118 protein-coding genes, 2 tRNA genes, 1 pseudogene and 2 other annotated features (2 of these 123 running past the window's edge) are annotated in these 115,343 nt (G+C 38.0%); of the genes and pseudogenes, 59 read left to right on the forward strand and 62 right to left on the reverse strand.

The features are described from left to right. On the forward strand, positions 1-505 hold the 3' end of the coding sequence (locus H5S41_RS09155; protein ID WP_182603067.1) for an ATP-binding protein. 683 nt of this gene lie to the left of the window's left edge; 505 of the gene's 1,188 nt are visible here — the last part of the coding sequence; the start codon falls outside the window, past its left edge; the stop codon is at positions 503-505. Positions 506-625: 120 nt separating this feature from the next. Here H5S41_RS09155 and H5S41_RS09160 read toward each other — a convergent pair whose 3' ends face one another. After that, complete coding sequence (locus H5S41_RS09160) at positions 626-1,126, reverse strand: TetR/AcrR family transcriptional regulator (protein ID WP_182603068.1); 501 nt, start codon at positions 1,124-1,126, stop codon at positions 626-628. Positions 1,127-1,251: 125 nt separating this feature from the next. Between H5S41_RS09160 and H5S41_RS09165 the strand changes: the two genes are divergently transcribed. Genes H5S41_RS09165 through H5S41_RS09175 form a run of 3 tightly spaced genes read left to right on the forward strand, consistent with a single transcriptional unit; the run spans position 1,252 to position 5,239 of the window. Continuing rightward, positions 1,252-3,381, forward strand: coding sequence for an MMPL family transporter (locus tag H5S41_RS09165; protein WP_182603069.1), 2,130 nt, complete (start codon positions 1,252-1,254; stop codon positions 3,379-3,381). A gap of 22 nt (positions 3,382-3,403) precedes the next feature. Further along, positions 3,404-4,576, forward strand: coding sequence for an alpha/beta hydrolase family protein (locus H5S41_RS09170; RefSeq protein ID WP_182603070.1), 1,173 nt, complete (start codon positions 3,404-3,406; stop codon positions 4,574-4,576). Positions 4,577-4,594: 18 nt separating this feature from the next. Next, positions 4,595-5,239: an NAD(P)-dependent oxidoreductase gene (locus H5S41_RS09175; RefSeq protein ID WP_182603071.1), complete on the forward strand. Its 645-nt coding sequence runs from the start codon at positions 4,595-4,597 to the stop codon at positions 5,237-5,239. 311 nt (positions 5,240-5,550) lie between these two features. Here the strand turns inward: H5S41_RS09175 and H5S41_RS09180 are convergent, their stop codons facing one another. Both H5S41_RS09180 and H5S41_RS09185 read right to left on the reverse strand, forming a co-directional pair. Then, positions 5,551-6,525: an SIR2 family NAD-dependent protein deacylase gene (locus tag H5S41_RS09180; RefSeq protein WP_182603072.1), complete on the reverse strand. Its 975-nt coding sequence runs from the start codon at positions 6,523-6,525 to the stop codon at positions 5,551-5,553. Beyond that, positions 6,518-7,201, reverse strand: a complete 684-nt coding sequence (locus H5S41_RS09185) for an SIR2 family NAD-dependent protein deacylase (protein ID WP_182603073.1) — start codon at positions 7,199-7,201, stop codon at positions 6,518-6,520. Before H5S41_RS09185 ends, H5S41_RS09180 begins: the two co-directional genes overlap by 8 nt. Before the next feature lie 153 nt (positions 7,202-7,354). Here H5S41_RS09185 and H5S41_RS09190 point away from each other — a divergent pair, with 153 nt between their 5' ends. From H5S41_RS09190 to H5S41_RS09205, 4 genes are all read left to right on the forward strand, one after another. Further along, the gene (locus H5S41_RS09190) at positions 7,355-7,939 is read left to right on the forward strand and encodes a TetR/AcrR family transcriptional regulator (protein WP_182603074.1); all 585 of its coding nucleotides are present in this window, start codon (positions 7,355-7,357) and stop codon (positions 7,937-7,939) included. A gap of 116 nt (positions 7,940-8,055) precedes the next feature. Beyond that, the gene (locus tag H5S41_RS09195) at positions 8,056-8,808 is read left to right on the forward strand and encodes a sulfite exporter TauE/SafE family protein (protein ID WP_182603075.1); all 753 of its coding nucleotides are present in this window, start codon (positions 8,056-8,058) and stop codon (positions 8,806-8,808) included. 111 nt (positions 8,809-8,919) lie between these two features. After that, positions 8,920-9,273 (forward strand): antibiotic biosynthesis monooxygenase family protein, encoded by a 354-nt coding sequence (locus tag H5S41_RS09200; protein ID WP_182603076.1) that lies wholly within the window; start codon positions 8,920-8,922, stop codon positions 9,271-9,273. Positions 9,274-9,320: 47 nt separating this feature from the next. Then, positions 9,321-10,514 (forward strand): diaminopimelate decarboxylase family protein, encoded by a 1,194-nt coding sequence (locus H5S41_RS09205; protein WP_182603077.1) that lies wholly within the window; start codon positions 9,321-9,323, stop codon positions 10,512-10,514. A gap of 172 nt (positions 10,515-10,686) precedes the next feature. Here the strand turns inward: H5S41_RS09205 and H5S41_RS09210 are convergent, their stop codons facing one another. Genes H5S41_RS09210 through H5S41_RS09220 form a run of 3 tightly spaced genes read right to left on the reverse strand, consistent with a single transcriptional unit; the run spans position 10,687 to position 13,780 of the window. Continuing rightward, positions 10,687-12,057: a hypothetical protein gene (locus H5S41_RS09210; RefSeq protein WP_182603078.1), complete on the reverse strand. Its 1,371-nt coding sequence runs from the start codon at positions 12,055-12,057 to the stop codon at positions 10,687-10,689. 27 nt (positions 12,058-12,084) lie between these two features. Next, complete coding sequence (locus H5S41_RS09215) at positions 12,085-13,248, reverse strand: MFS transporter (RefSeq protein ID WP_182603079.1); 1,164 nt, start codon at positions 13,246-13,248, stop codon at positions 12,085-12,087. Position 13,249: 1 nt separating this feature from the next. After that, positions 13,250-13,780, reverse strand: coding sequence for a methylated-DNA--[protein]-cysteine S-methyltransferase (locus tag H5S41_RS09220; protein ID WP_182603080.1), 531 nt, complete (start codon positions 13,778-13,780; stop codon positions 13,250-13,252). 106 nt (positions 13,781-13,886) lie between these two features. Between H5S41_RS09220 and H5S41_RS09225 the strand changes: the two genes are divergently transcribed. Beyond that, on the forward strand, positions 13,887-14,750 hold the full coding sequence (locus H5S41_RS09225; RefSeq protein WP_220483295.1) for an AraC family transcriptional regulator: 864 nt from the start codon (positions 13,887-13,889) through the stop codon (positions 14,748-14,750). Positions 14,751-14,786: 36 nt separating this feature from the next. Here the strand turns inward: H5S41_RS09225 and H5S41_RS09230 are convergent, their stop codons facing one another. Further along, entirely contained in the window at positions 14,787-15,230 is a 444-nt protein-coding gene (locus H5S41_RS09230; RefSeq protein ID WP_231833088.1) for a GNAT family N-acetyltransferase, read from the reverse strand. Between the two features lie 816 nt (positions 15,231-16,046). On the opposite strand from H5S41_RS09230, the gene H5S41_RS09235 reads away from it, so the two are divergent. Continuing rightward, positions 16,047-16,307, forward strand: coding sequence for a type II toxin-antitoxin system PrlF family antitoxin (locus tag H5S41_RS09235; protein ID WP_182603081.1), 261 nt, complete (start codon positions 16,047-16,049; stop codon positions 16,305-16,307). Next, entirely contained in the window at positions 16,307-16,654 is a 348-nt protein-coding gene (locus H5S41_RS09240) for a type II toxin-antitoxin system PemK/MazF family toxin (protein WP_182603082.1), read from the forward strand. The genes H5S41_RS09235 and H5S41_RS09240 overlap by 1 nt, the downstream gene beginning before the upstream one ends. Positions 16,655-16,722: 68 nt before the next feature. On the opposite strand, the gene H5S41_RS09245 is transcribed toward H5S41_RS09240, so the two are convergent. The 4 genes from H5S41_RS09245 to H5S41_RS11980 all read right to left on the reverse strand — a co-directional run bounded on the left by H5S41_RS09245 (position 16,723) and on the right by H5S41_RS11980 (position 18,469). Then, positions 16,723-17,031 carry a type II toxin-antitoxin system RelE/ParE family toxin gene (locus H5S41_RS09245; protein WP_182603083.1) on the reverse strand — a complete coding sequence of 103 codons (309 nt, stop codon included), beginning with the start codon at positions 17,029-17,031 and terminating at the stop codon, positions 16,723-16,725. Next, a complete protein-coding gene (locus H5S41_RS09250) occupies positions 17,021-17,287 on the reverse strand; it encodes a toxin-antitoxin system (protein WP_182603084.1) in 267 nt (88 codons plus the stop codon). The genes H5S41_RS09245 and H5S41_RS09250 overlap by 11 nt, the downstream gene beginning before the upstream one ends. 77 nt (positions 17,288-17,364) lie before the next feature. Next, positions 17,365-18,201 carry a DUF8462 domain-containing protein gene (locus tag H5S41_RS09255; protein WP_231833087.1) on the reverse strand — a complete coding sequence of 279 codons (837 nt, stop codon included), beginning with the start codon at positions 18,199-18,201 and terminating at the stop codon, positions 17,365-17,367. Then, the gene (locus H5S41_RS11980) at positions 18,194-18,469 is read right to left on the reverse strand and encodes a hypothetical protein (RefSeq protein WP_231833086.1); all 276 of its coding nucleotides are present in this window, start codon (positions 18,467-18,469) and stop codon (positions 18,194-18,196) included. The genes H5S41_RS09255 and H5S41_RS11980 overlap by 8 nt, the downstream gene beginning before the upstream one ends. A gap of 177 nt (positions 18,470-18,646) precedes the next feature. Here H5S41_RS11980 and H5S41_RS09260 point away from each other — a divergent pair, with 177 nt between their 5' ends. Both H5S41_RS09260 and H5S41_RS09265 read left to right on the forward strand, forming a co-directional pair. Further along, on the forward strand, positions 18,647-18,967 hold the full coding sequence (locus tag H5S41_RS09260; RefSeq protein ID WP_182603085.1) for a carboxymuconolactone decarboxylase family protein: 321 nt from the start codon (positions 18,647-18,649) through the stop codon (positions 18,965-18,967). Positions 18,968-19,110: 143 nt separating this feature from the next. Further along, the gene (locus H5S41_RS09265) at positions 19,111-20,133 is read left to right on the forward strand and encodes a serine hydrolase domain-containing protein (RefSeq protein ID WP_182603086.1); all 1,023 of its coding nucleotides are present in this window, start codon (positions 19,111-19,113) and stop codon (positions 20,131-20,133) included. A gap of 66 nt (positions 20,134-20,199) precedes the next feature. Here H5S41_RS09265 and H5S41_RS09270 read toward each other — a convergent pair whose 3' ends face one another. Continuing rightward, positions 20,200-20,817 (reverse strand): TetR/AcrR family transcriptional regulator, encoded by a 618-nt coding sequence (locus H5S41_RS09270; protein WP_182603087.1) that lies wholly within the window; start codon positions 20,815-20,817, stop codon positions 20,200-20,202. A gap of 108 nt (positions 20,818-20,925) precedes the next feature. Here H5S41_RS09270 and H5S41_RS09275 point away from each other — a divergent pair, with 108 nt between their 5' ends. Then, positions 20,926-22,200: a hypothetical protein gene (locus H5S41_RS09275; protein WP_182603088.1), complete on the forward strand. Its 1,275-nt coding sequence runs from the start codon at positions 20,926-20,928 to the stop codon at positions 22,198-22,200. Between the two features lie 144 nt (positions 22,201-22,344). Here H5S41_RS09275 and H5S41_RS09280 read toward each other — a convergent pair whose 3' ends face one another. Further along, on the reverse strand, positions 22,345-22,653 hold the full coding sequence (locus H5S41_RS09280; protein ID WP_182603089.1) for a hypothetical protein: 309 nt from the start codon (positions 22,651-22,653) through the stop codon (positions 22,345-22,347). 859 nt (positions 22,654-23,512) lie between these two features. On the opposite strand from H5S41_RS09280, the gene H5S41_RS09285 reads away from it, so the two are divergent. The 3 genes from H5S41_RS09285 to H5S41_RS09295 all read left to right on the forward strand — a co-directional run bounded on the left by H5S41_RS09285 (position 23,513) and on the right by H5S41_RS09295 (position 26,701). Then, entirely contained in the window at positions 23,513-24,697 is a 1,185-nt protein-coding gene (locus H5S41_RS09285; RefSeq protein WP_182603090.1) for a diaminopropionate ammonia-lyase, read from the forward strand. Positions 24,698-24,920: 223 nt separating this feature from the next. Beyond that, positions 24,921-25,709, forward strand: a complete 789-nt coding sequence (locus H5S41_RS09290; protein WP_182603091.1) for an SDR family NAD(P)-dependent oxidoreductase — start codon at positions 24,921-24,923, stop codon at positions 25,707-25,709. An 8-nt stretch (positions 25,710-25,717) separates the two neighbouring features. Further along, entirely contained in the window at positions 25,718-26,701 is a 984-nt protein-coding gene (locus tag H5S41_RS09295; RefSeq protein ID WP_182603092.1) for an AraC family transcriptional regulator, read from the forward strand. A gap of 86 nt (positions 26,702-26,787) precedes the next feature. On the opposite strand, the gene H5S41_RS09300 is transcribed toward H5S41_RS09295, so the two are convergent. Further along, on the reverse strand, positions 26,788-27,888 hold the full coding sequence (locus tag H5S41_RS09300; RefSeq protein WP_231833085.1) for a low temperature requirement protein A: 1,101 nt from the start codon (positions 27,886-27,888) through the stop codon (positions 26,788-26,790). 496 nt (positions 27,889-28,384) lie between these two features. Here H5S41_RS09300 and hpt point away from each other — a divergent pair, with 496 nt between their 5' ends. Beyond that, on the forward strand, positions 28,385-28,924 hold the full coding sequence (gene hpt, locus H5S41_RS09305; RefSeq protein ID WP_182598468.1) for a hypoxanthine phosphoribosyltransferase: 540 nt from the start codon (positions 28,385-28,387) through the stop codon (positions 28,922-28,924). Between the two features lie 45 nt (positions 28,925-28,969). On the opposite strand, the gene H5S41_RS09310 is transcribed toward hpt, so the two are convergent. The 7 genes from H5S41_RS09310 to H5S41_RS09340 all read right to left on the reverse strand — a co-directional run bounded on the left by H5S41_RS09310 (position 28,970) and on the right by H5S41_RS09340 (position 34,903). Then, complete coding sequence (locus H5S41_RS09310) at positions 28,970-29,947, reverse strand: alpha/beta hydrolase (RefSeq protein WP_182603093.1); 978 nt, start codon at positions 29,945-29,947, stop codon at positions 28,970-28,972. A 126-nt stretch (positions 29,948-30,073) separates the two neighbouring features. Then, positions 30,074-30,916 (reverse strand): alpha/beta hydrolase, encoded by an 843-nt coding sequence (locus tag H5S41_RS09315; protein WP_182603094.1) that lies wholly within the window; start codon positions 30,914-30,916, stop codon positions 30,074-30,076. Between the two features lie 10 nt (positions 30,917-30,926). Continuing rightward, entirely contained in the window at positions 30,927-31,388 is a 462-nt protein-coding gene (locus tag H5S41_RS09320; protein ID WP_182603095.1) for a cyclophilin-like fold protein, read from the reverse strand. A 47-nt stretch (positions 31,389-31,435) separates the two neighbouring features. Continuing rightward, the gene (locus H5S41_RS09325; RefSeq protein WP_182603096.1) at positions 31,436-32,167 is read right to left on the reverse strand and encodes an SDR family oxidoreductase; all 732 of its coding nucleotides are present in this window, start codon (positions 32,165-32,167) and stop codon (positions 31,436-31,438) included. Continuing rightward, the gene (locus tag H5S41_RS09330) at positions 32,164-32,562 is read right to left on the reverse strand and encodes an LbetaH domain-containing protein (RefSeq protein ID WP_182603097.1); all 399 of its coding nucleotides are present in this window, start codon (positions 32,560-32,562) and stop codon (positions 32,164-32,166) included. The genes H5S41_RS09325 and H5S41_RS09330 overlap by 4 nt, the downstream gene beginning before the upstream one ends. 231 nt (positions 32,563-32,793) lie before the next feature. Continuing rightward, positions 32,794-33,675, reverse strand: a complete 882-nt coding sequence (locus H5S41_RS09335) for an alpha/beta hydrolase (protein WP_182603098.1) — start codon at positions 33,673-33,675, stop codon at positions 32,794-32,796. Further along, positions 33,665-34,903 carry a PTS transporter subunit EIIC gene (locus tag H5S41_RS09340; RefSeq protein ID WP_182603099.1) on the reverse strand — a complete coding sequence of 413 codons (1,239 nt, stop codon included), beginning with the start codon at positions 34,901-34,903 and terminating at the stop codon, positions 33,665-33,667. The genes H5S41_RS09335 and H5S41_RS09340 overlap by 11 nt, the downstream gene beginning before the upstream one ends. Before the next feature lie 105 nt (positions 34,904-35,008). Between H5S41_RS09340 and H5S41_RS09345 the strand changes: the two genes are divergently transcribed. After that, positions 35,009-35,884 carry a LysR family transcriptional regulator gene (locus H5S41_RS09345; protein ID WP_182603100.1) on the forward strand — a complete coding sequence of 292 codons (876 nt, stop codon included), beginning with the start codon at positions 35,009-35,011 and terminating at the stop codon, positions 35,882-35,884. Positions 35,885-35,957: 73 nt separating this feature from the next. After that, positions 35,958-36,635, forward strand: coding sequence for an MgtC/SapB family protein (locus H5S41_RS09350; RefSeq protein WP_182603101.1), 678 nt, complete (start codon positions 35,958-35,960; stop codon positions 36,633-36,635). 103 nt (positions 36,636-36,738) lie between these two features. Here the strand turns inward: H5S41_RS09350 and H5S41_RS09355 are convergent, their stop codons facing one another. The 4 genes from H5S41_RS09355 to H5S41_RS09370 form a co-directional block, all read right to left on the reverse strand. Continuing rightward, entirely contained in the window at positions 36,739-37,743 is a 1,005-nt protein-coding gene (locus H5S41_RS09355) for an aldo/keto reductase (RefSeq protein WP_182603102.1), read from the reverse strand. A 105-nt stretch (positions 37,744-37,848) separates the two neighbouring features. Then, the gene (locus tag H5S41_RS09360; RefSeq protein ID WP_182603103.1) at positions 37,849-38,502 is read right to left on the reverse strand and encodes a glucose-6-phosphate 1-dehydrogenase family protein; all 654 of its coding nucleotides are present in this window, start codon (positions 38,500-38,502) and stop codon (positions 37,849-37,851) included. A gap of 50 nt (positions 38,503-38,552) precedes the next feature. Beyond that, positions 38,553-38,882, reverse strand: a complete 330-nt coding sequence (locus H5S41_RS09365; protein WP_182603104.1) for a branched-chain amino acid transport AzlD family protein — start codon at positions 38,880-38,882, stop codon at positions 38,553-38,555. After that, entirely contained in the window at positions 38,869-39,561 is a 693-nt protein-coding gene (locus H5S41_RS09370) for an AzlC family ABC transporter permease (protein WP_182603105.1), read from the reverse strand. Before H5S41_RS09370 ends, H5S41_RS09365 begins: the two co-directional genes overlap by 14 nt. Before the next feature lie 103 nt (positions 39,562-39,664). On the opposite strand from H5S41_RS09370, the gene H5S41_RS09375 reads away from it, so the two are divergent. Beyond that, positions 39,665-41,062, forward strand: coding sequence for an aminotransferase-like domain-containing protein (locus tag H5S41_RS09375; protein WP_182603106.1), 1,398 nt, complete (start codon positions 39,665-39,667; stop codon positions 41,060-41,062). Positions 41,063-41,105: 43 nt separating this feature from the next. Here the strand turns inward: H5S41_RS09375 and H5S41_RS09380 are convergent. From H5S41_RS09380 to H5S41_RS09445, 15 genes and pseudogenes are all read right to left on the reverse strand, one after another. Continuing rightward, positions 41,106-42,678: pseudogene (locus H5S41_RS09380) on the reverse strand (amidohydrolase). Between the two features lie 167 nt (positions 42,679-42,845). After that, complete coding sequence (gene brnQ / locus H5S41_RS09385; RefSeq protein WP_182603107.1) at positions 42,846-44,213, reverse strand: branched-chain amino acid transport system II carrier protein; 1,368 nt, start codon at positions 44,211-44,213, stop codon at positions 42,846-42,848. A gap of 70 nt (positions 44,214-44,283) precedes the next feature. After that, positions 44,284-44,526, reverse strand: a binding site (T-box leader). Positions 44,527-44,588: 62 nt separating this feature from the next. Further along, positions 44,589-45,407, reverse strand: a complete 819-nt coding sequence (locus H5S41_RS09390; protein WP_182603108.1) for an SDR family oxidoreductase — start codon at positions 45,405-45,407, stop codon at positions 44,589-44,591. Between the two features lie 37 nt (positions 45,408-45,444). Beyond that, entirely contained in the window at positions 45,445-46,482 is a 1,038-nt protein-coding gene (locus tag H5S41_RS09395) for a zinc-dependent alcohol dehydrogenase family protein (RefSeq protein WP_182603109.1), read from the reverse strand. An 81-nt stretch (positions 46,483-46,563) separates the two neighbouring features. Further along, positions 46,564-47,169 (reverse strand): NAD(P)H-binding protein, encoded by a 606-nt coding sequence (locus H5S41_RS09400; protein ID WP_182603110.1) that lies wholly within the window; start codon positions 47,167-47,169, stop codon positions 46,564-46,566. Positions 47,170-47,184: 15 nt separating this feature from the next. After that, positions 47,185-47,556 (reverse strand): nuclear transport factor 2 family protein, encoded by a 372-nt coding sequence (locus tag H5S41_RS09405; protein WP_182603111.1) that lies wholly within the window; start codon positions 47,554-47,556, stop codon positions 47,185-47,187. Between the two features lie 268 nt (positions 47,557-47,824). Then, a complete protein-coding gene (locus H5S41_RS09410) occupies positions 47,825-48,700 on the reverse strand; it encodes a LysR family transcriptional regulator (protein ID WP_182603112.1) in 876 nt (291 codons plus the stop codon). Between the two features lie 46 nt (positions 48,701-48,746). Continuing rightward, a complete protein-coding gene (locus H5S41_RS09415; RefSeq protein ID WP_220483296.1) occupies positions 48,747-49,409 on the reverse strand; it encodes a DNA alkylation repair protein in 663 nt (220 codons plus the stop codon). 43 nt (positions 49,410-49,452) lie between these two features. Beyond that, positions 49,453-49,869, reverse strand: a complete 417-nt coding sequence (locus H5S41_RS09420; RefSeq protein ID WP_182603114.1) for a MerR family transcriptional regulator — start codon at positions 49,867-49,869, stop codon at positions 49,453-49,455. Positions 49,870-49,904: 35 nt separating this feature from the next. Further along, positions 49,905-50,252: a MerR family transcriptional regulator gene (locus H5S41_RS09425; protein ID WP_182603115.1), complete on the reverse strand. Its 348-nt coding sequence runs from the start codon at positions 50,250-50,252 to the stop codon at positions 49,905-49,907. Between the two features lie 4 nt (positions 50,253-50,256). Next, a complete protein-coding gene (locus H5S41_RS09430; RefSeq protein WP_182603116.1) occupies positions 50,257-50,709 on the reverse strand; it encodes a flavodoxin in 453 nt (150 codons plus the stop codon). A gap of 77 nt (positions 50,710-50,786) precedes the next feature. Next, positions 50,787-51,191 (reverse strand): alpha/beta hydrolase, encoded by a 405-nt coding sequence (locus tag H5S41_RS11805; protein ID WP_220483297.1) that lies wholly within the window; start codon positions 51,189-51,191, stop codon positions 50,787-50,789. An 83-nt stretch (positions 51,192-51,274) separates the two neighbouring features. Then, on the reverse strand, positions 51,275-51,664 hold the full coding sequence (locus tag H5S41_RS11810; protein WP_220483299.1) for a hypothetical protein: 390 nt from the start codon (positions 51,662-51,664) through the stop codon (positions 51,275-51,277). Between the two features lie 127 nt (positions 51,665-51,791). Beyond that, the gene (locus H5S41_RS09440) at positions 51,792-52,460 is read right to left on the reverse strand and encodes an NAD(P)H-binding protein (protein WP_182603117.1); all 669 of its coding nucleotides are present in this window, start codon (positions 52,458-52,460) and stop codon (positions 51,792-51,794) included. Positions 52,461-52,518: 58 nt separating this feature from the next. Then, positions 52,519-53,508, reverse strand: coding sequence for an aldo/keto reductase (locus H5S41_RS09445; protein ID WP_182603118.1), 990 nt, complete (start codon positions 53,506-53,508; stop codon positions 52,519-52,521). Positions 53,509-53,639: 131 nt separating this feature from the next. Here H5S41_RS09445 and H5S41_RS09450 point away from each other — a divergent pair, with 131 nt between their 5' ends. The 5 genes from H5S41_RS09450 to H5S41_RS09470 all read left to right on the forward strand — a co-directional run bounded on the left by H5S41_RS09450 (position 53,640) and on the right by H5S41_RS09470 (position 57,284). Then, on the forward strand, positions 53,640-54,230 hold the full coding sequence (locus tag H5S41_RS09450) for a TetR/AcrR family transcriptional regulator (protein WP_231833084.1): 591 nt from the start codon (positions 53,640-53,642) through the stop codon (positions 54,228-54,230). A 112-nt stretch (positions 54,231-54,342) separates the two neighbouring features. Beyond that, positions 54,343-55,251: an alpha/beta hydrolase gene (locus tag H5S41_RS09455; protein ID WP_182603119.1), complete on the forward strand. Its 909-nt coding sequence runs from the start codon at positions 54,343-54,345 to the stop codon at positions 55,249-55,251. A 48-nt stretch (positions 55,252-55,299) separates the two neighbouring features. Next, the gene (locus H5S41_RS09460) at positions 55,300-56,028 is read left to right on the forward strand and encodes an SDR family oxidoreductase (RefSeq protein WP_182603120.1); all 729 of its coding nucleotides are present in this window, start codon (positions 55,300-55,302) and stop codon (positions 56,026-56,028) included. Between the two features lie 12 nt (positions 56,029-56,040). Continuing rightward, positions 56,041-56,493 carry a flavodoxin family protein gene (locus H5S41_RS09465; RefSeq protein ID WP_182603121.1) on the forward strand — a complete coding sequence of 151 codons (453 nt, stop codon included), beginning with the start codon at positions 56,041-56,043 and terminating at the stop codon, positions 56,491-56,493. Positions 56,494-56,912: 419 nt separating this feature from the next. Beyond that, on the forward strand, positions 56,913-57,284 hold the full coding sequence (locus tag H5S41_RS09470; RefSeq protein ID WP_182603122.1) for a CPBP family intramembrane glutamic endopeptidase: 372 nt from the start codon (positions 56,913-56,915) through the stop codon (positions 57,282-57,284). A 39-nt stretch (positions 57,285-57,323) separates the two neighbouring features. Here the strand turns inward: H5S41_RS09470 and H5S41_RS09475 are convergent, their stop codons facing one another. The 4 genes from H5S41_RS09475 to H5S41_RS09490 form a co-directional block, all read right to left on the reverse strand. Beyond that, complete coding sequence (locus H5S41_RS09475) at positions 57,324-58,436, reverse strand: low temperature requirement protein A (protein ID WP_182603123.1); 1,113 nt, start codon at positions 58,434-58,436, stop codon at positions 57,324-57,326. 124 nt (positions 58,437-58,560) lie between these two features. Continuing rightward, complete coding sequence (locus tag H5S41_RS09480) at positions 58,561-59,505, reverse strand: L-lactate dehydrogenase (RefSeq protein ID WP_153709402.1); 945 nt, start codon at positions 59,503-59,505, stop codon at positions 58,561-58,563. 155 nt (positions 59,506-59,660) lie between these two features. Next, positions 59,661-59,900, reverse strand: a binding site (T-box leader). 76 nt (positions 59,901-59,976) lie between these two features. After that, positions 59,977-60,840, reverse strand: a complete 864-nt coding sequence (locus H5S41_RS09485; RefSeq protein ID WP_182603124.1) for an aldo/keto reductase — start codon at positions 60,838-60,840, stop codon at positions 59,977-59,979. An 81-nt stretch (positions 60,841-60,921) separates the two neighbouring features. Continuing rightward, positions 60,922-61,416: a prolyl-tRNA synthetase associated domain-containing protein gene (locus tag H5S41_RS09490; protein ID WP_182603125.1), complete on the reverse strand. Its 495-nt coding sequence runs from the start codon at positions 61,414-61,416 to the stop codon at positions 60,922-60,924. Between the two features lie 148 nt (positions 61,417-61,564). On the opposite strand from H5S41_RS09490, the gene H5S41_RS09495 reads away from it, so the two are divergent. Next, positions 61,565-62,638 (forward strand): ATP-binding protein, encoded by a 1,074-nt coding sequence (locus H5S41_RS09495; protein WP_182603126.1) that lies wholly within the window; start codon positions 61,565-61,567, stop codon positions 62,636-62,638. 148 nt (positions 62,639-62,786) lie between these two features. On the opposite strand, the gene lepB is transcribed toward H5S41_RS09495, so the two are convergent. The 14 genes from lepB to rpmH all read right to left on the reverse strand — a co-directional run bounded on the left by lepB (position 62,787) and on the right by rpmH (position 77,760). Further along, entirely contained in the window at positions 62,787-63,392 is a 606-nt protein-coding gene (lepB, locus tag H5S41_RS09500) for a signal peptidase I (RefSeq protein ID WP_153709405.1), read from the reverse strand. 153 nt (positions 63,393-63,545) lie between these two features. Beyond that, entirely contained in the window at positions 63,546-64,790 is a 1,245-nt protein-coding gene (locus tag H5S41_RS09505; protein ID WP_182603127.1) for a carboxylate--amine ligase, read from the reverse strand. A 20-nt stretch (positions 64,791-64,810) separates the two neighbouring features. Then, positions 64,811-66,361 (reverse strand): UDP-N-acetylmuramoyl-L-alanyl-D-glutamate--2,6-diaminopimelate ligase, encoded by a 1,551-nt coding sequence (locus H5S41_RS09510; protein WP_182603128.1) that lies wholly within the window; start codon positions 66,359-66,361, stop codon positions 64,811-64,813. Positions 66,362-66,499: 138 nt separating this feature from the next. Continuing rightward, positions 66,500-68,419, reverse strand: coding sequence for an asparagine synthase (glutamine-hydrolyzing) (asnB, locus tag H5S41_RS09515; protein WP_163705163.1), 1,920 nt, complete (start codon positions 68,417-68,419; stop codon positions 66,500-66,502). A gap of 141 nt (positions 68,420-68,560) precedes the next feature. After that, entirely contained in the window at positions 68,561-69,319 is a 759-nt protein-coding gene (locus H5S41_RS09520; protein WP_182603129.1) for an SDR family NAD(P)-dependent oxidoreductase, read from the reverse strand. Positions 69,320-69,335: 16 nt separating this feature from the next. Next, positions 69,336-70,055 carry an IclR family transcriptional regulator gene (locus H5S41_RS09525; RefSeq protein WP_182603130.1) on the reverse strand — a complete coding sequence of 240 codons (720 nt, stop codon included), beginning with the start codon at positions 70,053-70,055 and terminating at the stop codon, positions 69,336-69,338. Positions 70,056-70,198: 143 nt separating this feature from the next. Beyond that, positions 70,199-70,576 carry a winged helix-turn-helix transcriptional regulator gene (locus H5S41_RS09530; RefSeq protein ID WP_182603131.1) on the reverse strand — a complete coding sequence of 126 codons (378 nt, stop codon included), beginning with the start codon at positions 70,574-70,576 and terminating at the stop codon, positions 70,199-70,201. 40 nt (positions 70,577-70,616) lie between these two features. After that, a complete protein-coding gene (locus tag H5S41_RS09535) occupies positions 70,617-71,792 on the reverse strand; it encodes an NADH-dependent flavin oxidoreductase (RefSeq protein ID WP_182603132.1) in 1,176 nt (391 codons plus the stop codon). A gap of 154 nt (positions 71,793-71,946) precedes the next feature. Beyond that, on the reverse strand, positions 71,947-73,890 hold the full coding sequence (gene mnmG, locus H5S41_RS09540) for a tRNA uridine-5-carboxymethylaminomethyl(34) synthesis enzyme MnmG (protein WP_182603133.1): 1,944 nt from the start codon (positions 73,888-73,890) through the stop codon (positions 71,947-71,949). A gap of 8 nt (positions 73,891-73,898) precedes the next feature. Next, a complete protein-coding gene (mnmE, locus tag H5S41_RS09545) occupies positions 73,899-75,287 on the reverse strand; it encodes a tRNA uridine-5-carboxymethylaminomethyl(34) synthesis GTPase MnmE (RefSeq protein WP_182603134.1) in 1,389 nt (462 codons plus the stop codon). A 158-nt stretch (positions 75,288-75,445) separates the two neighbouring features. Next, entirely contained in the window at positions 75,446-76,195 is a 750-nt protein-coding gene (jag, locus tag H5S41_RS09550; RefSeq protein ID WP_182603135.1) for an RNA-binding cell elongation regulator Jag/EloR, read from the reverse strand. Between the two features lie 100 nt (positions 76,196-76,295). Further along, positions 76,296-77,129, reverse strand: a complete 834-nt coding sequence (gene yidC, locus H5S41_RS09555) for a membrane protein insertase YidC (protein ID WP_182603136.1) — start codon at positions 77,127-77,129, stop codon at positions 76,296-76,298. A gap of 3 nt (positions 77,130-77,132) precedes the next feature. Further along, positions 77,133-77,486, reverse strand: a complete 354-nt coding sequence (gene rnpA, locus H5S41_RS09560; protein WP_003665224.1) for a ribonuclease P protein component — start codon at positions 77,484-77,486, stop codon at positions 77,133-77,135. 139 nt (positions 77,487-77,625) lie between these two features. Continuing rightward, the gene (rpmH, locus tag H5S41_RS09565) at positions 77,626-77,760 is read right to left on the reverse strand and encodes a 50S ribosomal protein L34 (RefSeq protein WP_003665227.1); all 135 of its coding nucleotides are present in this window, start codon (positions 77,758-77,760) and stop codon (positions 77,626-77,628) included. A 496-nt stretch (positions 77,761-78,256) separates the two neighbouring features. Between rpmH and dnaA the strand changes: the two genes are divergently transcribed. Continuing rightward, positions 78,257-79,579: a chromosomal replication initiator protein DnaA gene (gene dnaA / locus H5S41_RS09570; protein WP_182603137.1), complete on the forward strand. Its 1,323-nt coding sequence runs from the start codon at positions 78,257-78,259 to the stop codon at positions 79,577-79,579. A gap of 176 nt (positions 79,580-79,755) precedes the next feature. Then, entirely contained in the window at positions 79,756-80,898 is a 1,143-nt protein-coding gene (gene dnaN, locus H5S41_RS09575; protein WP_182603138.1) for a DNA polymerase III subunit beta, read from the forward strand. A 64-nt stretch (positions 80,899-80,962) separates the two neighbouring features. On the opposite strand, the gene H5S41_RS09580 is transcribed toward dnaN, so the two are convergent. Continuing rightward, entirely contained in the window at positions 80,963-81,757 is a 795-nt protein-coding gene (locus H5S41_RS09580; RefSeq protein ID WP_182603139.1) for an SDR family NAD(P)-dependent oxidoreductase, read from the reverse strand. A 272-nt stretch (positions 81,758-82,029) separates the two neighbouring features. Between H5S41_RS09580 and yaaA the strand changes: the two genes are divergently transcribed. The 14 genes from yaaA to aldA all read left to right on the forward strand — a co-directional run bounded on the left by yaaA (position 82,030) and on the right by aldA (position 97,841). Then, a complete protein-coding gene (gene yaaA, locus H5S41_RS09585) occupies positions 82,030-82,251 on the forward strand; it encodes a S4 domain-containing protein YaaA (RefSeq protein WP_182598435.1) in 222 nt (73 codons plus the stop codon). Between the two features lie 8 nt (positions 82,252-82,259). Continuing rightward, on the forward strand, positions 82,260-83,384 hold the full coding sequence (gene recF / locus H5S41_RS09590; protein ID WP_182603140.1) for a DNA replication/repair protein RecF: 1,125 nt from the start codon (positions 82,260-82,262) through the stop codon (positions 83,382-83,384). Beyond that, on the forward strand, positions 83,381-85,330 hold the full coding sequence (gene gyrB, locus H5S41_RS09595; protein ID WP_182598434.1) for a DNA topoisomerase (ATP-hydrolyzing) subunit B: 1,950 nt from the start codon (positions 83,381-83,383) through the stop codon (positions 85,328-85,330). Before recF ends, gyrB begins: the two co-directional genes overlap by 4 nt. Before the next feature lie 42 nt (positions 85,331-85,372). Further along, positions 85,373-87,889, forward strand: coding sequence for a DNA gyrase subunit A (gene gyrA / locus H5S41_RS09600; protein WP_182603141.1), 2,517 nt, complete (start codon positions 85,373-85,375; stop codon positions 87,887-87,889). Positions 87,890-88,092: 203 nt separating this feature from the next. Next, positions 88,093-88,389 carry a 30S ribosomal protein S6 gene (gene rpsF / locus H5S41_RS09605; RefSeq protein WP_003665235.1) on the forward strand — a complete coding sequence of 99 codons (297 nt, stop codon included), beginning with the start codon at positions 88,093-88,095 and terminating at the stop codon, positions 88,387-88,389. A gap of 35 nt (positions 88,390-88,424) precedes the next feature. Further along, complete coding sequence (gene ssb, locus H5S41_RS09610; protein ID WP_153709420.1) at positions 88,425-88,991, forward strand: single-stranded DNA-binding protein; 567 nt, start codon at positions 88,425-88,427, stop codon at positions 88,989-88,991. 32 nt (positions 88,992-89,023) lie between these two features. Then, positions 89,024-89,260 carry a 30S ribosomal protein S18 gene (rpsR, locus tag H5S41_RS09615; RefSeq protein ID WP_003665240.1) on the forward strand — a complete coding sequence of 79 codons (237 nt, stop codon included), beginning with the start codon at positions 89,024-89,026 and terminating at the stop codon, positions 89,258-89,260. 218 nt (positions 89,261-89,478) lie between these two features. Further along, positions 89,479-91,497, forward strand: a complete 2,019-nt coding sequence (locus tag H5S41_RS09620; RefSeq protein WP_182603142.1) for a DHH family phosphoesterase — start codon at positions 89,479-89,481, stop codon at positions 91,495-91,497. A 5-nt stretch (positions 91,498-91,502) separates the two neighbouring features. Continuing rightward, positions 91,503-91,955: a 50S ribosomal protein L9 gene (gene rplI, locus H5S41_RS09625; RefSeq protein ID WP_153709422.1), complete on the forward strand. Its 453-nt coding sequence runs from the start codon at positions 91,503-91,505 to the stop codon at positions 91,953-91,955. Between the two features lie 33 nt (positions 91,956-91,988). Beyond that, on the forward strand, positions 91,989-93,380 hold the full coding sequence (gene dnaB / locus H5S41_RS09630; protein ID WP_153709423.1) for a replicative DNA helicase: 1,392 nt from the start codon (positions 91,989-91,991) through the stop codon (positions 93,378-93,380). A 122-nt stretch (positions 93,381-93,502) separates the two neighbouring features. Then, on the forward strand, positions 93,503-94,693 hold the full coding sequence (locus H5S41_RS09635) for an MDR family MFS transporter (protein ID WP_182603143.1): 1,191 nt from the start codon (positions 93,503-93,505) through the stop codon (positions 94,691-94,693). 12 nt (positions 94,694-94,705) lie between these two features. After that, on the forward strand, positions 94,706-95,032 hold the full coding sequence (locus H5S41_RS09640; RefSeq protein ID WP_182603144.1) for a hypothetical protein: 327 nt from the start codon (positions 94,706-94,708) through the stop codon (positions 95,030-95,032). A 195-nt stretch (positions 95,033-95,227) separates the two neighbouring features. Next, the gene (locus H5S41_RS09645; protein ID WP_182603145.1) at positions 95,228-96,352 is read left to right on the forward strand and encodes an NAD(P)-dependent alcohol dehydrogenase; all 1,125 of its coding nucleotides are present in this window, start codon (positions 95,228-95,230) and stop codon (positions 96,350-96,352) included. Positions 96,353-96,389: 37 nt separating this feature from the next. After that, on the forward strand, positions 96,390-97,841 hold the full coding sequence (aldA, locus tag H5S41_RS09650) for an aldehyde dehydrogenase (protein ID WP_182603146.1): 1,452 nt from the start codon (positions 96,390-96,392) through the stop codon (positions 97,839-97,841). A gap of 149 nt (positions 97,842-97,990) precedes the next feature. On the opposite strand, the gene H5S41_RS09655 is transcribed toward aldA, so the two are convergent. Next, entirely contained in the window at positions 97,991-99,319 is a 1,329-nt protein-coding gene (locus tag H5S41_RS09655) for an MATE family efflux transporter (RefSeq protein WP_182603147.1), read from the reverse strand. 270 nt (positions 99,320-99,589) lie between these two features. Between H5S41_RS09655 and H5S41_RS09660 the strand changes: the two genes are divergently transcribed. Together H5S41_RS09660 and H5S41_RS09665 are read left to right on the forward strand one after the other, a co-directional pair. Beyond that, positions 99,590-100,474 carry a PPK2 family polyphosphate kinase gene (locus tag H5S41_RS09660; RefSeq protein WP_182603148.1) on the forward strand — a complete coding sequence of 295 codons (885 nt, stop codon included), beginning with the start codon at positions 99,590-99,592 and terminating at the stop codon, positions 100,472-100,474. Positions 100,475-100,794: 320 nt separating this feature from the next. Beyond that, positions 100,795-101,055 carry a hypothetical protein gene (locus H5S41_RS09665; RefSeq protein WP_231833083.1) on the forward strand — a complete coding sequence of 87 codons (261 nt, stop codon included), beginning with the start codon at positions 100,795-100,797 and terminating at the stop codon, positions 101,053-101,055. A 133-nt stretch (positions 101,056-101,188) separates the two neighbouring features. Here H5S41_RS09665 and H5S41_RS09670 read toward each other — a convergent pair. Next, positions 101,189-101,261: transfer RNA gene (locus H5S41_RS09670), tRNA-Lys, on the reverse strand. A gap of 149 nt (positions 101,262-101,410) precedes the next feature. Between H5S41_RS09670 and H5S41_RS09675 the strand changes: the two genes are divergently transcribed. Both H5S41_RS09675 and H5S41_RS09680 read left to right on the forward strand, forming a co-directional pair. Continuing rightward, positions 101,411-101,845: a MarR family winged helix-turn-helix transcriptional regulator gene (locus H5S41_RS09675; protein ID WP_182603149.1), complete on the forward strand. Its 435-nt coding sequence runs from the start codon at positions 101,411-101,413 to the stop codon at positions 101,843-101,845. 87 nt (positions 101,846-101,932) lie between these two features. Then, positions 101,933-103,654 carry an ABC transporter ATP-binding protein gene (locus tag H5S41_RS09680; RefSeq protein WP_182603150.1) on the forward strand — a complete coding sequence of 574 codons (1,722 nt, stop codon included), beginning with the start codon at positions 101,933-101,935 and terminating at the stop codon, positions 103,652-103,654. 119 nt (positions 103,655-103,773) lie between these two features. Here the strand turns inward: H5S41_RS09680 and H5S41_RS09685 are convergent. Further along, positions 103,774-103,846 (reverse strand) — tRNA-Lys (locus H5S41_RS09685). 164 nt (positions 103,847-104,010) lie between these two features. Between H5S41_RS09685 and yycF the strand changes: the two genes are divergently transcribed. From yycF to H5S41_RS09745, 12 genes are all read left to right on the forward strand, one after another. Then, positions 104,011-104,718: a response regulator YycF gene (yycF, locus tag H5S41_RS09690; RefSeq protein WP_153709431.1), complete on the forward strand. Its 708-nt coding sequence runs from the start codon at positions 104,011-104,013 to the stop codon at positions 104,716-104,718. A gap of 13 nt (positions 104,719-104,731) precedes the next feature. Beyond that, complete coding sequence (gene walK, locus H5S41_RS09695) at positions 104,732-106,597, forward strand: cell wall metabolism sensor histidine kinase WalK (protein WP_182598421.1); 1,866 nt, start codon at positions 104,732-104,734, stop codon at positions 106,595-106,597. Next, positions 106,575-107,870: a YycH family regulatory protein gene (locus H5S41_RS09700; protein ID WP_182598420.1), complete on the forward strand. Its 1,296-nt coding sequence runs from the start codon at positions 106,575-106,577 to the stop codon at positions 107,868-107,870. The genes walK and H5S41_RS09700 overlap by 23 nt, the downstream gene beginning before the upstream one ends. 12 nt (positions 107,871-107,882) lie before the next feature. Further along, a complete protein-coding gene (locus tag H5S41_RS09705) occupies positions 107,883-108,725 on the forward strand; it encodes a two-component system regulatory protein YycI (RefSeq protein ID WP_182603151.1) in 843 nt (280 codons plus the stop codon). Between the two features lie 17 nt (positions 108,726-108,742). Next, positions 108,743-109,549, forward strand: coding sequence for an MBL fold metallo-hydrolase (locus H5S41_RS09710; protein ID WP_182603152.1), 807 nt, complete (start codon positions 108,743-108,745; stop codon positions 109,547-109,549). Positions 109,550-109,652: 103 nt separating this feature from the next. Next, positions 109,653-110,933 carry a S1C family serine protease gene (locus tag H5S41_RS09715; protein ID WP_163705185.1) on the forward strand — a complete coding sequence of 427 codons (1,281 nt, stop codon included), beginning with the start codon at positions 109,653-109,655 and terminating at the stop codon, positions 110,931-110,933. Positions 110,934-111,042: 109 nt separating this feature from the next. Further along, positions 111,043-111,540 carry a phosphatidylglycerophosphatase A family protein gene (locus H5S41_RS09720; protein ID WP_153709435.1) on the forward strand — a complete coding sequence of 166 codons (498 nt, stop codon included), beginning with the start codon at positions 111,043-111,045 and terminating at the stop codon, positions 111,538-111,540. A gap of 306 nt (positions 111,541-111,846) precedes the next feature. Further along, positions 111,847-112,833, forward strand: a complete 987-nt coding sequence (gene trpX / locus H5S41_RS09725) for a tryptophan ABC transporter substrate-binding protein (protein WP_182603154.1) — start codon at positions 111,847-111,849, stop codon at positions 112,831-112,833. 468 nt (positions 112,834-113,301) lie between these two features. After that, the gene (gene rlmH, locus H5S41_RS09730; protein WP_182603155.1) at positions 113,302-113,781 is read left to right on the forward strand and encodes a 23S rRNA (pseudouridine(1915)-N(3))-methyltransferase RlmH; all 480 of its coding nucleotides are present in this window, start codon (positions 113,302-113,304) and stop codon (positions 113,779-113,781) included. 170 nt (positions 113,782-113,951) lie between these two features. Continuing rightward, positions 113,952-114,146, forward strand: a complete 195-nt coding sequence (locus H5S41_RS09735; protein ID WP_182603156.1) for a hypothetical protein — start codon at positions 113,952-113,954, stop codon at positions 114,144-114,146. A gap of 67 nt (positions 114,147-114,213) precedes the next feature. Next, a complete protein-coding gene (locus H5S41_RS09740; protein WP_182603157.1) occupies positions 114,214-114,756 on the forward strand; it encodes an NADPH-dependent FMN reductase in 543 nt (180 codons plus the stop codon). Between the two features lie 217 nt (positions 114,757-114,973). Next, positions 114,974-115,343: the 5' portion of an iron-containing alcohol dehydrogenase gene (locus H5S41_RS09745; protein WP_182603158.1), read on the forward strand. The gene runs 803 nt beyond the window's last position; only the first 370 of its 1,173 coding nucleotides appear in the window; the start codon lies at positions 114,974-114,976; its stop codon lies beyond the right edge, outside the window.

The following is a 115,343-nucleotide window of genomic DNA, read 5'->3' on the forward strand; positions in this document are numbered from 1 at the left end:
AAGAAAAATAGCAGGATTAATGACTTCAAAGGGTGTCAAAACAAGTTCAGCAACTGTTACTTCATATTTGAAGAACTTCACTGATGCCTATCTTTTCTATAAATGTGATCGCTATGATATTAGCGGCAAAAAATACTTAACGATCAATTCAAAATACTATCCAGTCGATCCAGCGCTGAGAATTGACTTATTAGGGACAAAGCGCCCTAATTTTGGTAGCCGCTTAGAAAGTATCGTGTATTTAGAACTACTACGACGAGGATATGAAGTTTATGTAGGCTCATTGGGTAGTTTAGAAATTGATTTTGTTGCAATTAAAGATGGTATTAAAGAGTATTACCAGGTTTCCCTTTCAGTTAAAGACGAACACACTTACCAACGTGAAATACGAGGCTTTCAACAAATTCACGATAACTTTCCCAAAAGATTATTAACTGAGGATAGTGGTTATTACAATGATAATGGGATTGAACAAATTAACGTAATTGATTGGTTGTTATCATAGACTTACACCCAAAATTTAATTTTCTCATTAATGAAATAGTCCATTAACTAGTTCACCAAAGACTAATTAATGGACTATTTATTATTGCCTGACTAGTGCCTCAATTAACTGAAGCTTTTTTTACTTTGGGAACTTTTCTGTTTCATAAATCTTCTGTAATGTCTCGGCGTCCTTACCGATGCTATATTGGTAACCGTGTTCTGTATTCCAGGACATAATTGCTGAAACCTTACCAAAGGTGAACCAAGCAGCATCATTTTCGCCATTATTTTTCATCACAATATGAAGAACTGTCTTCAAAATAACCTCATGAAATGCTTGATCTTGCTTTTGACGATCAATGATTTTTTTGCTGACTACTGATGTATTATTCATGATTGTCTGAAAAAAGTAAAATGGTCGGTGGATAAAATCATTTACTGAAATATCGGCCTGGTCAATCATTGAAGTTAGTATCTGTTCAATTAAATCATACTTATCACGATAATGAAGATAAAAAGTATTGCGGTTAATTAATGCCCTACTAACGATATCTTTGACCGTAATTTTACTAAATGGCTTCTGCAATAATAATTCAGCAATTGCTTGTTGAATTTCTCGTCTAGTCCTAATTTTTCTCATGTCTGAAATTTTAATCACCACTTTATGGACAGTGTCGTTTAAATATGCAAAGCAAAACTATTACCCATCGTCTATCCTTAATATGCCAGTTACAATATAAAAAGTCAATTAAAGGAGAGTGAATTATGGGAAAACTACTTAAACGACTCGGCGAATTCATGGCTAAGCATAAGTGGACAGCTATTATTATTTGGCTAATCGCTTTAATTGGTTTTGGAACCGCTGCTGCCAAAATTGGGTCTAATTACAATGAGTCATTATCGATTTCTGGAATTCCTTCGACTGAAATTCAGTCAACGTTGAAAAAGGAGTTTCATCAGGACACCGATCACGGAACTCTTCAAGTTGTAATTAAGACGAAAGATAAAAATGGGCTGTTAAATCCTAAAACACAAAAGGCAATTACAGCTTCAATTGCTAATGCTGAAAAAAAGTCACACGTTGATTCTGTAACGAACCCTTATCAAACAAAGCAATTTAGTAAGGACTTAACAACAACCTATGCTACTGTAACTTACAACCAGAAGGCCAACTCAGTTACTCCTGAAACAATTCATAAAACTCAAGATGCCTTTAAGTCTCTTGATCACCAAAAGGGTGTGCAAGTTGAATATACTGGAACAGTTTCTCTTCACCCAATGGGGGTAAACGAAATTGCTGAGCTAATTGGGGTTGCGATTGCCTTTATCTTCATGGTAATCCTCTTCCGCTCATTTATTACTGCTGGGCTACCCATTATTAGCGCCGTTGTTGGGCTTGCAATTGGATTACTTGTGATCGGAATTGGTTCAAACTATTTTGAAACGGCATCAGTTGCTCAAAGTTTAGCGATGATCTTAAGCCTGGCGTGCGGTATTGATTACGCCTTATTCATCATTAATCGTTACCGAACTAATCGTGTCACTGAAGATGATCATATCAAGGCAATTGGTATGGCAATGGCAACCGCTGGTAGTTCAGTATTATTTGCCGGAATCACTGTTATTATTGCTGTTGCTGGGTTAAGCCTTGTAGGCATTGATTTCTTAACTCAAATGGGATTAGCTGCAGCAGTCGGTGTTGCTTTTGCAATTCTTTCGGCCCTAACCCTCTTGCCAGCTTTAATTTCATTAGTGCATAAACATATTAGACCAGCTAGCAATCAAACAGGGAAGCATAAGAAAAAAATTAAAAATAATGGGCTTGTCGAACACACTATCATCCGCCACCCGTTTGTAACTGTAATCGTCAGTGCTCTTGTTCTGCTTGGCTTTGCAATTCCTTCTGGACATATGAGACTTGGAATGCCATATAATGGATCCTTACCTACTAATCAAACTGAACGGAAGGCCTATGATATTCTGTCCGATAAATTCGGTGAAGGAATGAACGCCCAATTAATAACTGTTGCGAAGTTAGATAAAAATGCTACTCCAGAAGAAAAGCAACAAGATGTAATGGAAATTACTAAGCATCTTTCAGAAATGAAAGATGTCAAAATGGCTACTCCAGGGATGATGAGTAATAGTGGAAAGTATGCAGTCTTTATGGTTATTCCAACTGAAGGACCAGAATCCGTAAAGACCGATCAGCTTGCTCATCATATTAAGAAGTACTCCAACACAACCGAAGATAAAATGAATACTAAGCTGATTCTAACTGGTACTAATGCTATTAATATCGACATTGTTGAAAAACTAAACAAGGCGATCCCCATTTTTGCTGGAATTGTGATGGCACTGGCTTTTGTCTTAATGATGATTGTCTTTCGTTCATTCATCATTCCACTAGTTGCGATGGCTGGATTTGGTCTCTCACTTCTTGCTTCCTTTGGGGCACTAACTGCCGTCATGCAGGATGCAGTAATGAATACTGTCTTTGGTATTAGTAAAGGAGCACCAATTATCGCCTTCCTTCCAGTAATTGCGATTGGGATTCTCTTCGGACTAGCAATGGACTATGAAGTCTTCCTCGTTTCTCGGATTCGTGAAATCTACTTGCTAACCGGAGACAATACTAAGGCGGTTAGGATCGGAATGAAGGAAAATGCCAAGGTAATTATCACTGCCGGCCTCATCATGATTTCCGTTTTTGGTAGTTTTGCAATTACATCTAACCCAACAAGCAAATCAATCGGCCTTGCACTCGCATTCGGGGTTTTCTTTGATGCCTTTATCGTCCGCCTAATCTTTGTTCCGGCAATGATTAAACTATGTAGTAAATGGAATTGGGTATTTCCAGGAATGCGGCGCAGCAAAATTGAATACAGAAAATAATTAACTTTAGGAGGAACTCATCATGACAGTAAATAACTTGGCTTTTAACAAACATTGGCCGGAAATGAAATTTAGTAAAAATATGTTGCAGGATGCTTTAATTAAACACGTTCTCGGTCTGACTAACTATCATATGGCAGATATTGGTGAAGTGTTTGAGGTAACAGTTAACTTAAAGAATGGTAATGAAAAAAACTGGATTAGTTCCTGGGCAGCTATGGCTAACCGCCTCCAGAAAAAAGCTCAGGACTACGAAGCAAAAAATAAAAAAATTAGTGCGGCAAGTGCTTATCTCCGTGCTTCAACCTACTGGCGAGTATCCTTAATGTATTTCAGTAACAAAGAAGACGTTCGGATGAAAGACTATTGTCTAGCCAGCCAAAATTGCTATGATAAAGCTCTTGACTTATCCGATTATCCAGGAACCGCGATTCAAATTCCTTATGAGGATACTACTCTTCCTGGACACTACTTTATCTCCCCATCTGCTGGGCAAGATGCTCCATTGTTAATTGTTGTTCCAGGACGTGATACTTGGGCTGACGACACTTGCTGGGTAACCGATGCTGCAATTAAACGTGGTATTAACGCCTTAACGTTCGATGGCCCCGGCCAGGGAATGACCCTACGACTACAAGGCTTACCGTTCAGACCAGACTTTGAGAATGTCATGAAACCAGTTCTGGATTTTGCTACTAGTTTACCGCACGTCGATAAAAATAGAATTGGCGTCATGGGGATGAGTTTTGGTGGCTTTCAGATTCCCCGAGCCGCAGCATTTGATAAGCGAATTAAGGTTTGTATAACCGACCCAGGAAACATTGCTTGGGGTAAGATGATTAGCCAGCGGCTGAATAAGATTCTTTCCTTGCCGAAATCTCTTCGCCCAGCAATGCTCGAATATATGTTAGAGGATTATACTTGGAAACACGGTTGCTCAGAAGAAAACCTGTTGAATGAGTTGGCAAAATACGATAATACTAAGATACTTAACAAAGTATCAGCTAAAACTCTTGTCCTTAATGGTGCTGCCGAAATTAATCCGACAACTGCTAAAGAATTCTATGATTTATTAACATGCCCTAAGGATTACCTATTCTTTGACGAAGATTCCACTGCCCAGCAGCATACCCAAATGGGCGGGTATGCACCAGCAAGTGAGAAAATCTTTAATTGGATCAGTGATAACCTATAAGAAAAGGAGGAAGCGATAATGAAACTCTTTATTATCGGAGCAACTGGGCGAACTGGCGAAGAGTTAGTTAATCAAGCTCTGGAAAAGCAAAATGAAGTCATTGCATATGTTCGTCATCCCGAAAAAATGGTTAAACATCAAGGTCTTGCGATTGTTGCTGGTGAATTAAATGATATTGAACTGATGGCAACATCAATGAAAAATTGTGATGCTGTTTTAACCGCCCTCGGTAATCCGATTTCCAATAGTAATGGTAAACTTTTTGCCCTAGCCATCCCAAATATTATTGAAGCAATGGATAAGGCTAAAGTTAAGCGACTGGTTAGCATGTCTGCTCTTGGCGTTGGCAAGACCTTCGATAATACCCGCTACCCGTATCGCCTAGGCGCAAAGGGTTTTTTGAAGGGAAACTTTGCTGATCATGATGCCGGAGAAAGACAACTCCCTAATTCCGATCTTAATTGGACAACCATTCATCCCGGCCCGCTTTTTAACGGCAAAAGAACGCCTCATCCCCTAGTCCGTGATGCCACCTCAAATTATAAAATGGCCGGTGCACCTCGCACATACCGCAGTGATGTTGCACAGGTAATGCTAAAAATCGTCAATGATCCTACTACTTATGGCAAGCAATTGATCATGTCTTCTAAGCAAGATCAATAGTAATAAACTCCATCAATAAATATTTAAAAGCTTCAATTGGCGTTTTACGTGCTATAAATTGAAGCTTTCCTTTAAAATTTTACTTTCAATTTCGTAAAGAATAAATTTACAAATCCTACCCATTTTTATACTGTCTATTTTAATAAACTCGTTTCATTCTTAAAATCGGGTATGGATTCCCCTGATCATCAATCGTTAACTCTTTCAAATGCCAGAAACAGCGCTTGAATATCTTGGTAAAGGCGTGAATTAAATACCATCGTTTTAGCTGTCCGTTAATGCTAAAAAGCTAAGTAAAGGTCACCCCCTACTTATAATGCTGCCTTTACATCATCCAGCACCTTTGAAATATCACCTTTAATGGCCACACCCTTATCTTCAATTTGTTCTGGCAAGAATTGATAATCCTTATTCACCATCACGTCAAAGGCTCCCGGCAAATTATTAGTTAATGCCCAGAAAGGCTCTTGGATAAACATTGGTGTCATCCGACCAACGCCCAATTCAACGAAAAGGATCTTATCGTGCGCTTGAATATGCTTTTCCAGATCAGCAGAAATCTTTTGGTACTCTTGCTGATAACGAGTTCCCTCTAAGAAATTACCATAGCCACGAACCCACGGAAAGGCTTCAGCACCACAATGCGGACAACGAGGAATCATCTCGGTTGGAACCTTGGTACTATCACCCATTGCTTTAATCATTTCTTCTACTGGCTTGACTGCATCCCATACTTCATCTGTACACTGCTGTGAACATTGAAAAAAGCGGTGGTCGCCCTGAATTTGAGCAACTTTTTCTTCTGGGAAAGCCTTAATTGCCTGGGTATCTTGATTAGTCGTCACAATAAAGTAATCCCGGTCTTTTAAGATTGCTTGTAAATCTTTATATGGCCGTCGAATTTCCGCATGTTGCGTTGTATATAAAAAGGTTGCTAGATAACCCCAGAATTCTTCCCGGCTATCCCAGTGATGTTGCATGCCGGCAAATGCACCCTTAAAGCCATATTTTTCATAAAACTTAGCAAAATGCTTTTTGTAGGACGGTGAATCAGTGTAATAGAAGTCGCCACCACCAGCTGCAGATAGCCCTGAGGCCCCGCCAATCACAATATGGTCTGCTTCTTTGATTTTGTCAGCAAAAATCTTAATTTGTTGGTCATAGGATGGCTGTGGTTTTTCTGTTAACTTAACTGGGGTCCCACCACTAGCGTAAACTCCATAATATTGCGAATAATTCATCTGGGTTTGGATTACCAATTGTTCATACATCGTCTGCTTATTCATGGTCAATGGTCTCCTTTAATTGTCCTAATGTTTCACTTAAATCACCAGCAAGGGCAGTTGAGCGGTCAGCAATCACCGGCATAATGTTAATTTCATTTGCTAAATTCATGGTGACATACGACCAATCGGGATTCATAGCAACCATCCGCATTAATGGTGCTTTAATTAATTGATTTGTCGCGCCAATCCCTAATTCCAGTTGAACCAACTTCTTACCACGATATTGTTTAACAAAAGCTTGAAAAGCCGCTTGTTGCGTATACCATTGTGGTGACCGCATCTGTAAATCAAAAAAGTTACCTTCAATTTCCCAAATTTGATCAAAGCCATTTACTTGAAAATGCTTGTCTGCGTTCGAAGTTACGACAAAATAATCTTTACCTTGGACGATCGCTTTTAAGCTGTCAAATGATGGCGATCCCTGGTAATCATCTAGCAAGTATTTCTTTAATTGGGCAATAAAGGCTACTCGTTCATCAGAAGTGAAATTATAACTAGCTCCCTGCAAAATGCTTTGAATCCCATACTTGGTTTGAAAATCACTAAAGTATTGTTGAAAAGCTTGATTATTAGCGAAAATATTAACTCCTTCACTAATGGATAAGCCATTACTAGCACTAATTAAAATTGCATCAGCACTTTTGATTAGTTGTGTTGCTTGAATAATTTTATCCATTGCTAACTCCTTTACTCTTTGTATTATTATGGACAAGGTGTTGTTAATTTCTTAAAGATAGAATAATGAATTTTACCGTTCAACTTAAACACAGATCTCTGATTTAGTTTGTTTTATGGACACATTAGCAAATCAGTAAAGGAGTTTTTTATAATGCCCACTAGAAAAATTGATCGGCGGACTCAATACACCATCAATATTGTTAAAGAAGCTTTTCTTGAATTAATCAATAACCATTCCTATTCACAAATCACGGTTACACAGGTTTGTCGACAAGCAGAAATTACCCGTTCAACTTTCTATCTTCATTTCAATAATCTCACTGATGTTTTAAATATTGTGTTAGACGATGCATTAATGATTTCAGAAAATTCGACAGGAACGTTACCGAATATTAGCAAGCTCTCAATTGACTGTTTAAAACAAAATGAATCCTTATTGCCGACCTGTCAACGGATTGCTAGTGCAACTAAGTATCGTGCCCTACTCATGGATCCTGATTTGAGCGAATATATTATTGGCCGAATTGCAAGTCATGAACGAGAGAAAATGATTCCATTAATCCAGCAACGAACTGGTTTAGATAGCCAAGACGCCGAAACCTTGTTTTCATATACTCTCCACGGTTCGTTTGCGATTAATAAACGTCACCACTTTATTAAGGATGATGAATGGTACCATGAGGTTGAACTATTGAACCGCTTTATCAACGCCGGCTATCGAACATTTAAAAAGTAACGGTAACCTTGGTAGTTGAGATGATAATATTTTACTAATTTTTGATTGATTAATCATACAATAGCCTCTTTTATGAACCTAATATAATAATTAGTAAGCATAAGGGAGGAATCTTAATGACTATTAGTCTCGGATTACTGATATTTATTGGCGGGATTATCGGTGGAATCATTTCCTCAATCGCCGGTGGTGCTTCAATTGTTTCTTATCCGGTATTGTTGCTATCTGGAGTTCAACCGATTTTTGCTAATATCACTAATCACGGAGCCTTGATTTTTGATTATGCTGGGGCAATTGCGTCTTCCAAGCGAGAACTAAAAGGCCGCTGGAGCCAAGCTGGTTTTTACGCCGCTTGTTCAACTATTGGTGCCATAATGGGAACTTACCTTCTATTAGCCTTTCCTGCTAAGGTATTTGAACGAGTTGTCCCAATTCTCTTATTAGTCTCTGGTGTATTATTTATTTTTGGCAAGAAAAAGCCAGCACACCAACCAGCCACAAGAAAAGAGCTACCAAAGACTTTAGTAGCAATTATTATGATCTTAATGGGCTGTTATACTGGCTATTTTGGTGGCGCTAATGGCGTTATCGTCTTAGCCGCCTTTCAATACATGACCAATAATGACTTCTTAGTTAATAATGCTATTAAGAACGTTATTTGTGGCTGCGGTAACCTAGTCGCCTTTATCATCTTTATCTTTCGTTCAAAAGTATATTGGACTCAAGGAATTATCCTGGCAATCGGAATGCTTATTGGTGGTTATCTTGGTCCCATGTTACTACGCCATGTCTCAGTCAAAGCAGTGCGACTAATCGTTGGTTCACTGGCTTTTATCCAGGCAATTTACTTCTTTATTACTGCTTATTAATATCGGAACGGGACCACGACATAACTCATATTACCCCCCCAAAAAAACCAAGCCGGCCTCAACGTTATTGCTTTTTAGCCAACCGATTGAAATGAAAGGTCTGATCAATTAATGAATAAAGTAATTGTTTTATTTGAAGTAACTATCAAAAATGGTAGAAAAGATGACTATCTACAATTTGCTCAAGAATTGAAAGCTAGTCTATCAAAAGCAGATGGCTTTATAAGTGCTGAGCGTTTTTTATCTTTATCTAACCCCAATAAGTTACTAAGCATGTCGATTGGGGAAGATGAAGAAAGTGTTAGCAAATGGCGTAACTTTTCACAACACCGAAAGGCTCAAATCCAAGGACGTCAATTTGACTTCGAAGAATATAAAATTACAATAGTAACACCTATTAAGACCTACACGATGGCTACCCAGAAGCAAGCACCACAAGATTCCAATGCCTACTTTAGAAACTAACTTCTAGCACTGATTAATTCAGCGCTTTTTTTATAGGAGAATACAATATGGATAAAAAAACAATCTTTAACCTAAGCAAAAAGTATTCGTCATTTTATCTCTATGATGAATCACAAATTTTATCAAATATTTCTCAACTCCACCATGCTTTCCCCAATATTAAACTTCTATATTCAATTAAAAGTAATTCTAATCAAGAAGTACTAAAAACTATTTTTAACAATAACTTGGGTGCCGATGCCGCAAGTATTAATGAAGTATTCATGGCTCAAAAATTAGGCCTAAGCAGGAATAATATTTTTTACTCGGCACCTGGTAAATCGTCAGAAGATATCAACCAAGGCCTTAAAAATTCAACATTGATCGCAGACAGCATCAACGAACTGAGAAAAATCAATGAAATTGGAAAATGCAATCATACAATTTATAAGATCGGCGTCAGGATTAACCCTAATTTTTCTTTTAATGATGAATTAGGTTATCCCTCAAAATTTGGAATAGATGAAGACAAATTGTTCCAATTATTCAACGAAAATACACTGAATAATATCAAAATTATTGGTATCCATATTCATCTAAAGAGTCAGGAACTTAGTACTAAAAAATTAAGCAATTATTATCAGAATGTGATCCTACTAGCTTTACAAGTGCAAAAGCGACTAAGATCACCCCTAACCTTTATCAATATGGGTTCTGGCATTGGAGTACCTTATCGTTCTACAGATAATCCTGTTAATATTACATTGTTGGGAAAAAGATTAAGCAGCCTTTTATCCCGCTTTCATTCCCAATTAGTTAATACCAAAATAATAATTGAATCTGGACGCTATCTCACCTGCAATGCAGGCACCTACGTTACTCGTGTTCTTGATCGGAAAGTTTCACATGAACAAACATTTTTGATTTTAAGCAATACATTAAATGGCTTCATCCGTCCTTCACTAGCAATGCTGATAAATAAATATAACAACCATAGTATTTCAGTAGCAAGCGAACCACTCTTTACGACTACTAACGCTTTTAAATTCACACCCCTTCCTCAACGACCGGTTAATAAAAAAGAGAAAGTAACTTTAGTTGGCAATTTATGTACTACTACTGATATTATTGCCGAAAATCTTATAATGCCTTACTTGCGGCCCGGTGATGTAATTGCCATTTCAAATGCTGGAGCTTATGGAGCTGTTTTATCCCCAATGCAGTTTTCATCACATAATGATATAAAAGAATTTCTTATATAATCTTAATCCCATTCTATTAAGATCTATCGATATCTAGCAAGATAGTTAAAAACTTCAGTGACTCGACTTTGCCGAGCACTGAAGTTTTTACGTACTATATTATTCGTACTTCAACTAAATAGTTTTGCATTGAAGTTTATTATGACTCTGAGCTTTAGGAACATATCGTTAATTAATGTTCTTTATCATTTATGAAGAAGTAGACGACCGATAAAATGAGCATTACAACTCCCGCAGCTATGAACCAGTACCCTGGCCCAAATGGAGAAGGAACAAATAAAACATAGATACACGAACCAATAAACCATAAAACGGCAATACCGCGAGCAAATAAGCAAATTTTATGAGAAAACCTATTTTTTAGAATTAAACTACTAAAAAATAGAAATACAATCAAATAAGGCATAAGTAAAATAGCAATATTTAAGTGAACATTTCTGAATGCAAATCCATAAGCTGCATGTGGCGCATTAATTAGTGATCTAAACCATGTACGATGGAATTGTTGAAAGAACCCAAATCCCATTAATATAACCGCAATAAAACTCCAAATTAGTAAAAACGTACTTGTAGTTAGTTTGGCTGTTTTATCTAAATTTTTACCTGCTTGCCTCTCGCCAAAAACGATAATGGATAAAATAACCAACCCGCCAATAATTACTAACCCTTTTGCCATGTCGCCAGAGCTTACGCCTGAATTAGTTTGTGCCACTATCCCTTTTGCAGTAAATAGGTTAGGCAACACCAGCTTTGTTCCGCCAATTCCTTGAACAACATACATTACGATAGTTAAAACCGTTGAGATAAAAGTCCAATATTCAAAAAATATTAACGTTTTATTAGCTTTTTTAGCCAAACATTGACCATACTGCCAAATAAAAACTGCAATCATTAAGCTAAGCAGCCCGACAAACATATTATCATAATGACTAGTGGTAATTACTTTCTTCCACTCTGCCAGACTATATCCGATTTTATTAGCATACCAACCACAAATCCCGGGCCAATTTCCAAAATCAAGAATAAATCCAGATAAATCACCAAATAGGCCACCAATAACCGTAGCTGCTGAACCAGATATAGCGATATAGTAAAGGCCCTTCTCATTTTTTAAACGCTTATTCTTTGTAGTAATCAAACCCACCAAGAGTGTAATTAATACTACGTCAAGCGCAAAGAAACTAAGAACTTGATACCAGAGAGTAACTTTGGTATTCGTCATTGATCGATTAATTGCCCCTCCAGTAGTCCCAAGGATAATCGTAGCTACTGTAAAGTAAAAAATTATTTTTTTAATCAAATTTGATAAATTTAAAACTTGGCTAACAAACAATGCAAGTAATCCTGCTAATCCAACAGTTAATCCGTGAAAATACATAACTTTTGAATAGCTAACGGGACCTGTATACGAATTAAACATCGAAAAGGGATTTGCTAATAATATACTTCCTAGGCCATAAATTAACAAAACAATAAATAGCCATTTGATAATATAACTCCACGAATATTTACCGATCCCTATATTATTATCTCTGTCATTCATTATCTTCTCCCCCATCTTCTATAATAATTATTTTGGTTCACGAATAAGAAACGAGAAAACAAGCGGAATTAAACCGATTCCTGCTAATATTTGAAAGACCGTGACTAGGCTTGTGGCATCCCCAATGTAACCTAAAAATGGTGTGGCGATTCCTCCAATACTAATGGCTAACCCTAACGTTACTCCTGAGGCGAAACCCATATTATTTGGCAAATAACGCTGGCCCAAAATAACGATGGCACTATACGGTAAAAAGATTAGCAAGCCAATCGGTAACAGAAGCAAAGATCCGATTAAAATATTTCTAGTTAAAGAAAGAGCTAAAATCAGGAATGGCAAAATACAAAAGGTGAGCCGGATTACTTTAATTGAACCAATGTTGTCGGCTAAGCGACCACCAAGTAACGTCCCTAAAGAACCAATGACAAAGAGAACACTCAATGCAATACTACCGTTCGTGTTGCTTTGCTTTAGAATGTGCATCCAATACAGGACCAAAAAGGTATTTAATCCATAGAAAATAATTGAACGTCCAAATAACACCATTGAAAGCAGCAAAAAATGCAACCAATCATTGTGACCATGTAAAGCTATTTTGGCATTGTGGTTCTTTTTTGAACTCGACCAAAAGGCAACCGATTGACGATGCATAATTGGGTAAAGTTTCAACAAAATTAACGTGATAATAATCGCCACTATCAAGAAAACACCAATCCCATGAATGCCTAAATGATTAACAATCAAAGTCAACGTAATCGGTCCAATGGCAAAACCGATATTTCCACCAAATGAAAAAATACTCATCCCTTGTCCAGGATTATACCCAGCAAGACCATTGACGAGTTTAGCCGCATCTGGGTGGTAGGCTGCTATTCCAATTCCGCAAACTAAACATCCGATCACTAATAATGCATACGTTGGTACATAGCCCAAGGAACTAAAACCAATCCCCGTAATCAAAATCGCTAAAATAATAATCCAACCGGTATTATACTTATCCGAAAGAAAGCCAAATAAGGGCTGAACAACGGAAGATACCAAGTTCATTGCAAAAACTAAGGTTGCTGCAACAGCATAGTTATAATGGTGTTGCGCAATCAGGGTTGGCAATAAGGCCGCTAACGCTCCCTGGCTGAAATCAACAAATAAATGTCCCAGGGATAAGCTATAAATATACTTCGATACTTTCAAACTAATTCTCACTTCCTTTGGGGATTTTAAATTTACTTACATCAATTTTTTCTAGCTGTAACAATTTCTTCTTAATTGGTAACCCCGCAGCGTAACCAGTTAAGCTCCCATTAGATCCAACCACCCGGTGACACGGGATAATAATTTCAATATGATTACGCCCAACCGCTCCGCCAACTGCCTGCGCAGACATATGCTCTTTATGAAGCCTAGCAGCAGCAATATCGGCAATTTCGCGGTAAGTCATTACCTGCCCATAGGGGATGGTTAGCAAAATCTGCCAAATTATTTTTTGAAAATCGGTTCCCATTAAATGAAGGGGTGGTATGAATGAAGGCTGACGTTGCAAAAAGTAATCATCTAACCATTGCCTAGTTTGCTTTAGAATTGTTGTTTCCATCGATACGTTCCGTGGTCCAAGACTGTCCGCATAATATTTATCATTTTCAAACCATAATCCAGTTAATCCCTGATGATCACTCGCCAGTAATAGTTTTCCTAATGGTGATTGATAGCTGGTGGTATACTGCATAATCCAACGTTCCTTTCCTGTACTATTATGATTATATCTTCACTAAAAGCTCTACATCATGTTAATATGTCCATAAATTATCTAAATGTTATCAAAAGGAATAATTATGAATAAGTATATTAATTCCAAAAACATTAACGCCCAGTCAGACTTCCCGTATTTAGTATTAGACGTCATTAACCACCATGCGAACCCGATTAACCCCGGATTCAACGTTATGCACTGGCATAGTGATCTGCAATTTATTTACGTATTAAAAGGAACGGTTCAAATTAAAACGTTAGAAAAGACTGAAGGACTCTCGGCTGGAAATGGTGCTTTTATCAATCAAAATGTTGTTCACCAGGTAAATCATCAAAACAACTCTCATTACCGCTCATTTATTTTTCCAGCATATTTCTTAGAGTTTTACTTTGGTGGACCAACTCAGCGACTAGTTGAAGACTTAACGTTAAATTCTAACTTGGAACTAATTAAATTTGAGCCAACCGGTAAGTGGTCAGCTATATCCAAAAGATTAAATAATTTATCTCAGTTATTTGAAAATGAGCGACAACAACGTCTGTATCCTTACGAAGTTCTAACAACTTTAGTTAATATCTTCTTGGAACTACAAAAAAGAGTCTCACTGCCTCAGCAACAGCAAGACTCCAACGCTAAGATTAGAATAACAGCAATGTTAAATTATATTCAGGAAAATTACCCACAAAGAATTACACTAGCAGAATTAGCAAAGAGTGCCAACATTAGCAAAGCAGAATGCAATCGGTGCTTCCACAGTATTTTGCAAACTTCACCCTATAAGTATTTGCTGGAATATCGATTATCAAAAGCTGCAGAACTATTGAAAAAGACAGAGTTGCCAATAAGCGTAATTGCTAATCAGGTTGGTTTTGGTCAAGCTAGTCAATTTGGTAAGTATTTTAAGGCTAAAACTAACCTAACCCCTTTTCAATTTCGTAAAGAATAAACTTGCAAATGATATCTATTTTTTATACTGTCGATTTTAATAAATTCGTTTCATTTTTAAAATCGGATATGGATTCCCCTGATTATCAATCGGTGACCGTGAAACAACCTTAAAGCCCATGTGTTCATAGAAGCCACGAGCATTCGGATTCTGTTCATTAACTGCCAATTCGTCAATATGGTATTGGGTCATTCCATAGCGAAGTAGTTGACTACCAATCCCTTTACCACGTTCACTTGCCGCTACAAAAAGCATTTCTAATTTAGTCTCGTTAATTCCCATTAACGCTCTAATCTGATCATCTTCAAGAGCAACGATTAGGTGTTGAACGCCACGAAAAGCCTGCGGAACATATTGTTTAATCGTTGCGATTTCTTGAGAACTAAGAAACTGATGGGTTGCAATAACCGAGCTTTCCCAGGTAGCAACTAATTGGTTCATTTCATTATCGCTGATTGTCGTTAGTTCTTTGACTTTCACTCCCTATTAAATCTTAATTCGGTAATTGAGTTGTTACTATAAGAACTGCATCTAATCTATCAGTGAGGTTTACAAACTTTATAATAATCGTTGCCTTATCCATGATAGTTAACTTCTTAGTTAGGATAAATTCTAAGATTTTTGTGTTTCTTTTTATCAAGTATCAATTCGCATATTATATATATGATTATTCTATGGTCTAATCTCTTTAAGCGCATTACCATGATATAATATTTAATGGATTGTAAGACAAGTTGGCAGTGCTTAATCTCTGGTTTGAAAAGATACAGAGGTGCTGCCAATGGAAGTAGTTAAATTTTGTTAGTAGTCCTTGAGTTCATCTATGAAAGGTCTTCACCGTATGGGGTTTACTCCCTTTGATGGTTTCGCACATGTGCTCCAAGCAATGCACGGATTACCAGAAGGAGTCCAATATGCAAGCCTAGTGACCCTAGTCATTTTAGTTAGCATATTTGTTTGGGCTAGCGTTCATTTACATAAATAGGCCAAACAAAAACACCATCCTTAAGTTTAACGGCTTAGATGGTGTCTGATGTCATATCACTTAATGAGATTAGGCATTGTCAACAATACTTATTAATCTCGAAAGAGTCATGTTGCACCATGGCTCTTTTTATTTATAGTCTATTATAACATGGTCAAATATGGAAGTACACGGGCCAATATGGCTTATTGCGAACCAAACCAACCAAAAGTATTAATCAAGATAATACTCCAATACAAATAAAATTCCTTACTATTGCCTTACCAGAATTTCAAAAGTATAATTGTAAGGAAATAGTAAGGAGATGAGATATGATGGAATTACCAGTTCAAATTAATTCACGAATTACTAGTAAAAATCAAGTAACGATTCCCAAAACAGTCCGCAATTTTCTAAAAGTAAAACCATCTGACTCCATTAAATGGACTATTAATACTAATGGGCAAATTAGTGTGACAAAAGGTACTGCTGAACTATGGGACATGGTCAGTAAGCAAGAAAAAGAGTACGGTAATTTAAGTACTCCAGAGATTGACTGGGGAACGGATATAGAAAGTGACGATTTTGACTAATGAAATTTAATCAAGGAGATATTGTGTGGATCGACCTAGATCCAGCAAAAGGTACAGAAACAAAGAAAAAACGTCCCTGCATTGTCATTAGTAATAATCAATACAATCGTTATTTCAACACCATTATTATTGTCCCGATTAGTTCATCTAAAAAATACCTTACTTTAGAAAAATACATTAAATCACCACTTTTCCTAAATATCGAGAAAGACAATATTCAGGGAACTGCTTTACTTCAACATTTGCGAACGATTGATCCAGCAAAACAATCTAACGGTAAAGTTGTTGCTCGACTAACGCCAAATGAAATTAAAATTATTCACTCGGTAATTCAGCAATTTTTGTAAAATTAATGCAAGAGCAATGAATAAAAGCTTCAATTGACACATTTTACATGCCAATTGAAGCTTTTACTTTAAAATTTAAGTTCCATTTCTGCAGTATTAAAAATTGCCCCGATAATAATCTGATCATTAGCCTGGTCTAATCGGTAAAATATACCATAGCTATGACCAATTAAGATACGGTAAGTTTGTTTCTTAAAGCCGTATAGCTCAGTGACATCAGTTCCTATCCCAGGATAAGCACCAATTAATTTGATCTTCTTATCAATATGTGACGTAAATTGATGAATCTTGACGGCAGACAACTTTAATTCATCATGCCAATATAAAATCGTGCATTCTAGGGAATCGGCAAAACTTGGTGTATATTTAATCTTCATCTTGTCCCCAGCCATACTTTCCAAAGCGCTTTTTCATGTCTTCTTCAGTGAGTAATTGATCGGACTTAAAGGACTGTTCAATCATTTTACGATCATGTTCTATATCGGCATCACTCACAACTGGAGAATACTGAATTGTCCCGTCATCTAACAATTTTGGTTCAAATAATGCATTTTCACCGATCTTAAATTGCGCCGGAATTGTTAAAGTCATTGAAGTCCCCTGTTTTCGCGCCTTAACTGGTTTATATTTCATCACGCTCACCTCAAATATAATTATATCATAATTATATTTAGACCGTTTCTATCAATTTACCCAAGATAATAAGAAAATTAAAATTCATCCAACATTATTTGTTCTTCAATAAAGCGGTCAAAATACGGCAACATAAACTGAACATAGCCATAGCTTGCTGGCATAATAATTTGATCATCAATTAATTTCCGTCGATAAACAGAAATATAACCGGGCTTCTTATCCATCTCACGGCCAATTTCCTGTGCTTTAACTTTTGGACGACCAATTTTTACCATCGCTTGTACAAATTGTCGTTCTTTTTCTGTCATTTCATGGTAAACCTTGTAATACACATTCCGAAAAAGATCACTGATATATTGGTTCAAGATTCGATCAATCGTTTCCTTGGTGATTACAGGATCGTCCTGCTCATGAGCTGATTTCCAGACCCAGTATCCTAATAATTGAAAAGCATACGCAAAACCTTTTGTCTGCTTAGTCATATAAATAACTGTTGGAATATCTAACTGATAGCCAGCTTCCTTAAAAATATGAGAATAACTATTTTTTATACTTTCAACATCTAACGGATTAAGAGTAATTCGGTTAGCCCGTAAAAGAAAAGTCAAGACATCATCATTTTGAATTTCAGAAACATTTTCTGGTAATCCCGCCATCAATAAAGAAACATTCAGACTATCACGCAACATGATCTGGTAACAACTCACCAGTTTTCGCAATAGCGGAGTTGCCTTTACCTCATCAATTGTAATTAAAATGTTAATTCCTTTTTGCGTAAACTTTTGCAAGAGCCGGTGCAATATAGATTGGAAGGTTGCCTCTTTATTGGAATTTCCCATTGAAGTATTGAATTGAATGCCTTTAAACTCAATCTTTAAATCAACTTCATTAAATAGTCTCAGGTTAACCAATTTTTTCTTGTAACTGTGCAATTAGCGAGTCAAGTAAATCATCATCTAACACCAAATTAATAACTTGCCATTTACTACTTTTCCCTAATTCATTGGCAACATCAGTCATTAGTGTTGTCTTTCCTGCCCCACGCTGACCATAAATCAATGATGTCTGAAATGGTGAGTTATCACTATTTAATTCTGTAATGACCCGCTGCGAGAGAGAATCACGGTCAAGAAAAACGCTTGGAACAGTCCCAAAGCTCGGTTTAAACGGATTATTCATTACTACGACTCCTCGTTTTATAACTTTTTATAACCTTATTCAATTTACAAAGAAACCTCTTTGTTATTTAAAATTCACTTTTTGCATAGATAATTAATTAATATGAGTATTTCTTATTTTATTTAATCTAGTTTATAGTAAAGATAACTAAAGAAAACTTTGAAAGGAGTCTTTATCATGGCAAAAAAACAAACTGCTGGTCGCGATCAACTCGGTGATTTTGCCCCTAAATTTGCGGAATTAAATGATGATGTCCTATTTGGTCAAGTCTGGTCACGGGAAAAAGAATTAAGTCCGCGTGACCGAAGCTTGATCACAGTTACTGCTTTAATCACTAAGGGTGCCTTTGAGCAGCTTCCTTACCATATGCAAACAGCAAAAAAGAATGGAATTACAAAAGAAGAAATTGCAGAAGTTATTACCCAACTTGCCTTTTACGTTGGTTGGCCAAACGCCTGGTCAGCATTCAACGTTGCCAAGAAAGTTTGGGATGATTAATGTTTAAGCTTTAAATCGTTATTAAATAGCGGTTTAAGGCTTTTTCTTCTTAAATTCACTTCTTTTTGACAGCGGTTACTTTCCTTGCCCAATCAGTAAAACAAGTTCATACTAATAGTATCCTATTAGGCAAGGTGTCAGTTATGAAAAAATTTAACTTATTTGCCCTTTTAATGCTTACTTCTCTAGCATTATTCTTGGCATCCGCACAACCAAAAATCAAGGCAGATCCGATCGATCAACAGACCCAGAGCCAACTTCAAGATTACCTGAAATCGCACCATATTAACGGCGTAATGTTGGTTAATGGTAAAGGAAGCAAGGCAGTCACGATAACAAATCGCGAAACCACTAATAAACGGGAAATCGTTACAGCAAACCAGCTATTTCCAATTGCTTCTCTTCAAAAGATCATGACCGGAACCGCCATTTATCAATTGAAGCAACAAAAACAGCTAACTTGGGATACCTCCTTGCACCGTTATTTCCCGCAAGTCGATGGTAGCGATGATATTACTATCCGTGAATTAATGAACCATACCAGCGGCCTCGTTAACAACGACCGTCCCCAATTTCCATTAAAGGAAGAAAAACAGCAAATTGCTTATATGCTAAAACATTTGCGAAATAATCATGTTCACACCTGGGATTACCAAGACGTAGACTATGAGATGTTGGCAGCGATCATTAGTAAACAAACTCACTTAAGTTACAATGCTTATATTCATAAAACCTTTACCAAACCTCTCCATCTCCACCAAATCAAAGATTTTTCGGAAGTTAAGCAGAAAGAGGTTCCACAGCCAATGGATTTCGCTGTTGATTGGCACCGGGTAACCATTACGACTTCTTCAGATTTTGGTGCAGGCAATCTTTTTATGTCGCCTAATAATTACTGGAAGTTTGTATATAATGACGTTCTGAGTAACCCTAAAATGATCCCTGCATTTTACCAACAAGCCAAAAATCAAGAAGTCGCTTATTTTGGCGGAGTATATTTTGATGGCGATATTATCCGCGCTAATGGAAGTATCCCCGGCTACAACTGTTGCTTTGTCGCTAATTATAAAACAAAGAGAATGATAATGCTTTTTTCAAATAATATTGATTACCTGACTCTTAAATCAGCATCAGATGACATATTGCATAACTATATGGACGAATAATCAAATTAACGATTTTAAAAAATACCACCTGACAAATACAAATATTTGCCCGATGGTATTTTTCGGCTAATAGTTCCTTCGCAACCCAACTAGCTCAAAAGGACTCAGATAGCGTGTTCGTAATAGAATATTATATAGTTCATTGGCTGATATTGCTTGCTCTTGCACTAACCAAACTTTGATAATCGACCACAGACCAGAGATAATAATTTCCCTGGCAAACGTCAGTGGAACCATCAACTTAACTTGATTATCTTGAACCAATTGGCTTAACCGTTTATTAATTGAGTCATTAATTAATTGTGATATCAACTTAACAGTTTGGGGATCACCTTCTTCACTAAACCACACACGATAAAAGTTATGGTTGGCAGTGAAATTTTCAGCGGCCCGTTTTAATAAGTCGTTTCCCTGCATTTTAGCAGAATACGGATCTTGCCAAATTAAAATACTGGATAAGTATTGCTCCGATAATTCTTGAAAGGCATCTAAGATAGCAGCACGATAATGTTCAATTAAATCATATTTATCTAAGTAGTGACGGTAAAAAGTCGTTCGGTTAATTGCCGCCTGACTAACAATATCACTTACTGTTATATTTGCTAAACCTTTTTTCTTTATTAATTGAACTACTGCATCTTTAACTTTTTCCTCTGTTTGAAGAAATTTTTGATGTTGCTGCATACTAATCCTCCTAAATTTTAAAGCAACACTTTTTAAAATTTTAATGCTAGTTAATCCTTCCATTACCTTTTAGAATAAATTGCAAATGATAACTGGGAGGTACTAAAGTTGGAAGTATTAAGTAAATTTTTAAAAAGCAATGGCGTTTTATTAGCATCCCTAGTAACAATTGTTTACGGCGTGCTAGTCTTCTTTATTTATTTTAGCGGTTATAAGCCCCTACCAACACACATTAAAGATTTGCCAATTACAATTGTAAGCACTAATAATCAAAATAACGAATTACAAAAACAAATTAAAACATCGTTAAAGTCATTTAAACACGTTAACGAAACAAGTAACATTACTAGTGCTAAAAAAGACTTACGAAATCGTGAAACATTTATGATTGTCGAAATCCCCCACAATTTTACTGAAAGAGTATCTGCGAACAAACAAGCTAATTTGAATTTTTATATCAACGATGCTAACCAATCATTAGTCGTTAGCGGCCTTAAGAATATTGCTAATAACATTGGCACAGCAGTCAATACCGGTATCATGCTGCAAAAGAGTAAGGCCATTATGTCAAAGGCAATGACACAACAACTGATGCAAAATAACCAAGCTGATTTAGCTCAAGCCCAAGCGCAAATTGCTTCATTACCAGCAAGTCAACAAAAAGCTGCCACACAACAATTAGAACAACAGCAAGCAAAGCAACAAGCTGTCGTTAATGATAAAGTTAATACTGCTTTCGATGGTGTTGATAATTCAGTAAAAACCAACATTAAAGAAGTTAATAAAATCAGTACTGGTATTAATAATTCCATGGCGCCATTCTTTATCAGCCTTGCTTCTTACCTTGCAGCACTGATTGGAACATTATTATTATATGGCACTTATGTTAAATTTACGGCTTTCAACGGTCGATTTAAATCATTTGCGGCAATGGAGACAGCAATGTTAATCCTCTCTATTTTTGGTGGAATCATTGTCACCTTGACTGTTATCCCGCTCACCAGTGCTAAATGGGATAATTTCCTCGCAGTTTTAGTTGCTCATAGCTTAGAATTCTGGGGCGCATATAATCTTAATGCTGTATTTATTCTATTGCTCGGACAAATTGGGGCAGCCCTCAACATTCTGCTAACAATGTTACAAGTAGTTGCTGGTGCCGGAATGGTTCCCGTTCAAATCATGACACCATTCTTTAAGGGCATTCATGCTCTTTCACCAATGTACTACAGCATTATGTCAGATTATGATTTATTATATGGAAATGGTGCTTATTCCTTATGGCTCGGCGCATTATCTATCATTATCGGCTATCTAGTACTTAATAGTGTCATTGTCTACTTCAAGAAGAAGCAACCAATGCTCGACTTTAGTAAATTAGCGTAGATATACTTAATGAGCGGCCCTTAAAGTTATATCAATCAAATTCGATATTAAAACATTGTGCTCGCTAAAAATAAGGTTCCATTTACACTGTTTGTGTAGACGGAACCTTATTCTTTGTTATTTAAAACTGATAGTCTGACTAGACTAGCCATTTTTTGATTTCTTTCGATAAAAAAATAAGATTAGTAATCCTATTACTATACATGCTACTGCTCCCGGCCATAAATCTGCCCGAATAATTAAAATAAACACGGCATATGAGATTAGTGCTATTCCTGCTAAGTAGTTATATTTTTTATTTAAGCAACTAATCAACCATAATATTGCACAAAGCAAGGAAGATGTGAAACCAATAACGCTTTTATTATATGCATCGTATACACAAGCAATAGAAAGTACTAATATTACAATTATATTCCACTTATTCTTCTTAATAAATTCTTCCATGATCATTATAGAATATACTCTTACCCCCTGAAATAAATTATAAGTAAACTAATGCAATTAAGAACAAAATCGCAGATACTAGCCACATACTTGGACTTACTATAAAAAGTAATAATCCATACGATATAAAAATGATCAACCAGCGTAGCTAACACGAGTTGCGTCGATTAACCATTTAATTTTAAAGCTCTTACACTTTATCAAAAATTATTATAAGTAGCCATACCTATTATTTCCGTTTGCGGAACTTGGCTATTAAAATATTTCTACTAGTGCTACCTAATTTTTAGGGTTATTTCTATTAAATAATTCTTTTTACTGAAGTTCAGCTGAAACCAAAGCTGCGCCTAGTAGTAGAACACGTTACATTTAATGAAAAACGAGAAAAGTTATCGTTTGCGCTTATGTAGAAGAAGAAAAGATCCTCTCCAATGTTGCCAAAACTTTTGATATCATTGATGATGTAATGAATGAACTTTTCAACGACTAACAACAACTAGTTAAAAGAATAAGAAGGTGTCCCCATGTTTGACGATATCTTAAAATATAAAAAGTGGCCATTATGGAAGAGAATACTATACCTAATTCTAATGGTTTTACCTTTACCAATTAAATAACGCGGTCCTATTTGTATTGAATGGATCTAATGTTAGAAAATAACTTAACTCATTTTAAAATATAACAAATACAAAAGCCTTCAGTAGCTTAAGACCCTGCTGAAGGCTTTTGTGCGTAGCTAGAGTCGTTCACTTATACCAATATTAATACTTACGCTTGTTTAGCCACCACGCAATTACGTATCTTAAGCGTATTTGACATAGATCATCAGACTTTGTTAGCTTGAATATTAAGGAGGAAACTAATTATGACAGAAATCCAACTTATTAAATCACCATTTGAGATTGGCAATCATCCCTTTAATGATACTGAAATTGTGAAACAAGTTGCAAATTTTTATCAATCAGTACCCTTTTATCAGCCAACACCATTAATTAATTTGAATCAGTATGCTAAAAAGAATAATATAGGTAGTCTTTATGTAAAAGATGAATCTCAACGATTTAGCAAAGCCCTAAAAGCCTTTAAAGCTACTGGTGGTTTATACGCAATGGCATATTGTATTGCTAAACAAGCCGGATTATCAACAAAGGATTTGAAATATTCTAAATTAATGACCCCGTTGATAAGAAAAGTCGCTGATCAAATCACTTTTTATACTGCTACTGATGGTAATCATGGCCGAGGTGTGGCTTGGGCGGCCGAAAAATTAGGTACTCACGCAATAGTTAAGATGCCTGCAGGTTCAACTAAGATACGTGCAGAACATATTGCAGCGTTTAATAATGTGAATGTAGAAATAACAGATAAAAACTACGACGATACTGTTCAGCTTGCCAAACAGCTTGCTGATAAAGATCCAAACGGGATTTTAATTCAAGATATGGCTTGGGAAGGCTATACAGAAATTCCACAAGCGATTTCTGCAGGATATTCTATCATTGTCACCGAAATTCTTAGACAAATAGACACCGACAATTATCCTACACATATCTTCTTACAAGCAGGAGTCGGTCAATTATCATCTGGAATTATTGATGCCTTGTATAGTTTATTGCCAAGAGATAAACGCCCAGTAATTACAATTGTTGAACCAGCAACAGTTGCCTGTTACTATCTATCCGCACAGGTAGCGGATAATAACTTGCACACCGTTCCTGGATCACCTCGCACGATTATGGCTGGGCTAAATTGTCAGACACCAAGTTTAATTTCATTTCCAGTAATTCGTGATACTGCCAGTTTTTATGGAACACTGACAGATAACGTTGCACGAATTGGAATGCGCACCCTATCAACTCCCGTTGGAACTGATCCAAAAATTATTTCCGGTGAATCTGGAGTTGCAGCCTTTGCCTATGTTAATGCCATTCTCCAGGATCAACACCTCCGTAAAAAAATAGGATTAGACACCAGAGCACGAATACTAGTTATTAATACTGAAGGCGATACAGACGAGCAGGTATATCAAGAAATAATTAAAGATAATTAGCTAAAAAGCATTAACCAGAATTTTATTGCTCTTTTTGACTTAGTTTAGGAATTTTTATATTCCATATAATGTAAGTTTATAGATGTCATTCAACTATTTTGTAGTTTTAAATTTGGCATCATTTGATAATTATTTGGCACCATTTGACGTTAAAGTAGCGTTCCTTATCTCATATAATAATGACAACATCAAAAGAAAGATAACATTTGAGGAGGAAGTTATTATGTCAAACAAAACTGCTTTAATTACTGGTGCAACTGGTGGTCTTGGTAAGGAATTTGTCCGCATTCATGCAGAAAAAGGCGGCGACCTTGTTATCGTTGGCCGAAATCCACAAAAACTTGAACAGCTTCAACACGATGTCCAAAATAAATACCACGTTAAGGTAACAACAATTGCCGTTGATTTTACTGAATTTGATGCTGCGGAACAAATCTTTGGTGAATTACAAAAAGCTAATATTCAAGTTGACTACCTAATTAATAACGCCGGACTTGGTGGACAAGGAACATTCCTTGAGCGAACAATGGAACAGGACATCAACATGGCAAAAGTTAATATGATTGTTCCTACTAAATTGATGAAACTAATTCTTCCCCAAATGGTAAAGCGTGGCAGTGGACGAGTACTTAACGTTTCATCTTCTGCCGCACTAATCCCCGGACCGCTACAAGCTGAATATTACGCAACGAAAGCCTACTTAACTTCCTTGAGTGATGCCCTTTGGTATGAATTAAAAGATACCGGCGTTACATTGACTACTCTTATGCCCGGTGCAATGGACACTGGATTTGCTAAGGCTGGTGGACTTACTGATACCAAGATGTTCGCTAATGGTGTAAGTCCTAAGAAAGTAGCAGAAGAAGGTTATCAATCAATGCTTGACGGTAAAATGAATGTTTTTGCTGGTTTACCTGGCTGGCAGCGTCCATTCGTAAGCATGATGCCAATGATGCCAAAGAAAACAACAATGCGTTTTGTCGCTGACCAACAATCTAACAATAAGAAATAGGTGATTAAGTGGAAAAATTCATTATTGATGGTCGTTATGGAAAGCTGCTAGCCGCTAATGGTATTCAACCTCAAGCAGTCTTAGCAAAAGCTAATCTTCCAATGGATACCTTTGCACATGAATATCTTAAATTAAGTGAATCCGAATATTTTGCCATGATTTCGGCAATCAATGAGGTAACAGACGACCCGTTGCTTCCTACTAAACTTGTTGCCAGCGACCATATTGAAACTTTTTCGCCACCAATTTTTGTCGCCTATTGCAGTAAAGATGGTAAACACTTTTTACAACGACTTGCTCACTATAAAAAGTTAATTGGTCCTGTTACTTATCAAATTACTGAAGATAAAAATACCACTACAATTAGTCTGTCAACACTTAACATCCATGAATCATTACCACCGTTTTTTGTCAAAGGCGAGTTTGCGTTTATGGTTCAACTTCTTGCAAAAGCTACAAAAAAAGTAATTAAACCGCTCAAAATCACAACAACATTTAGCGAAAATGATACTAGTATTCAGGATTACTTCGGCTTGAATTTTACGCTTGATACTAGCAACGCCATTACTTTTAGCAATCATGATCTACAAATACCATTTGTCAGCGAAAATACTTCGATCCTTGAATATTTAGAGCCAGAATTAAAAAAGCGGCTTGCTGATTTGGATATTGATGATTCGTATGGTAAACGAGTTCGCAATGTCCTCGTTGAAATATTACCACGTGGTGAATTTTCAATTGAAGATGTTGCTAGGGCATTGGGAATTAGCAAACGAACCCTGCAAAGAAAATTAAAAGAAGAAAACACTAATTTTCAACAACAATTGAATGCTACTCGGGAAATGTTAGCAAAAAATTACCTGCTAAATACCTCAATGACAACTGATGACATTGCTTTCTTATTAGCATATCAAGAAACTAATTCATTTTTGCGGGCATTCAATACTTGGACCGGCACGAGTGTCCAAAAGTATCGTGAACAGCACAATTAGGTGTCTGATAAAAATTCAAACAAGATTATAAACGGGATAGAGAATTCGCTTTTACCAAGTTCTCTATCCCGTTCTTCAATCTTTAACTATTTTCTTATTCGGCTTATCTTTAACAACCACAGAAACTCACTAATGCCACAAAGAGCAAAACCGGTAATTAAGCCAAAGTTACTATGCATACCATAAAATGAAATTCCTGCACCGATTAGGAAGATAAGTGACATCACGCAATAATCAGTTAACTGTAATTTAACATCACGATGGTTATAAACGCCATTTGCCACAAGACATATATAATAGCCTAAAATGCTGATAGCCAATAATAGCCATAAATTCAGCCGTGATACCCCTGATTCAGCAAGATAATCAAGCCCTGCCGTCATCGAGAGAAGGGCAATTACCATGAATACGTGCGAATACATTAGGACGAATCCGCGTGAACGCTGGTGGTGATTAATAAGCAGTTCGTCTTGGATAATATATGCACCAAACATTGTCACCAGTAGTACAAAAATTAATGCGGGAAACGGCTGAATTATCGAACCATTGAAATAGCGCGTAATATTAACTAACGATTCACCAAAAGTAATGATGATAATCAAGCCGAGTCGTTCTACTAAATGCGGAAAGTTCACGTTCTCTGGGACAAATTGTTTATATACAACTAATGGCATTAAAAAGCCAATCAAGCCGCCCAATACACACAGGAAAATGCCATAGTGATACCCGATTAGTAAGCCACTTAATACAGCAATCAATTCTAATATTAAAGTTACTACAAAAGCCCGGACATCATGATCGTGCATCGGCTGTTTCCCTGAGCCACAAAGGTACTGCCAAATTAAACCAGCAACTATTAGTACCACTGCTGAATTAAAAGTTCTAAATGTGGCTGACCATTCAGTGTTGATATTATTAGCAAGATACGTCATTGCATACATACTAATTAGCAAACCAATTGTATCAATGATGCGACTTTTGCCGAAGCGATTAATATACAATGCCTGATAAAGCCAAATCTGCATTACCATAATAACAACAAAAACAAACTCAATGTAATTAAATAGCGGAATACCACCTGCAACGGGATGATGAATCATTGCGGTGATTTTAGAAATTGCATAGACAAAAATCAGGTCATAAAACAGTTCCAACATCGAAACCCGTTTAGCGATGATTTTTTGCAAAACTCTCCCCTCCTAATTTGATAAATAAAATTGTTAGGTTACTCCTGTTAAGTTTATCAAATTACTAATAATCCGCAATAATTTCTCTTGTGCCATACATCGCATATATAAAAGCGTTCAAGTAGTCATCAACACGATTACTTGAACGCTTATTTACTATTTATTTTTAATGTTTCATATGAAACATTAAAAATAATCAATTTACAAGCCATTAAATTTAGTGATCATTATCAACGCCTAGTGCTTTTTTAGCAATTGTATTTGCTTCATTACAGCTGATTGCTTTGCTTGGATCTATTGTCGTTGTGTCCATTCAATCACCCTCTCATTTTGTTCCTTATTTTAATTTTAAATGTTATTCAAAATTTTAGCGAATATTAAGTTTTTCACTAAAACACCCTTTAAATTCATTCCATTTATGATAAAATGCTAACGTTAATAAATATCAACCAGTTATATCGTTCGTAAATAGCGAACATTGCAAGGGAGAATTAGAATGAATAACGACATTGAAAAAGTTTTATATACTCAAGAGCAAATTGACCAACGAATCGACGAATTAGCAGCTACCCTCTCCGCTAAGTATCATGATGAATTTCCAGTTATTGTTCCAGTAATGACTGGTGCAATGATGTTCGCATCTGAATTAATGAAAAGACTTAATTTTAAGTTAAATATCGATTATGTTGATGTTTCCAGCTATGAAGATAGCTCTGAGTCATCAGGAAAAGTACGTTTATTACGCGATCTTTCCCATGACGTTAGTGGCAGGCCCGTTTTAATGATTGAAGACATTATTGATACTGGACATACTTTAGAGTTTTTAAATAAACTATTCGCTAGTCGTGGTGCAAAAAGTGTTGAGATTTGTTCACTTCTTGATAAACCAGAGCGACGGGAAGCCCCTGTAAAGATTGATTATCTTGGTTTTACCGTTCCTAATGAGTTTATTGTTGGCTACGGTCTTGACTACAATGGCCTTTACCGTAACCTTCCGTATGTTGGAGTATTAAAACGCTCAGTTTACGAAAAATAACATTTAAAAAAGCTTGCGAGCTAAAATTTAGTCGCAAGCTTTTTATTAGCCTAAATTTTTCTTAAAGAAACTATCAATCTTGTCAAACGGAATATAATCATGGTCGCCACCATCGTACAAGTCAGTATGCGTTGCACCAGGTACAATTACTAGTTCCTTATTGTCACCCTTTAATTTCTTAAAGGTATCTTCACCCATGTAACGTGAGTGGGCCTTCTCACCATGAACAATCAAAACTGCATTCTTAAGGTCTTCGGGGTGAACCAAAATCTTAGTGTTCATCCAAGCTGGCTGACTCTGCAAAACCCAGCCTTCATTGGAGTTGACGGAACGCTTGTGGTAACCACGTTTAGTCTCGTAATATGCACTATATTGCTTAACAAAGTCTGGTTGATCATCAGGAGCGGGGTAATCATAGCAGCCACCAGCTTTAGCTAAATTCTTTTGACCATATTCTTTAGTCCGTTGCTCAGCAATTTGTTTTTTACTTTCATAACGGTCATCAGCGGTTCCTTGATCAAAATAGCCATTCGCACCAATCCGTGGCATATCGTACATTGTTACAGCAGCGGTAGCCTTAATCCGTGGGTCTAGTGCAGCGGCATTTAAGGAAATTCCGCCCCAACCACAGATACCAATAATTCCGATCTTTTCTGGGTCGACATTATCTAAATTACTTAAATAATCAACTGCGGCTTGATAATCTTCAGTATTAATGTCTAATGAAAAGACATCCCGAGCATCCCCACCACTTTCACCAGTGAATGACGGATCAAAAGCAATTGTTAGGTAACCTTTTTCAGCCATTGTTTGAGCGTACAAGCCACTAGACTGTTCCTTGACTGCTCCAAAAGGTCCTGCCACTGCCAATGCTGGTAATTTGCCTTCATAATTCTTCGGGGTGTATTGGTCAGCCGCTAATGTAATACCGAAGTGGTTAGTAAAAGTCACTTTTTTGTGATCAACTTTATCGCTCTTAGGAAATACTTTATCCCATTCTTGAGTTAATTGTAATTCTTGCATTGATATCTCTCCTCTTTTTTACTATCTTTATTTTACGTTTTTTTGTCTGGAATGCGAAATACTTATTTTATATCATCAGTGATAACTTTTTTCTATACTAAAAGACTAGTATTATCCTCTAATTAGCTACTGATGTTGCTCAAAGAATCGATCTAACATCCGGATTGATTTTCCTTCAGCACTGCCAGGAAAATCATGGTTAGCTCCTTTAATAATCTCTAATTGGGCATGTGGAAACTTTTGCGCTGCTTGACGAGCATACCTAACTGGAACAATTCTATCCGCACTACCATGAATAATAATGGTAGGTCCATTGTACCTTGTCGCAAGATTCATAACATTAGTTTTCAACAAGCGACGATAATACGGCCGACCAACTTCAGTTCCATACAAGTTAACACTCTGCGGTACTTCATTAATGGAACTATATCGGCTTTGTGCTTCATCACCCGCACTAAACGCCGGGTAAAGTAAGCCTAGACTGTGAACTTCCCGTTGGTGTTGTGAAGCCGTTAATGCTGAAACCAGTCCACCTTGACTAGCACCTACTAACGATACTTTACTTGCGTCTACATCACTTCGCTGACGAATATTATTTAATACTGCTGTTAAATCTTCTTCCTCAGTAAAGACCGACATTTGGCGAGTATTGCGGCCCGTACTAGCACTATTACTGCTACCACCGGCAAAATCATATGCATAGGTCAAGTATCCTTGTTTTGCTAGTGCTTTAGCGTAAGGTTCCATCTGTGTGTAGTCACCACCAAGGCCATGTGACAAAATAACTGCGGGCATCTGTTCTTCATGATGTTCAGGAACATATAAGTGACCAACAAGCTTAATGTCCTTATATCTGATATTCAATGACTTCTCATTAACTGAAGCTGCATGAACCCTATTAATACCAAACAGGCCAAAACTAGCAAATAGACTCGCAAAGAATATACTCAAGATTTGAATAAATCTCATAATAACACCCCTAATTTCTAACACGCGTAATCGTTATCTTGTCACTTGAGTTCAAATGACGAATTAGTTGTAAATCAGTATTTTTTGTAAAGTGACCAATTATATGAATGCCCGGATAATAACTAACATTACCCCAATAAAAAACTATTCGTCGGTCTGGTGACCAATAACCAATTTCACCGGCCTTAGCATTATTTCCCCGTGGCATCCCTTTAGTCGTTAAGGGATGATGAAGGTCAGCAATTTTTTCATCATAGCCATCCATATAATTACGAAAATGCATCGTCCTGGGTAACTCTCGTGAAAATTGGCGCGCCGCACTGCTATTATTCAATGTGGCTCTTAGCTTCTCGTGGTTATTAATTTGAACTTCTATCTGTGTTTGGCGCGCCGCTTTAACTGGCTGATTAAAGATTAGGATTGCGGAAAAAGTAATTCCGATCATTATAACTAACGATAAAATTTTCTTCACTGAACCACCTCAAATCTTATCTATCCACTTACTACGCTGATTTTCTCTTAAACGTCCTGTTTAATTGGTCGAATAATCACTTCATTAATATCGGCATTGTCTGGCATATCAATGGTAAATTCGACTGTGCGAGCGACATCATCAGCTTTTAATCCGACTTCTTTTTCAAAATTAATTTCTGCTTGCTTATTTTCTGGATTATTAATGGAATTATATAACTCAGTAGCAACCGAACCAGGTGAAACAATTGTGGTCCGAATCCCATCATTATGGTATTCCTGACGTAATCCTTCAAAAATTGCCCGCACAGCAAACTTTGACCCATTATAAACAGCCAAGTTTGGAACAACCACGTGGCCAGCAACCGAATCGGTGGCAATAATTTGCCCGCTCTTTTGCTTGATCATCACTGGTAAGACGGCCGCAATTCCGTTTAGAACACCCATGATATTAACGTCAAGAATCTGTTGCCATTCATCGTAAGCCCGGTTAATTAACGCATTTACTGGCATAATACCGGCATTGTTATATAAGACATCAACCCGACCAAATTTTTCAACTGTGGCATCGACTAAGTCTTGTACTTCATCTTTCTTCGTTACATCAACTTTTTGGACCAGAATTTCTTCTTCAGGAAATTCAGCTTTAAGTGCTTCTAACCGGTCAACGCGGCGAGCGCCAATGACTAGTTTGGCATGTTGCTTAGCTAACCGTCGAACGGTTGCTGCACCGATTCCACTAGAAGCTCCTGTAATTACAACTACTTTTCCTTTAATCATGCGCTTGCTCCTTCCGTATTGACTGTAATAATTTTTCCTGCTGGAATGTCATGAGTAATAATCGAGCCGGCACTAATAATCGCTTGTGTACCGATATGAACATTGGGAAGAACCGTTACATTCCCACCTAATTTTGCGCCCGCATCGATTTTGATTGGGCCGCTTTGGTTGCCATCAACTGATAAAAGTGAACACCCAGCGCCAATTTCAACGTTATTGCTAATCGTAATGCCACCTTTGTCAGCCATCATCACATTACAACTAATTAAAACATTCTTACCAATCTTAATATTTCGACCATAATCGCTATAAAACGGTAATAGGAATTTGGTATTGTCATCTAATTGGTAGCCTAAAACTTCACTTAATAGTTGTTTAATCTCTCGCTCATTCAAACAACAAGTGTTAAGCCGCCTTAACAATCGCTGGTTTTGTTCTAATAATTGCTGGTTTATTTCTTGCTTAATGATTGATTACTCACCTCCATCCCTTTGGCAACTATTATTATAAAAGCAAATTCCAAGAATTTGAAATACTTATGTTTTATCGTCTAAGATAGTTTTTGACTATAGTTAAATGCAATAGAAAAGGCTCTAACAGTCCAATGCTGCCAAAGCCTACTAATTTTATTGTGCCTGATCATTAATATAAGGCGTATTCTGTTGCCGACGGATTTTTTGCTTATGGTCTAAGATATAACGGTTAATCAAATCAACAATTTGGGTATTCTGTGGTAAATCAGAGTGTTGCGCGTTCTCTCCAGAAACCATGATTGTTGTAAAGTGATTAACTTGATTTTGGTAAATATACCTACCAACCAAAACACTATTTACCGGTACCAATCCATCTGATGTATAGGTCTGTGTCCCCGCAACTAAGTAAACACTAATATTTTTAGGCAAGTTTTTCCGATACTTAATAAAATCAGCTAGCATCTTCGTCTGATGGTTCATTGACTTTTCATTGAAATTATATGGTGAACCAATCATCATTAGCCTTTTTAGTCGCTCGGTTCGTTGGTAACGCGAATAATAATGTTCTAAAAAGTAGGTATAAATCAGTCCGCCATTGGAATGCCCAATTGCCTTAAAGTTATTAAAATTGTATTTCTGTGATAAATCTTGAAAGGCAATATTAAACCACCGCGCTTGTTTTTTGATATTACTATAACCATCATGATTATTTTCAAAACCAACAACGATAATCGGTTCAGTATCATCAGGTCTAATTTTGCCAAAGTACTGTAATTTACCATTCTCCGTTACTTTAACTTTTAATAGGCTATGCGGATTCTTACGGTTATGATTTAATTCACCGACAAGCCGGTCAAAACGATTAATGGAAGCAGAACTCCCAGGGATCATAATTACTGGTGACATTTTTGCATTATGCCATTTTGTTAAGTCATTGACGTTCCGATGTGACCAGGATAATGATAAAACGATCAAGATTATCAACCCAATTACTGACAGCGTACTGATCAAGATAGTCTTCTTTTTAGTCGTCATTTTCTACACCTGCCTTTTTAATGATCTCCTCTGCCATTCGGACAAACGGGATATAAATCAGCACATCAATAATAATTAGGGATACTGACAGGATAAAGGTTCCCCAATTACCGTTCGTCCCAACAAGTGCAATTAATGGCGCTGGTGTTCCTGCTGGTACGGGATAAACAGCTGCCGGAATCCAATTTAGACTTAACAATGCCCCAGAAATAAGCATGTTAACCAACGGAGCAGCAACAAATGGAATAAAAAAGACAGGATTATAGAGAATGGGAATCCCAAGCATCATTGGGTAGTGGTCATTGAAGAAAGCGGGAAATAGCGACCACTTTGAGACACTTCGATAGCGTTGTTCACGCGATACAATTAGAATTGCGATAATTAAGGCGAGAACACATCCGCTACCGCCAAAGTTAGCGAAACTGTGAAAAATTGTCGTATCGGTGTATTTATATGGCGCATTCCAAGCCGATCCTGTCTGTAATGCGTGCATTAGATTAGCCCATGACGGCGCATCAGTAAATGACGGACTATCGATAAATGGTCCGCCAAGCGCAAAAATTGCCATGATATCAGTCAACGTTCCAAGTCCAATCACGTACCAGAATGCCTTCGCTTTGGAATTAATTGTAATAAAGCTAGCAACGTAGGTCGGCAATGATAAGCTAACAAATAAGCCAAGCATCATATTCACCAATACAGCTAAGATACTGATGATTATGATTGGTTTTACAAGCTGGTTTAATTTCATTTCCTTACTTTTCGCAAATAGGACTAATAATCGACCACAAAGATAACCGACAATAATCGCTATTAACATTCCTTCTGATAGTAAGTACTTATTAAAACTCAAACTGTCTTGAGTCGTGGTTTGATATGCAATAATTAAAAAAGCAAAAAGGCCAATCGCACCAGCCCCAGAAATATTTTTGCGATAGGCCTTCACTGTATAATGTGCACTAAAGAATGCCGCATATGCAGCAATAATATTAATCGTACATTCAAAAATAATTTTAGTAACTTGCCCGAATTGACGATAAAACGGCAACCATCGATTAAGACCAATTATCGTTGAAATATATCCTGAAGTTGAAAAAAATGAAAAACGCAGGACTGCGGCAAAACTACCAATTAAAATTAAAGGGAACATTACCCCCAAGGTATGACGCAAAATATAGGCAAGCCTGCTTCGGTACATTTTAACCGAAAAATTAATTAATTGTTCCATCATTACTCCTCCTTAGCACGTTAATTATATTCTAGGGAACTCAATGGTGTAAAATAGCATCAAACTATTTAATTCGATAACTAAAAATTATGGAGGCACTCTTAAATGGAACTTCGGGTTTTACGTTACTTTCTCGCTGTCGCCCAGCAACGAAATATTACCAAAGCCGCCCAAGAACTACTAGTATCTCAACCGACATTATCAAAACAGCTTGCAGATTTAGAAAGTGAACTTGGTGTCAAATTATTTATTCGCGGACATCGGCAAATCACTTTAACAGATGAAGGCGAGTATCTCCAAGCCCGCGCAAAAGAAATTATTCAACTCGCGGATCAAACTGCCACTAATATTCAAAAGGAACAAGTTGTTACTGGGACACTTTCAATTGGTGCTGGCGAAAGTATTGGAATGCAGCGGATTATGGAGGTACTAAGCGGGATTATGCAGGACTATCCTGATGTTAAGATTCGGCTAGTCAGTGGAAATGCTGAGGAAATGGAAATGGCATTAAAACACGGCACCATTGATTTTGCTGTCTTAATGGCTCACCGTAGTCTTGACAGTTACCATCATCTTCAATTACCGGAAACTGATCGGTGGGGATTAATCACGCGAAAAGACGACCTCTTGGCTCAAAAAACCGCTATTAAACCTGCCGATCTTATTGGACTCCCGCTTCTGGTATCTGAGCAGGCTCTTGATGAACATCGTTTTCAGGATTGGTGGGGCAACGTAGGAAAAGAAATTAACATTATTGGTACTTACACATTAGTTTTTAATGCGGAGTTAATGGTTAAACAAGGAAGTGCCTACATGCTTACTTTCGATAACCTTCTTAACACTTCAAGCAACAGCGAACTCACTTTCCGTCCGCTTTCGCCAGCTATTTCTGAATCAACAAATATTATTTGGAAAAAGAACGTTACCCAGTCTAAAGTGGCTAAGTTATTTACCCAACGTTTATTGGCATCACTGGACTAGCAAGTCCTTTCTTTTAGGTTCCGCTTGATATCATGCTATAGTTAGAGTAATAGCTTTAGCGGGAGGCGGGATTATGCAAGAGCTTGATTGGTGTTTACGAATGTTACTAGCAGCTTTGTGTGGCGGAATCATTGGCTTTGAACGAAAAAGCAAAGCTAAAAATGCCGGGATTCGGACCCATGCGTTAATTGCTTTAGGAGCTGCCCTTGTAATGATCGTTTCGAAATATGGTTTCTTTGACTTGCTTAAAATCACGCATAATAACTGGGCAGTTGACCCTTCACGGATTGCTGCTCAAGTTGTTAGCGGGATTGGTTTCCTTGGCGCCGGAACTATTATTAACCGCCATGATCAGATAATCGATGGTTTAACAACGGCGGCGGGGATTTGGGTTACAGGAGCAATCGGCCTTGCATACGGAAGCGGACTCTACAGTATCGGCATTATTGGTACTGCTTGCGTCTTGCTGGCTGAAATTTTGGGAAAGTATATCGACCAATTTGCTTTACGGCAAGGTAATGGCTTTTCATGTTTTATTTCATTGAATGGAACTATCAGTGACCTGCACATTATCATCGATGAATTAAATGATAAATACTTCAAAGCACCGCTTAAATACGTGGTTTATAATTATGACAATGGTAAAGTGACCTGTCGGATTTTTGGAGAATTGAAGTCAAGAGCATTATCAGAAGAAGTCTTTGAAGATTTAGCAACAATGCAAAATGTTAATAACGTTGAACTAGAATAACATAACAAAAAGGTTCGCGGCACCCAATGCTACGAACCTTTTTGTTATCTAAGCGTATTAAATGATAATCTGATTATTCCCTTGATGATTTAATATCAATCCTTTACTTTACATCCTTTGGCAACAAACCAGCTGGGTTACTATCTAGCGCCCCAATAATCTCATGTGCCGTGTAGGGTTCTTCTAAAAATGCCACTTCCGCAGGTGTTAGTTTAATTTCTACTGCCTGAACAGCATCATCAAGGTATTGCTCCTTAGTCGCTCCGATAATTGGTGCTGTCACACCCTTTGCCCACTGCCATGCCAAGGCAATTTGTGACATTTTAACACCATGCTTTTCTGCCAATTCAGCCACCCGTTTAATAATCGGTAAATCCTGTTGCTTAGCATGATCGTATTTAGAACGGGCAGAAGTGTCCACTTGACTTCGCTTTGACGAACTATCCCAAGTCGATCGTGTAAGGTGACCACCAGCTAATGGACTATATGGCATTAGCATTACCCCGTCTTGTTTACAAATCGGGATCAGCTCCCGTTCATCTTCCCGATAAAGCAGATTATAATGGTTTTCCATTGCTACAAATTGATGCCAGCCATTCTTTTCCGCAATGTGCTGCATATTTTGAAACTGGTAGCCATACATTGCAGAAGCACCAATTGCACGAACTTTACCTTCATTAACTAAATTATTAAGAGCAGCCATCGTTTCTTCAATCGGGTGGTCATAATCAAACCGATGAATAATATATAGGTCAAGATAATCGGTACCTAATCGTTTTAAGGTTCCGTCAATTTCGCGGTTGATTGCTTCTTTGGATAAGCGGCCATCATTAAAATAAACCTTACTGGCAATTGCTACTTGGTCGCGAGGAATATGGTGCTTCTTTAATGATCTTCCAATAAATTCCTCACTCGTTCCCGCACCATAAACATTTGCCGTATCAAAAAAGTTAATTCCTAGATTAAGCGCATGTTGAACCATTTTATCAGTTTGATTTTCATCTAAGATCCACCGATAAGTTTTCATCGCTGGAATCCCAAAACTCATCCCACCAACAGCCAATTTAGAAATCTTAATATCTGTTCCCAGAATATGACTATATTTCATATTAAACGCTCCCTCCTTATTTCTACTTATTAGTATCAGTATAGGGTCGATAATCAGCGGAGTTAAATACTTATATTGGATAGTCATATATCCAGCTTATGCATATTACAAAAGTTGCTGATATAGTGGCAGTAATTCCTTAATGGCGGTTAAAATATATTCTTCCATGTTCTCAACTGCATTTCTTTTACGAAAAGCAAATTTACCAAGCAAAAAGCTCGATTGCTGTGCTTCATTATTGAATTGTTGCTGAATATCCTGGTTGTCCAAATATTTTGCTAACGGTAAGTGGTCATCAAATTCCATTTCATCCTTATCCCAGAGATACCAATTAGTATTATCCAGATTTCGCGCCCATTGCGGTATTTTTGCTAATAATTGATTATATGCGACTGGTGTTCCCTCACGTTGTTCACTTTTATAATGCTGAAACATTAAATAAATCTGCAGCTGCTTTCTATCAAGCATTACGCCAATACACGGATTAGCATTCGCCATTTTACTCAATCGATATGATGCCCAATAGTGATCACGTAAGTTCCAACCATTAGTCCAACTTTCAACATGAACTTTGGCAAACTTGTTAGTTGGTAGTTGACTAGCAACTGTCTGATTTACTTTTTTCCATTCTTGCCAAACCGATTTAAAAGTATTCTTCAACTCCGCAACTTCTGCTGGAGAATGATTTTCTTTAATCTTCTTGAAAGAAAACTCCGGCTGGTCAAAAATCGCAAACATATCCTCTGATAATACTGTCATTTTATGTCTCCTTTTTATCCAAGAATATCATAGCCACGACTTTAAAAAATTTAGCTACCAATAAAGTTTATCAAAATCATGTAAAAACCTGTCCCTACTAAGATTGATAGCGGCATATTTCTTTTCCACAAATGAATAAATAATGTTACTAGCCCCGCAACTATTTCTAATAATGCCTTGCTAGGCTCGCTGAATGAAATATTGCGGTAACAATAAATAACCAGTACTCCCATAATGGCTGCTGGGAGGAATTTGCCAAGTTCTTCAAGATATGGCGATAATTCTTTTGACTGGTCGAAGATTAAAAATGGAATAAAGCGGGTTGCCATCGTCACAGCCGCCGCGATTAAAATTGAGATAATTTGTTCAGTTAATGTCATCTTTTCTCCTCACGATTAAATAGTTCAATGAAAATAGGACGACAAGCGTCACTAATGTTACTAATAAGAAAACATTTTTACTACAGAATAATAGACAAATAATGGCAAATACTAAGCCAATCAATGCATCCCGCTGAGTTCGCGCATTCTTTAACTGTTCGGTAAATAGGACGATGAAAAGAGCGGTCATTATAAAATCTAAGCCGGCTAAATTTAAATTAATCATTCCGCCAAGCAGGCCGCCTAATCCAGCACCAACGACCCAACTAAAATAATTAAACGCGGTCACGTAGAAATAAACGTAAGAGCGATCAAGGTTGTCGGGAACTTTTAACGTCGCGTTTAGGGAAAAAGACTCATCACACATTCCAAAAATCAGAATTGGCTTTAACTTGCCGGTATTGGAATATTTTTTCAACATGGTAATCCCATAAAAAATATGTCTGGAATTAACAAGCGCGGTCAAGACAAGGACTGTTAACGGCTGAAAACTCTGGACTAATAAGTTTCCAATGATAAATTCAACGGATCCTGCAAAAATAGTCGCAGCCATTAAAAGCGGGTATAAAAAATTAAAACCTAATTTATGCATATAAATGCCGTAGCTTGCTCCTAAAAATAAAAAGCCAAGCATTACCGGACTGGTTTTATGAAAGGCATAACGTGCTTCATTTCTCATTCATGAATTCTCCCTTCTTAAAATTACTTGAATTTATTTTAAACAGGAGTATTTTATCCATACAAGCTATTAATTGTATGGATTACAATATTGGAGGTTAACTATGCCAATAAATGATTTTTCACACCACCAACTCACTTGGTATCCTGATAAAAGCAACCTTCCTCGACCGATTTATAAGAGTCTCCTTAACCAGCTAAAAACGGCCATTGAACAGGGAAAATTAACCCCTGGCACAAAGCTACCGCCGCAACGGGAACTAGCAGATTACCTCGACATTAATTTCACTACTGTTACCCGCACCTATAAACTAAGCGCGCAGTTGGGCCTAACCTATGGAATTCACGGCAAGGGAACCTTTGTTAATTCTAATGGTATTGACCCACTAACCGCTTCACCATTGACGCGAACCATCGACCTTGGCTTTGTCGCTTCATTCGAGCAAACCAATTACCTGCTTGACAATATCCTTAACAATACTGTTAAGCAAGGGGCAGCACACCTTTTAACCTATGATTCGCCAACCGGACGCGCAATTGATAAGGAGGCTTTTCGTAATTATATGAACTGGCTTGGTGTCAACCTAACCCCTAGTCAGCAAATCCTTATTACAGCGGGTGGCGAAAATTCACTAACACTCCTTTTAATGACCTTATTTTCTAGTGGCGATAAAATAGCCGTCGATGAGTTTACTTACGCTAATTTGATTGCGACGGCCCAGCTAAATAATTTACAACTCATAGCAATTAAAAATGACCACGGCGGCATGAACGTTGAAGCATTAAAACAAGCCTGCCAAACTAATAATCTAAGCGGTCTTTATCTCATGCCCGAGTATAGTAATCCAACTGGTAAAGTTCTCTCGAATGCTCGGCGAAAAGAGATTGCAGCTATTGCCAAGAAGCATAAGCTAAAGGTAATTGAGGACGACTATCTAAGTTTTCTTAGCAAAGTAAATCCAGAACAGCCCCTAAAATTAATGGAGATAATTCCAGACCAGACTTGTTACGTTTGCAGTATGTCAAAAGTTCTCGCTTCTGGTTTACGAATAGGGTATTTAGTATTTCCGCAACAATTTTCCCAGCAAATAAAGAATGGCTTTTTTAATACTACAGTTAAGACTTCGACGCTTAATGCGGCAATTGCTAGTACGGCAATCAACGAACATGTTGTTCAGCAAATTGTCCAAAATAAAATTAATCTTGCCAAACAAGTAAATCTCCTTTTCAACCAATACTTTCCTTTTGCGCCGACAAATCAATTAACAGACTACGCCTTCTTTCGCCGATTACCGCTTAAAAATATTAAAGACGGACCGAAAATTGAACCGGCTCTTGCTAAAATTAATATCCGTTGCTTTAGCTCTGAGCGGTTCCAAATAAATGCCGCCTCAAATGAACATTTTCTCCGCGTTTCGTTGTCTGCAAGTAAATCAATGGAAGAATTAGCGACGGGATTAAAATCATTACAGCAATTTTTACAACGTAATAACTTAATATAGGCTTCAAAAGCTCAGACATTTGTCTAGCCATTGAAGCCTATTTTTACATAACTCTTTTTCCAGCCATCCAGGTTTCTTTAACGCGAATATTTTTAAGTTCATCATGTGAAACCGTAAAAATGTCATTATTCAGGATTACAAAATCAGCTGCCTTCCCTGCTTCAAGCGTTCCATTATCAGTAAAACCACCTATTTTAGCTCCATCTCGTGTATAACCAAGAACAGCTTGCGGAACAGTAATCGCTTCTTCCGCGTTAACCACATCATCATTGGCTGCTTTCCTCGTTACAGCCGCATAAATGCTATAAAACGGGCTATCCGGTTCAGCCCATGGAGTACATGGTGCATCTGAACTTAATCCTAATATTGCCTTAGAATTTAACATCGATTTAACACGGTAAGCGAGTTTAAACTGTGCTGGGGAAAGGTAATGGCGGTATGATTCATCTTCCGCAAAGAAAAAGATCGGCTGGGTAACTAAAGCATAATTCATTTTACTCTTAGCAATCTCTTTAAACATGTAATCACTCATTAAAGACGCATGTTCAATCCGTACCGATGGCATCGTTGTTAACCACGGCTCCATATCTTTTGTCACTTCAATTACCGTTTGTATAGCCTTATCACCCATTGCATGGACCGCTAATTGAAGCTTATTATCACGGGCCATCATAACTGCTCGTTGAAGCTTCTCCGCTGAAGTTAGACTAACACCCTTTTTGCCGGAAGGATATGGTTCGCTATTATACGCCGTTTCGCCAGAGATACTGCCATCCATAAATACTTTGATTCCAGCAACACGAAGCTTTTCATTCCCGCTTGGTTGTAGTCCAAACTGTGGATCAATTTCATCAAAAAACATAGTAAATAGATGCCTTAGGAGTAAATCCTTGTTTAACTGCATCCTGATACAGTTTTAACGAGGTGTATGGTTTCATCCGCCCCATCATTTCACCAATCGCTACAATTCCCTCTTTAAGGTAATGATCAGAACTATTAACCATGTTAGTGACATCATTTTCATAACTCTGCGCGGATTTAGCCCGAATAAACAACTGGGAGGCGGCTACCTCGCGCATAAAGCCAGTCGGTCGTCCGTCAGCGAACCGTTCTATCTTCCCGCCAACCGGATCGGGAGTGTTTTCGTCAATTCCGGCAAGTTCCAGGGCCTTTGAGTTTCCAACTGATGAATGACAGTCAGAACGATAGATAAAAATTGGCTGGGTTGTCGAAACTGCATCTAAATCATCACGAGTTGGGCTGCGGTGTTCTGCTAGTTTCGTTTCATCAAAGCCCCATCCTTCAATCCAGACGTTTTCTCCTTGACCATATGCTGGAGAATTACGGAGTGCTGCTTGCATTTCCTTGATACTATTAACATTCGGCGGCGTACATGCAACCCCGTGAAGGGCATCGGCAATATATTTGGGATGTGTATGACAATCAACTAAGCCTGGCAAAACGGTTTGTCCCTGAAGATCAATAGTCTCTCCTTCAACAGGGAGATTATCGCCAACTTGCTTAACTTTTCCATTTTCAACAACCATCATGCTTACAAAATGATTTTCATTGTCCCCAACAAAAATTTTGCCGTTTATAAATGTCTGTTTAGGCATCTTCCTCGCTCCTTTCACTTAAAACCTCTTTTTATTATAAAATGAAAACGCTTTAAAAATGATAGTTATTTAAAATAAAATTGCTAGGACTGCTGCACGCAAAAAAGCTTGACCACGGAATTCCGCAATCAAGCCCTCTAAAATATTTTATCTATTTGCACGGTCAACTAATCGCTAATTAGCTCTGGCCGTTTTCTTGCCTTTAATACGTGACAGATCAATCCGAGAATTAACCCTGCAATCCCAAAGGTCAGCCACCCGAAGCCTAAGTTGAAAAATGGGAAGTACTGTTGGGCAAAACCAAGCAGTGTCTGTAATAATTGGTTTTCATGTAACCCAGCTGGTAACGCATTTAACATGTCAAAGAATGCTGGAATTAGGGTAAGCCCAGTTGTAATTCGGTAAACGAGCCGGTCATTCTTAAACAGTGGTGAAAGTAGCCCTAAAATAATTAAGGTAATTGCTAACGGATAAAGGAACATTAGAATTGGTGTTGACCATGCAATAATCTGGTTAAGTCCTAAATTAGCAAATAGGAATGATAATCCACAATTGATTCGTAAAAATGTTCGATATGAAATTTTAGGAAAACGGCGATGGAAATCTTGTGAAAAGGCAATTACTAACCCCATTGCTGATGTCATACAGGTAATAGTTGCCAAAGTTGCTAAAATCGCATCACCAGCCGTTCCTAAGTAGTGGTGAGAAATTTGGGCAAGGGTAATTCCGCCATTAGCTGCCAGCTTAAATTGATGCAAACTGGTTGCCCCTAACCAAATTAAAGCTAAATAAATAATTGCAACTCCCGTAATTCCGAGAAAACCACTCTTAGCCGTTGCAAGCGAAATTTGTTGTGTCTTCTTAATGCCGAGTTCTCTAATTGCAGTAATAATAGTAATTCCAAAAGCTAATGCTGCCAAGCCATCCATGGTATTGTAACCTTGCAAAAAGCCATTAGAGAAAGCATGACTCGTATATGCTGCGGTTATATTAGCAGTATTTCCTGAACCTAGCGGATTAATGAACGCTAATAAGAAGATAAGGAATAATAATAACAAGAACAAGGGATTTAAAACTTTACCGATTAAAGTAGTAATCTTTCCCTCATGATTTGAAAAAAGATAAACTAAACTAAAGAAAATTGCTGAGTAGATTAATAATCCCCAAGTATTAGCTGCCGTAGATAAATAAGGAGCAATTCCAATTTCATAAGGAACGGTTGCTGTCCGCGGAGTTGCAAACAGTGGTCCTAACGTAGCATGAATAAGAATTAAAAAGATAAGTGCATAGTAACGGCCATTCGGCAATGCAAGGTCATAAATTCCGTTCGACCTAGTGATACTAATTGCTAACAGTGCCATTAAAGGCAGTAACACTCCGGAAAATAGAAAGCCGCTACTCGCTATTAGCCAGTTACTGCCAGCTAATTGACCCAAGTGAACCGGGAAAATAAGATTCCCTGCCCCAAATAACATTCCGAAAATAAGTGATGCGATAATTATTGACTGTCTAATACTCGCTTTTGTTGTCTCCATTTTAACCATTCCTCTCGGTAAATATTAAATTAATATTGGTACAAAAAAGCGTCCTTATAAGCAGTTTGCTTATAAGGACGCTATCACGCGTGTTACCACCTTACTTTAGAACAATATTACTATTATTCCCTTACCCCGTACATAGTGAACTAGATACGTTGACGCTATAACGGGCGCACCCGCCTAAAGCTACGATTACTCTCACTTCAGGCACTCCTAGGCTACTTTCACTTTACTTCTCTATCCCCACTCACACTAACTTGGGTTCGCTGACTAGTCAAAGCAAAGCTAATTTCCTATTCTTAGTGGTTATTCATACCGTTTATTTACTAAGTATGTTACGTTATAAATTAGAAAATGTCAATGCATTTCTAATTATTTTTTAATTTCTGATGTAGTGTTTTTTAGTAAACGGTCACGAATGTATTTACGAAATGCTTCATCACCAAGTTCTTGGCGCTTTTCATATAATTCTTTGGTAATTTTACCAGTAACATAGCACATCCGATCGCTATCCTTATCAGTGACCGCCTTATAGATATCTTGAGCTACTTCCTCAGGTGATTCTAAATTATCTGTATCTGGCATTAACATTTCTGTTTGATTCTTTAATAACTGATCAAATCCCGGCATTGCAGATGCCTCCATCTTAAAACCGGTCTTCACAACCCCTGGAACGATGATTTTTACCTGAATGCCAAATGGCGCTAACTCATGGTAGAGCATTTCACATACGCCGGTCACCGCCCACTTATCTGCTGCATAGATACCATCTAGAGCTAACCCCATTTCGCCAGCAAGGGAAGTGGTTGTCAAAATTAGTCCACTTTTCTTCTTTTTAAAATACGGGATGAATTTTTGAGTGACGCGGATCATTCCTAGCAGATTCGTGTTTAAAGACTTCTGCATGGCTTCTTCGGTCATATCCTCAAATCGTGACTTCATTCCATAACCAGCATTGTTGAACAGAACATCAACTTCATGCTTTTCGAGAACTTTTAAAACTGTCTTTGAAATTTGCTCAGGCTTCGTTACATCGAGTGGATAGATAAAAACATTTTGATAGGATGTTAATTCAGTTTCTTTTTCAGGTGAGCGCATGGTAGCAATCACCGTCCACCCCTTTTCTGCAAATAATTTTGCTGTTGCTTTGCCAATTCCAGATGACGAACCAACGATGAAAATTGTACTCATATTCACTATACTCCTTATCTTAAGCTGGACGATTAAATTATTCGCTAACGATAATTAATGATTTGATCGCTTCACGTTTATCCATCGCTTCATATGCTTGTTGAATTTCATCAAGACTAAAACGCTTAGTGAAGACTTTTCCTGGATGAATTTTGCCCTTTAATACAGCATCAAGAAGAATTGCACGATCATAAGTAGTGACAGAAGCAATTCCTCCGCGAAGACCAATGTTCTTCCAGAAAAGTGCGTTTGATGAGGGTTCAGTTTGTGGAACACCTACTCGACCAACAATTGCGCCTGGACGAGCTAACTTGCCAGCTTGTTCAATAGCAGATACGGCCCCAACACATTCGAGGACAGCATCGACACCATTACCATCAGTTAATTCAAGAACCTTCTTAATTGCATCGTCACCACGTTCAGCAACAATATCAGTAGCTCCAAATTCTTTAGCAAGTTTTGCACGATCTTCATGGTGACTCAAAGCAATAATCCGCTTAGCACCACGTAATTTAGCACCGATTACACCACAAAGGCCAACAGCACCATCACCGATAACCGCGACTGTATCTTCTTCCTTAACTTCAGCACTTGCAGCTGCATGGTAACCAGTTGCCATCACATCAGCCAAAGTTAAAAGGTCATTTAATTGTTCATCTGTGTAATCTGATGGTTGGCCCGGAATTTTTACTAATGCCCAGTTAGCGTTAGTAAAACGAAGGTATTCACCTTGATAACCACCATTGCCGCCGGCTTCTTGGTTCATACAATTACCATCGAAGCCAGCCAAACAAGCAGCACAGTGACCACAACCATGAGTAAATGGTGCGATTACAAAGTTCCCAGGCTTAACGTCTTTAACGTCAGCACCGACTTCTTCAACAATTGCAATTGCTTCGTGGCCAACTAATGATCCTTTTTCACGATTAGCAATCCCACGATACCACCATAAGTCGGATCCACATACACAAGCACGAACAATCTTTAAGATCGCGTCAGTTGGCTTTTGGATTGTTGGCTTTTCAACCTCATGAACTTCCATCTTACCGGGTCCCATAAATACTGCTGCTTTCATCTGCATTCACTCCTTCAATCATTTTGAGTTGGATTAACTTAAACTATAAACCTTGAAGTCCACTACAAGCCAAGCAGAAAATTAACTCGGCTTATTGATGCCAATACTTTCGCGAGAATAAAGGCTACCATCGTTCAGCAGATTTGTCACTAAGTCAGCGATTGATTTTATTGAAACATCGTGACCACCAAATGGTTCGCCCTTATGTGTAATTTCATAATTAACCGGACCACCAGTGAACCAACCAGGACGAACCACAGTATAATTTAGGTCAGATTCTTCCACAATGTCAGCAGCGTCCCGATATGATTGAAGAATTGGATTATTTTTTAAATTACCACTAGTGCCAACAGAAGCAGGGATCTCATTATAAATTCCCATCGAACTAATAAATACCAATCGTGATACGTTATTACGGTCCATCGCCGCAACAATCTGCTTAGCATAGGCAGCTAAGTCACCGCTTAATGCTGCAAACACAGTATCCTGTCCTACCAGTGCTTTGTCTAAATCGTGATCATTTAATACATCCCCACTGATGACGGTTTCCCGTTGCGGATCAGTAATGTTAATTCGATTAGTTGACCGCGCAAATAGTGTTAGATGATCATCTGTCTTTTTTAATGCTGCTTGAGTGGTTGCTGTTCCCAATGTTCCGGTTGCGCCAATGATTAAAATATTCTTCATGAGATTTAACCTCCATTAATAGGTGCTGGCGACCTGATTAGTGATCGTCCATTTTCCGTTAACCTTCGCGAATTCCATCTTCATCTGAAGTTGCCAGGTATTGACCGAGCTCCCCCAAACACTCGCCTTGACTTGATTATGACCAATTAAGCTAGCGTAGTTTCCATCAATTCGAATGTCTGAGATCCCTTCCTCATCAGAAGAGTAATACTTAAGCTCACCATTTTGAATTTGGTCGATCCATTCTAGTTTGGGCTGAGCATACCCCGTCATATGATGTAATACCATGGTCGAGGCTAAAATCTGACTCAAAGTTTCAATATCTTTAGCCACCATTGCCCGATTTTCTTGGCGGTAGAGGTCGATAATCGTTTCTCTGTCTGTCATTAAATCAGTCCTTTGCCAATGATTGTTCAGTTAAGACCTTGCCAAAACCGCTTGAAATTCCCGTGATCAACCAAGTTTTTCTCATTTTCATTTCCCCTTTTTGCTTTAATTAATTGTCTATATCATAACGGCGGTGAATCACTAAACCAATTCATGTTTGCAATCAATAATCATAAGTAAAACTTATCAAGCTAACTTTTGTGCACTAAAAAAACGCCAAAAGTTAGCGAAAAGCTTTCTTTTGACGTCGATTTCCGGTAATTGCAACTTAGAATTGCGCTTTTAATAGCTCAGCAAACTTTTCAATGTAAAAGCCGGAATTACCCTGTTTCCAATAGGCATAGTAATTTTGGTGAAGGGGAACGTCACCAGCATAGAGCGGCATGATCTTAACAATTTCCTTATTAATCAGCGATTGGGTTCGCCGATTAACAATAAAGTATCCCCGGTTGGCCGCGACCATCATTTGCGCCTCATCGATGGTAGCAACCGTCAAAAAGCGGCTTTTTACCCCTAAGCCATCCCGATAATATTGTTCCTCGGCCGCTTTTTGCGGATCATTAGTAACTAAAATACATGGTAAATCAGCTAATTGTGTTGTTGAAATACGGTTATTATCTGGATATTTCAAGGGTAAAACGGCCATAAAATCAGTCTCAGTTAAGAATTCATTGTGGTATTCATTTGATAAAGCACGACGCTGATCGGAAAAAGCCAGATCAATTTGATCCTGTTTTAAGAGCTCAAATAACTCTTCATGAGTGCCGCTTTTGATTTTAATCTCAATTTCTGGATACATTTGCGAAAAATGGGCAACGGTATGCAAAAATTCGTTGGTCCCAAAATTGGATAAATAGCCTAAACACAATTCGTAATTGATCGGTAGTTTCCCAATTCTTCGTGTCTTGACAATTAATGCATTAGTCGTTTTAACAACTTCTTTGGCGTGCTGGTAAAAGAATTCACCAGCGGTCGTTAATTCAAAACTTCTTCCCTTTCGGTCAAGCAATTTAACATCAAGCGTATTTTCAAGCTCCTTAATTTGCTGGGAAATAGCTGACTGAGAAATGTTATTTTCTTCGGCGGCACGGGTGAAATTATGTTGATCAACCACCGCAATAAAATACTTCATCTGTTGAAACATTAATTTGTCCTCTTAATTTGGCTTGAAATCACTAAATAAAGCAAGGTTATTCAATATACTTTGACCCTTCACGAATTGACAACGGTGCCAACTCTTGCTGATTTTGCTCAATAAAATCACGAACCCATGTTGGATTTGTCTTTGAATAATCACGTAAAGCCCAGCCAATTGCTTTATTAATAAAAAATTCATCGCTCCCCAGATTATTTCGAATAATTTCACTTAATACCTGAGTGTCAGTTGCTTGTTTCCTTAATAATTGGTATTCAATCGCTATCCGGCGAATCCAAAAATCTGAATCTTGGGACCATTCCAACATTAATTCGTTACCCCGTGGATCATCCCAAGTCAAGTAGCTAAGCGGTTTAATTAATGTATCAATCGTATCCCACCACTGGTTATGCCGCGCATAGTTTTCAATTTTATTAATATCTTCAAAGTGAAGTTTTTTCTTCATCGCGATTAAATAATCACAAACAAAATATTGCATTTCACGATAAGGATCTCGCCAACAGCGATCTAATAGTTCCCAGTCAATCTGATCCTGCTTTTTCTCTGCTAATAGGCTCTGATGGTAGATTGCTTTCCTTTCCTTAGTTTGATAACCATAAAATTCAAATCGATTTCGCAAATACTTTTTCATTTGTCTGGCACGTTCAGGGTTAGTATTACGAGCAAACCGTTCTTTCAATTGTCCATAATCAAGCATCTGTTCGGCTCCCATAGTTTTTTACTACTATCTTATCAGATGTTTATTTATCCTCATCAAGCATTTTCTTTTTCTTCAATTGATAATATTCTTCTTCGTCCAAAAATGGCATCACATGGTCTTCAAAATGATCGAGCTTATATGCCAAGTAATTCAAGGTCTTGTCTAGTTCATTCCGTTGCGCCAGCAGATGGTCATACTGCTCTTTAATCAGTGACTTTTGTGCCTCACGACTGTCACTATGCTTACGGTATAGGGTTACGAAATCAATCAATGATTCTACAGACATTCCTGCATTGCGCATCGCCTTAATGAATAAGGCCCACTTAATCTCGTTTTCTGTGTAATCGCGATAGCCACTGGCATTCCGTGGCACTTCAGGAATTAAACCGTTATTTTCCCAATAACGTAGCGTTTCTTTGGGAATATCTAACCGCTCACTGACTTCTTTGATGTTCATCTATTTTCCTCCTCATTTTCTTCTAGTTTAACACGTTAAGCGGGCTCTTCACTTTCCACCAATTTCTCCATCGCATTAATTTGCTCGATTAAACATTGATGGTCTGCTTTTAACTGTCCAAACTGTTCTTGTAATAAGGACTGACGAGCTGGAGCAGCCTTTTCACCCAACATGGATAGCTTAACGTACTCGATCTGGAAATCAGGAGAAACGTTCATCTGATTCAGTAATTTAGCATGCTTAACCCACCGAATATCGGTTTCAGTAAATGTCCGTCGTCCGTTATGATCACGCGGAATTAGCGGAATCATGCCAAGCCGTTCCCACCGCCGAATGGTGTCGGCAGAAAGAGATAATTTCTCTGCTACTTGTTGAATGCTCATATTATTACCCCGCTAATTCTGCCAGCCATGCATTGAGCCCATTCGATCCTTCATGTGTTGGTAAGACATTTAACTTTCCTGCCCACTGCTTAAACATCTTTTCGTAGCCATTGGGCGTTCCAGCATCGGTATAAAAAGAAGCGACCTTTCCGGAATAATTTTGAATTTGATTAAGAAAATTGTGAATTGGAGTTGCCGGAGCACCTCGCCAAACTGGACTGCCAACCAGAATCAAATCATATTGGTCGACATTTGGGATGTCATTAACTAATGCTGGATATTGATGATTTTTGATTTGGGCAGTTGCAATTTCGTCCGTTTTATACATATCACGATCAAACGTATCAGGGGCGACTTCGATCCTGTACATGTCAGCATCAACTAACTGGGCTATTTTTTCAGCCATCCCTTGCGTGCGTCCTGACCATGAGTAATATGCAACTAATGTTTTTGCCATAACCTTGTTCCTCCCTGATTAAATTTATAATTAATATAAACCTTACAGTGAACTTTAAGGCAAACCTTTTTACTATTTTACATATTAGCTTTCCAGAATTTAATTGCATCATTTATCCAGCCTTCTGCAACCGTTCCTTCACCAAGTCCAAAACCGTGATTAAGACCTGGATAAACATGGAATTCAGTTGGGATGCCCAGCTTCTCTAGAGAAACCAGTCGATGCTTCATCGTCCGCCAACCAGCAATCCAATCACTGTCGCCAACGTTAACATAAGTCGGGGCGTCAGCTGAGGAGAACTGAGTATAACCGGTGTACTGCATAATCACTGCATCAGCCTGCGGAATATCCGTCCGGCCAGTTAATTGATAAAGTACCTCTTTATTCTCTAGTTCGGCTGCCATCCGTGCTCCAGCAGAACCACCCCATAATGAATAGTGCCGTGGATCAACCTCTAACTCTTTTGCATGATCTTCAATCAAGGTAATTGCTCGTGCCAAATCTTCATATGGGTTCGTTGGACGATAAATTAAGGCGAAGGCATTGTAGCCCTGCTTACTAATTTCTAAAGCGTGAGGAAAACTGTCTTGTATTGCGGCAACATAAGCAAAACCACCACCAGCCCAGCATTATTAATCGTAAATGGCGCTCCCGGCTGACCCTTAAAGAAATATAGCCCTGCATTAGCTCTGCTTGGGTGAGCTGCTATCTCTGCTTTTGAATAAATTGGATAAAAGATTTGCCGTTTCTTTGCCTGAGTTGCTAAATAATTCAAAATTTCGAGCGTTTTGGTAGCGTGGATTGCTGAATACCAAATATAGTGGGCACTGTTGCTAATTTGTGCGATCGTTTCATCTGGGTTAAACGGCCGATCAACCGGAAAAAGTAGCCGACCTTCTTCACCGAAATAATTTTTGACATCATTAACCGTTGAGTTAAGAGTAAATTGAGTCATGGGTTAGTTCCCCCTCCATAAATGAATTATTTTAAAAAAGCATTATTATCCGTTACTCACGAATCATAATGCTTCTAACTATTAATAAATATAAATTAGTTTGAGAGGTGATTCTCTAATAATATTATTAATATACTGGCTGGTTGCGACCTTGAGTGTCAGGATCAGCAATTCCTAGACTGTCATTGCTACCGAATGTTGGATCAGCAACGATCTTCAAGACAACATCGGCAATGCTTTGCCGAGAGCCAGAAACACCCACAAACTCATCATCCTTGTGAGTAATAGTGTACTTGACTTCATCACGATCATTTAACCATGGCAAACGAAGGGTGGTGTAATCCAAGCCGGATTCAGCTGCTAATCGGTCAGAAACTACGGCAGCATTATCATCCCGAACGGTGCCACTGAAGCAAGTATCGCGGTTCCACTTGCCAAATTCGCCAGGGACTTCATCATAAATACCAAGTAAGTTGGTAAGAATTAAACGGTTGACACCATCCTTTTTCATTGCATCAATAATGTTGTGAGTTGGTCGATTATGACCAGCGTCATCATGGTCAATCACCGCGTTAAAGACCATCTCTTGACCCTTGACTGCCTTTTCAACATCTTCAGGGCTGTTCAAATCCCCTTCGAGAACGGTAACTCGCGGATTATTGGCAAGATCATTCAAACGATTACTGTGACGAAGCATTAAGGTCAATTCAACATCTTTAAATTGATCTTCACTCAAGATCCGATGCTCAACAATGCGAGCGATTTGCCCATTAGCCGCTAAAATTGCTAATTTCATTTTCTATTTCCTCCTCATTTTTTGATATTCTAACAACGATTTTCCTTAATTTAAGAGCTTACTTCCGATCAATCTTCATGCCGCTAAAGACGGCTGACATTGGTACAGCATCAAGGGCCTGATCAATCTGGGCAACCTCTTGCGGTGTCATCTTAATTTGGGCTGCCGCCAAGTTATCTTCAATCCGGTTCAAGTGGCGACTCCCCGGAATTGGCACAATGTATGGCTTCTTGTTGACCATCCAAGCTAGTGAAATCTGGGCTGGGGTGACATTATGATCAGTGGCAATCTCATTAAGCAGGTCAAATAGTTCTCGATTCTTCGCTAAGGCTTGCTTGGTAAACTGGGGCATATTATTTCGCAAATCGCCGTTTGAGAAGCTGCTTTGCTTAATTTGACCCGTTAGGAGACCATTGGCAAGCGGTGAAAAAGCAACTAATCCAATATTTAATTCTTCGAGTACCGGAAAGAGATCTTCGTATTCCCGATACATCATTGAGTAACGGTTCTGGACCGCTGTCACCTTGCAAACCGCATTAGCCCGACGAAGATAATCTTCGTTCGCCTCGGAAATCCCCCAGTGGGTAATCTTGCCTTCATCGATCAATTCCTGCATTACTTGAGCAACCGTTTCTGGTTCAACGTTGGGATCAATTCGATGTTGGTAGTAAAGGTCAATGTGGTCAGTGTTCAGTCGTTTCAAGGAACCCTCCACTGATTTACGGATAGTTTCTGGACTAGAATCCACTTTCAACGCGGTCGTCTCATGGGCCGCAATGCCGAACTTACTGGCAATAACTACTTGGTCACGGACATCATGGAGTGCTTTCCCAACAACTTCTTCATTGTAATTAGTGGAGCCGTCCGGGTTGGTACCTTGATAAATCTCAGCAGTATCGAAGAAACGATATCCCATGTCATAGGAGGCTCGAATTGTTTTCACAGCCTCATCAACATCCATCGGTTTTCCATAGCCGTGCGAAAATCCCATACAACCAAGCCCAATTGCGGTAACTTTTAAATCTTTGCCAAGTGTACGTGTCTCCATTAAAAATCCCTCCATTTTTTCTTTGGGACATTCTAAACCTTGCAGTCGACTATAAGGCAATCCATTTTTAAAAAATTAGTAACGTTAGCTATTCATCAAAAAAATTAAATTTTTGACTTGACCATAAATGAATGATCGTTTATTATACAGACATGCGATATAAAGATAACCACAAAAAAGAAGCTATTTATCGAGCAACAATTCTTCTCTTAAATAAAGAGGGGTTTTCATCAACGTCGATGTCGAAAATTGCTAAACATGCTGGGGTTTCAGCTTCAACAATCTATATCTACTTTAAAAACAAGGATGATATGTTGAAGAAACTGTACCTGGATACCAAGCAAAAAATGAGTAGCAAAATGTTTACCGATACGACGAACGACGATGCCAAGACTGCTCTTGCTAAAGTAATTCGCAACTATATTGATTTTATTTTGGATAATAAGGATGCTTTTCTCTTTTTGCAACAGTTCACTAACTCCCCTTATATGACAGAGTTAGATGATCAGGAAGCTAGCACCTACTTTACGCCAATGTATCAGTTAGTAAAAAAAGGGCAAAAGGAAGGAGTTTTTAAAGATGTAGACACTGATTTGCTGTTTGCCTACATTGAACCACCCATTACTGAATTAGCTAAACGCTATTTTAGAGGAGAAGTTGACTTTACTGAAGACCGAATTAACGCACTGGTTAATTTAGCTTGGAGTGCTATTAAAAAGTAGCACTTTCATTTTTACTCTAATAGTGAACGATTATTCGTTTATTATAACAATTTCAAGTATTTACTTAATTGTAGCTAGAATAACTAATAATTAATGAATGGAGATTACAATTATGCAAAAGAACGTAACCTTTAAAAACAATGATCACAACATGGCCGGTATCTTATTTTTCCCAGATGATTTTGATGAGACCAAGCAATATCCTGCTTTCTCAATTGCGTCCCCCGCTGGTGCAGTTAAGGAACAAATCGCCACTAATTATGGAACCCGCCTAGCTAAATATGGTTTTGTTGCCCTCGCATTTGATACTTCACATCAAGGTGAAAGTGGAGGCAACCCCCGTCAATTAGAATCTCCTTATGAACGGGTCGAAGATATTAAGTGTGCAATCGATTACTTAACAACTTTGCCATACGTTGATAACGAGCGTCTTGGTCAGTTTGGTGTCTGTGCCGGTGGTGGTTACTCAATGCATACCGCCATGACTGACCGGAGAATCAAAGCAGTTGTTGCGGTCAGTATGAGTGATCCAGCATCATGGATTCGTGACGGTTTTGATGGTAAGACGCCAGTAGAAGCTCAACTAGCTTTACTCGAAGAAGCTGCCAACCAACGAACTCGTGAAGCTAATGGTGCTGACCCAATTTATGGTACCTTTGTTCCAGAAAAAGTTACTGAGGGAATGCCAAACACCTTAGTAGAGGCTCACGAATATTACCGAACAGCCCGTGGTCAACATCCACGTTCAACTAACAAGGTCTCGATGATGTCGATTGATAAGATGACTGACTTCTCTACTTTCTTGTTTGCTGATAAATACTTGACCCAACCAATTTTGATGATTGCAGGTTCAAAAGCTGATACATTACGCTTTTCAGAGGACTTACTTGCCAAAGCAGCGTCAACTAACAAAGAACTATTTACAATTGAGAGTGCTACTCACGTAGATTTATATGATAAGCCAGAATATGTTAATCAAGCAGTTGAAAAAGCTGCTGCATTCTTCAAGGAAAATCTCTAGGGATAATATCTAACTTATGTTATGGAACTCAGAAAGGATAAGATGATAATGACTAAATCAAATAGCAAAGTAGCTTTAATCACCGGTGCTGACCGTGGTATCGGCTTTGAAACGGCCAAAGAATTAGGGCTCATGGGTTACACGGTATTAATCGGTAGCAGAAACAAAGAACGGGGACAAGCAGCAGTTAACAAACTAACGGGATTAGATATTGATGCAGATACCCTACAAATCGATGTAACTAAACGTGCTACCATTCAAAACGCGCGTGATCAAATTGACAAGACTTACCATAAATTAGATATCTTAGTCAACAACGCTGGAATTGCCCTGGCAGATGATGTGTTACCTAGCAACGTCAGCGATGAGGTTTTACGTAAAACCTTCGACACCAACTTCTTTGGCAGTTTTGCAGTTACCCAAATCATGTTGCCGCTAATCAAGAAGTCCGCGGCTGGTCGCATTGTTAGTCTCTCCTCTTCAGTTGGATCCTTGGACTGGCAAAGTCATCCGATTGAGGGCGCCCCAATCAACCCAGCCTATGCTGCGTCCAAAAATGGGGTTAATGCACTAACTGTAATGTTCGCTCGTGAATTAGCTAATACCAATATTAAGGTAAACGCTGCTGATCCAGGATGGACTGCAACGGATCTCAATGGCTTCAATGCTCCGCGGAGTGTTGAAGAAGGTGCCAAAATTGTCATTAAGCTCGCTACTTTACCAGAAGATGGTCCTTCTGGTAAATTCATCAATGAATCTGGTCCAATTAGCTGGTAGTTTAATATTAAAATGAATAAACAGGTGGTCTATTTTTCTAATAGTGGGAATAACAAACGGTTAGCTCAAAGGATTGCTGATTATAATGGACTTAGTGCAATTCCGATTATTCCAACTAACACGTACCCAAGCAATTATCATGAGTTAACCTCGCGAGCCAGACAAGAACGTTTTCACCATATCGACGTTCAGATTCACCCTGTTAAACTTGCGAAGAATACTGACACCTTAATTCTCGTATCACCAATATGGTACGCGGATTTGCCACGGCCAGTGATTACCTTCCTAAAACAACTCCAAAGACCTTACCAACGAATTATTTTTGTCAGCGATAAGTTCATGCTTGGTTTCGGATTTTGTCGACGAACTTTGAGAAAATATGTGCCATCGTCAACAAACATTGAGATGATAGCGGCCACAAGTAATGATTTCTCAACGATTATCTCAATACTTAAAAATAGTTAGAAGCCCAGCTATTTTGCTGGGCTTTTTGGTATTTATTTTTTAAATCTAGTCCTCACCATCACTATTGACACTCATTTATGATTCCGCTATATTGAGATAAAAATTTTGAAAGGGAATTGCTCATGCTTAACTATTTGGATTCACGAAACCTATCTAAAATTTGATGGTTTTCAGCAGTCACTATAATAATTGGTGCCCTTTTAGGAACTGATTCTACTCTTCCAGGAGTATTACCTTATTTTGCCTTCATTTTCTTTGGCGGTATTTCACTTTATCTTCAATATGGACGAGGAATCTTAGCCGCAATACTAGAGAAGCCTAAAAAAGGATCATGGAAACTAGTTATCCCAGTGTTAATAATCTCATATGTCATCGCTTTTATTTTCTTGGGAATTGGTAATTTATTAGGAAACCAACCCGTGACTAATGGCGCAACTGGTTCTGAACCGGTCGCAACTCAATTAATTCGCTTATTCTGGATTTGCATCTCCTTAATTGGTGAGGAAATCATCACCGCAGCATTAACGTTGCCGTTTGTCTCACTACTAATGAAACGAGTGAATAAGCGCCAAGCTTGGATTTACGGAGCAATCATTGGTTCCTTGCTATTTGGGATGCTTCATTTTCGCGCTTACGATTGGAATCTATATCAAATGCTAGTCCCAATTGGTTTAGGACGGCTTCCTTTCACGTGGCTATGGGTGAAAAGCGATAGTCTTTGGCCGGCGGTGGTCACTCATATCCTATATGATGTTTTAATATTTTTACCAGCAATTTTATTAGGAATATAAAAAATGCCTGAGACTAGTTTCATGGTCCCAGGTTTTTCTTTATTCACCTATCCTATTGATTAAAAACTTAACTAGTACAACAGCATTCATTACTATTACCACTGCTGTAACTAACGCAATAACATTTAACTGATTAAATATTAATACTAGAACATATCCAATAATCGTAGTTGAAGTAAATACTAATCTCACGGGCCAGCCAACATGTAATTGCGGCTGATTATAGTAATTAGCAATTGCTAGTCCAATGTAGAATAATATGACCCCGAGATAAAGAACTGTGATTGCAAAAATTACGTTGGCTTCCGATTCATTAATAAATTTCAAGGCAACAGTTACTAAACTTAACCCGAAGATAATGAAGTAATGTAGGTAAATTAACAGGTTACCCGTTTCCTGCTTACGATGTTCATCAATCAAATGGTCAAATTCAACGATATAGGTGAAGAAAAGCCCCACAACGACGATAAAGATAAAAACTGATGACCACGCTAAGCTTTCCTGAGTAAAGTAATCCGCAATTCCTACAATCGTCTCACCAAACATTACGATGATTAAAGCGGTGAGTCGTTCAAGGATATGTGAAAAAATGATTGGATGATGACGCGTATATTTTCCAGTAAACGCGGGTGCAAGCCAACTAATGATAATTCCAGCCAATGCAACCGTAATACCAACCGGATTATAGTAAAACCCGCCGACCAAAAGAACAACTGTCCGAAACCCAAGAATACCCGTAAAAGCAACCGTTATTTTCTTATCAATTTCCTTTTGTACTTGAAAATAGGTAATTAGGTATTGCAAACACAGGGTCATCGAAAGCAACCCAGCAGCAATAAAGAATGTTGCCAAATGCTGATCAAAGGTGGCAGTAAAGGCATTTGACATGTAAAGAATAATCGCCATATCAATAAATGAAAAAATAATATTTGTCCACGACGACTTTCCATAGCGGTTAGTAAAAACCATCTGGACCATCCACGAATTGATAAATACTATAATTACTAAGAAAAAGATCACTAGTGTTACTGGGGTTAAAACGCCATGATGCAGGTGATGCAATAATTCAGTTGCCCGCGAAATCATATAAACAAAGACTAAATCATAAAATAATTCAACTAGTGAAACACGTTTAGTTAATACATTTGCCACAGCTACTCCTCCATTTCTATTGGTTAGGATAGCAAAATTAACAAACTTGCTCAATACAAAAGGAAGCTACTCCACTTTAAGAATAGCTTCCCTTTATATGTGTATTCACTTCTAATATAATTTCTTAGGCCTCATTTTCAGCCAATCGTTCTTCCTCACTCTTCAAACGGTCTTTGATGTACTTAGCAGAAGTAGCAAGTTTTTCTTTTTCGACATCTGTTAAATCTAGTTGCAATTGTTCAACAACCCCATCACGACCAACAACGGCAGGATAGGATAAGTAAGTGCCATATTCTTCACGGTAGTTAGAAACAGGCATTTCAGTTCGCGAGTCACTTAAAACTGCATTAACTAGGCGAACCGCTGCAGTTGCTACCCCATAGTTAGTATATTTCTTCCCTTTGTAAACTAAATAACCACCTTGGCGAGCGCGTTCCTCCATATTGGCTAAGTCTAAGTTCCGTTCTTCCACTAAATCTAAGACCCGTTTCCCGAGAACACGTACCGTTGACCAAGCAGTAAATTGTGAGTTACCATGTTCACCTAAATTAAAACCAACAACTGATCGGGAATCAACATTCAATGCTTCCCCAACACAGGCCCTCATCCGTGCCGAATCAAGTAAAGTCCCTGTTCCCATTACGTGATTCTTTGGCAATCCGGTGAACTTCTGATACATTGAGGTAATTACATCACAAGGATTAGTTACAACAACAAGCTTGCCATGAAAACCATTATCAACTAATTTCTTAGCAACCAATGGTACTTGCGTTCGTGTAAATTTAAATTCCGCAAATCGGTCATGGTCGGGAGTATCAACAAGTTTTGACTTTCCAAGGGTTGAAACAACCACATCACAGTCCGCAAATTGAGAATCATCGTTTACAGTTAGATTAGTGTGGAATGGTAAGTTTGCCATTGCGTCACGAAGGTCAAGCGCATCTGCTTTTACTTTCGCCTCATTAGTATCAAACAATGCCAAATCATCTGCAAATCCACCAGCAACTAAATAATGAGCAACGGTTGCTCCTACGTGTCCCATTCCAACTACTGCTACTTTTCTTGTCATATTGAAAACTCCCTTTCGTTTAATTATTTTTATGTTTTCTCTTTATTTTCTAATAAGTTTATAATATTAATAATGTCGCTATCAGACATATCCACCACCACCTTCAATGTTATATAAAACTACAAAAGGCATCCCTCAGCTCCGTTATTCGGAACTAAAAGGATGCCTTTTTAGCATGGTACCACCTTTCTTCACAGCATAGCGCTGCCTCTCACCAACAGTTACTAACTGTAACAATCAGCTGGCACGATAATGGGTGCTACCAGTACATTCTACTAAAATTTTCGAAATACAACTCACGAGGGATTAGCCTAGTTAATATTCTCTACCGATTTTCAGCAACCACCGGCTCTCTGAATCAAATATTATATGCTTGTCTCGATCAATGTTTTTATTTATTTCAATTGATTACTTAGTAGATTATCACATTTTCTCATAAAATCAAGGGTAAAAATTAAAATTTAATTAGAATTACATTTTGCCACCATAAACAGGAAATACATCCGCATCCCCATAATCCAATGGTTTTACCCGTTTCAATAGGTCCATATCAGGCTCTGAAATTTCAAAGTCAATCGCAGCATTTTCTTTCATGTGTTCTGGATTAGCAGTCTTTGGCAACACAATCATCCCTAGCTGCCAATCGTAACGGATACATAATTGCGGAACTGACACATTATACTTTTTAGCCATCTTTTCAATTACTGGGTTGTTCAAAGCTGCTCCATGAGCAACAGGTGAATAAGCTTCAACAGCAATATCATGATCACGAGCAAATGAAAGGAGATTAAATGGCGTATGACCAATATGCGCTAATACTTGGTCAACGGCCGGAACCGTATCACTATTCTTAATAATATTTTCCAAATCTGATTGCCCAAAATTAGAAACGCCAATTGTTCTAATTTTACCTTCACTAACGGCATCTTCCATTGCGCGCCAAGCTGCAAGATTTCCTTCGAGATAACGGTTATTAGATTGATTCACTTCTTTCCATGGCTGTGGACTGTGAATAATCATCATATCAATATAATCAAGGTCCATTTTTTCAAGCGTTTCGTCTATTGATTTCTTCGTTACATCATAATCCTTATGTTCTGCAGCAACTTTTGAGGTAACAAAAATTTTGTTACGATCAATGTTAGCCGTCCGCACACCTTCACCGACTCCACGCTCATTTCCATATGCTTGGGCCGTATCAATATGTCGATAACCAATTTCAATTGCGTTACGCACTGCCTCAGCTACCTGCGCATCTTCAATCATCCAGGTTCCTAATGCAAACTTCGGAATCTTCACGCCACTGTTAAGAGTAATCGTCTCATCTAAAATCATCATTATCATCCTTTCACGATCAATGCTTCATCCTATAAAACCATTGTCGTTACTTTTTCAATGAATGTAAAATGAGAACCCTTATAAATCAATTGTTTCTGGTTCATATCCTTGTTCTTTAATAAAATTAAGCAGGTCAGGTGTCTTAATAAAGATCGTATGGGTATTAACATTGGGGTGGAACGTTAATACAGGCGATTCAGCAAGCATGTCCTTATCAAAGTAAACTTGAACATTATGTTCTTCATTATTCATTAAACCAAATGGCGAAACAACCCCTGCATGTGAGCCAAGTTGTTCCTTAAGGTCATCAGGCCGGGCCATTGAAACTCGTTTAGCACCCGTCAATTCCTCAAACTCTTTGAAATTCATCGGCTTCTTATCATCCATAATTACTAAGTAAAAATGATGTTTCTTTCCCTTTAGAAACATTGTTTTGGTTCGTACGCCCTCATGCCCTTCAATGTACTTATCTGCTTCTTCAGTTGTCTCCGCTGCTGGATGATCAACCATTCCATACTTAATTCCTAAACGATCTAATTCATTAATTACCTGTTCATATGTTCCTTCTGCCATTATTTTTCCCACCTTTAGCGTATTTATTAACATTGTATCACGAAAGCGATTACAAAAATTTTGGACGTTTAATTTCATTGTTGTAAAAGGTTTAAAAAGGTTTAAAATATATCTGAAGGTTTAAAAAGGTTTAAAAGGAGTCTATATTATGAAAGCTAATCCATTCAACCCCACATTTGGCGACATTCCAACCTTATTTTTAGATAAGGATCAGCAAGTCAAGAAATTAACTACCCTTATTCAAAATAGTACTTTTGCACGTTCGTTTTTTATCACTGGTGTCCGTGGTTCTGGAAAAACTGCTTTTTTAACGCGTGTAAGTAGAAATTTTCAAAATGATTCTAATTGCTACACAATTGACCTACTAAATAAAGAAGGAATTCTCACTAGTCTTGCTCGCCAACTTTACGAATTAAGCAATCCAAAAACCACTCAAATTTTTGATAGCATCAAATCTATATCATTAGGTGGGATTAGTATTAGTCGTGATACCGAAGTACCAAATGTCGATCAAATGCTAGACCATCTCATGACCCACATAAAAGAGCAACATAAATATGTTGTAATAACAATTGACGAGGTAACTAACTCTAAGCAAATTAGAGATTTTGCTCAAGTATTTAATGCGTTAAAAAGAAAAAGCTATCCTATTTTTGTCATTATGACTGGCCTTCCCGATTTAGTTCTTGATATCCAAAATGATGAAAAGCTAACATTTCTACTGCGCTCTGAAAAAATTAATATGACCCCGTTGAGTATTGCAGATATTTCCATTAACTATATGCAAGTTTTTAATTGCTCTTTTGAAGATGCTGGAAAGCTAGCTAAAATGACATTAGGATATTCCTATGCATTTCAATTACTTGGCTATTTAATTTTTGAAAAATTAGCTGAACATCCGTTTACTTCCAGTTTAATTAATAAAATCACGCCAATATATCAATCATTTTTATTTGAAAATGCCTATCAAAAAATCTTTATCAGCTTATCTGAGCTAGATCGTCAGTATTTAATTGCCATTAATGGTCATCATAAACTAATTGAAGTTGGAAAAATCATGAAAAAGGATAAAGTATTTGTCTCGCAATACCGCCGACGAGCAATTGAACGCCGATTAGTTCATCCCAGTGGATATGGTTATGTTGATTACACACTACCTTTCTTTAATCAATATATCAATCAAATCCAGAATCCTGATTCGCCATACTATTTAGGATACTAAAAAAAAGACTGTGATATAATCTCTACAACCTAGTTGACATACAAATATCGCAGTACACAAAAGGCCACCAGTGCTCGGCAAAGCCGAACGCTGGTAGCCTTTTTATGCTTATGAGGACATGAAATAACTTCTGTCGTGTGCCCTCTTATTACTTATCATAAAAGTGTTGCCACTCTTTATTAACATTTTCTCGAGTTGTCTTTGTGCCTGACCATGATGGAACTTTTACAACCCCATCAATCTTACTCTTAGGCACAAATCCCCAGTAACGACCATCGTTTGAAACGCTTCGGTGATCACCAAGAACAAAGTATTCACCCTTCGGAACTTTAGTAGCACCATTATCTTTCAGCCAACTATTTTGAACTGAGATACTACGCAAAGTCCAGTTTCCGGTTCCCGTTGTCCGTTGACTCTTACTAATATAGTCTTGATTGATCTTCTTACCATTGACATAAATATTACCATTCTTTGAACTAACAGTATCTCCAGGAAGACCAATCACTCGCTTAACATAATCCGTTTTTACTGACACTTGCGGATCAACACCATTGGCATCAAAAACAACTACGCTTCCATGGTGAATTTTAGCAGTTTTCAAGCAGAATACCCGTTCATTGTTTTGTAAATTAGGTTGCATGGATGGTCCATCAACACGAACAATTTGGAAGAAAAACTGCTTTATTACTAATGCGATTATTAACCCAATTAAAATGGGAATAATCCAACTCATCGCTTCACGAAATGCTTTCATTCTAATTCCTCAATTTCTTTACTTAACTATTACTAATCATACAACTAGTAATGAAACCTGGAAAGTTATTTATAATAAATAATATATTATTTTCACATTTATTTATACAAAAAAGAAGCAGAAAAGCTTTGACTTAACTGCTTCTTCTAATCTTTATTTCTTTTCAACAAAATATTTTGCAAAATTCTTCTGATAGTTATGGTTAATTCGCTGTTCCATTAACCACCGCATAAAGTTCATATCCTTAGCATAATGGAAGGTAGTCCCATAACGCCCTTCTTCAATCAATTTTTCAGCCTGTTTCTTGATATCATTATTTTTAGCATATTGGAGGAAGGTCTTCTTTGAAACTCCCAGCCATAATTTATAGTTACTCTCGTCCTTATTTCCGTAAATTGTATCTTGGTCTTTTAAATTATCAAAGACATAATCTTCCACTGGGAAAGTAGCAAGCTGGTAACCATTTAATGACACAAAGAAGCTACTGCGACCTTGGCGTGGATTGAGGTCAAATACTTTAAACTGGTTATCCCGACGATCATATTTCAGATCAAAGTTAACAAATCCAGTAAACTCAATGCTTTCAAGGAATTTTTTAATATTATCATAGATTTGTTGGTCATATGCCGGCATGATCGCAACATAATTACCGACATTTGCCGGATTACAATCTTCGAGAAGCGGATGACCGAGGCACATCATCTTTACCTTATGATCTTTATCGACATAGCAATTAATGGTCCGCATATTACTATCATCACCTGGGATAAATTCTTGTAAAACCAGATCACCCTTATACGGACTATGCTCATAGATTGTTTCTAATACTTCAGCTAATCGTTCAGGTGTTTTAATAATGTAGGCTTTTTCATATCCTTCAAAATTACCTTTATGCCATTGCACCGCATCAGCTGCCTTCAAAGCGATTGGAAAATCAAATGGTGAATTGTAACTCTTATAATCAAGGTCCGGCTTCAAAATATCTGTCTTTGGATAAGGGAGTCCGTACTTTTCACAGACATTGTAGAATTTTTCTTTATCAGTTAGAGTCGCTACTTCATCATAGTCCGCATATGGACAGAACATATGCTTAGACAACACTTTTCGATTTTTAGCAACTAATTCAGTGTAATCGTCTCCACAACTGATCAACACCGTTTTCTTTCCTTGTTTAGCAAATTCATCAGCCGCTTCAATTAATACTTTAGTAAACACTTCTGGTGATTGTAACTGCTCATTATAATGTAAGTCTACAATTTTTGAATAACGGGTAGGGGCTAATGGCTGGCGAGCATATAATTGCGACTTGATCCCGTATTTCTCATACATTGACCGTGCCATTCCATACGCATTAAAATCACTACCTAGTATCAATGGAACAAATTCCTGCTCACTCATTGAAGTTATCTCCTCTTTTATTATTTTTCTAATTTATTAATATAATCACGTGCAATTTTTACATCAGTCGGGTATGGAGTATCTTTACCATTAATCTTTTGGTAAGGGTCTTCACCTTTTCCTGCAAGAACTACAATATCATCATTTTTACTATCGTCAATTGCCTTTTTTATCGCCTTTTCACGATCCATCTCAAATTGAATGTTATTTACTTTATCATGGTCGATATAAGAATCTATTTCCCGGGCAATAGTCATCGGATCTTCATAGCCCGGATCATCAGTTGTTAAAATTACCTCATCTGGCTGTTCTTCCGTCAGCGCCTTGCCAAATCCTGGACGCCGAGAAATTCCCTTGTCACCGGTTGCGCCTAATACTACCGTTACTTTCCCCGCGTTAGTTTGCCGTTTCAAAAACGCTAAGAGTCGTTTTAAACTAGCATAATTATGTGCATAATCAACGTAAATCGTCCCGTGTAGCTTACTATTAATCATTTCCATTCGACCACGAATATGAACATGATTCAAGGTTTCAACCGCATCATTAGCCTTAGCGCCAGCAAGACCACTGGCAATTATTGCAGCTACTGCATTCCCTTCATTGTAATCGCCGGGCACACTTGTCTTGTAGCGTCCATCTAATTTCAAATTTTTAGCCTTTTCAGTCAGGGCCGCTAATTCAAACTCACTCTCATGAAGGTCTTCCAAATCATTCCGATATTCAAAATCTACTTGCACATCATCAGGTAAATCTAATTTTGCTCCTCGACGTGCAAATAAGAATATATTCTCAGGTTGAGTGGTTGCTTTAGCAGTGTAATAGACATCGGTAAACTTTGAAGTTTCAGCATTAATTAGACATCTAGCTGAATTTACTAATAATTGTTCTTTACAGTGAAGGTAATCGGCAAAGGTCGGGTGTTCATTCCGCCCAATATGATCCGGCGAAATATTTAGAAAAATTCCAACGTCATACTTTAAACCATAGATGCGGTTTTTCTTATATGCTTGTGACGATACTTCCATTACTAAGTGGGTCATCCCATTGTCAACCGCTGCCCGCATATCATGAAAAAGATCCAGTGATTCAGGAGTAGTCAAATCAGATTTGAATTTATCTTTCGGCTTATTGCCTAAAACACGATCAAGTGTGGAGAATAACGCAACATGGTTATCTGTACTCTTCGCCAAAACATGGTCAGCAAAGTAAGCGGTTGTCGTCTTGCCTTTTGTCCCCGTAATAGCAATAATAAATAAATCGTTTTGTGGATAACCATAAAATGCAGCACCCAATAAAGACATTGCCTTCTGTTCGTCTTTAACAATAATTGCCGGTAATCCTTCACCCTCGGGATACTCTTTCTCAGCAACATAAGCAATTGCACCTTTTTCTTTCGCTGATGCTAGATATTTTGGTAAAAAATTCCCTTTACAAAAGAATAAGGTACCTGCTTTTACTTTTCGTGAATCATAAGACACACTCGTCGCGGTAAAATCAGTTAAATTACTAACATGGTCTAGTAAATCGTGCTCGCGTAATAGCGCTAAAGCCGGTGTAATATGCAATTCCATCTTGCAAATGATTCTCCTTCAATCTAATCTGTCCTATATTATTTCATTTTTTATCATAAAAATAAATAAGGATCCGTAATTAACAAAAAAGAGACTTAGAAGAGTCTACAGCCCTTCGCCGCCTCCTTTAATATTTTTCTATGCCTCTGTTGCAGCTGCCTTTTTGGAACGATCAATTCCAGACTCATCAGGCTTGAAATTATCAATGAAGTATAACTTATACCATGTTAAGAAGGTGTAAATTGTCCAAATTTTACGACGACCATCTACTTTACCTTCAAAGTTGTCATCAGCAAGCTTAAGAAGCTTTTCTTGATCAAAGAATTCTTTTACAAATTCCTGTTCAAATAATTCACGTACTTCTTGGTAATACTTCTTTTCACGTAACCAAGCACGAACAGGCGTTGGGAAGCCCATCTTAGGCCGCGTAGCCCATTCTTCCGGTAAGTGGCGGTTAGCAGCCATCCGAAAGGCCCACTTTGTATCTTTATAGTTAAACAGATATTTAGTTGGCGTGGTTTCAGCTACTTTCATCACTTCTTTATCAAGCAATGGCACCCGGATCTCAACAGAGTTAGCCATACTCATTTTATCTGCCTTCAAACAAATATCACCAGGCATAAAGCGGTGCAAATCAATGTATTGTTTCTTTGCTACTTCGTCAATATCCTTATCTTCTACTTTATCAAAAAGCGGATTAAGAATATCTGCAATACTTGGCCCGCAATCAAATTCTGGTTGAAGATAATCTGCTGCTTCTTCTGGGCTGAAGATATAAGCTTGACCAATAAAGGTATCACGAGCAGGGGCTAAATTACGGTACATATGTTCTTGACCATGGAAATGCTTCCCATCAAGCCACTTAGCAAATTTATACCGCCGTTCACGTGGCATCTTCTTTAGCTGGTCAGTTACCCAGCGAATAAACTTAACCTTGGTATTAAAACCATAGTCAATGTAGCCGGCAAATAATTCATCGGCACCTTCACCAGAAAGAAGAGCCTTGTACCCATTGTCCTTTGCTAACTTGTTTAAGAAGTACAAAGGAACAACCGATGGATTAGAATCAGGTTCATCTAGGTAGTATTGAATCATTGGGAAGGCATGGAAAGCTTCTTCGTTAGTCAGCTTTTCATCTGTGTTCTTTAAGCCCATCTTGGCCGCAAGTTCACGCGCCTGCTTTGTTTCATCATAAGTACTATCAAATCCGATAGAGAAGGTATTATCAGGACGCATTAAAGCGGTCACTAGACTTGAATCAACCCCTGCTGATAAGAATGAACCAACTTTAATTCCCTTATCGGCAAAAGTATGAGCCTTAACTGAGTTTTGAACAACATTATCAATCTTATTAACTGCTTCATCAAAACTCTCATCTTCTGGTTCAAAGTCTTCGTCCCAGTATTGGGTCATTTCAAATTTACCGTCTTTATAGGTGAAATAATGAGCTTCTGGAAGGCGGTAAACACCCTTGAAGAATGTTTCTTGGGTAACCGGATATTGGAATGTCATATATGGCTTCAAAGCTTCTTTATTAAGCTGCTTATCGAAATTAGGGTGATCAAGGAAGGCCTTAATTTCAGAGCCAACAAAGAAAGTGCCATTCATTTTAGCATAATACAATGGCTTAATTCCAAAATGATCACGCGCACCAAACATTTCTTTAGTCTTAAAGTCCCAAATGATAAAGCCAAACATTCCGCGAAGCTTGTTAACAACATTCTTGCCCCATTCTTCATATCCGTGCAAGATTACTTCTGTATCGGCATGAGTCTTAAATGTATGCCCTTTACTAATTAACTCTTCACGTAATTCTTCAAAGTTATAAATTTCACCGTTGAATTCAATTGCTTTTGAGCTATCTTCGTTAAAAATTGGTTGATTACCAGACTTAACATCAATAAAACTTAGCCGGCGGAAACCAAGCGCCACGTCATCATCAACATATTGACCTTCTGCATCTGGTCCCCGGTGAATAATCCGGTCCTTCATTTTTTTAATTAGCTGGTCTTTAATTTGTGGTTTTTCATTATCAACAAATGCAACAATCCCACACATTATAAAATCCCTCTTCTTTCTCTTAAATTCACGGATTACAAAATAGTTATTTAAAATTCGTTATTAAAACTCGAACCTAAATTATACCATACTTATACTATCTCGATGTTTATTATTACTCTTGCTTAAAAAAGACTTAACTTACTGCTTAGGTTGTCCGCTAAAAATACCAAAACCGGTTGTAACCGGTAAATTAACCCCTGTAATTGCATGAGCCATCTCATCATTACTCAAAAAGTAAGCAGCCTGCGCAATATCTTGTGGTTTAGCTATATAGCCAAGCGGACTTGCCTTTCGATATTTTTGTTGAATACTCTCTGGATTTTGTTTGAACATAGCTGTTTCCGTTGCACCAGGACAAATATTATTTACCCGAATTCCGTATTTCCCATAATCCAATGCCATTGAACGTACTAAATTAACAACTGCTCCTTTTGCTGCACTATATGAAGCAATTGAATAGTCACCAAAAAGTCCAGAAACTGAGGCGATATTTAAAATCGACCCACTTTTTCTTGCCATCATTTTTGGCACAAAATATTTTGTCATTAAGAAAATTGAGTTGAAATCAACATTTATTACTCGATTCCAATTTTCTTCAGAAAGTTCATCAATACGTCCTTGCATAAAAATTCCGGCATTATTAATAATTGCATCAGCATGTTCAAAATACTGATATGTTTCATTTGATAAATTCTGAACTGAACTAGAGTCAGCAACATCAGTTTGTACAAATATAATACGATTTTTATTATCTTTTCGTTTAATTGAACTTGCTGCCTGTTCCCCTTGCTCCTTATTACGGCCTGCCATTACAACGTTCCATCCCTTTTGATAGAATAACTTACTCATGCTTAACCCCATTCCAGTCGCAGCACCTGTAATTACAATAGTTTTCATAAAGGTTCCTCCGTACTTAAATAATATGACTAATAACACCGCTTAGCTTCGTCAACTGATTTTTTAGAAGCTTAATTTGGCGACGTTTAAAGAAGCTAATTTGAGCAGAAATTCCTAAAACAGCAACTGCTCGCCCATTTTTAAGAATAGGAACAGCTAAACATCTAGTACCAAGTTCTTTTTCTTCATCATCTAAGGCGTACCCTTGCTGGAAAATTATTTTAATTGCTTGCTTCAACTCTAATTGATCGCGAAGTGTAAAATTTGTCCCACCATCATAACTCGCCGATTTCAATAATCGTTCCTGTATTAATGGTGATTGAAACGCTGTCCAACAAAGTCCCATCGCACTCAAATTTATCGGTAAGGTTTCGGTTAATCTATTAAGGTCTTCAGGATGATTATCACGAGGAACAACCTGCGTAATGACAATTTGATTATCACTTTCAATACCAATATAAATTGGAAAATTATTTTCCTTTACAAATGCGTTTGCCAAAACCGCAATTTGCCAACTAGTTTGTCCACTAATCTGATCAACTGAATGCCAGTAATAGCAATGATCAACTACTATTACTTCCTCCAAATAAACAAGTGTCGCTAATAACCGAAAACATGTTGCTTGCGGAAGAGATAATTTTTGACAGATTTCTTTTAACCGAACACCCGGATTATGTTTTATATATTCCTCAACTTGCTTAGCCTTGATTAAAGTTTTAGATAATTTCTTGCTCAATTGTTTAAACCTCATATCGGTACCATAATTACTATTCCTGTTAAGTGCAATCAAACTCTTATAAATTCCAAATAGTGAAATTTATAAAAATAGAGCAGGTGAAAAATCTTTTACGATTTAACTCCCTACTCAACTAAATAAAGTTATTTCATTTGTAAAAATCCTGCCTGATTATGATCTAAGATTTCAACTTTTCGTCCATTCTGTTGTTCTCTTTTTATTCTTTTTTCGCCCCAATCAGACATCGCTAATAAAATATTTCTCAAGCTTTTACCCTCATCAGTTAAAGAATATTCAACTTTAGGCGGAACCTGATTATAAACCTTCCGACAAACAATGCCATCTTGTTCTAATTCTCGTAATTGTCTTGTCAATACGCGTTGTGAAACTTCTGGCATTAATCTACATAACTCACTTGTCCGCAGAGTTTGACCACCCAAATGGCATAAAATTACTGGTTTCCATTTTCCACCAATAACATCCAACGTTGCTTCAACAGCTAAATGATATATTTTTCGCATAAATATTCTCCACCTAAGCTATCTCTTAATATTAATTAGATTATCCACCGAATCCTTCCATCTGACCAAACTTATCTAGAAAATCACTCGTTTCTTGATCAGTAAAGTTCATTGCATTTAAAAATCCTGTTCTCAGTTCCCGTTGCAACCCACCTGGTAACCCCAATAAATTCATATCTGCAGGTGATAGTGTATAGCGAATACTCTTTTCATCATGAATTTTGACTTTTTCAATCCAATTAGGTTCGCGAATTAGTTCACGCCCCATTGCCACCAAACTAGCACCATCTTGCAATGCTTCATTGGCATCTTGAGGCGATAAAATATTACCTACCTCAATTAACGGCTTTCGGCCTCTTATAGTCTTCAAAATTCTAGAATTAAGTGTTTCATGATTAGTTTTCTCCAATAAAGACGTTCGTTTACGATTTCCCATTGAACTATGCAAATAATCAATAGGTTCATTACTTAATACATCTACTAATTTTAATGTATCGTCCATAGTAATTCCTGGTTTAGATAACTCTTCTGGAGAAAACCTATATCCAATCAAAAAATTATTTGATGCCTTTTTATCTGCAACACGTCGTACCTCTGCAATCACCGCTTTAGCAAAATTCATTCGTTGGTAAACACTACCACCCCATTGGTCGTTACGCTGGTTACTATGTGGTGAAAAGAACTGTTGAATTAAATAAGTATTAGCACCATGAATCTCAACACCATCAAAATTGGCTTTAATAGCCCGCAATGTTGCCGAGCCAAAATCTGCTATTATCTGCTTAATCTCAGTATTAGTTAATTCTCGCGGTATATTTTGCAAATCACGGTGTGGAGCAACAGCACTTGCGCTTCGTGGCTGTGTTCCTCGAAGGATTTTACGAGTTGTTTTCCTTCCAGCATCGAAAATTTGTAAGATAGCTTTTGATCCTTTGCTATGGATTGCACTAGCTATCTTCCTAAGTCCTGGAATAAATCGATCATCAGCAACCGATAGTTCTCCTTCAAATCCCTTCCCAGCTTCATTAATATTAGCTACTTCAACAATAATCATTCCTACTCCTGACCGCATCTGATAAAACCTGACTTCATCATCAGAAACAGTACCATCAAAGAAACTAGATTGCATTGTTACTGGAGCCATCACAATCTTATTTTGTAATCTTAATCCATTTGCAAATTGATAGGGCTTCATAAATTCATCTTTATATGTCATTTCAAGCACTCCTTTTAATTAATGAAATTACTATAAGGTAAATCATTCTTTTTTAGAAGTACGCACTTTATTGTCCAATAGTGACAATTTTGTCTCTTTTTGATCGTTATAGGAATATAAAACTATATTATTTTGATTTATTTCCCAGGAAATTTTATTTATGATCCTTCTTAGAAAACTTTCCTTGTCGAACATAAACGCTCAAAATTGCAATATCAGCAGGGTTTACACCGCTAATCCGTGATGCTTGCGCCAAGGTTTCTGGGCGGATCTTTTCAAGCTTTTGCCGTCCTTCTGTTGCAAGGCCATCAATATCACCATAATCAATATCTTCTGGAATCCGCTTAGCTTCCATCCGCTTCATCCGTTCAACCTTAACTTCTTCTTTCTTAATATAGCCGGCATACTTCAACTGAATTTCAACCTGCTCAATAACGTGACGATCAAGCTCATGTTCTGGTGCAGGAATAAATTCAGCTAGTGTTTGGTAATCAAAGTATGGCCGCTTCAATAGGTCTGCTGCAGCAATTCCGTCCTTCAAACGATTATCTCCGTGATCTTCAATAAACTTATTAACCTTATCATCACTTGGCTTAAGCTTAATTTCCTTTAATCGTTTGATTTCAGCTGCTACTTGGCGCTTTTTATCCTCCATCTTTGCAAGCCGTTCATCGCTAACCAAACCAATCTTATGTCCCATTTCCATTAACCGGAAATCAGCATTATCGTGCCGTAAAATCAATCGATATTCAGCACGACTAGTAAGTAAACGGTAAGGTTCTTTCGTTCCTTTTGTTACTAAGTCATCAATCATAACACCGATATAAGCATCCGAACGTTTGAGCACAAACGGCTCTTTCCCTAATGCTCTTAATCCTGCGTTAATACCTGCAATTAGCCCTTGTCCGGCTGCTTCTTCATAACCCGAAGAACCATTAGTTTGACCAGCAGTATAAAGGTTCTTAATAATCTTTGTCTCTAAAGTTGGGTGGAGCTGGTATGGCGCAACGACATCATATTCGATCGCATAGCCAGGACGCATTAATTCTGCCTTTTCCAGTCCCTTAATTGAGTGAACGATCTTTTGTTGGATTTCTTCTGGCATGGAAGTTGAAATCCCATCAAGGTAATATTCATCAGTATCCCGGCCTTCTGGTTCAAGGAAAACCTGGTGGCGAGGCTTGTCAGCAAAACGAACAATTTTATCTTCAATCGATGGACAGTAACGTGGCCCAACACCCTTAATTACACCAGAAAACATTGGTGCCCGACTCAGATTTTCACGAATAATAGCGTGGGTTCCTTCATTCGTATAAGTTAACCAGCAAGATAATTGTTCACTAATCGGAATGTAGGCACTATCTGGTGTATCAAAGCTAAAGTGGTGCGGCTCTTCATCCCCCGGTTGTTCTTCCGTCGCATCATAATCAATCGTATTTCCATTAACACGTGGCGGCGTACCGGTCTTAAAACGTTCAAGGTCAAAGCCAAGCTCCTCTAAGTTTTCAGATAACTTTACTGCTGACTTAGAGTTATTAGGGCCAGATTCATATTGTAATTCACCAATAATGATTTTGCCCCGTGCTGCCGTTCCCACGGTCAATACAACTGTCTTAGCATGATAACGAGCACCAGTATTAGTAATTACTCCTTTACAAACACCATCTTCAACGATTAATTGGTCAACAGTTGCCTGACGAAGAGTTAGGTTAGGTTCTTCTTCAATCGTCTGTTTCATTGCACGATGGTAAGCATGTTTATCTGCCTGTGCTCGTAATGCCCGAACTGCCGGGCCCTTACCAGTATTAAGCATTCGCATTTGAACATAGGTCTTATCAATGTTATGCCCCATTTCGCCACCAAGAGCATCAATTTCTCGGACTACAATCCCCTTTGCCGGACCACCAACAGAAGGGTTACATGGCATAAAAGCAACCATTTCAAGATTAATCGTTACTAATAAAGTATTATTACCCATCCGTGCTGCCGCCAATGCCGCTTCACTTCCAGCATGTCCTGCACCAACAATGATTACATCATATGAACCGGCATCGTATTGTACGGCTTCTGATGTTTGCAATGCTTCTGAACTTTTCATTCTTTTCCCTACTTTCCTAAACAGAATTGACTAAATAGCTGATCTAACAGTTCATCTTGATAACTGTCACCTGTAATTTCACCTAATAGATCCCAGCACCTGGTCATATCAATTTGAACAAGGTCAACCGGCATCCCATCATTAATGCCTTTCAAAACATCATTTAAGGCATCGTTTGCTTGATGCAACAATCCAATATGCCGCGCATTAGTAACCATCACGTTACTTTGACTACTCTCAATTCCTTCGTTAAAGAACATGTGACTGATTTGTTCGCCAAGCTGATCCATTCCGGCATGATTAACAATTGAAGTTTCAATAACTGCGCTGTTTTCTGCTAATTCTTTTAACTCATCTAAGTTAACCTTCCGTGGAAGATCCGTTTTATTCAAAATAATGATTCGTTGTTTATCCTTCGTTGCTTCAAGCAATTGACGGTCTTCATCAGTTAAGTCAGCAGCACTATCGATTAATAAAAGAACCAAGTCAGCGGCGCCTAATGCTTTTCGACTCCGCTCCACCCCGATCTTCTCTACTTGGTCATTAGTATCACGAATTCCGGCTGTATCGATTAGTTTTAATGGTACGCCGTTTACATTTACATATTCTTCAATTACGTCACGGGTCGTACCTGCGATGTTCGTGACAATTGCCTTATCTTCATGCAACAGTGAATTTAGCAGACTCGACTTACCGACATTCGGCCGACCAATAATCGCTGTCGCTAAACCATCCCGTAAAACTTTTCCCTGTTTAGCCGTTTTTAATAAACCTTGGATTCGTTGCTGAATATCTGCCGCTTTCTCTTTTAGGAGCTTCGTTGTCATTTCTTCAACTGCGTCATATTCTGGATAATCGATATTAACTTCGACTTGCGCTAAAACATCCAAAATATCTTTACGCAAATGCCGAATTAGCCGTGACAAATCGCCATCTAGCTGGTTCAACGCAACTTTCATTGACTTATCTGTTTTAGCTCGAATCAAGTCCATTACAGCTTCAGATTGTGATAAATCAAGACGACCGTTTAAGAAGGCGCGTTTAGTGAATTCCCCAGGTTCTGCCATCCGTGCGCCAAAACTGAGTACTAATTGCAAAATACGATTAGTTGCTAATAATCCACCATGACAATTGATTTCAATCACATCTTCACGAGTATATGTATGCGGAGCCCGCATTACTGAAACCATTACTTCGTCAACTTCCTGATCCGTATCAGGGTCGACAATATGACCATAATTAATAGTGTGACTTGCTACCTTTGCGAGATTCTTGCCCTTGTAAATCCGTTGTGCAACTTTCACCGCATCATCCCCACTAATCCGGATAATGGAGATGCCTCCTTCACCGACTGGCGTTGAAATTGCTGCAATCGTATCATTCTCGCTGTTTGCCATCGCTACTTTACTCCTTTCTAACAAAAAAAGTGCCAGTCCATGCATAATAACGAAAATCGTTACTAACATGGTCAAAGCACTTTCACTACTTTAACGAGTATTAAAATTTATAACCGCTCATATTCTAAAATCATTACTACAAATTGTCAATAAATAAGTTAATCTTTGGGAGCAATTACAACACTGCGGTATGGTTCACGCCCATGAGAGTAAGTTTTTACATGATCATTACTTTCTAATTCTTGATGAATTTGTTTTCGTTCACGTGCTGGCATTGGATCCATAAAGACGGCTTTCCCACTAGCAACGACTTCTGTAACTGCCTTTTGCGCTAAGTGGTGGATTGTTTCTCGTCGGCGTTCACGATAGTTAGACGTATCAAGGACTACATTTACTTTGGCAGCTCCATGATAATCCATGAATGTGTTACTAAGCTGTTCCATTGCATTAATTCGCCGGCCATGTTTACCGATTACCCGGCCGTTTTCTGCTGTTTCAAGATCTATTTTTAGTTCATGGGCTTCTAATTCGGTAATTTTAGGTTTAATAGTAATGCCTAGTTCTTTAAACACTGTTACAAGATAATCTACTAATTGAGCGCTAGTTTCTCGAACCTTCTTCAGGTTAGCTTCCTGTCGCCTTTTAATTTCGGCTGGATCTAGTTCCCTATCTTTAATATTTGATGGTACCTCGTTTATTTCTTTGCTTTCTTCTTTTGATGAAGCTGAGTGGCTTTCCTTATCTTTTACCACTACATCAATTTTAGCTTCTCGTCGACCAATTCCTAGAAACCCGTGACGCGGTTGCTGAATAACCTTAACGTCAATTGTTTGTCCCGCAGTTAGCTTTAATTGTGTACTTGCCTTTTCCCTTGCTTCTTCAATCGTTGTTCCGACAAAGATTGTCATTGTCCTATCCCCCACATGTTTACTTATGACCTGTAATCTACTTAAAGTTTCTAACAAATAAAAAGGCTTGCAGTAATTTTCTTACTACAACCCCCAAAATCTATTTCCGCCGACTTTGGTAAGCCCGCCGTTTTGCTTTTTCAATCTTGCGGCGCTTTGCCTTTTCAGCTTGTTGTTTTTCTTCTCGTTCACGACGAATCTTAAATGGATTCTGAATAATAAGTGTTTGAATAACTTGGAAAGCGTTTGTTACCACCCAGTATAGGGTAATAGCTGATGAGAATCCTAATGCCATGAAAAATACCATAATTGGCATAAACCATGTCATTGTAGTCGTCATCGAGTTCTTCTCTGGCATGGAAGCCATTGATAACCAAGAACTAATAAACGTAAATAATGCCGCTAAAATTGGCATGATGTAATACGGATCCGGGTGTCCTAATTGCAACCATAAGAAAGTTCCGTTTCGCAATGCACTCGTTCGCCAAATTGCTTGGTAAAGTGCCCACATAACTGGCAACTGAACCAATAAAGGTAGCATCGATGCCCACGGATTAACCCCTGCTTCTTTATAAAGCTTTTGGGTTTCCATTTGCATCCTTTGCATTGACTCCCGATCACGTGATGAATACTTTTTCTGAATTGCTTTTAACTTAGGAGCAAGTTCTTGTGTCTTCATCATCGTCTTTGTTTGGTAGAACATCAATGGTAGCAAAATAATCCGAATGATGATCGTAAAGATAATGATCCCCATTCCATATCCGCCAAAATGCTTTGATAGCCAGATAATGAATTGCGAACAATTATAGATAATATAATGGTCCCAGATACCAGTACTATGACTTGTAATCGGCTTATTAGAGCAAGCAGCTAACAATAACGTTAAACTCATGATTGCCCCTAAGCTTAGGAATTTTTTCGTTTTCTTATTCAAATCCTAATCCTCACTTTTTTCATCTAACAGATGTGCTCGTTTTAAGACATGCACTAGGTTTTTCTTTGTTTCTGCCATCGATAAACCATCTGCCGCTGACCTAGCAATAACCAAAAAATCAACATCAGACCGCAATTGTGGTTTTACCTCTAATAGGGTTTGACGAATTCGCCGCTTAACCCAATTACGATGAACAGCATTCCCAATCTTTTTCCCAACAGAAATGCCGACCCGAAAATGTTTCTGTCCTGGTTTTTCCATTTGATACACGACAAATTTATGGTTGGCTACGGAATTATGGGTTTCAAAAACCCGTTGAAACTCACTTTCCTTTTTTACGCGATATGATTTTCTCATGTATATAATCCCCAGCCTTAATTTTAAGTAGATATAAAAATAGGGCTGGACATACGACAACTTTAACGATTCCAATGGCTCGTCAAGCTGACTGCCCTGCCCCACACAATAAAAAAAGCCACTGTAAAAGTGGCCGTGGTTATGCAGATAATACTTTTCTGCCCTTTTGACGCCGACGTGCTAATACCTTACGGCCGTTACTGGTGCTCATGCGCTTACGGAAGCCATGGACACGTGCACGGTGACGCTTCTTTGGTTGAAACGTGCGCTTCATACAATTGCACCTCCTATTATATTTCGAGTGGTTTGGTTTCTAGAGTCTAAAAAGACGATCTCTTCAAACATACTTTGGTAGTATACCACACTTAATGAAATTAATAAACGTTGAATTTTTATTTAAAATTTTTTGATTATTAACAAAATGGGACAAATAATCCACAGCGTTGTGTAAATTTTGCTTTTGTGGACAAGTTATCAACAGGGTTATTCAGCCATTATCCCCAAATCCACACCTGTTTATAAAGTTATCCACAAGCGGCCTTTTAGTTGTTGATAACTCTTGCTTTTGCTATTATATCAACAACCTATATCAACATATTTTTGTGGATAACTCTACACAAACTATTAATTTTGGTTTTTTGCACAGGCATATTAGCATTTTACACACAGCGTTGTGTAAACTTTTTTATTATTCTTCACTTGGCTGTGGAAAACTTTGCTATGTAATGATAAAATACCGTTTGTAATTTAATACTTTAGGGGGAATTATTTTGACTGAGCTCGATTCTCTGTGGGAAGCGATCCAAAATTCATTTCGTCAAGATACCACTCCGGTTACCTTTGACACTTTGATTGCTCCGGCAAAAGCAATTTCTCTCTCTCAAAATCAACTAGAAATCGAGGTGCCCACTCCGGTGCACCGCGATTTTTGGCGCAAAAATTTAAATACGCAGCTTAAGGATTTCGCCCAGCGTGAATTAGGCCATTCCGTAGAGCCGCATTATATTTTAGAGGGAGAATTTACCTACACAAATAAAAAAACGCAAGACGACATAACCCCTTCTTTCGAAATGGATACTCCATTAAATCCTCATTATAATTTTGGAACATTTGTTGTTGGAGAAGGAAATAAGATGGCTCACGCCGCAGCATTCGCTGTTGCTGAAAGTCCAGGTAGTCTTTATAATCCGCTCTTTATTTATGGTGGTGTTGGATTAGGCAAGACGCACCTAATGGAAGCTATTGGTAACCATATGCTGCAAGTCAATCCAAATGCGCGCGTTAAATACGTTACTAGCGAAGATTTTACAAACGACTACATTAATGCTATTCGTAACAACACAACTGAACAATTACGGGAAGAATATCGTAACTTAGATTTACTGCTAATTGATGATATTCAATTTCTTGCCAATAAGGAAGGGACACAGTTAGAATTTTTTAACACCTTCAATGCTCTTCATGATCGTAAAAAGCAGATTGTTATGACTTCTGATCGCATTCCTAATGAGATTCCAGAACTACAAGACCGCCTTGTGTCTCGCTTCCGCTGGGGATTAACCGTAGAAATTACGCCACCAGACTTAGAAACACGAATTGCCATTTTACGCAGCAAAGTTGAAGAGGACCATATTGACATTGGTAACGATACCCTTAACTATATTGCTGGTCAGATTGATACCAATATTCGTGAACTTGAAGGTGCGCTAACAAAAGTCCAAGCCTTTGCTAATCTTAGCGGCGAAAGAATTACACCTAGCTTAGCATCCCAAGCATTGAAGGGCCTGCACCGCGAAGCAAAAACAGAGATCTCAATTACAACTATTCAAAAACAAGTTGCTGATTTCTACAATATTACCCAAAGCGACATTCTCGGTAAAAAACGGGTTAAACAAATCGTCATGCCACGACAAATAGCCATGTATCTTTCTCGCGAACTTACCGATTCTTCACTACCAAAAATTGGTAACGAATTTGGCGGTAAAGATCATACCACTGTCCTTCATGCAATCGATAAAATCGAAGCAGGGCTGAAAAAAGATACTGACTTACAAAATGATATTACAAAATTAAAAGCTAAACTTCGCTCATAGATTGTGGATAACTATTATTTTTATCCTCAAAGTTATCCACAACTTATCAACAGGTGGATAACTTATTATATTTAGCTTTTATCAAGTTATCCACAATATTAACAAGCCCTACTACTACGACTATATTTTAAATTATTAATTAAATATATATATTCACTCAAAAAGGACTGAAACATATGAATTTTACAATTAATCGAACAGCATTTATTAGTCAATTAAATAATGTCTTACGTGCTATTTCATCTAAGACTACTATTCCGATTCTTACTGGATTAAAAATGGTTGTTAATGAAAACAACATTGTGTTAACTGGTAGTAATTCAGATATTACAATTGAAAGTGTTATTGATGCTAACAATACGGATAACGATTTGTCCATTGAAGAAACAGGAGCAATTGTTTTACCAGCTCGCTTCTTTAGCGACATTGTAAAAAAACTTCCAGACAAGAAAGTAACTATTGAAGTTACAAGTGGTTTTCAAGCTGATATCACTTCTGGTTCTGCAAAGTTTCAAATTAATGGCCAAGATGCGGAAAACTTCCCTCACTTACCAGAAGTTGAAACTGATAAAACAGTGACCCTTCCAAATGACATTCTTAAAGAAGTAATTCGCCAAACGGTAATTGCAGTGTCAAAACAAGAGAGCCGACCAATTTTAGCAGGGGTTCACATGACCTTAAAAGATGGTATTCTAACTGCTGTAGCCACTGATAGCCATCGTTTGGCACAACGGAAGGTGGTTTTAGAAAATATTGATAATGGAATCGACTTTGACGTTATTATTCCAGGAAAGAGTATGGAAGAACTTTCGGGAATGATCAGCGATGTTCACGAAGATGTTCAAATGCAAGTAACTGAAAACCAAGTATTATTCATTTTTGGAAACACTCATTTCTATTCACGACTACTTGAAGGAAATTATCCGGAAACTAGTCAGTTGATTCCTAAGACTGCTGATACCACGGTGGAACTTGAAGCTGGCAGCTTTCTAGCATCAATTGAACGGGCTTCACTTTTATCTCACGAAAGTCGTAATGATGTTGTTAAATTAAGCTTAAAGCCATCAGAAAATCTTGTACGGATTAGTGGCGATTCTCCTGATATTGGGATGGTTGAAGAAGAAGTTGTGACAAGCGCATTAGACGGAAATGACCTTGAAATTTCATTTAATCCAAACTACATGAAAGATGCATTGCGTTCATTCGGTCAAGCAACGATTAAGATTTCATTTACTTCACCATTGCGGCCGTTTACATTAGTTCCAACAGAAGACCAAGAAAATTTTGTTCACCTGATTACACCAGTGCGGACATTCTAATAAAAAAGCAACTCGGGAAGTTAATTTCCTTGAGTTGCTTTTTTACTTAAATTTGAATTTGATTTTAGAAGAGTGTTGGTACCAGTCCGCCATCAAGTCGAAGTGCTTCTCCGGAAAATGATGAAGAATAAGGGCTAGCCACAAAGGCAGTGAATCGGCCGACTTCTTCTGGACGAATCAATCGTTGTATTTGTGAAAGTGGCCGGTGATTTTTCATAAAGTCGCTTTCCCATTCGTTTTCTGGAATATCTGTATTACTGTACATGTCAACCAGCATCTGTTGGACACCTTCCGTAAGTGTTGAGCCTGGCATTATTGTATTAACTGTTACGTGAGTACCCTTAGTTAATTTTGAAAGACTCTTCGCTAATGAGAGATTCATTGTTTTCGTTAAACTGTATTGTGGCATCTCACCTGATGGCATGACTGCTTCTTCGCTTGCAATAAAAATAATTCGGCCAAAATCTTTTTTTAGCATTTGAGGCAGGTAAAATTTAGCAAGAGCATTTCCAGAGTAAAAATTAACATCGATAAAATGCTGCCACGTTTCTTCTGAAATATCGAAATAGTCCATTGGTTTAAAAATACCCATATTATTGACTAAAATATCAACCTCTGGAAAAGCGGTAAATAATTCTTGGCGCTGGTCTTTTTGTGAAATGTCATATGGTGCTCCTTGTGGGGTTGTATTAGGGTATTGCTCCTTAATTTCATTAACAACCGCATCAACATCTTTTTGTTTACGACCATTAATAATAACGTTCGTGCCTTCTTTTGCCATTTCAATTGCAATAGCTTTACCGATTCCTTTGGTAGAGCCGGTAATTAAAGCTACCTTACCATTTAATCCTAAATCCATGTTACTTTACCTCCATAATCATTTTTATTAATTATTACCTTGTTTTTAATTTCAATACAAGTAATTGACTTAAGTAATATATCCAAAATTCGTTGCCAATAAATTATTTTTAACTGAAATTCTTAGCATATATTAAAAATTTGAACGTAGAGCCATTTTAACTTGATTTTGATAAAAAAGACTAAATTAAGTTAATACGCTTAGAAAGGCTAATAACGCAAAATTAGGGTGAATAATGTGGTATAATATACTTACAAAAGTAGGTGAAAATATTGGAAGAAAAGACGGTATTGATTGACGGCCCGTTTATTACACTCGGACAGTTACTCAAGGAAGAAGGAATCATTCCGACTGGTGGAGCAGCAAAATGGTTCTTAAAAGAAACTACTGTATTAGTAAATGATGAACCAGATGATCGGCGTGGACGTAAATTGTATCCTGAAGACAAAATTAAAATTCCTGATCACCAATTACTTGTTATTAAGAGTAAGTAGGGATAAATATGATTCTGACGGAATTGCATTTACATCATTTTCGAAATTATCAGGATCTTACCGTTCACTTCAATCCTGGAGTGAACGTTTTAATTGGACATAATGCACAAGGCAAGACAAATATGCTAGAGGCGATTTATGTTCTTTCGTTGACTAAGAGTCATCGGACAAGTAATGATCATGAGCTTATTAATTGGCAGGAAAAATCAGCATTAGTAAGCGGGATTGTTGAAAAAAGTATCGGCAAGATTCCTCTTGAGCTGCAGTTTACAAGTAAGGGGAAAAAAGCCAAGGTAAACCACTTAGAACAAGCCCGATTATCACAATATGTCGGTCAACTAAACGCAATATTATTTGCCCCGGAAGACTTAACACTCGTAAAAGGGTCACCTGCACTGCGGCGCCATTTTATGGATCGTGAATTTAGTCAGATGAGTAGCAAGTATCTTTATAATGCTGGACAATATCGTGCATTGTTGCGACAGAAAAATAAATATTTAAAGCAACTAAAATATAAGCAACAAACTGATCGTGTTCTTTTAGGCGTATTATCTGATCAGCTTGCTGCTTTTGGTGCGGAAGTAATTGTGGCACGTCAACATTTCTTAAAACATCTTGAAGGATGGGCTGCAGACCTTCATCGCGAGATTTCGTTAAATAAAGAAACATTGCGGCTTGAATATGTTAATCAGTTAAAGGTTAGTGACGAAACAACAGTTGAAGAAGCATATCAAGCACTTTTTAAGCTGTACCAGGATAATGAGCAGCGTGAAATTGAACAGGGAACGACAATTTATGGCCCTCACCGTGATGATATTCGTTTTCTGGTAAATGATAAAAATGTTCAGGCATTTGGGTCGCAGGGACAGCAGCGTACTACTGCATTGTCAGTTAAATTAGCAGAGATTGATTTGATGAAAGAACAAACGGGTGAATATCCATTGCTGTTGTTAGATGATGTATTATCCGAACTCGACACGATTAGGCAAACACACTTGTTAACAGCAATTCAGAATAAAGTTCAAACTTTTTTGACGACGACAAGTCTAAGTGATGTTGCCCGTCAGTTAATTAATGAACCCACAATCTTTGAAATTGAGCACGGCACTTTGAATAAGGAGGAAGTAAAGTGAGCAACGAGCAACAAAAGGAAACCAAAGTGGAATTGGCTAGCGAATATGATGCTAGTCAAATTCAGGTTTTAAAGGGATTAGATGCAGTTCGTAAGCGTCCGGGGATGTACATTGGGTCAACATCAGCCCAAGGACTTCACCATCTTGTTTGGGAAATTGTTGATAACGGGATTGATGAAGCACTCGCTGGATTTTGTGATGAAATCAATGTTGTAGTTAACCCCGATAACAGTATCACCGTTAAGGATAATGGACGTGGTATTCCGGTTGATACACAAAAGGAAACCGGCAAGTCTGCATTGGAAACAGTCTTCACGGTTCTGCACGCTGGTGGTAAATTTGGCGGTGGCGGATACAAGGTTTCAGGTGGGTTACATGGTGTCGGTGCATCAGTAGTTAATGCTTTATCCACTGAACTAGATGTAAAGGTTGCCCGTCAAGGAAAACGTTATTACATGGACTTTGATCACGGTCATGTTAAGTCCTCAATGAAAGTAATTGAAGAAGGACTTCCAGAAACAGAACATGGTACGACGGTTCATTTTAAGCCAGATCCGGAAATCTTCCGAGAAACAACAACTTATAACATTAAAACGTTAACAGATCGTTTAAGAGAGTTGGCCTTCTTGAACAAGGGGCTAAAGATTACGATTGAAGACTTGCGCAAAGAGGATCATGAGCGTAAGGAATTCCATTATGAAGGCGGAATTCGTCATTATGTTGAATACTTGAATGAAGAACAAAATGTTTTATTCGACCCGCCAATTTATGTTGAGGGTAAAGAAAATGACATTACGGTTGAAGTTTCTTTACAATATACTGATTCATACCGTAGTAATCTCCTAACTTTCACTAATAATATTCATACTTATGAAGGTGGGACCCACGAAACAGGGTTTAAGATGGCTCTTACCCGTGTAATTAATGACTATGGACATAAGGCAGGCATACTTAAAAATAACGAGACGCTTTCAGGTGATGACGTTCGTGAAGGTTTAACCGCCGTTGTATCTATTAAGCACCCTGATCCACAGTTTGAAGGGCAGACTAAGACGAAATTGGGGAATTCAGATGCCCGGACAGCTACAGACCACGTTTTCGCTGCGACATTTAACCGTTTCTTATTAGAACATCCAGATGAAGCACGGCAAATTATTGAAAAAGGACAGCTGGCTTCCAAGGCACGAGTTGCGGCTAAACGGGCTCGTGAAGTTACTCGTAAAAAGAGCGGTCTTGAAATTAGCAACTTGCCTGGTAAGTTAGCAGATAATACAAGTAAGGATCCAGAAATTTCCGAATTATTTATTGTCGAGGGGGACTCAGCCGGTGGTTCTGCTAAGCAAGGGCGGTCTCGTTTGACTCAAGCAATTCTCCCAATTCGAGGGAAGATTCTAAATGTTGAAAAAGCAACCCTTGATCGTGTCTTAGCTAACGATGAAATTCGCTCACTATTTACAGCATTAGGAACTGGCTTTGGTGATGACTTTGATATTACTAAGGCCAATTACCATAAGCTGATTATTATGACCGATGCGGATGTTGATGGTGCCCATATTCGGACATTATTGTTAACCTTGTTCTACCGTTTTATGAAACCGATGATTACTCATGGCTACGTTTACATTGCTCAGCCGCCGCTATATCAGGTTCGGCAAGGTAAGTTTGTAAAATATATTGATTCTGATGAAGAATTGGAACAAGTAGTAAGCTCGCTTCAACCTAGTCCCAAGCCGGTTATTCAACGGTACAAAGGGTTAGGGGAAATGGATGCTGAACAATTATGGGAAACCACAATGGATCCAGAAAATCGGCACCTGTTACGAGTGAAATTAGATGATGCAGAACAGGCGGATAAGATTTTCCCAATGCTAATGGGAACCAAGGTTGGACCACGGCGCGATTTCATCGAGGAGAACGCAAAGTTTGTTGAAAACCTTGACCTGTAATTGACTGTTGTTTACTACTAATGCGAAAAAGGAGGAACGACATTGGCTGAACATGATATGCCTAATCGGATCACGGATGTAAATCTTACGAGCCAAATGAAAAACTCATTCCTAGATTATGCGATGAGTGTTATTGTTTCACGGGCGCTTCCAGATGTTCGTGATGGATTAAAGCCGGTACAACGCCGGATTTTGTACGGAATGAATGAATTAGGGGTTACCCCGGATAAGCCATATAAGAAATCTGCCAGAATTGTTGGGGACGTAATGGGTAAATTCCACCCTCATGGTGATTCTTCAATTTATGAAGGGTTAGTACGAATGGCCCAGGACTTCAGTTACCGTTACATGCTAGTTGATGGTCACGGGAATTTTGGGTCTGTTGACGGAGATGGAGCAGCTGCTATGCGTTATACCGAAGCAAAGATGAGCAAGATTGCTGTTGAGATGCTTCGTGATATTAACAAAAACACAGTTGACTTCCATGACAATTATGATGGTACTGAAAAAGAACCCGATGTATTACCAGCTCGTTTTCCAAACCTATTAGTTAATGGTGCTTCTGGAATTGCCGTTGGGATGGCAACTAATATTCCTACACACAATTTGGGTGAAGTTATCAATGGTATTCACCTGTTGATGGATAATCCAGACATTACAACTGAAGGATTGATGAAGGCTATTCCGGGACCGGATTTCCCAACTGGCGGAGTTGTAATGGGTAAGTCCGGTATACGGAAAGCATATGAGACTGGTCGCGGAACAATTATTGTTCGTGCCAAAGTTGATATTGAAGAACAAAAGAACGGTAAGCAACGGATTATTGTTCATGAAATCCCGTATATGGTTAATAAGGCTAAGTTGATTGAACGGATTGCTGAATTAGCGCGTAATAAGGATATTGACGGAATTACGGACGTTAACGATGAAACTGACCGTGATGGGATGCGAATTGTAATTGATGTCCGCCGTGATGCAAGTGCAGAAGTTATTTTAAATAATTTATATAAAATGACATTGATGCAGACGACCTTTAATTTCAATATGCTTGCAATTGTTAATGGGGCTCCAAAAATCTTAAGTCTTAAGCAAATTCTGCAATATTACCTTGAACACCAAGAAGCGGTAGTTCGTCGGCGGACAGAATTTGAATTAAAGAAAGCCCAAAATCGTGCACACATCGTTGAAGGATTAAGAATCGCCTTAGATCATATTGATGAGATTATTAATATTATTCGCAGTTCTCAAACGAGTGAAGTTGCAAAGAATGAATTGATGAGCAACTACGGTTTATCAGATCGTCAAGCCCAAGCTATTCTCGATATGCGGTTAGTTCGTTTGACGGGGTTAGAGCGTGAGAAGATTGAAGATGAATATCAAAAACTAATGGCCGCAATCGCTGATTACAAAGATATTCTTGCTCATCGTGAACGTATCAACCAAATTATTTATGACGAGTTAATGGAGATTCAAAAGCGGTTTGGAGATGAACGTCGAACCGAACTGCAAGTTGGTGACATTACCAATATTGAAGACGAAGATTTGATTGAAGAAGAAGACATTATTGTTGCTTTAACTCATAACGGGTACATTAAGCGATTACCAGTAGACGAATTTAAGTCACAACATCGTGGTGGACGTGGAGTTAAAGGAATGGGTGTTCATAAAGATGACTTTATTGAGCAATTAATTTCTAGTTCTACCCACGATATGCTCCTCTTCTTCACCAATTCTGGGAAAGTATACTCAATGAAGGGGTATGAGGTTCCAGAATATGGCCGGACTGCTCAAGGTATTCCGATTATTAACCTTCTTGGCATTAATAATAAAGAAAAGATTAGCGCCGTTATTAATGTTTCACATGAAACTAATGACGATGATAAATATCTCTTCTTTACTACCAAGTACGGAACAGTTAAGCGAACACCAGTAACAGAATTTAAGAACATTAGGAGTAATGGACTAAAGGCAATCAACCTCCATGAGAATGATGAATTAATTGATGTGGAAGTTATTAGTGATGAGCAACCAATGATTATTGGGACCCATAATGGATATGCTCTTAGTTTTAAGTCATCAGTTGTTCGGTCGATGGGAAGAAGTGCAGCTGGGGTTCGTGGAATTCGCTTGCGTGGTGAAGACTATGTAATTGGTGCTGCTCCGCTTAATCCAGATAGTAATGTCCTAGTAATTAGCGAGAATGGTTTCGGAAAGCAGACAGCGGCGTCAGAATATCCAATTAAAGGTCGTGGCGGTCTTGGTGTAAAGACTGTTAATGTTACTGAAAAGAACGGACCATTAGTTGGTTTAACAACTGTTAATGGTGACGAAGATATTATGCTTGTTACTGATCAAGGTGTGATTATTCGTTTTGGTATTGAGAGCGTATCACAAACTGGGCGTTCAGCAGTTGGAGTACATTTAATTAAGATGGATAATGGAGCCCGGGTAGCTACAATTGCTAAGGTTGATAAAGAAGACGACAGTGAAGAAGCTGAAACTCCAAAAGAAGAAGTAACAGACACAGCTAATTCAGAAAATCAACCAACAGAAAATTAAAAAATAAAAATGGAAAAGTAGAGATTTTACGTATATATATTTATAGTGACCGCAACATTTAGGATTTTCTTATTAGATGTTCCTTGTTTTAAATAGAATTTTATGCTATATTTTATGTCTGTGAGTATACGTACAGACGTCTACTTTCCTTGTTCTTCTCAAATAGTAAGAAGAGCCAGAGTCCATAAGGAGGTGTAACATTCATGGAAACACGCAAATATGAAATTACTTACATCATTCGTCCTGATATCGAAGAATCTGCAAAGAGCGAATTGGTAGACCGATTCGACAAGATCTTGGCGGACAATGGTGCAACAATCGCTGACTCAAAGGATTGGTCAACTCGTCGTTTTGCTTACCCAATCGCTAAGTACACTGAAGGTACTTACCACGTGGTAAACTTAACTACTGACTCTGACCAAGCTTTAAACGAATTTGATCGTTTAGCTAAGTTCAGTGATGATATCCTACGTCACATGATTGTTAAGCTTGATGCTTAATTAATTGTCAATAAATTAAGAGAGGAGAAAGATCTATGCTTAATCGTGCAGTCTTAACTGGGCGTTTAACAAGAGATCCCGAGTTGCGGTACACAACCAGCGGGACAGCAGTTGTTTCATTTACTCTAGCTGTTGATCGGCAATTCCGAAACCAAAATGGTGATCGTGATGCTGACTTTATCAATTGCGTTATTTGGCGTAAGTCCGCTGAAAACTTTAGTAACTTTACGCATAAGGGTTCACTTGTTGGAATTGAAGGGCGCATTCAAACCCGGAATTATGAAAACCAACAGGGTAACCGTGTTTATGTTACCGAAATTGTTGTTGATAATTTTGCTTTGTTGGAGCCGCGTCAAAATGGTGGCATGAACCAACAAGGTGCTCAACAGCCATTTGCTAATAACCAGCAACCATTTGGTGGTGCACAAGCTCCACAATATGGTAGCCAACCACAACCTGGAAATAATGCTCCTCAAAGTAATCCGTCACCTAATGCAGGTAATGGTTTCGACAACAATCAAAATGCTGGCAACCAGTTCCCTGGAAGCAGTGATGATGGTGGTCAATCCATTGACTTAGCAGATGACGAATTACCATTCTAAATAATTTTTACTCAGAATAGGAGGGTAATTTCATGGCACAACAACGTCGAGGCGGTCGTCGTCGTCGTAAGGTCGACTTTATCGCCGCAAACCACATCGAATACATCGATTACAAAGACACTGATTTATTACGTCGGTTCATTTCTGAACGTGGTAAGATTTTGCCACGTCGGGTAACTGGTACTAGTGCTAAGAACCAACGTAAGTTAACTATCGCTATTAAGCGTGCACGGATCATGGGTCTTTTGCCATTCGTTGCAGAAGATTAATTTCCGCGAAAATAAAAATAATAAAGAGGCCGGGATTTGCTCAGCCTCTTTATTATTTTAAACTACAATTATCTTTGCTAAAAGTTTATGATTGATACACTAACTTTTTAACACATTGATATCCATTAGATGATATAATCTATGGACTAAGTAATTGATGTGATATGATAGATTTATCCGATTAATAGTCAAATTAGAGCTATTTTGGGAGGACTAGCATGCAAAAATTTTTCAGTCGTGAAAATTGGGAGTTCTATTTTGAACACCCTGCCGTCCGCTGGAATATCTGCTATATTGGGATCTTAACAGTTATCGGACTTATTTTAGGGTTTATGGATAACTGGATTATTGGAATTATAGTGTTAATAGTTGCAGTTGTTGGTGGAGCTATTAGTATACAGCGATTAAGAAAGTTAGTTGTCGATACTCATGGATATTTGAATGAATTAACATATAAGGTTCAACGCGGGCAACAAGAAGCATTATTAGAAATGCCGGTTGGGATGATTATGTTAAATCAACGCCATGAAGTTGAATGGATCAATCCATATATGGCACGTTATTTTAACCTAGAGATTGTTGTAGGAAAGCCGATTGCAGATGTTGATGCGGACCTAGCAGAATTAATAAAAAAATATGCGGATGATAAGAAAACACAAGTAGTAACTTGGCGAGATCATCAATTTGAATTTTTAGTTCAGCATCACGGTCAAGTAGTTTATTTATTAGATATTACAAAGTATGAACAAATAAGTGCCCAGTATAAAAATGAACAAATCTTTATTGGAAATATTTATTTAGATAATTATGATGAGTTAATTCAGGGGATGAATGATTCTGATGTTTCAAATCTTCATAATTATGTTACTTCTGAAATAAGCGATTGGGCTGTTGATAATCACCTGTTGATGAAGGTTATTGATGATGATAATTATTTGATCATCGGTCACCAAGCATCACTAAGAGAATTAGAAAAGCAGAAGTTTAAGATTCTTGATGTTATTCGTGAAAATACGTCTAAGCAAAATTCACCGGTAACTCTTAGTGTGGGAATTGCTTATGGCGAAAATGACTTGATAAAGCTCGCTGACACAGCCCAAAACAACCTTGACCTTGCACTAGGTCGAGGTGGGGATCAAGTAGTTGTGCGGGCTCAAGACCAAGAAGCACGTTTCTACGGTGGAAAGACCAACCCGATGGAAAAACGTACTCGAGTTCGGGCAAGAATGATCAGCCAGGCCTTACAAGAATTAATGGCACAATCGGATCAATTATTTGTAATGGGGCATACCAACCCTGATATGGATTCGATTGGTGCCTGCTTAGGGATTCGACGGATTGCTGAGATGAATGGTAAAGAGTGCTGGATTGTAATAGATGATGAACATCCGCATTCTGATATCCGGCGCCTTATGCATGAAATAGATAATTATCAAACAATTAAAGACCACATTATTTCGCCAAGTGATGCATTAGAAAAGGTCAATAACAACAGCTTATTAGTTATGGTTGACCATGCTAAGCGAGGGATTACCATTGCACCAGAGTTATATGATCGAATGCAGAATCGGCTTGTAATAATTGACCATCACCGGCGTGGCGAAGATTTCCCTGAGAATCCATTACTTGTTTATATTGAACCGTATGCATCATCAACATGTGAGCTAATCACAGAAATGTTTGAATATCAGCCACGTGAAGGAAAAGGTCTAAATAAACTTGAGGCTACGGCAATGCTGACAGGGATTCAAGTCGATACAAAGTCCTTTACTAAGAGTGCTGGTACGCGGACTTTTGATGCGGCGAGTTACTTACGGTCCGCTGGAGCAGATGGACTAATGATTCAATCGTTTATGAAAGAAAATCCAGAAACTTTCATGAAGCGTAATCATTTAATCTCAAGAGCTGAAATAAATGATAAAATAGCATTATGTACGGGTGAAGAAGGACAGGTATATGATCCTGTAACGGCTGCCCAGGCTGCTGATATGTTACTTCAGATGAGTGGAATTGAAGCTTCATTTGTAATCTTTGATCGTGCAGATGGTAAAGTAGGTATTTCTGCGCGCTCAATGGGTGATATTAACGTCCAAGTTATTATGGAAGAGATGGGTGGCGGTGGTCACCTTGCAAATGCAGCTACGCAAATCAGTGATAAAACTATTGCTCAGGTTAAGCAGGAGTTAGTTGATATCCTAACAAAATCTGACAAAGAGCAAAATGAAACAGAGGAGTGATCATAATGAAAGTTATTTTTACGCAAGATGTTCGTGGTCGCGGTAAACGTGGTCAAGTTAAAGAAGTACCAGATGGTTATGCACAAAACTACCTAATTAAGCGTGGTTTGGCTAAGCAAGCTACTAAGGCAGCAATGAGCCAATTAAAGGGACAACAACGTGCAGAAGAAAAACATGCTGCTGAAGAATTAGCAGATGCCAAGCGCATGAAGAAGGTCCTTGAAGATGATAATACGGTTGTAGAATTGAGTGGAAAAGCCGGTACAGATGGCCGGATGTTTGGTTCAATTTCAACAAAGCAAATTGCTACTGCTTTACAAAAACAATTTGACCTTAAAATCGATAAGCGAAAGATTGAGCTTGCAGCCCCAATTAAGGCTCTTGGCTACGTTAATGTTCCAATTAAACTTCATCCAGAAGTCGAAGCTCAAATTCGCGTTCACATTGCGGAAAAGTAGTGAGGATTAATAGATTTAAGGAGCGGTATCGTCATGGATAATGCACCAGTGCAAGAAGAGCCACGCGATATTGAAGCAGAAAAAGCAGTTCTAGGAGCTGCTTTTTTGAGTAAAAACGCGTTGGCAGATGCGATGGAGTATCTGGAGCCGCAGGATTTTTATCGCAAGGCTCACCAAGTTATTTTTGAAAAGATGATCCAATTAAATGATGAGGATCAGCCGATTGACCCGTTAACAATGAAAAACGTCCTTGATCAGGATAATCAAACGGAAAATGTCGGTGGTGTTGCTTATATTGCTGAACTTGCAACAGCAGTTCCGACGGCTGCAAATGTAGTTTATTATTCTAAAATTGTGCATGATAAGGCAATTTCTCGCCGATTAATCAATACAGCAACCAAAATCATAAATGATAGTTATGCTGGCAATGATAGCGTTACTGACCAGCTTGACCATGCTGAACAGGCAATTATGGCGGTTTCAGAAAATAGCCGTCAGACTGGTTTTCAAAGTATTAGCGATGTACTTCAACAGTCAATTGAGCATGTTAGTGATTTATCGAGTCAGGACTCAGAAATCACGGGATTATCGACTGGCTACGCACAATTAGACGAGATGACAACCGGACTTCACAAAGATGAATTGGTAATCATTGCAGCACGTCCAGCGGTTGGAAAGACAGCATTTGTCCTTAACATTGCTCAAAATGTTGCCACACGAACTGATAATACTGTAGCTATTTTTAGTCTAGAAATGGGTGCTGAATCGTTGGCAAACCGAATGCTCTGTGCTGAAGGTAATATTAATGCTAATCATTTGCGGACCGGTCAGCTTAGTCAAGATGAATGGCAGAGTTTATTCATCGCAACTGGAGCGTTGAGTAATGCAAGTATTTATATTGATGATACCCCAGGAATTAAAGTTGCGGAGATCCGTGCACGTTGTCGGCGATTAGCTAAAGAAAAGGGTAATCTAGGGTTAATTGTAATTGATTATCTTCAGTTAATTGAAGGAAGCAATCCAGATAACCGGCAGCAAGAAGTTTCAGAGATTTCTCGACAACTTAAGAAGTTAGCGAAGGAATTGGAAGTCCCTGTAATCGCACTTTCTCAGTTGTCACGGGGAGTCGAACAACGGCAAGATAAACGACCAGTCCTTTCTGATATTCGTGAATCGGGATCAATTGAACAAGATGCGGATATTGTAAGTTTCCTTTATCGTGATGATTATTATGAGCATGATGAGGACTCAGAGGATAATAATAACCAGGGAAATAATCAAGATGATGATGGTTCTAACGCTAGTGAAGTTGAAGTCATCATTGAGAAGAATCGTAGTGGTCCGCGTGGGACGGTTAAATTACTATTTGCAAAGTCATATAATAAATTCACTTCGATTTCGTATATCCCTGAAGATAATAATTAAAAACTAAATTCTAAGAGGGCGTTTCAGTTAAAAACTGAGGTAGCCCTTTTAGTGCGCTTAAGACATTAAAAATGTTTTTATAGAAAATAAACGGTATGATAGTAATTGAGGAGGCGTAAACAATGAACCGTCAAGGCGTAGAGTTAAAATGGCTGCTATTAGGAATGTTTCTTGGAAGTATTGGAAACAGTTTTGTGTGGCCATTAACAACAATTTATATTCACGAACAGTTACACGAGTCGTTAACTGTTTCAGGAATTGTGCTGCTCTTTTATTCGGGAGCAAATGTTGTCGGTAGTTACATTAGTGGGATGCTATTCGACCGAACTAATCCCCGTAAATTAATGATTGGCGGGACATTGCTGGCGACTGTGGTAATGGCCATTATGATCTTTTTTAATGGGTGGCCGATTTATGGAATTTTACTGACTGTAATTGGCTTCTTTAACGGTTGGATTATTACCATGGTTAATTCTTTTGCTACCCGGTCCGGTCGTGATGGCCGCTACGTTTTTAACATGCTGTACTTTGCTAATAACCTGGGGATGGTGATAGGAACGACGATTGTTGGCCCGCTCTACCAGTATGCAAAGGGTAATGTGTCTCCCATGTTTTTGATTACAACAATTCTCTACACAATGTTTTCTTTGGTAGTTATTTTCTTCTTTAAGGATAATCAACAAACAGCAGAGAAGAATGATGATGGAGAGACTGGAGCAGCTGACGTTAAAATTCCACAGTCTAATTTATGGATCAGTTGGATTTTCTTTATTGCCCTTGTTGTGATTTGGACAATGTATGAGCAATGGGCAAGCAACTTGTCAGTATTTATGACTGATCAAGGAATATCAATGACAAAATACAGTCTTTTATGGACATTGAACGGGATTTTAATTGTTGTCTTCCAACTCGGAATTACGTGGCTCAATCGCTGGGTTAACCGACCATATGCTCAAGTATTTATCGGGATGTTTACGATCGGTTTTTCCTTTGTCCTCTTATTACATGCCCATTCGTATAGTTGGTTTGTTGCCGCAATGGTTATTTTGACTATTGGGGAAGCAACTGCTTTACCAACAATGCCAGCGATAGTCAATAGTCTTTCTCCAGTAGCAGTTAAGGGTAAGTATCAAGGAATTTTGAATGCATTCTCATCAATCGGTAAGGCAATTGGGCCGCTCTTTGGTGGATTGATGATTGAAGCTACTTCATATCATATTTTGTTCATTATTTGCGCTGTTTCAATTTTTGTAATGGAAATAATAGTATTCCTAGTTGTTAAAATAAAACGTGCAAAAGTAGTTGAATATTAAAGAAGTGATCGAATGTTTTACAATAATTTTGATAATGTGCATGGTGAAGATCGCTATGGAATGGTAGGGAAAATAGGCGACCCTTTTAGGGAAGAATGTGAACTAGCAATCTCATGCTATCGTTGCCATGAACAGCCGTTAGTAATTGCTGAAAGAAATTTGATGGATACTAATAATGATGACTCACAGCGATACCAAATAGTTGTTGTCTGTGATCATTGTGGTGCTGTCGATGAGTTTATAGTCAATGATGGTCGTGAACACAAGATTGGCAAATTAAAACATCGTAAATATCGGCCAATGGAAAGCGATATTATGAAAAAAGGAAATGTGGACTAAAATGTTCAAAGTTCCTTTTTTTTAAGATTTTTTGAAAAAAGTTTCACAAACATAAACCAATAATATCCACTACTCTAAGTAAGTGTGTAACAAATTCAATTATAATAGCCGTTTTCAAATGATTAAGTATTTTTATTTATTTGTGATAATATAAACATTGTAGAGATTGTCAAACATTTTAGGAGATGTTATGTTATGAAAATCAAAGCTGCTATTGTTGATGAAAAAGGTGCAAAGTTTGATATTCGTGACGATGTTGAATTGGCAGAGTTACAACCAGATGATCTTCAAATCCATATGGTTGCAACCGGTATTTGCCATTCCGATGAAGCCCTACGAAAAGGAGATGCCGAAATTGGCTATCCAATTATCCTTGGTCATGAAGGCTCAGGAATTGTTGAAAAAGTTGGTTCGGAAGTAAAGAATTTTAAGCCCGGTGACCATGTTGTACTATCATTCTATGGTTGTGGGAATTGTATTAATTGTCTTAAAGGTAAGCCGACAAAATGTTTGAACTATGCCGCAAATAATTTATCTGGAGTTCGGCCGGATGGAAGTGCGCACTTTACAGAAAATGGTCATCAAGTTGACGATATGTTCGATCAATCATCATTTACTACCACTACAATTGTTCGAGAACGGAATGCGGTTAAGGTACCAGAAAGTCTCGATTTACGGAAACTTGGTCCTCTAGGGTGCGGTTATGTTACCGGATCTGGTACAGTCTTTAATACCTTAAAACCAGAACCAGGTTCTACTATTGCTGTTGTTGGAACTGGAGCAGTTGGTTTAGCAGCAATGATGGCTGGTAAAATTTCAGGATGTACAACGGTAATTGCTATTGATCGTCATGATTCACGACTCAAGTTAGCTAAAGAGTTGGGTGCCACTGACACAATCAATACTACCAACGAAGATATGGTTAAGAAGATTATGGAATTAACTGATGGCAAGGGTGTTGATTATACGGTTGATACAACCGGTGCTACTGCTGTGATGGAAGATGCAATCCAAGCATTGGCACAAGGCGGGACATTAGCTCCGATTGCTGTTACTGCTAACCACATTGACGTTGATACATGGAATGACCTTTGTCCAAGTGATCGGACAATCGTGGGTGTTAACATGGGCGATTCAATTCCTCAAGTTGATATTCCACGACTCATTAAGTTCTATCAGTTGGGGATGTTTGACTTTGATAAGACAGAGAAGTTCTATGACTTTGATCAAATTAATGAAGCTAATGCGGACTCTGTATCAGGTAAGACAATTAAGCCTGTACTAATCATTGATAAAGATTATAAGCCTGATAAATATTAAAATGCTGGATTAATTCGATAAAAAGGAAGCAAAAATTATGAGTATGCCACATTATAAGATGTACATTAATGGTAAGTTTGTTGACACGGATTCTGGTAAAGAGATTACGGTTATTAATCCTAATAACGAGGAAACTTTAGGGACAGTACCAAGTGCGACCGTTGAAGAAACACGCGAGGCAATTGATGCAGCCTTTGAAGCTGAAAAATCTTGGCACCAGGTTCCAGCACCAACACGTGGCAGTTATCTTCATAAATTAGCTGATGAGATTCGTAAAGATCCAGAACCATGGATTAAGAACCTTCAAGAAGAACAAGGTAAGATCCGGTCCTTAGCAAAAACAGAAGTATTATTCACTGCTGATTATTTTGATTATATGGCTGCTGCAGGACGGACATATAAAGGTGAAGTCATTCAGTCTGATAATCGTAATGAAACGATCTTGCTAAAGCGGATGCCGATTGGTGTTATTGCCGGGATTCTTCCTTGGAACTTCCCATTCTTCCTAATTGCGCGGAAGATGGCGCCGGCTTTGGTAACAGGAAACACGGTTGTTCTAAAGCCGAGTTCTGATACCCCAATTGGCGCGCTAGAGTTTGCAAAGCTATGTGATAAAGTCGGGCTTCCCGCTGGAGTCGTTAATTTTGTTACTGGTCCAGGTTCTGTTGTTGGTAATGAATTATCAAAGAATCCTAAGGTCGGAATGGCTAGTTTAACAGGTTCAGTTAATGCTGGTAAACGAATTATGGCGGCCGCAGCTGATCATATTGGTGAAGTATCACTTGAACTAGGTGGGAATGCTCCCGCAATTGTATGTGATGATGCTGATTTGGATGAAGCGGTCACTGATATTGTTAATTCACGTTATGATAATAATGGACAGCTTTGCAATAATGTTCAACGAGTTTATGTTCAAGAAGATGTTGCAGAAGAGTTTACTCAAAAACTTGTTGATGCTGTTAAGGCAATTACTTACGGGGATACGGTTGAAAATCCTGAAATCGGCATGGGCCCGCTAATTAATCGCAAAGCCCTTGAAGAAGTCGATCGTCAAGTAAAGCAGGCGATTAAAGAAGGCGGGAAAGTACTTGTCGGTGGTAAGCCTGCAGAAGGTAAAGGATTCTTCTACGAACCAACGATTATCAGTAACTGTAAGCAAAAAGATTCAGCTATTCAGGATGAAATCTTTGGACCTGTTTTACCAATTATGACATTCAAGAACCTTAAAGAAGCAGTTGAGATGTGTAATGATAGTACGATGGGCCTAACATCCGGTATCTTTACGAAGAGTCTTGACCGTGCAGCCTATGCAATTAACGAAATTCAAGCCGGCGAGACATATGTTAACCGGAATTACTTTGAAGCTATGCAAGGCTATCATGCAGGAGTTAAGGAATCAGGTATTGGTGGATCTGATGGAATGCACGGAATTCTTGAATGTACCGATACAAAAGTTGTTTACATTCAGCGGCATCCAGAAAATATCTAATACCTAAGAGAAATAAAAACTACTAGAATTGGCTAAGTTTCTCAACGGCGCTAATCTAACATTTATAAAAGAGCTAGCAATCAGGGAAAAAACTGTTATTCTTTCCTGATCGTTAGCTCTTTAGAATTTTCTAGGGTAATTATCGCTGATTACTTCTTCTTCTGCCAATTGAAAGTCAGTCTGTATAGGAAGTAACCGAGTAGGCAGGTAATAATATCACTGATTGCTTGTGCCCAGATGATCCCGGTATAGCCTGCTAAATGTCGTAATATTTCTAAAACTACCCAATAAATAACTCCTTGACGAGAGATGGACATTAAGAAAGCACCAAAAGCATTACCGATTGATTGAAAGACCGTAGTATAAACCAGTATCAAACCAACTAGCGGGGTTGTAATAATAGTTGCTAACAACATCTCGCTCGCAGCGTTAACGATTACTGGTTGGCGCATAAAGAGACTGATAATTGGCTTGGCAAAAATAATTAAAATGTCCCCAACGACAACTGAGTAAACAATTTGAACAAGAAAATCAAACCGTAGTATTTGATGGAGCCTTGACCATTCCTTCGCACCGTAAGTAAAACCAATCAATGGCTGGGCACCAAAGGCAAAACCAACAATTACTAAAATCAAAACTGAATATACTTTTTGAACGATTCCCATTGCGGCGACCATATCAGCACCGTAGAACGCCAGTGATGAATTAAGCAATGCCATCCCGAAAGTTAAGGCAAAATTGGTAATGGAACCAGGAATTCCAATTGCAATGACTTCTGTAATCGTGTGTAGGTTAATTTTAGTTAAGCGCGGATTAAGTGAGACATATCGGGCATAACGAAAAATCATTACTAATAGTACGATGTCAGTAAAAGCATAGCCGATAACATTGGCAAGAGCGACCCCGGTAGTTCCCCATTTGAAAACAAATAAGAAAATAGGGTCCAGAATAATTGCAATCACAGTTCCGGTAATTGCAGCGATCATAGCGTGAGTAGCCAGGCCTTCTGTTCTAATTAAATTTTGTGGCACAATCGAAAATATTACAAAGACTGCTCCCACGCTTAATACTCGATAGAAGTTAGCTGCGTCTGCATAGGTTCCAGCTTTAGCACCTAACATCATCAGAATTGGACGTTCGAAAGCTAATAAAAATACCGTTAATAATATTCCGGTAATGATTGAGCAATATAGACAAAAACTAGTAACCCGTTTTGTTAAATGAACATTCTTCTCACCGAGCAATCGTGAAACTACCGAACTACCGCCTAAACCAAAAATATCGGCAATTGCAAGAAGAAAAGTAAATAACGGAGCACCAATGGTAACTCCAGCGACCATTTTGGGATCACCTGTTTTAGCTACAAATACCGTATCAGCTAAGTTATAAATCATTGTTGTGATCATTCCGAGCACTACCGGTAATGCGAGCTTAAAGTAAGCTTGCTTAACAGGTGCTTTTAAAAATAAATTTTCCACGTAAAAACTCCCTTTAAACAAAAAAGGGCCATTCGTGAAGGAGGTTGGCTGGTATCTTCACAAGTGACCCTAAATATATAAATTTAACGTAACTATTTTATTGAAATTTGATGAAAAATGCAATGGGAAAAATAACTTTATATTTAATATCGTTCTGAAAGCAACTTTAACTAAAATATAGGAGTTATATATTCTAGTAGTTTACATTAACGGAATTGTAAGAGATTTGCTATGATGGTAGTTGAAAGTAAATTAAAAGCAATGAGGTGAATGCTGATGAAAACTAAAAAGTATCGTTATACCGGAAAAGATTTTGATATAAATAAAGCACCAACTAAGGTAAAGGATTCTGCTGATGAATTAAAAAAGATAAAAAAGAAAATCAAGAAAAATGTAAAGTCGATTAAGGATGCGCAAAAAATGATGTACGCGCGGCGCCACTATGGGGTATTGGTCGTATTTCAAGCAATGGATGCGGCTGGTAAGGATAGTATGATTTCTCATACTTTTGCTGGTGTGAACCCAGTGGGATTTAAGGTAGCTAACTTTAAGCAACCGACTGGACGTGAATTACGTCATGATTATCTCTGGCGAATTACTCGTGAATTGCCAATGCGGGGTGATATTGGAATCTTTAACCGTTCGTACTATGAAGATGTTCTGGTTTCACGCGTTCACCCTGAAATAGTTGTGAATGCTAACTTGCCTGGAATTGATTCTATTGATGATGTAAATAATAAGTTCTTTGATAGTCGTTATGAAGATATTCGCCAATATGAGGACTACTTAACTCGTAATGGCTACTTAATCGTAAAGTTCTTCCTTCATGTATCGAAAGAGGAACAAAAGAAACGGTTTTTAGCTCGAATTGACACGCCTGAGAAAAACTGGAAGTTCTCTGCTGCTGATATTCGTGAACGCCAATATTGGGATGATTATCAAAAGGCGTATGAAAAGGCAATTAACGCAACAGCTACAAAGAAAAATCCATGGTATGTTATTCCGTCTGATGATAAGTGGTATTCACGACTAATTGTATCTGATATTTTAACAAAGAAGATCAATAGTTTGCCGCTCGCATATCCAGAGGTTTCGCCAGAACAAGAAATGGGTCTTAAGCAAGCACGTCAAGAATTGATGAATGAAAGTAAATAAATGAAGAGGATGCCGCATGACATCCTTTTTTAGTTGAATCAAAATCCTATTATTGATTTTAATGTAAGAATTGTTATTTTTAACGTTTATATTTAACCCTATAATAATAACCCCCAAAAACCGATTTTCGGGGGTTATTTTGTTAAACTTTTAATATAATTATTCTAAAAAGAATGTTTTTAGCATTAAAGAAGGTGCATAATCAATTAGAGATACTGGTAAGTTAGCAAGAAAAGCTTATTGATATTTTAAGTCAGTCTGGAGAAAAGCTAAATAATGCTAAACAAATTATTAAGCAGTGGGTAGAGGAACATCATCAATTGTTAAAGGCCACCGCTTTACCTGATAAATTGTATTGTGAAATTCTGTATCTTTTTGCGCAATCGGAATTTTTTACTAATCAGCAAAGCCTAGGGATTAAAGATAATGATATTATTGAAATTTTGAAGAAGAGCAGCCAACGTTATCCAATGACAAAAACCCGGTTAGCAATTAAAGAATTAGAAGAACTTGGAGCAATCAAAATTGTTTCCAAACGTCCTAAGCAGCATATAATTCAGATTTTGATTGAGCAGAAGTGATATGTCTTATCTTAATATTTAAAAAATCACAAAGAAGGACTAGTAGTAAAAAAACACAAGTCCTTCTTTAATTTAAGCATATATGCAAGTAAACAAAAAAGGTCATCGATAAATCGATGACCTTTTTATAAGATGGGCAGTCAGGGGATCGAACCCTGGACCCACGGATTAAGAGTCCGTTGCTCTGCCAGCTGAGCTAACTGCCCATGTCTTTGACAACATAAATAATAATATCAACTTAAATCGAATTTCGCAAGTACTTTTTGGAATTTATTTATTAATTTTCTAAATCGATATATACTTAGACGCCTAACTGTTATAATTATTAGTAAAAATTAACCTTAGGAGTGATTTTATGGCATCGAAAAAAGAAAAATTTGAGTACATGAATCGTCTACTACGAACATATATGATTAATATGCATCATTTTTTTACCACTCTTACTCCACAGTTGACGCTTACTCCGCAGCAAGCGCGGACATTATTGTACATTAAGGACCATCCAGGACTTATTCAACGCGAACTAGGTGACTACTTCCACATCCGAAATGCAAGTATTACGAATATGCTTAAAAATCTTGAACGTGATGGTTATATTGTTCGTCGAAATGATAATGAATCAGCTAGGATTAAACGGATTTTCTTAACTAAAGAAGGAATCGAAAAGACTAGCCAAATAAAGGATGTTTTTGATCAAGCATACCAGCAGATTGTTGAGCAGCTCGATGAAGAAACGATTGATGCAGTAATTAAAAGTATGATGAATATCAATAATGAGCTAAAAAAATAATTTAAATTATTGACAGTTAGATATCTACGTGTTTTAATATAAGTCGTCTTAAATAGTTAGATAGTTAATTGTTAGGAGGCTTATATTTTGAAAAGAAATAAATTTAATTTTCGGGAATTCTTTAGCCTAATTAACCAATTACACCCACAATATTTGAAACTGATAGTGGGAATCCTTTTAGGGTTGGTTTCTACTGGAGCAAATTTATTTGTTCCGCAACTAGCTCAGAAATTGATTAACGATTTTCGGCACATTAGTCCAACACTAGCCACGTTAACAGTTGTTATTTTTATTGCTGGACTAATTACTAGTGCGTTATCAGGAGTATTACTTGGTATTTTTGGCGAAAACGTTGTTGCTAAGTTGCGTAAACAATTATGGCAAAAACTACTTAAAATGCCGGTAAAATACTTCGATAATGTGAAAACCGGGGAAATAAGTTCACGACTGGTAAATGATACTTCACAGGTTAAGGAATTGCTTGCCTCAACATTTCCTAATGCAATGACCTCAATTTTACAGTTCCTTGGGGCATTAGTAATTATGTTAGCAATGGATTGGCGAATAACTTTATTAATGTTTGTTGCTGTCCCATTGATAATGGTAGTAATGATGCCGATAATGAACTACTCACGTAAAATCGGCCGTGTGCGTCAAGATGAGCTTGCTAAATTTGCTAGTGATTCAACTGATGTATTAAGTGAAGTTCGTCTAGTAAAGTCATCAAATGGTGAAGAACATGAGCTCGCTAAAGGAAGTCAGCGAATTGATAACTTGTATGGAATTGGGATGAAAGAAGCGCTGATTAACGCTGCAACCCAACCAATTACAAATATGCTGATGATGTTAATGTTCTTAATCGTGCTTGGTTATGGTGCAATTCGGGTAATGAATGGTCAAATAACGATGGGAGCATTGGTTTCGTTCTTAATGTACCTTTTCCAAATTTTTGGACCAATTATTACAGTTAGTCAGCTCTTTACTAATATGGCTAAGACAAGCGGTGCAACTGAACGGATTCAGCAGATGTTGGCAGAGCCGGAAGAATTTGGCGAAGATCAGATTAAAAAAGATATTGAAACTGAACCGTTAAACTTTGAGAATGTTGACTTTTCTTATGAACCGGATAAGCCAATACTGAAGAATATTAATTTTGAGACTAAGCCAAATGCGTTTGTCGCGTTTGCAGGACCTTCAGGTGGTGGTAAGACAACAATCTTCTCGTTGATCGAACGGTTCTATCAACCGACTGCCGGAAAGATTCTCATTGGCGATGAAAACGTTGAGAAATTAGACTTAGCTAAATGGCGGGAACAAATCGGTCTCGTTAGCCAAGATGCTGCTGTAATGCCAGGAACGATTCGCGATAATCTTACCTATGGACTACGGCGAACAGTGAGTGACACGGAATTATGGAAAGCATTGAAGATGGCATACGCAGATGGGTTCGTAAATAATATGGCTGATAAACTAGAAACAGAAATTGGTGAGCGCGGGATTAAACTATCTGGTGGTCAAAGACAACGAATTGCAATTGCACGGGCCTTCCTTCGTGATCCAAAGATTCTGATGCTTGATGAAGCAACTGCAAGTTTGGATGCTGAATCTGAAGCAATGGTTCAAAAGGCTTTAGGTGACTTAATGCAAGGACGGACAACATTAGTAATTGCTCACCGTTTAAGTACAATTGTTGATGCAGATAAGATTTACTTTATTGAAAATGGGGCTATTTCAGGTTCCGGAACGCATCAAGAGTTGTTGCAATCAACACCGCTTTATGCTCAATATGTTCATGATCAATTTAAATAAAGACAAACGACCAAAATCAGCTTTTTTAGCCGATCTTGGTCGTTTTTTTAACAGAATTAAGTTTTCCAACATATACAAAAAGCGACCGGGATAAAATCCCAGTCGCTGTAAACCTCTGATGGGCAGTCAGGGGATCGAACCCTGGACCCACGGATTAAGAGTCCGTTGCTCTGCCAGCTGAGCTAACTGCCCATATTCTTTAACAGAATACTCAATTATTTTAACCTGCTTAATATTAAATGTCAAATATTTTTGGAAAATATTTATGGAACTTTTCCCTGTGCTATAATAGAGGCACCGATATATAGCAGATTTAAAGTATTGAATCAATTAACCCAATGGAGGGAACTATTGATATGGCAAAAAAAATTTTAGTTGTTGATGATGAAAAACCGATCTCTGATATCATCAAATTTAATCTTGAAAAAGAAGGATATGAAGTTGTCGTAGCTTATGATGGTGAAGCTGCGTTAGAGCAAGTTGAAGCAGAAAATCCTGATTTAATTATCCTCGACCTAATGCTTCCTAAGATTGATGGGCTTGAAGTAGCAAAGCGTGTCCGAGCTAAACATACAATGCCGATTATTATGGTAACGGCTAAAGATTCAGAACTAGATAAGGTCCTTGGCCTTGAACTTGGTGCAGACGATTATGTCACTAAGCCATTTTCAAATCGTGAATTAGTAGCCCGTGTTAAGGCAAATTTGCGGCGTCAGGCTACTCTTAAGGCACCCGCTGAAGAAGATAATAACACTGATATTCAGATTGGGGACCTGACAATTCATCCAGAAGCATATACGGTTACTAAACGGGGTGAGAACATTAATTTGACACACCGTGAATTTGAATTACTGCACTATTTGGCACAACATATCGGTCAAGTTATTAATCGTGAACATTTACTTCAAACAGTATGGGGATATGACTACTTTGGTGATGTGCGAACAGTCGATGTTACTGTTCGACGGCTTCGTGAAAAAATTGAAGATAATCCCAGTCACCCGCAATGGCTAATTACTCGGCGTGGTGTTGGTTACTACCTAGCAAATCCTGATCAGAATTAGAGGCTGAACCATTGTGAACAGCAAATTAAAATTTTATCAATCGATTCGGTTTAAAATCGCTCTCGTATTTGTGTTAATTTTGATGTTAACGCTTGAATGTGTGGGGGCGGTTTTTGTGCGTCAATTGGAACACCAAAACCTTAATACGTTTAAACAAACAATTGAATTACCATCGTATGTCGATAATTCTTTAGCAGAACAACTGGCTCGTTCAGATACCAAAAAGGCGAATAAGCAGATTAATCAGATCCTTTCTGAAGTTAATAATAATAACATCTCTGAAATTCGGGTTGTTGACAGTAAGAGTGTTGTTCGCGGGACGAGTAACGCGGATAATCGGGGAGCAATTGGTCAAAAGACGACTGATCAAGCAATCAAAGCGACCCTATTAAATAATCGTTCGCATACCGAAAACTTATATGATAACTCTAATCATACACGCTATTACGTAAACGTTATCCCGCTGGTTGATAATAGTAATAATAACGTTGTTGGAGCTGTTTATCTTCGTGCTAGCTTAGAGAGTGTTTATTCTAATATTAATAACATTACCTTTGTTTATCTTTCTGCTGCCATGATTACGATTGTCCTTAGTTTGATCTTGGCAATAATAATTTCCCAGGAAATAACGCGGCCGATTGAAGAAATGCGTAAACAAACATTGCGGATTGCCCGTGGTGATTATTCTGGACAGGTAAAAGTTTTAGGAAATGATGAACTAGGACAGTTAGCCGGAGCAGTTAATAATTTATCAGTCCGAGTTGAAGAAGCTCAGGAGTCAACTGATTCAGAACGTCGGCGGTTAGATAGTATCCTATCGCATATGTCAGATGGGGTGCTGGCAACTGACCGCCGCGGAAACGTGACGATTGTTAATAACATGGCGTTGCAATTACTTGGCGTTGAAAACGAAGACGATTTAATCGGTAAATCAATCATTGATGTTTTAGATATTCGGCATGATTATACCGTTCGGCAGCTTGTAAATAGCGAGCAGCGGGAAATGATCATTGATATGTCCAATTCTGGAAATAATTTAATTTTGAACGCTTATTTCTCACCAATTCAACGTGAATCCGGATTTGTAAGCGGACTGGTTTGTGTGCTTCATGATGTTACTAGTCAGCAAAAAGAAGAACGTGAACGAAAGCAGTTTGTTTCAAATGTTTCTCATGAGTTGCGAACACCATTGACGAGTGTACGTAGTTATGTTGATGCCTTAAGTGATGGTGCTTGGCAGGATAAAGAAATAGCACCGAAATTTCTAAAAGTTGTTCAAGATGAGACTGATCGAATGATTCGGATGATCAATGACCTTTTGAGTTTGTCACGGATGGATGCAGGAACAACAAAGCTTAATCTGGAATACGTTAATATTAATGAGCTTTTTAACTATATTTTGGATCGCTTCGATATGATTATCAAAAAAGAAGAAGATCCAAAAAAGAAGAAGTATACCATCGAACGTTACTTTACTAAAAAGGACTTATGGGTTGAAATTGATACTGATAAATTCACTCAGGTAATTGATAACATTATGAATAACGCCATTAAGTATTCACCAGATGGCGGAGTAATTACTACGCGCTTATTAGAAACGCATAATCATGTTATTTTGAGTATCACTGACCAGGGATTAGGAATCCCCCGCAAAGATCTTGGGCGTATTTTTGACCGTTTCTTCCGGGTTGATAAGGCACGAAGCCGGAAACAAGGTGGAACCGGCCTTGGTTTAGCTATTTCTAAGGAAGTTATCAATATGCTTGGCGGACAAATTTGGGTTGATAGTGTAGAAGGCAAGGGCTCGACATTCTATATTTCCTTGCCATATGTACCTTACGAGGAGGAAGACTGGGATGATGAGGAAACTGAAAAGTAATTGGCAATCAATCGCTTTAACGGTTGTTGTGCTTCTTAGTTTATTCATTTCATGGATTGTTTGGACAAATCCGTTTCCTTATGAAGGGGCGCGACACGAGAGTTATAGTAATAATCAGTCGCAATACACTCCGCAATCAATGGGAGATGTTTACCTACCGACAAAAGCAATTGAGACAAACAAAAAAGGCAACCAGAATCAGCTCCATAGCCCTAAAGCCAATTTAATTTTAAGTGTAAAACGAGAATTAGAGAGTTGGAAACTGGGACGGACAAATGTTGTCAAGCAGAATAACAGTGACGTGTATTTAAGTTATTTGCGCCGTCGAAATTCATTAATGCTGACATATCCTGATGAAGTTCCTAGTTCTGTATTTAATGAAACATTTTCGCAATCGATTGATACAGACCGGGTAAATCAGATTAACCATATTGTTATTCCATTGAATGGACAGCATGAAATTTATTTACTTGGGGATCATCATTATAGTGTGTACCGTGTACGAGTTGAAAAGGGAAACTTTAGCCATATTAGGCGCTTACTAACGTCAATGGAGCAGATACCGGTCGACCATAAGATTATTAATGGAGTTGCCGTTATGATGTATCCGCACTCGTTTGAATTACCGGAGCTAGGATATCAGATTACTGCGCAAAACATTGATACGTTAAGTGCTAGTTTGATGAGCACTAATCAGCATACAACGATCACCGCTAATAAAAACGGAAATGAGACGACATATACTGATGGGACCAACCGCCGTTTAATCTATAATCGTCAGAACGGAACTCTTAAGTATGAGAATTATTTAAGCAAGGATGACCGTGAATCAACTAGTCAGATTTTTTCGCACTTCTATAATAAATTGACCGCAATCGGGATGCCGCTTGATAATTTACGGTATGACGAAGTAAGTGAACAAGGCCGGCGATTAAACTATCGTGCGTATGTTAACAGTTTCCCGATTTTTAATAACGATGGATATGGTGAGGTAACTTTAGAGTCAACTAGTAGCGGTAATGAACGATATTGGCTGAGCTTGTATAGCTTACAAGTTCCGCTGCCAATCGATCACCAGATGGTCAAACTTCCGTCAAGTACTGATGTTATTAACCAATTACACGCTACTAATCGAATGCGCGATATTAAAGACTTGCGTGTTGGATATATTTGGAAGAGCAACAGTGTTAACAATCATGTGGTTAAATTGGTGCCAACATACTTTATTAAATATCGTGGTCATTGGGTTGAGTACACGGAATTGGAAAAGTAGGAGGGGTAATGAATGAATTTTAAACGTATTCAATGGATATTTATCCTCGCCTTTCTGCTTTTTGATATTTTTGTTGGTAGTTCGTTAATTTTAGAAACTAGGTTTACAGTATCGAATGGTCAACAAAATCGACAATCTGCGGTTCTTAAAGAAATGCGTAACGATTCAATTAATTACGGGAATCTTTCTAACAAGCAGCAAACAGGATATTACATTGCTGGAAAACGCTCAACAGATGGTGGGATTTTAGAACAAGAATCAGATAAGCTACACAATCAGAATTTTCGATTTACATCTGGAACATTAACGAGTGAGTTTGATAAACCAATTAAAGTTTCCGCAGATAATACGGTTCAACGGATTAACCGGCTACTAAAAAATAAAAAGATGGTTAGCTTAGGTGATCACTATCGTTACAATAAAGAACTATCTGATAAAAATACTATTGTCTACACTCAGGTCCTTGAAGACAAGCCGTTAATTTCAAATGATGGACAAATTCGTTTTCGGATAAATTCTGATCATGAGGTAACTGGCTATACCCAGACTTATCTACAAGATGTAGAAGTTTTACGTCAACGGTCAAATACCATTAGTCAACGAAGGGCAATTACTTGGCTATATAAACATAACCAAATACCAAATAACTCCCGAATTCGATGGGCTACATTAAGTTATTCTAAATTGCTTAACACGACTACGGATGACAAATCAGTATATGTTCCAACGTGGATTGTTGAAATTAAGACTAAAAACTCAGGGGCAATTCAGCAGCTACAAGTTAATGCATTTAATAGTACGGTAATGAAAGAGACACCAGATAGTGTGAATACTAATTCGTTAAATAATAAGTAATTGAGGAGGAACTTTAAGTGACAGAAACGGATCCATTACGTTATAGTGTACTTGCGAGTGGAAGTACAGGAAATGTAACTTACTTGGAAACGCGTAACCATCGAATCTTAATTGATGCCGGGTTAAGCGGTAAGCGAATTGAGAACTTAATGAAAAAGATTGATCGGTCATTAAAAGATGTCGATGCAATTTTCGTAACGCATGAACACAGTGACCATACGCATGGTGTCGGGGTATTAGCTCGTCGTTATGGAATGGACGTTTATGCCAATGAGGGAACATGGCAAGCGATGGCTGATAAGGTTGGTAAGATTCCGTTAGAACAAAAGCACGTTATCGCCCCTAATACTGTTAAAGATTTAGGTGACATGGATATTGAAAGTTTTGCCGTATCGCATGATGCAGCTCAACCGCAGTTTTATCAGGTCCACCATAATAACAAAACTTTTTGTATTCTTACAGATACTGGGTACGTATCTGACCGGGTTGAAGGAACAATTCGAAATGCGGATGCTTACGTAATGGAATGCAATCATGATACAGAAATGTTACGGATGGGTCCTTATTCATGGCCGCTAAAGCAACGGATTTTGGGGGATGAAGGTCACCTTTCAAATGAAGAAGGCGCAGATGCATTAATGAGTGTGATTGGTCAACGAACTAAAGAAATCTTTCTCGGCCATCGTAGCCAGCATAATAATATGCGTTCTTTGGCGCACTTAACGGTTGCAAGTTTAATGGAACAGCATGATTTTGGTGTTGATCATGACTTTAAATTACAAGATGCCGAGCCGGAAGCTCCTAGTAAATTAATGACGTTATAGGAAAAATACCAAGATATCACGTTTTTTATTAACTTTATTCAAATATTTTTCATATTTAAATTGTAATTTGAAGATAGCAATTCTTTAATCGGAGGGTTGATTGATGAAGAAAATAAAACAGGCTTTTAAAGACCGCTTATGGCTGGGAGTAATCGTTGTGGGATTACTTGCCGGCCTGATTGGTGGTGGAATTGCATTAGGAATTAACAACTTAGTACAACATCATGAGGAAGTAGCAAGTACCCGGGTTCCAACGGGTTCTAACAAGTCTGGCGGAACAAAGGTTAATAAAAACAAAGCGGACTTAAATGGTGAGGCTTCACAAGCGTATAAGTCCGTCCAAGGTGCTGTCGTTAGTGTTATTAATAAGCAAAAAGTTCAACAGTCAAATGGTACGTTAGGTATTTTTGGTTATGGCAATAGCAGTGCTAATGGCAGCAGTAGCAGCTCTTCAAGTGATAATAAGCTAGAAACAGCTAGTGAAGGTTCTGGAGTTATTTATAAAAAGAGCGGTGACTCTGCTTATGTTGTAACAAATAACCACGTTGTAAAAGGTTCAAATGCCCTTCAAGTAATTCTAAGCAATGGTAAAAAAGTTAATGCTGATTTAGTTGGTGCTGACTCGGCAACAGACTTAGCTGTCCTAAAGATTAATGCTAAAAATGTTAAAACAATCGCATCCTTTGGTAACTCTAACTCAATTGTTCCGGGACAAGATGTTCTAGCAATCGGTTCACCAATGGGAAGTGAATATGCCAACACGGTAACTAAAGGGATTATTTCCGCAAAAGATCGGACGTTAAAGGCTGGAACTGATGGAACGTTAACATCGGTTATTCAAACTGATGCAGCTATTAACTCTGGTAATTCCGGTGGTCCACTGATTAACATGGCTGGTCAAGTTATCGGAATTAATTCAATGAAACTTTCCTCAGATACACAGGGATCCTCAGTTGAAGGAATCGGTTTTGCTATTCCAAGTAATGAAGTAGTAACAATTATCAACCAGTTAATTAAGAATGGAAAAATTACCCGTCCATCATTAGGAATTAGCATGGTAGATCTTAGTAATGTAACTTCAGACCAACAGCAATCAGTCTTGAAACTACCAACTAGCGTAAGCAAAGGGGTAGTAATTATGGATGTAAATAGCGGATCAGTTGCAGATACTGCTGGATTAAAGAAGTATGATGTTATCACAAAACTTGGCGATACTCAGATTACAGATACAGGTTCATTAAAGGCTGCATTATATAAGTACAAGGTTGGTGAAACAGCAAAAGTGACATACTACCATGATGGTCAGGAACACACGGCTACTTTGCACTTAACAAAGAGCGCTGATACAACGTCAACCGATGATTCACAACAAGAGAATAATTAAAACGATTAAAGGCTGGGAGAAAACAAAACTCTCAGCCTTTTTAAGATTAAACTCCACCGATTAAAGAGCGGTATAATATAGATTATTAATATAAAGGATGGTGGGTAAAATGAATAATCCACGGTTTAAATACCCCGATACAAAAGCATATGAATTTGTAGTAAACCGCTTAAAAGAACGTGGTGTAGACTTAAATGAACTAGCTAAAATCGTATATGAAACCCAAAAAGACTTTGAACCAGATTTAACGTTAGAAACTTGTCAAAAGTTCCTGATCGATACAATGCATAAGCGTGAATTACTAAATAGTGCGATGGTCGCCCTTGAGCTTGACCGGCTTACTGAAGAAGGGAAGGTAGACGAACCCTTAGCAAGCATTATAAAAAACGATGCGGGGGTGTTTGGGGTAGACGAGACCCTTGCCTTACAGATTGCTAATATCTATGGGACAATCGGCACAACCAACTTTGGCTACTTCGACAGGGTAAAGAATGGTATTATCGCAAAATTCGACCATGATAAGGTTCACGTAAATACATTTATTGATGATATTCTTGCTGCAATAGTGGCCGCCGTTTGTGGAAAAATTGCCCATCAATATGCTTAATTAAAAAAATCTCATTGACTTTTAAATTACTTGCCATTAAACTAAACTTAATTCGTTTATGAGGAGTAAAGCAAATGAGCTATCAAACTTTCCAATTGAATAATAGTTGGCAAAGCCGGTAACTCAGGGATAGCTGTTGTACAGATATGACCTGGGTTAATTCACAGATTATATCTGTACCGGCTTCTTTATCATGTACAAACAGGGCCTGTACGGATTTCACGTACGGGCTTTTTCTATTTCACTGAAAAATAGTGGGAGTTCCGAACGTGGAGCTCCTTTTTATTTTGAAAGGTGGAGATAGTGATGAAACGGATTATGAGATACATTATTGTCGGAATTGTTATAGTTGGGGGCTATTTTGGACTTTTAAAACTTCATCAGCGAACCACAAAGCCGGTAGTAGGGATTTTAACGATGATACATCATCCAGCGTTAGATCAAATACAGAAGGGAGTTGTTGCGGGCTTAGCAGAAGAAGGATACCGAAACGGAAAGAATATAAAAATTGAATATCAGAATGCGAATGGCGATCAAGGAAATCTAAATACGATGGCAAACAAGTTGGTAAATGACCATGCAAAAGTTATTGTCGGCATTACAACTCCGGCTTGCCAGGCTCTTGCTAATGCAACTAAGGATATTCCAATAGTAATGGGTGGAATTGGTGATCCGGTTGGTGCCGGGCTAGTAAAGAATGAGAAAAATCCAGGTGGCAATGTTACTGGCGTGCATGACGTTAATCCCAGTGAACAACAGGTTGCGTTAGTAAAGAAGTTTATACCGGATATTAAGACGCTTGGGGTAATTTATACATCGAGTGATACGTCTTCTGAAAGCCAGTATCAAACAATGGTTAAAGCCGCACGTAAATTACACGTTAATTTAAAAACTTATACGATCGCAAATGCTAATGAACTGGATCAGACTTCGCAAACAATGTTGAGTAAGGTTGATGCTGTCATTGTTCCAAGTGACAATATAATTGCCGGATCGATGGGAGTATTAGTAAAAAATGCGAATGCAGTAAATAAACCGGTCTTTCCTAGTGCCGATACAATGGTAAAAGATGGCGGAGTAGCGTCAATTAGTCTTAGTCAATATGGACAAGGTAAAGCTGCAGGAAAAATGGCCGCCCGCATCTTAAAGGGTGAAAAAGTAGGGAAGATGGCAGTTAATGATTATCATCACGGAGAACCTGTTCTTAATTTAAAGCAGGCTCATAAGCTAGGAATAAAGGTTCCAGCAGGTTTCCAGCAAGAAGCAGAGCAACATGGAATTGTCTTTAAGTAGTTTGAAGCTAAAAATCCCGAATAATCTAAAAATCATATAATTTAATATTCGTCAGATGACATTACGTTGTATGTTTACCACAGATTGTGTTGTAAATCGTTAGAAATACGTTAAAATAATACTGTGAAATTACTTGTGGATAAGTCGGTGGATAACTAGCGCTAAATTTAAATTAATTTTATAAATGTTGGTATATTAGTAAAAATTGTTGTTCAAAACTTATCCACAGGCTAGCTGGTATAATGTGGATAAGTGGATTATTTTGATAATTGCGATTATGTATCCTTACAGACACAAGGGATTTACAAGTCGATGATGAACAACCGTTCCTGTAGATAACTGTGGATAAGTTATTTTTAAGAAAACGCTTTTTTAATAAAAAACTAACCGAACATTCGGAAAAAGTATTAAACTCCATAATTGCCTGTGGATAACTTTGTGGATAAACTGTGGAAGGTAGTGGATATCTTGAATATAAAAATTATTGGTGTGGGTAAATTAAAAGAAAAGTATTTTAAGGCGGGAATTGCTGAATATGGTAAACGCCTAGGACGCTATTGTAAATTTGAAATTGTCGAGGTTCCTGATGAAAAAGCGCCTGAATCATTGAGCCAAGCTGAGATGGATGAAGTGATGGCAAAAGAGGGAGAACGAATCCTTGATAAAATTAAAGACCGCGAATATGTATATGCGCTTGCTATTAAGGGAAAAGAACGTACGTCTGAAGAATTTGCTAAAGAGATCAATAAATTAACGACTTATGGTCATAGTGATATTACTTTTGTGATTGGCGGCTCATTAGGATTAAGTCCAGCAGTCCTGAAACGAGCAGATACGCAAATATCATTTGGACGGTTTACTTTACCGCACCAGTTAATGCGTTTAGTTTTAAGTGAACAAATTTATCGGGCTTTTACCATTATTAATGGCTTGCCATATCATAAGTAAAGAATTTATTGAGTTTTGTTTAGGCAATTATTTAAAGCCGGTGAAGGTGGTATAGTAATTGTAGTGACAGACGATTACGATATGAGGATTGAAGGATTTGATTTAAAATAAGGATTAAATGTTATCAAATAATTCTTTTTGGGATACTAGTCGCAGCAGGGATATTTGCCATGCAAGGAAGGGCAAGTGCGAATATAGCGGTTGAAACACCGTTGACATTACCTGCCGAGAAAAGAATTGAGAACGATGAATTTGAACGCTACCAATTTAGAGCAAAACAGTTGCGGACTTGGTGGCAGGTAAAACGTCCAAAATATAAAATTGATTGGTCATTTTATCATAAGAAGCGAGGGCACTGGGATTAGCTCAGTTCCTCGTTTTTCTTTTACCTTTTCAAAAAAGCTATTAAAATGAAGATATTAAAAGGAGGCAATGATAATGAAAAAAGTTGGAATTATTGTTGGCAGTGTTCGTCCCAATCGGCGGAGTATGCAAGTGGCTGATTGGTTAAAAGTTCAACTAAAGAAAAGCACAAAGGTTCAATTTGACATTATTGACTTAAAAGAGATTGATTTACCGATGATGAATGAACCTAAAATTCCTTATTTGGGACTCTATATTCACGAAAAGACACGGAAATGGAGCAAATTGGTTCAAAGCTATGATGGTTTTGTATTTGTTTTTCCGCAATACAATTGGGGCTATCCAGCAGTTTTGAAGAATGCTATTGATTATTTAGGTAACGAATGGCGAGACAAGCCGGTTAGTCTAGTAACATTTGGCGGACATGGCGGACCGCAAGCACAAATTGCAATGAAACTGGTTATAACTGGCTTGAAGATGACGCCGCTTCCTGTTAATTTACAAATTAGCTTAATGCCGGATGATTCAATTGCGACTGCTGATCGTAAACTAAACACATATAATTCACAAGTTGCACTCCTTGGTACTGCTTTTGAAAATGAATTGTTTTAGTTTGTGATTGAAGTAGCAAATTATTGTAGGACATTATTGCAAAAATGACTGATTTTGTGAATATTATGACAAACAGCGTGATTTTGTAGTGGATTAGGCAAAATTATTATTACAAATTGGGTGATAATGCGCCAAAAATCAAAATGTTTCTATTGCAAAATTAAAACGCTTGCATGATAATGGTATCGTATTCAAATGCCATGAGGAGGGTATTTTAATGAATAGACAATTTGATTTCTTAATGCCAAGCGTTAACTTCTTTGGTCCTGGTGTTATTGCTAAAATTGGTGATCGTGCAAAGATGCTCAATATGCACAAGCCATTAATCGTTACTACTGAAGGTTTATCTAAGATTGATAACGGTCCTGTTAAGCAAACAACTGCTGCGTTGGAAAAGGCCGGTGTTGATTACGTTGTATTTACTGGTGTTGAACCAAACCCTAAGATTCGTAACGTTCAAGCTGGTAAGAAGATGTACCAAGATGAAAATTGTGACTCAATCATTACTGTTGGTGGTGGTTCTGCTCATGATTGTGGTAAGGGTATTGGAATTGTTTTAACTAACGGTGACGACATTTCAAAGCTTG

The organism is Limosilactobacillus albertensis, from assembly GCF_014145555.1.
Classification (GTDB): domain Bacteria; phylum Bacillota; class Bacilli; order Lactobacillales; family Lactobacillaceae; genus Limosilactobacillus; species Limosilactobacillus albertensis.

Coding starts and splice junctions, on each gene's coding strand:
- H5S41_RS09485 (WP_182603124.1), bottom strand. CDS start 60,840: ATGATTTTAGATGAGACGATTACTCTTAACAGTGGCGTGAAGATTCCG.
- dnaN (WP_182603138.1), top strand. CDS start 79,756: ATGAATTTTACAATTAATCGAACAGCATTTATTAGTCAATTAAATAAT.
- H5S41_RS09375 (WP_182603106.1), top strand. CDS start 39,665: ATGCCAATAAATGATTTTTCACACCACCAACTCACTTGGTATCCTGAT.
- H5S41_RS09465 (WP_182603121.1), top strand. CDS start 56,041: ATGAATAAACAGGTGGTCTATTTTTCTAATAGTGGGAATAACAAACGG.
- H5S41_RS09480 (WP_153709402.1), bottom strand. CDS start 59,505: ATGACAAGAAAAGTAGCAGTAGTTGGAATGGGACACGTAGGAGCAACC.
- H5S41_RS09415 (WP_220483296.1), bottom strand. CDS start 49,409: ATGCTTGATTATGGACAATTGAAAGAACGGTTTGCTCGTAATACTAAC.
- H5S41_RS09660 (WP_182603148.1), top strand. CDS start 99,590: ATGCTGATGAAAACTAAAAAGTATCGTTATACCGGAAAAGATTTTGAT.
- H5S41_RS09245 (WP_182603083.1), bottom strand. CDS start 17,031: ATGAAGATTAAATATACACCAAGTTTTGCCGATTCCCTAGAATGCACG.
- H5S41_RS09720 (WP_153709435.1), top strand. CDS start 111,043: ATGAATAATCCACGGTTTAAATACCCCGATACAAAAGCATATGAATTT.
- H5S41_RS09700 (WP_182598420.1), top strand. CDS start 106,575: ATGATGAGGAAACTGAAAAGTAATTGGCAATCAATCGCTTTAACGGTT.
- H5S41_RS09350 (WP_182603101.1), top strand. CDS start 35,958: ATGCAAGAGCTTGATTGGTGTTTACGAATGTTACTAGCAGCTTTGTGT.
- rpsR (WP_003665240.1), top strand. CDS start 89,024: ATGGCACAACAACGTCGAGGCGGTCGTCGTCGTCGTAAGGTCGACTTT.
- H5S41_RS09335 (WP_182603098.1), bottom strand. CDS start 33,675: ATGACGACTAAAAAGAAGACTATCTTGATCAGTACGCTGTCAGTAATT.
- H5S41_RS09410 (WP_182603112.1), bottom strand. CDS start 48,700: ATGTTTCAACAGATGAAGTATTTTATTGCGGTGGTTGATCAACATAAT.
- recF (WP_182603140.1), top strand. CDS start 82,260: ATGATTCTGACGGAATTGCATTTACATCATTTTCGAAATTATCAGGAT.
- H5S41_RS09510 (WP_182603128.1), bottom strand. CDS start 66,361: ATGGAATTGCATATTACACCGGCTTTAGCGCTATTACGCGAGCACGAT.
- H5S41_RS09495 (WP_182603126.1), top strand. CDS start 61,565: ATGAAAGCTAATCCATTCAACCCCACATTTGGCGACATTCCAACCTTA.
- mnmG (WP_182603133.1), bottom strand. CDS start 73,890: ATGAAAAGTTCAGAAGCATTGCAAACATCAGAAGCCGTACAATACGAT.
- H5S41_RS09175 (WP_182603071.1), top strand. CDS start 4,595: ATGAAACTCTTTATTATCGGAGCAACTGGGCGAACTGGCGAAGAGTTA.
- H5S41_RS09355 (WP_182603102.1), bottom strand. CDS start 37,743: ATGAAATATAGTCATATTCTGGGAACAGATATTAAGATTTCTAAATTG.
- H5S41_RS09520 (WP_182603129.1), bottom strand. CDS start 69,319: ATGAAAACTATTGTAATTACAGGTGCTGCGACTGGAATGGGGTTAAGC.
- H5S41_RS09170 (WP_182603070.1), top strand. CDS start 3,404: ATGACAGTAAATAACTTGGCTTTTAACAAACATTGGCCGGAAATGAAA.
- H5S41_RS09315 (WP_182603094.1), bottom strand. CDS start 30,916: ATGAGATTTATTCAAATCTTGAGTATATTCTTTGCGAGTCTATTTGCT.
- H5S41_RS09715 (WP_163705185.1), top strand. CDS start 109,653: ATGAAGAAAATAAAACAGGCTTTTAAAGACCGCTTATGGCTGGGAGTA.
- H5S41_RS09395 (WP_182603109.1), bottom strand. CDS start 46,482: ATGAAAGCAGCAGTATTTATGGGACCCGGTAAGATGGAAGTTCATGAG.
- brnQ (WP_182603107.1), bottom strand. CDS start 44,213: ATGGAGACAACAAAAGCGAGTATTAGACAGTCAATAATTATCGCATCA.
- H5S41_RS09205 (WP_182603077.1), top strand. CDS start 9,321: ATGGATAAAAAAACAATCTTTAACCTAAGCAAAAAGTATTCGTCATTT.
- H5S41_RS11980 (WP_231833086.1), bottom strand. CDS start 18,469: ATGAATAATCCGTTTAAACCGAGCTTTGGGACTGTTCCAAGCGTTTTT.
- H5S41_RS09325 (WP_182603096.1), bottom strand. CDS start 32,167: ATGATTAAAGGAAAAGTAGTTGTAATTACAGGAGCTTCTAGTGGAATC.
- aldA (WP_182603146.1), top strand. CDS start 96,390: ATGAGTATGCCACATTATAAGATGTACATTAATGGTAAGTTTGTTGAC.
- H5S41_RS09490 (WP_182603125.1), bottom strand. CDS start 61,416: ATGGCAGAAGGAACATATGAACAGGTAATTAATGAATTAGATCGTTTA.
- H5S41_RS09400 (WP_182603110.1), bottom strand. CDS start 47,169: ATGAAGAATATTTTAATCATTGGCGCAACCGGAACATTGGGAACAGCA.
- H5S41_RS09250 (WP_182603084.1), bottom strand. CDS start 17,287: ATGAAATATAAACCAGTTAAGGCGCGAAAACAGGGGACTTCAATGACT.
- H5S41_RS09200 (WP_182603076.1), top strand. CDS start 8,920: ATGAATAAAGTAATTGTTTTATTTGAAGTAACTATCAAAAATGGTAGA.
- H5S41_RS09580 (WP_182603139.1), bottom strand. CDS start 81,757: ATGGATTTAGGATTAAATGGTAAGGTAGCTTTAATTACCGGCTCTACC.
- H5S41_RS09290 (WP_182603091.1), top strand. CDS start 24,921: ATGTCAAACAAAACTGCTTTAATTACTGGTGCAACTGGTGGTCTTGGT.
- H5S41_RS09190 (WP_182603074.1), top strand. CDS start 7,355: ATGCCCACTAGAAAAATTGATCGGCGGACTCAATACACCATCAATATT.
- H5S41_RS09460 (WP_182603120.1), top strand. CDS start 55,300: ATGACTAAATCAAATAGCAAAGTAGCTTTAATCACCGGTGCTGACCGT.
- H5S41_RS09365 (WP_182603104.1), bottom strand. CDS start 38,882: ATGACATTAACTGAACAAATTATCTCAATTTTAATCGCGGCGGCTGTG.
- H5S41_RS09260 (WP_182603085.1), top strand. CDS start 18,647: ATGGCAAAAAAACAAACTGCTGGTCGCGATCAACTCGGTGATTTTGCC.
- mnmE (WP_182603134.1), bottom strand. CDS start 75,287: ATGGCAAACAGCGAGAATGATACGATTGCAGCAATTTCAACGCCAGTC.
- ssb (WP_153709420.1), top strand. CDS start 88,425: ATGCTTAATCGTGCAGTCTTAACTGGGCGTTTAACAAGAGATCCCGAG.
- H5S41_RS09210 (WP_182603078.1), bottom strand. CDS start 12,057: ATGAATGACAGAGATAATAATATAGGGATCGGTAAATATTCGTGGAGT.
- H5S41_RS09505 (WP_182603127.1), bottom strand. CDS start 64,790: ATGAGTGAGCAGGAATTTGTTCCATTGATACTAGGTAGTGATTTTAAT.
- H5S41_RS09645 (WP_182603145.1), top strand. CDS start 95,228: ATGAAAATCAAAGCTGCTATTGTTGATGAAAAAGGTGCAAAGTTTGAT.
- jag (WP_182603135.1), bottom strand. CDS start 76,195: ATGACAATCTTTGTCGGAACAACGATTGAAGAAGCAAGGGAAAAGGCA.
- H5S41_RS11810 (WP_220483299.1), bottom strand. CDS start 51,664: ATGACTCAATTTACTCTTAACTCAACGGTTAATGATGTCAAAAATTAT.
- H5S41_RS09220 (WP_182603080.1), bottom strand. CDS start 13,780: ATGCAGTATACCACCAGCTATCAATCACCATTAGGAAAACTATTACTG.
- H5S41_RS09285 (WP_182603090.1), top strand. CDS start 23,513: ATGACAGAAATCCAACTTATTAAATCACCATTTGAGATTGGCAATCAT.
- H5S41_RS09440 (WP_182603117.1), bottom strand. CDS start 52,460: ATGAAATTAGCAATTTTAGCGGCTAATGGGCAAATCGCTCGCATTGTT.
- H5S41_RS09455 (WP_182603119.1), top strand. CDS start 54,343: ATGCAAAAGAACGTAACCTTTAAAAACAATGATCACAACATGGCCGGT.
- H5S41_RS09195 (WP_182603075.1), top strand. CDS start 8,056: ATGACTATTAGTCTCGGATTACTGATATTTATTGGCGGGATTATCGGT.
- yycF (WP_153709431.1), top strand. CDS start 104,011: ATGGCAAAAAAAATTTTAGTTGTTGATGATGAAAAACCGATCTCTGAT.
- H5S41_RS09530 (WP_182603131.1), bottom strand. CDS start 70,576: ATGCGAAAAATATATCATTTAGCTGTTGAAGCAACGTTGGATGTTATT.
- rplI (WP_153709422.1), top strand. CDS start 91,503: ATGAAAGTTATTTTTACGCAAGATGTTCGTGGTCGCGGTAAACGTGGT.
- H5S41_RS09180 (WP_182603072.1), bottom strand. CDS start 6,525: ATGAATAAGCAGACGATGTATGAACAATTGGTAATCCAAACCCAGATG.
- lepB (WP_153709405.1), bottom strand. CDS start 63,392: ATGAAAGCATTTCGTGAAGCGATGAGTTGGATTATTCCCATTTTAATT.
- H5S41_RS09675 (WP_182603149.1), top strand. CDS start 101,411: ATGGCATCGAAAAAAGAAAAATTTGAGTACATGAATCGTCTACTACGA.
- H5S41_RS09280 (WP_182603089.1), bottom strand. CDS start 22,653: ATGATCATGGAAGAATTTATTAAGAAGAATAAGTGGAATATAATTGTA.
- H5S41_RS09420 (WP_182603114.1), bottom strand. CDS start 49,869: ATGAACATCAAAGAAGTCAGTGAGCGGTTAGATATTCCCAAAGAAACG.
- H5S41_RS09370 (WP_182603105.1), bottom strand. CDS start 39,561: ATGAGAAATGAAGCACGTTATGCCTTTCATAAAACCAGTCCGGTAATG.
- H5S41_RS09430 (WP_182603116.1), bottom strand. CDS start 50,709: ATGGCAAAAACATTAGTTGCATATTACTCATGGTCAGGACGCACGCAA.
- rnpA (WP_003665224.1), bottom strand. CDS start 77,486: ATGAGAAAATCATATCGCGTAAAAAAGGAAAGTGAGTTTCAACGGGTT.
- H5S41_RS09425 (WP_182603115.1), bottom strand. CDS start 50,252: ATGAGCATTCAACAAGTAGCAGAGAAATTATCTCTTTCTGCCGACACC.
- H5S41_RS09635 (WP_182603143.1), top strand. CDS start 93,503: ATGAACCGTCAAGGCGTAGAGTTAAAATGGCTGCTATTAGGAATGTTT.
- H5S41_RS09450 (WP_231833084.1), top strand. CDS start 53,640: ATGATCGTTTATTATACAGACATGCGATATAAAGATAACCACAAAAAA.
- hpt (WP_182598468.1), top strand. CDS start 28,385: ATGAATAACGACATTGAAAAAGTTTTATATACTCAAGAGCAAATTGAC.
- H5S41_RS09270 (WP_182603087.1), bottom strand. CDS start 20,817: ATGCAGCAACATCAAAAATTTCTTCAAACAGAGGAAAAAGTTAAAGAT.
- H5S41_RS09390 (WP_182603108.1), bottom strand. CDS start 45,407: ATGAGTACAATTTTCATCGTTGGTTCGTCATCTGGAATTGGCAAAGCA.
- dnaB (WP_153709423.1), top strand. CDS start 91,989: ATGGATAATGCACCAGTGCAAGAAGAGCCACGCGATATTGAAGCAGAA.
- H5S41_RS09345 (WP_182603100.1), top strand. CDS start 35,009: ATGGAACTTCGGGTTTTACGTTACTTTCTCGCTGTCGCCCAGCAACGA.
- trpX (WP_182603154.1), top strand. CDS start 111,847: ATGAAACGGATTATGAGATACATTATTGTCGGAATTGTTATAGTTGGG.
- rpsF (WP_003665235.1), top strand. CDS start 88,093: ATGGAAACACGCAAATATGAAATTACTTACATCATTCGTCCTGATATC.
- H5S41_RS09185 (WP_182603073.1), bottom strand. CDS start 7,201: ATGGATAAAATTATTCAAGCAACACAACTAATCAAAAGTGCTGATGCA.
- rpmH (WP_003665227.1), bottom strand. CDS start 77,760: ATGAAGCGCACGTTTCAACCAAAGAAGCGTCACCGTGCACGTGTCCAT.
- H5S41_RS09705 (WP_182603151.1), top strand. CDS start 107,883: ATGAATTTTAAACGTATTCAATGGATATTTATCCTCGCCTTTCTGCTT.
- H5S41_RS09445 (WP_182603118.1), bottom strand. CDS start 53,508: ATGGAGACACGTACACTTGGCAAAGATTTAAAAGTTACCGCAATTGGG.
- H5S41_RS09225 (WP_220483295.1), top strand. CDS start 13,887: ATGAATAAGTATATTAATTCCAAAAACATTAACGCCCAGTCAGACTTC.
- asnB (WP_163705163.1), bottom strand. CDS start 68,419: ATGTGTGGGATTGTTGCATTTGTTGATAATGAAAAACCACAAATTAAA.
- H5S41_RS09735 (WP_182603156.1), top strand. CDS start 113,952: ATGCAAGGAAGGGCAAGTGCGAATATAGCGGTTGAAACACCGTTGACA.
- H5S41_RS09640 (WP_182603144.1), top strand. CDS start 94,706: ATGTTTTACAATAATTTTGATAATGTGCATGGTGAAGATCGCTATGGA.
- H5S41_RS09340 (WP_182603099.1), bottom strand. CDS start 34,903: ATGGAACAATTAATTAATTTTTCGGTTAAAATGTACCGAAGCAGGCTT.
- H5S41_RS09160 (WP_182603068.1), bottom strand. CDS start 1,126: ATGAGAAAAATTAGGACTAGACGAGAAATTCAACAAGCAATTGCTGAA.
- H5S41_RS09235 (WP_182603081.1), top strand. CDS start 16,047: ATGATGGAATTACCAGTTCAAATTAATTCACGAATTACTAGTAAAAAT.
- H5S41_RS09265 (WP_182603086.1), top strand. CDS start 19,111: ATGAAAAAATTTAACTTATTTGCCCTTTTAATGCTTACTTCTCTAGCA.
- H5S41_RS09310 (WP_182603093.1), bottom strand. CDS start 29,947: ATGCAAGAATTACAATTAACTCAAGAATGGGATAAAGTATTTCCTAAG.
- H5S41_RS09740 (WP_182603157.1), top strand. CDS start 114,214: ATGATAATGAAAAAAGTTGGAATTATTGTTGGCAGTGTTCGTCCCAAT.
- H5S41_RS09535 (WP_182603132.1), bottom strand. CDS start 71,792: ATGACATATAAAGATGAATTTATGAAGCCCTATCAATTTGCAAATGGA.
- H5S41_RS09360 (WP_182603103.1), bottom strand. CDS start 38,502: ATGACAGTATTATCAGAGGATATGTTTGCGATTTTTGACCAGCCGGAG.
- H5S41_RS09165 (WP_182603069.1), top strand. CDS start 1,252: ATGGGAAAACTACTTAAACGACTCGGCGAATTCATGGCTAAGCATAAG.
- H5S41_RS09240 (WP_182603082.1), top strand. CDS start 16,307: ATGAAATTTAATCAAGGAGATATTGTGTGGATCGACCTAGATCCAGCA.
- H5S41_RS09620 (WP_182603142.1), top strand. CDS start 89,479: ATGCAAAAATTTTTCAGTCGTGAAAATTGGGAGTTCTATTTTGAACAC.
- H5S41_RS09405 (WP_182603111.1), bottom strand. CDS start 47,556: ATGACAGACAGAGAAACGATTATCGACCTCTACCGCCAAGAAAATCGG.